Source organism: Myceligenerans crystallogenes (genome assembly GCF_039529775.1).
In the GTDB taxonomy this organism is placed as follows: Bacteria; Actinomycetota; Actinomycetes; order Actinomycetales; family Cellulomonadaceae; genus Myceligenerans; species Myceligenerans crystallogenes.
This window is the reverse complement of sequence record NZ_BAAANL010000007.1, coordinates 188,396-286,408: the sequence shown is the minus strand read 5'-3', so window position 1 is coordinate 286,408 and position 98,013 is coordinate 188,396. Positions and strand designations below refer to the sequence as shown.

77 protein-coding genes (1 of these 77 running past the window's edge) are annotated in these 98,013 nt (G+C 71.5%); 37 read left to right on the top strand and 40 right to left on the bottom strand.

Going from position 1 to position 98,013, the window contains the following annotated elements; genetic code table 11:
* A partial coding sequence (locus tag ABD208_RS20475; RefSeq protein ID WP_425561123.1) for a DUF1156 domain-containing protein occupies nt 1-143 on the bottom strand: 143 nt, incomplete at its 3' end.
* Nucleotides 144-397: 254 nt separating this feature from the next.
* Between ABD208_RS20475 and ABD208_RS17220 the strand changes: the two genes are divergently transcribed.
* Nucleotides 398-1,054 carry a response regulator transcription factor gene (locus ABD208_RS17220; protein WP_344105275.1) on the top strand — a complete coding sequence of 219 codons (657 nt, stop codon included), beginning with the start codon at nt 398-400 and terminating at the stop codon, nt 1,052-1,054.
* 21 nt (nt 1,055-1,075) lie between these two features.
* Nucleotides 1,076-3,952, top strand: a complete 2,877-nt coding sequence (locus ABD208_RS17215; protein ID WP_344105273.1) for a UvrD-helicase domain-containing protein — start codon at nt 1,076-1,078, stop codon at nt 3,950-3,952.
* A gap of 51 nt (nt 3,953-4,003) precedes the next feature.
* On the opposite strand, the gene ABD208_RS17210 is transcribed toward ABD208_RS17215, so the two are convergent.
* The 4 genes from ABD208_RS17210 to ABD208_RS17195 are packed head-to-tail and all read right to left on the bottom strand — an operon-like array spanning nt 4,004 to nt 13,069.
* Nucleotides 4,004-6,835 carry a pPIWI_RE module domain-containing protein gene (locus ABD208_RS17210; protein ID WP_344105271.1) on the bottom strand — a complete coding sequence of 944 codons (2,832 nt, stop codon included), beginning with the start codon at nt 6,833-6,835 and terminating at the stop codon, nt 4,004-4,006.
* Between the two features lies 1 nt (nt 6,836).
* Nucleotides 6,837-10,265: a pPIWI_RE_Z domain-containing protein gene (locus tag ABD208_RS17205; RefSeq protein WP_344105269.1), complete on the bottom strand. Its 3,429-nt coding sequence runs from the start codon at nt 10,263-10,265 to the stop codon at nt 6,837-6,839.
* On the bottom strand, nt 10,258-11,367 hold the full coding sequence (locus ABD208_RS17200) for a restriction endonuclease-related protein (RefSeq protein WP_344105266.1): 1,110 nt from the start codon (nt 11,365-11,367) through the stop codon (nt 10,258-10,260). The genes ABD208_RS17205 and ABD208_RS17200 overlap by 8 nt, the downstream gene beginning before the upstream one ends.
* Nucleotides 11,360-13,069, bottom strand: a complete 1,710-nt coding sequence (locus ABD208_RS17195) for a PD-(D/E)XK nuclease family protein (protein ID WP_344105263.1) — start codon at nt 13,067-13,069, stop codon at nt 11,360-11,362. The genes ABD208_RS17200 and ABD208_RS17195 overlap by 8 nt, the downstream gene beginning before the upstream one ends.
* Nucleotides 13,070-13,354: 285 nt before the next feature.
* On the opposite strand from ABD208_RS17195, the gene ABD208_RS17190 reads away from it, so the two are divergent.
* On the top strand, nt 13,355-19,903 hold the full coding sequence (locus tag ABD208_RS17190; protein ID WP_344105260.1) for an anti-phage protein ProA: 6,549 nt from the start codon (nt 13,355-13,357) through the stop codon (nt 19,901-19,903).
* A gap of 97 nt (nt 19,904-20,000) precedes the next feature.
* On the opposite strand, the gene ABD208_RS17185 is transcribed toward ABD208_RS17190, so the two are convergent.
* Nucleotides 20,001-21,782, bottom strand: a complete 1,782-nt coding sequence (locus ABD208_RS17185; protein WP_344105258.1) for a DNA/RNA helicase domain-containing protein — start codon at nt 21,780-21,782, stop codon at nt 20,001-20,003.
* Nucleotides 21,783-22,295: 513 nt separating this feature from the next.
* On the opposite strand from ABD208_RS17185, the gene ABD208_RS17180 reads away from it, so the two are divergent.
* The gene (locus tag ABD208_RS17180; RefSeq protein ID WP_344105255.1) at nt 22,296-22,673 is read left to right on the top strand and encodes a hypothetical protein; all 378 of its coding nucleotides are present in this window, start codon (nt 22,296-22,298) and stop codon (nt 22,671-22,673) included.
* An 87-nt stretch (nt 22,674-22,760) separates the two neighbouring features.
* On the opposite strand, the gene ABD208_RS17175 is transcribed toward ABD208_RS17180, so the two are convergent.
* From ABD208_RS17175 to ABD208_RS17155, 5 genes are all read right to left on the bottom strand, one after another.
* Nucleotides 22,761-23,156 (bottom strand): PIN domain-containing protein, encoded by a 396-nt coding sequence (locus ABD208_RS17175; RefSeq protein ID WP_344105253.1) that lies wholly within the window; start codon nt 23,154-23,156, stop codon nt 22,761-22,763.
* Nucleotides 23,141-23,398: a type II toxin-antitoxin system Phd/YefM family antitoxin gene (locus ABD208_RS17170; RefSeq protein WP_344105251.1), complete on the bottom strand. Its 258-nt coding sequence runs from the start codon at nt 23,396-23,398 to the stop codon at nt 23,141-23,143. The genes ABD208_RS17175 and ABD208_RS17170 overlap by 16 nt, the downstream gene beginning before the upstream one ends.
* Before the next feature lie 177 nt (nt 23,399-23,575).
* Nucleotides 23,576-24,073, bottom strand: coding sequence for an NAD-dependent epimerase/dehydratase family protein (locus ABD208_RS17165; protein ID WP_344105249.1), 498 nt, complete (start codon nt 24,071-24,073; stop codon nt 23,576-23,578).
* Nucleotides 24,070-24,564 carry a hypothetical protein gene (locus ABD208_RS17160; protein ID WP_344105247.1) on the bottom strand — a complete coding sequence of 165 codons (495 nt, stop codon included), beginning with the start codon at nt 24,562-24,564 and terminating at the stop codon, nt 24,070-24,072. The genes ABD208_RS17165 and ABD208_RS17160 overlap by 4 nt, the downstream gene beginning before the upstream one ends.
* Nucleotides 24,565-24,770: 206 nt before the next feature.
* Nucleotides 24,771-26,513, bottom strand: coding sequence for a cellulose binding domain-containing protein (locus ABD208_RS17155; protein ID WP_344105244.1), 1,743 nt, complete (start codon nt 26,511-26,513; stop codon nt 24,771-24,773).
* Nucleotides 26,514-27,059: 546 nt separating this feature from the next.
* On the opposite strand from ABD208_RS17155, the gene ABD208_RS17150 reads away from it, so the two are divergent.
* The 9 genes from ABD208_RS17150 (at nt 27,060) to ABD208_RS17110 (ending at nt 33,971) form a co-directional block, all read left to right on the top strand.
* Nucleotides 27,060-27,716 (top strand): slipin family protein, encoded by a 657-nt coding sequence (locus ABD208_RS17150; protein ID WP_344105241.1) that lies wholly within the window; start codon nt 27,060-27,062, stop codon nt 27,714-27,716.
* Nucleotides 27,717-27,782: 66 nt separating this feature from the next.
* Nucleotides 27,783-28,934 (top strand): hypothetical protein, encoded by a 1,152-nt coding sequence (locus tag ABD208_RS17145; protein WP_344105239.1) that lies wholly within the window; start codon nt 27,783-27,785, stop codon nt 28,932-28,934.
* A gap of 115 nt (nt 28,935-29,049) precedes the next feature.
* Nucleotides 29,050-29,685: a DUF2617 family protein gene (locus ABD208_RS17140; RefSeq protein WP_344105237.1), complete on the top strand. Its 636-nt coding sequence runs from the start codon at nt 29,050-29,052 to the stop codon at nt 29,683-29,685.
* Nucleotides 29,682-30,260 (top strand): DUF4247 domain-containing protein, encoded by a 579-nt coding sequence (locus tag ABD208_RS17135; protein WP_344105235.1) that lies wholly within the window; start codon nt 29,682-29,684, stop codon nt 30,258-30,260. The genes ABD208_RS17140 and ABD208_RS17135 overlap by 4 nt, the downstream gene beginning before the upstream one ends.
* Nucleotides 30,261-30,306: 46 nt before the next feature.
* Entirely contained in the window at nt 30,307-30,732 is a 426-nt protein-coding gene (locus ABD208_RS17130) for a DUF350 domain-containing protein (RefSeq protein ID WP_344105233.1), read from the top strand.
* Nucleotides 30,729-32,399, top strand: coding sequence for a polyamine aminopropyltransferase (locus ABD208_RS17125; protein WP_344105231.1), 1,671 nt, complete (start codon nt 30,729-30,731; stop codon nt 32,397-32,399). The genes ABD208_RS17130 and ABD208_RS17125 overlap by 4 nt, the downstream gene beginning before the upstream one ends.
* A 74-nt stretch (nt 32,400-32,473) precedes the next feature.
* Nucleotides 32,474-33,127, top strand: a complete 654-nt coding sequence (locus ABD208_RS17120) for an HAD family hydrolase (protein WP_344105229.1) — start codon at nt 32,474-32,476, stop codon at nt 33,125-33,127.
* A 35-nt stretch (nt 33,128-33,162) separates the two neighbouring features.
* Nucleotides 33,163-33,600, top strand: coding sequence for a helix-turn-helix domain-containing protein (locus tag ABD208_RS17115; RefSeq protein ID WP_344105226.1), 438 nt, complete (start codon nt 33,163-33,165; stop codon nt 33,598-33,600).
* The gene (locus ABD208_RS17110; RefSeq protein ID WP_344105224.1) at nt 33,597-33,971 is read left to right on the top strand and encodes a HepT-like ribonuclease domain-containing protein; all 375 of its coding nucleotides are present in this window, start codon (nt 33,597-33,599) and stop codon (nt 33,969-33,971) included. Before ABD208_RS17115 ends, ABD208_RS17110 begins: the two co-directional genes overlap by 4 nt.
* Before the next feature lie 269 nt (nt 33,972-34,240).
* On the opposite strand, the gene ABD208_RS17105 is transcribed toward ABD208_RS17110, so the two are convergent.
* On the bottom strand, nt 34,241-34,696 hold the full coding sequence (locus ABD208_RS17105; protein WP_344105222.1) for a hypothetical protein: 456 nt from the start codon (nt 34,694-34,696) through the stop codon (nt 34,241-34,243).
* A 314-nt stretch (nt 34,697-35,010) separates the two neighbouring features.
* Between ABD208_RS17105 and ABD208_RS17100 the strand changes: the two genes are divergently transcribed.
* Complete coding sequence (locus ABD208_RS17100) at nt 35,011-36,315, top strand: MFS transporter (RefSeq protein ID WP_344105220.1); 1,305 nt, start codon at nt 35,011-35,013, stop codon at nt 36,313-36,315.
* 3 nt (nt 36,316-36,318) lie between these two features.
* On the opposite strand, the gene ABD208_RS17095 is transcribed toward ABD208_RS17100, so the two are convergent.
* On the bottom strand, nt 36,319-36,948 hold the full coding sequence (locus ABD208_RS17095) for a hypothetical protein (RefSeq protein ID WP_344105218.1): 630 nt from the start codon (nt 36,946-36,948) through the stop codon (nt 36,319-36,321).
* Nucleotides 36,949-37,163: 215 nt separating this feature from the next.
* Here ABD208_RS17095 and ABD208_RS17090 point away from each other — a divergent pair, with 215 nt between their 5' ends.
* Nucleotides 37,164-40,046: a discoidin domain-containing protein gene (locus ABD208_RS17090; protein WP_344105216.1), complete on the top strand. Its 2,883-nt coding sequence runs from the start codon at nt 37,164-37,166 to the stop codon at nt 40,044-40,046.
* A 187-nt stretch (nt 40,047-40,233) separates the two neighbouring features.
* On the opposite strand, the gene ABD208_RS17085 is transcribed toward ABD208_RS17090, so the two are convergent.
* Both ABD208_RS17085 and ABD208_RS17080 read right to left on the bottom strand, forming a co-directional pair.
* Nucleotides 40,234-40,821 carry an RNA 2'-phosphotransferase gene (locus ABD208_RS17085; RefSeq protein ID WP_344105214.1) on the bottom strand — a complete coding sequence of 196 codons (588 nt, stop codon included), beginning with the start codon at nt 40,819-40,821 and terminating at the stop codon, nt 40,234-40,236.
* Nucleotides 40,822-40,862: 41 nt separating this feature from the next.
* Nucleotides 40,863-41,567, bottom strand: a complete 705-nt coding sequence (locus ABD208_RS17080) for a DUF998 domain-containing protein (protein WP_344105211.1) — start codon at nt 41,565-41,567, stop codon at nt 40,863-40,865.
* A 401-nt stretch (nt 41,568-41,968) separates the two neighbouring features.
* On the opposite strand from ABD208_RS17080, the gene metH reads away from it, so the two are divergent.
* Complete coding sequence (gene metH / locus ABD208_RS17075) at nt 41,969-45,535, top strand: methionine synthase (RefSeq protein ID WP_344105305.1); 3,567 nt, start codon at nt 41,969-41,971, stop codon at nt 45,533-45,535.
* A gap of 108 nt (nt 45,536-45,643) precedes the next feature.
* Nucleotides 45,644-46,330, top strand: coding sequence for an SMI1/KNR4 family protein (locus tag ABD208_RS17070; RefSeq protein WP_344105208.1), 687 nt, complete (start codon nt 45,644-45,646; stop codon nt 46,328-46,330).
* A 104-nt stretch (nt 46,331-46,434) separates the two neighbouring features.
* On the opposite strand, the gene ABD208_RS17065 is transcribed toward ABD208_RS17070, so the two are convergent.
* From ABD208_RS17065 to ABD208_RS17050, 4 genes are all read right to left on the bottom strand, one after another.
* Nucleotides 46,435-47,319: a lytic polysaccharide monooxygenase gene (locus ABD208_RS17065; protein ID WP_344105206.1), complete on the bottom strand. Its 885-nt coding sequence runs from the start codon at nt 47,317-47,319 to the stop codon at nt 46,435-46,437.
* A gap of 124 nt (nt 47,320-47,443) precedes the next feature.
* Entirely contained in the window at nt 47,444-48,412 is a 969-nt protein-coding gene (locus tag ABD208_RS17060; protein WP_344105204.1) for an ADP-ribosylglycohydrolase family protein, read from the bottom strand.
* A gap of 102 nt (nt 48,413-48,514) precedes the next feature.
* A complete protein-coding gene (locus ABD208_RS17055; RefSeq protein ID WP_344105202.1) occupies nt 48,515-48,979 on the bottom strand; it encodes a DUF4395 domain-containing protein in 465 nt (154 codons plus the stop codon).
* Nucleotides 48,976-49,392 carry a TlpA family protein disulfide reductase gene (locus ABD208_RS17050; RefSeq protein WP_344105200.1) on the bottom strand — a complete coding sequence of 139 codons (417 nt, stop codon included), beginning with the start codon at nt 49,390-49,392 and terminating at the stop codon, nt 48,976-48,978. The genes ABD208_RS17055 and ABD208_RS17050 overlap by 4 nt, the downstream gene beginning before the upstream one ends.
* A 194-nt stretch (nt 49,393-49,586) precedes the next feature.
* On the opposite strand from ABD208_RS17050, the gene ABD208_RS17045 reads away from it, so the two are divergent.
* Nucleotides 49,587-50,780, top strand: coding sequence for a GNAT family N-acetyltransferase (locus ABD208_RS17045; protein WP_344105198.1), 1,194 nt, complete (start codon nt 49,587-49,589; stop codon nt 50,778-50,780).
* A 39-nt stretch (nt 50,781-50,819) separates the two neighbouring features.
* Entirely contained in the window at nt 50,820-51,713 is an 894-nt protein-coding gene (locus tag ABD208_RS17040) for a lysoplasmalogenase family protein (RefSeq protein ID WP_344105195.1), read from the top strand.
* 167 nt (nt 51,714-51,880) lie between these two features.
* On the opposite strand, the gene fgd is transcribed toward ABD208_RS17040, so the two are convergent.
* Entirely contained in the window at nt 51,881-52,882 is a 1,002-nt protein-coding gene (fgd, locus tag ABD208_RS17035; protein ID WP_344105193.1) for a glucose-6-phosphate dehydrogenase (coenzyme-F420), read from the bottom strand.
* A gap of 190 nt (nt 52,883-53,072) precedes the next feature.
* Between fgd and ABD208_RS17030 the strand changes: the two genes are divergently transcribed.
* Complete coding sequence (locus tag ABD208_RS17030) at nt 53,073-53,759, top strand: HAD hydrolase-like protein (RefSeq protein ID WP_344105191.1); 687 nt, start codon at nt 53,073-53,075, stop codon at nt 53,757-53,759.
* On the top strand, nt 53,756-54,280 hold the full coding sequence (locus ABD208_RS17025; protein ID WP_344105189.1) for a GNAT family N-acetyltransferase: 525 nt from the start codon (nt 53,756-53,758) through the stop codon (nt 54,278-54,280). Before ABD208_RS17030 ends, ABD208_RS17025 begins: the two co-directional genes overlap by 4 nt.
* Before the next feature lie 56 nt (nt 54,281-54,336).
* On the opposite strand, the gene ABD208_RS17020 is transcribed toward ABD208_RS17025, so the two are convergent.
* Nucleotides 54,337-54,768 (bottom strand): GNAT family N-acetyltransferase, encoded by a 432-nt coding sequence (locus ABD208_RS17020; protein ID WP_344105187.1) that lies wholly within the window; start codon nt 54,766-54,768, stop codon nt 54,337-54,339.
* Nucleotides 54,769-54,871: 103 nt separating this feature from the next.
* Between ABD208_RS17020 and ABD208_RS17015 the strand changes: the two genes are divergently transcribed.
* Entirely contained in the window at nt 54,872-55,606 is a 735-nt protein-coding gene (locus ABD208_RS17015; protein ID WP_344105185.1) for an alpha/beta fold hydrolase, read from the top strand.
* Nucleotides 55,607-55,729: 123 nt separating this feature from the next.
* Here ABD208_RS17015 and ABD208_RS17010 read toward each other — a convergent pair whose 3' ends face one another.
* Both ABD208_RS17010 and ABD208_RS17005 read right to left on the bottom strand, forming a co-directional pair.
* Nucleotides 55,730-58,207, bottom strand: a complete 2,478-nt coding sequence (locus ABD208_RS17010; RefSeq protein ID WP_344105183.1) for a DNA gyrase/topoisomerase IV subunit A — start codon at nt 58,205-58,207, stop codon at nt 55,730-55,732.
* A 230-nt stretch (nt 58,208-58,437) separates the two neighbouring features.
* Complete coding sequence (locus ABD208_RS17005; protein WP_344105181.1) at nt 58,438-58,887, bottom strand: peptidase inhibitor family I36 protein; 450 nt, start codon at nt 58,885-58,887, stop codon at nt 58,438-58,440.
* Nucleotides 58,888-59,052: 165 nt separating this feature from the next.
* Between ABD208_RS17005 and ABD208_RS17000 the strand changes: the two genes are divergently transcribed.
* A complete protein-coding gene (locus ABD208_RS17000; RefSeq protein WP_344105179.1) occupies nt 59,053-61,914 on the top strand; it encodes a bifunctional acetate--CoA ligase family protein/GNAT family N-acetyltransferase in 2,862 nt (953 codons plus the stop codon).
* A gap of 19 nt (nt 61,915-61,933) precedes the next feature.
* On the opposite strand, the gene ABD208_RS16995 is transcribed toward ABD208_RS17000, so the two are convergent.
* The 5 genes from ABD208_RS16995 to ABD208_RS16975 all read right to left on the bottom strand — a co-directional run bounded on the left by ABD208_RS16995 (nt 61,934) and on the right by ABD208_RS16975 (nt 66,103).
* Nucleotides 61,934-62,581 (bottom strand): thymidine kinase, encoded by a 648-nt coding sequence (locus ABD208_RS16995; protein ID WP_344105177.1) that lies wholly within the window; start codon nt 62,579-62,581, stop codon nt 61,934-61,936.
* A 1-nt stretch (nt 62,582) separates the two neighbouring features.
* The gene (locus tag ABD208_RS16990; RefSeq protein ID WP_344105175.1) at nt 62,583-63,890 is read right to left on the bottom strand and encodes an alkaline phosphatase family protein; all 1,308 of its coding nucleotides are present in this window, start codon (nt 63,888-63,890) and stop codon (nt 62,583-62,585) included.
* Nucleotides 63,891-63,892: 2 nt separating this feature from the next.
* Entirely contained in the window at nt 63,893-64,477 is a 585-nt protein-coding gene (locus ABD208_RS16985) for a DUF5998 family protein (protein ID WP_344105173.1), read from the bottom strand.
* Between the two features lie 160 nt (nt 64,478-64,637).
* The gene (locus ABD208_RS16980) at nt 64,638-64,940 is read right to left on the bottom strand and encodes a DUF4193 domain-containing protein (RefSeq protein WP_344105172.1); all 303 of its coding nucleotides are present in this window, start codon (nt 64,938-64,940) and stop codon (nt 64,638-64,640) included.
* 323 nt (nt 64,941-65,263) lie between these two features.
* Nucleotides 65,264-66,103, bottom strand: a complete 840-nt coding sequence (locus tag ABD208_RS16975; RefSeq protein ID WP_344105302.1) for an inositol monophosphatase family protein — start codon at nt 66,101-66,103, stop codon at nt 65,264-65,266.
* Nucleotides 66,104-66,294: 191 nt separating this feature from the next.
* Between ABD208_RS16975 and sepH the strand changes: the two genes are divergently transcribed.
* Nucleotides 66,295-67,653 carry a septation protein SepH gene (gene sepH / locus ABD208_RS16970; protein ID WP_344105170.1) on the top strand — a complete coding sequence of 453 codons (1,359 nt, stop codon included), beginning with the start codon at nt 66,295-66,297 and terminating at the stop codon, nt 67,651-67,653.
* A 25-nt stretch (nt 67,654-67,678) separates the two neighbouring features.
* Here the strand turns inward: sepH and ABD208_RS16965 are convergent, their stop codons facing one another.
* Nucleotides 67,679-68,134, bottom strand: coding sequence for a DUF3093 domain-containing protein (locus tag ABD208_RS16965; protein ID WP_344105168.1), 456 nt, complete (start codon nt 68,132-68,134; stop codon nt 67,679-67,681).
* Between the two features lie 85 nt (nt 68,135-68,219).
* On the opposite strand from ABD208_RS16965, the gene dut reads away from it, so the two are divergent.
* From dut to ABD208_RS16945, 4 genes are all read left to right on the top strand, one after another.
* A complete protein-coding gene (dut, locus tag ABD208_RS16960) occupies nt 68,220-68,687 on the top strand; it encodes a dUTP diphosphatase (protein ID WP_344105300.1) in 468 nt (155 codons plus the stop codon).
* Nucleotides 68,688-68,804: 117 nt separating this feature from the next.
* On the top strand, nt 68,805-69,542 hold the full coding sequence (locus ABD208_RS16955; protein ID WP_344105166.1) for a DUF3710 domain-containing protein: 738 nt from the start codon (nt 68,805-68,807) through the stop codon (nt 69,540-69,542).
* 10 nt (nt 69,543-69,552) lie between these two features.
* A complete protein-coding gene (locus tag ABD208_RS16950) occupies nt 69,553-69,924 on the top strand; it encodes an OB-fold nucleic acid binding domain-containing protein (protein ID WP_344105164.1) in 372 nt (123 codons plus the stop codon).
* Nucleotides 69,925-69,970: 46 nt separating this feature from the next.
* The gene (locus ABD208_RS16945) at nt 69,971-70,774 is read left to right on the top strand and encodes a DUF3159 domain-containing protein (RefSeq protein ID WP_344105162.1); all 804 of its coding nucleotides are present in this window, start codon (nt 69,971-69,973) and stop codon (nt 70,772-70,774) included.
* On the opposite strand, the gene ABD208_RS16940 is transcribed toward ABD208_RS16945, so the two are convergent.
* Together ABD208_RS16940 and ABD208_RS16935 are read right to left on the bottom strand one after the other, a co-directional pair.
* Nucleotides 70,765-71,430 carry a potassium channel family protein gene (locus ABD208_RS16940; RefSeq protein ID WP_344105160.1) on the bottom strand — a complete coding sequence of 222 codons (666 nt, stop codon included), beginning with the start codon at nt 71,428-71,430 and terminating at the stop codon, nt 70,765-70,767. The genes ABD208_RS16945 and ABD208_RS16940 overlap by 10 nt on opposite strands.
* Nucleotides 71,430-72,083, bottom strand: coding sequence for a potassium channel family protein (locus ABD208_RS16935; protein ID WP_344105298.1), 654 nt, complete (start codon nt 72,081-72,083; stop codon nt 71,430-71,432). The genes ABD208_RS16940 and ABD208_RS16935 overlap by 1 nt, the downstream gene beginning before the upstream one ends.
* 56 nt (nt 72,084-72,139) lie before the next feature.
* Here ABD208_RS16935 and ABD208_RS16930 point away from each other — a divergent pair, with 56 nt between their 5' ends.
* From ABD208_RS16930 to ABD208_RS16915, 4 genes are all read left to right on the top strand, one after another.
* Nucleotides 72,140-74,149 carry an APC family permease gene (locus ABD208_RS16930; protein WP_344105158.1) on the top strand — a complete coding sequence of 670 codons (2,010 nt, stop codon included), beginning with the start codon at nt 72,140-72,142 and terminating at the stop codon, nt 74,147-74,149.
* Nucleotides 74,146-75,567, top strand: coding sequence for a class I SAM-dependent RNA methyltransferase (locus ABD208_RS16925; protein ID WP_344105156.1), 1,422 nt, complete (start codon nt 74,146-74,148; stop codon nt 75,565-75,567). The genes ABD208_RS16930 and ABD208_RS16925 overlap by 4 nt, the downstream gene beginning before the upstream one ends.
* A 169-nt stretch (nt 75,568-75,736) precedes the next feature.
* Nucleotides 75,737-78,508, top strand: coding sequence for an aconitate hydratase AcnA (gene acnA / locus ABD208_RS16920; RefSeq protein WP_344105154.1), 2,772 nt, complete (start codon nt 75,737-75,739; stop codon nt 78,506-78,508).
* A gap of 202 nt (nt 78,509-78,710) precedes the next feature.
* Nucleotides 78,711-79,313, top strand: coding sequence for a YdeI/OmpD-associated family protein (locus tag ABD208_RS16915; protein ID WP_344105152.1), 603 nt, complete (start codon nt 78,711-78,713; stop codon nt 79,311-79,313).
* A 130-nt stretch (nt 79,314-79,443) separates the two neighbouring features.
* On the opposite strand, the gene ABD208_RS16910 is transcribed toward ABD208_RS16915, so the two are convergent.
* Nucleotides 79,444-79,983, bottom strand: a complete 540-nt coding sequence (locus ABD208_RS16910; protein ID WP_344105150.1) for a hypothetical protein — start codon at nt 79,981-79,983, stop codon at nt 79,444-79,446.
* A gap of 91 nt (nt 79,984-80,074) precedes the next feature.
* Nucleotides 80,075-80,947: an alpha/beta hydrolase gene (locus tag ABD208_RS16905; protein ID WP_344105148.1), complete on the bottom strand. Its 873-nt coding sequence runs from the start codon at nt 80,945-80,947 to the stop codon at nt 80,075-80,077.
* Nucleotides 80,948-81,243: 296 nt separating this feature from the next.
* Here ABD208_RS16905 and ABD208_RS16900 point away from each other — a divergent pair, with 296 nt between their 5' ends.
* Nucleotides 81,244-81,792: a TetR/AcrR family transcriptional regulator gene (locus ABD208_RS16900; protein ID WP_344105145.1), complete on the top strand. Its 549-nt coding sequence runs from the start codon at nt 81,244-81,246 to the stop codon at nt 81,790-81,792.
* A gap of 184 nt (nt 81,793-81,976) precedes the next feature.
* Here the strand turns inward: ABD208_RS16900 and ABD208_RS16895 are convergent, their stop codons facing one another.
* Nucleotides 81,977-82,678 (bottom strand): NUDIX hydrolase, encoded by a 702-nt coding sequence (locus tag ABD208_RS16895; RefSeq protein WP_425561122.1) that lies wholly within the window; start codon nt 82,676-82,678, stop codon nt 81,977-81,979.
* Nucleotides 82,679-82,806: 128 nt separating this feature from the next.
* Nucleotides 82,807-84,258: a GuaB1 family IMP dehydrogenase-related protein gene (locus ABD208_RS16890; RefSeq protein ID WP_344105142.1), complete on the bottom strand. Its 1,452-nt coding sequence runs from the start codon at nt 84,256-84,258 to the stop codon at nt 82,807-82,809.
* Between the two features lie 314 nt (nt 84,259-84,572).
* Between ABD208_RS16890 and dxs the strand changes: the two genes are divergently transcribed.
* The 4 genes from dxs (at nt 84,573) to ABD208_RS16870 (ending at nt 90,591) form a co-directional block, all read left to right on the top strand.
* Entirely contained in the window at nt 84,573-86,540 is a 1,968-nt protein-coding gene (gene dxs, locus ABD208_RS16885; protein WP_344105140.1) for a 1-deoxy-D-xylulose-5-phosphate synthase, read from the top strand.
* A gap of 266 nt (nt 86,541-86,806) precedes the next feature.
* Entirely contained in the window at nt 86,807-87,604 is a 798-nt protein-coding gene (locus tag ABD208_RS16880; RefSeq protein ID WP_344105138.1) for an NRDE family protein, read from the top strand.
* A 295-nt stretch (nt 87,605-87,899) separates the two neighbouring features.
* On the top strand, nt 87,900-90,176 hold the full coding sequence (locus tag ABD208_RS16875) for a DEAD/DEAH box helicase (protein ID WP_344105136.1): 2,277 nt from the start codon (nt 87,900-87,902) through the stop codon (nt 90,174-90,176).
* A gap of 205 nt (nt 90,177-90,381) precedes the next feature.
* Complete coding sequence (locus ABD208_RS16870; RefSeq protein ID WP_344105134.1) at nt 90,382-90,591, top strand: excisionase family DNA-binding protein; 210 nt, start codon at nt 90,382-90,384, stop codon at nt 90,589-90,591.
* A 109-nt stretch (nt 90,592-90,700) separates the two neighbouring features.
* Here the strand turns inward: ABD208_RS16870 and ABD208_RS16865 are convergent, their stop codons facing one another.
* The 5 genes from ABD208_RS16865 to ABD208_RS16845 all read right to left on the bottom strand — a co-directional run.
* The gene (locus ABD208_RS16865; protein WP_344105132.1) at nt 90,701-92,806 is read right to left on the bottom strand and encodes an NAD-binding protein; all 2,106 of its coding nucleotides are present in this window, start codon (nt 92,804-92,806) and stop codon (nt 90,701-90,703) included.
* Nucleotides 92,807-92,896: 90 nt separating this feature from the next.
* Entirely contained in the window at nt 92,897-95,047 is a 2,151-nt protein-coding gene (locus ABD208_RS16860; RefSeq protein WP_344105129.1) for a 3-hydroxyacyl-CoA dehydrogenase NAD-binding domain-containing protein, read from the bottom strand.
* A 1-nt stretch (nt 95,048) separates the two neighbouring features.
* The gene (locus ABD208_RS16855; RefSeq protein WP_344105127.1) at nt 95,049-96,296 is read right to left on the bottom strand and encodes a thiolase family protein; all 1,248 of its coding nucleotides are present in this window, start codon (nt 96,294-96,296) and stop codon (nt 95,049-95,051) included.
* 163 nt (nt 96,297-96,459) lie between these two features.
* Nucleotides 96,460-97,554 carry a lipid II:glycine glycyltransferase FemX gene (locus ABD208_RS16850; protein ID WP_344105125.1) on the bottom strand — a complete coding sequence of 365 codons (1,095 nt, stop codon included), beginning with the start codon at nt 97,552-97,554 and terminating at the stop codon, nt 96,460-96,462.
* Nucleotides 97,555-97,607: 53 nt separating this feature from the next.
* A protein-coding gene (locus tag ABD208_RS16845) for an HRDC domain-containing protein (protein ID WP_344105122.1) crosses the window boundary here: on the bottom strand, nt 97,608-98,013 show its 3' end. It continues 866 nt past the right edge of the window; the window shows 406 of its 1,272 coding nt (coding positions 867-1,272); the start codon falls outside the window, past its right edge; its stop codon occupies nt 97,608-97,610.

The window sequence follows — 98,013 nt, the reverse complement described above, 5'->3', positions numbered from 1 at the left end:
GCGAGCGGGCGCCGGGCCCACCACAGGTGCAGCGTCGAGGGGTGGCCGTGCCGGATCGACTTCTCCCTTGCCGACTCGGCGTTGATCTCCTCCAGAGGGAGAGAGACCTCGATCAGCTTACGGCGGGCAGGGAGTGTCGTCACCTGCCCCAATATATGGCGCGCGTCAGGGGCGGACGGATCACCATCGGGTGACTTCCCGGGTGAATCTTCGGGCACTTGGGGTGGATTAGGCGTGGTCAAGATGTGCTCCGGGCGATCGGGAGGGGACTGGCTCTACTCTCGCCCGGCGCAGCCGTGTGGCGCATTGCCTGTTCGGGTACACCGATCTGCGGAAGGGTCGCTCGATCGGGTGATGTCGCGGGAGCCGCGGCGGTCGTCGGCCTACGCTGTGGCTCGTGACGACAGTGCTCATCGTGGATGACGACGCCCTGGTCCGGCAGTACCTTCGGGGGATCCTGACCGATCAGGGCTTCGAGGTGGTCGCCGAGGTGAACGACGGCGGCAAGGTTCTGGCGGCGGTCGTCAGGCATCGGCCTGAACTGATCCTCATGGACCTCGACATGAAGCCCGTGGACGGGGTGGAGGCGATCAAGCGGGTCCGGGCGCTCTCGGAGCCTCCGCGGTGCGTGGCGGTGACGACCCTTGAGGATGCTGTCAAAATCAAGGAGGCGCTCGCGGCAGGGGCGCTGGGCTACATCGTGAAGAGCGACCCTCCGGAAGCCTGGGGAAACCTGCTCCGTGATGTGCTCGACGGCGGGGGCGCCATGAGCAAGACCGCTTCGAGGCGTATCGCCGACGACTTTGCCGCTGCAGGGCCTGATGCCGCCGTCGAGGCTCGCGCCCGGATCGAGAAGCTCACCGGTGCGGAGCGGGACGTCGTCGCGTATGTCGAGGGCCGGACCAACGTCCAGATCGGGGCCTGCCTGTTTATCTCAGAGCACACGGTCAAGTCCCACCTCAAGGGAGCGATGACCAAGCTCGGGTACCAGCGGCGGAGCCAGCTCGCAGCGCTCGCCAGGGAAGCCGGGATCAGTGTCCCCCCAGAGCCCTGAAGTGCGGGATAACCTGGGATCGTGCCCGAACTCATCATGCCGTCCAACGTCCCGACGCTCGACGGGGACGTCGCCGGCAAGGCGTGGAAGTTCATTGAGAAGCTCCGGGAGGACGACACCACCCCGGGCCTGAGGATTAAGCCGCTCAAGGGTGCGGCGGACCGCCGGATCCGGACAGGCAGGGTCAACGACGACTACCGCGCGGTCCTGGTCAAGCTCACAGGTTCCGACGAGGAACCGCGGTACATCTTCCTGGGCATCTTCAAGCACGACGTCGCCAACGAGAAGGCGGCGAGCCTCGTGTTCCGGCGCAACCCGCAGACCGGCGCCGCCGAGGTGATCCGGGTCGACCTCGGCGAGTCCACGCCGCTCCACGGGGTGCGGGAGGCGATCGACGGGACCGCGGGTCTGGTCCCGCTGCTGGAAGCCAGGGGCGTGACGTTCGACGACCTCCTCGACCTGGGGATCGACCCCCGGATCGCGCACGAAGCGATGGGCGTCGTCGATGACGATGGTCTTCTGACGATCGCTGACCGGGCAGCGACGCCGTACGAAGGGGACGCCCTCCTGCTCCTTGCCGACGGGGCGACCGTGGACACGGTGCGGGCGACCTACGAGGTGAAGCCTGTGGAGGACGGTGACACCGGCGGGGACACCGACGACGAGCTCATCGAAGCCCTCGAGCATCCGCTCTCGCGCATGCAGTTCGCCTATCTCACGGACGACGCCGTACTCCGGGAGGCGATCGAGCAGGAGGACTTCGCGCGCTGGCGGGTCTTCCTCCACCCGGAGCAGCGGGCGTACGTCGAGGCGGCCATGACCGGCCCGGTCCGGCTTTCCGGAGGCGCCGGGACGGGCAAGACGGTCGTGCTGTTGCACCGGGCGCGCTTTCTCCACGAGCGGAACCCTGCGGCGCGGATCTTCCTGACGACCTTCACCACGACGCTCGCCAACGCCCTGCGGCAGCAGCTCCTGCAGCTGGCCCCAGGCATCGTCCTCGCGAAGGAGCCGGGCGATCCCGGCGTCTACGTGGGCACGCTCGATGCCGCGGCCCGCCGTCTGATCGTCCGCGCTGCTGACCACGGGCTCGATGTCCGCCGCGCCGCCACGGGACTTCTCGGCCGGGTGCGCGGGGATCTTGTGCCGTCCACCGACGACAGGATGTGGGACGCGGCCCTGCGAGGTCGTGGGGACGGACTGCCTGCCGAGCTGCGGACGGCGGACTTCCTCGGCGCGGAGTACTCGGCCGTCGTCGTCCCGCAGGAGATCACGACGCGGGAGGAGTATCTGAAGGTGCGGCGTCCCGGGCGTGGGGTGGCCCTCGGACGGGCGCAGCGGAACGCCGTCTGGGAGGTGATCGAGGCCTACCGGGAGACGACGGCGGCCGTTGGGACCACCGATTTCGACGAGAAGGCGATGATCGTCGCCACAGCTCTGGACACGGCCGCGGCGAACGGTGGGTCGCGGGTGGCCGACCATGTGCTGGTCGACGAGGCGCAGGACCTCGGCCCGGCCCATCTCCGCCTGGTCCGGGCCCTGGCGGCACGCGGGAACGACGACCTGCTGCTCGCCGAGGACGCCCAGCAGCGGATCTACGCGCCGCGGACAGTGCTGTCCCGGTACGGGATCCACGTCACCGGTCGGTCCCGGCGCCTGCAGCTCAACTACCGCACGACCTCGCAGAACCTCGGGTACGCCACGGCCGTCCTGGCGGGCCACCCGATGGTGGACCTGACAGACGCCGTCGTCGACGACTCCGGACTGCGTTCGGCCCGGTCCGGGCCGGCACCGACAGTCCACGGCTGCGACTCGCTGGTGGCGGCCTACGACACGACGGTCCGGGAGATCGAGGACTGGCTTTCCGACGGTGTCGCGCACGAGACGATCGCCGTGCTGGTCTGGAGCGGGAACGAGGCCGTCAAGGTCACCCGGGAGCTGGGGGATCGGGGGATCCCTGCCCAGCACGTCCGGAGCCAGGACACACCAGGGAAGGACCGGGTCGTGGTCATGACCCGGCACCGGTCCAAGGGGATGGAGTTCCGGCATGTCGTCGTCTTCGGGGCCACGGCCGACTCCACGCGGATGGCGGGCAGGGTCATTGTCGGGGACCCGGAAGAGGCGCTGCAGCGAGAGCGGTCGCTGTTGTACGTGGCGACGACCCGGGCGCGGGAGCGCGTCGTGGTCGTGTGGCACGGTACTCCCAGCGAGCTGCTGCCGGAGCCGCGGCCGGTCCGCACCGTCGTCGGGCACATCGGACCTTCCGCGCGGGAGAACCAGCACGAGGAGCTCGCGCGGGAAATGCACGACGGCGTCAACTACACCTTCACTGAGATCCTCATGATGATCCAGGAACTCGAACAGATCGTCGACGACAACCCCACGGTCCGCGAGCGACTCGCCAGGCTTCGGGCGGTCGCTCGTCGCGGCCACGCCGATGTCCAGACGGTGCTGGACGCGATGCGGACCGGGGCTGACGGGATGACAGAGGTCTCGTTCGACGACCTCGGCCAGCTGCTGGCGCAACTGCCGAACCAGGGAGCTCGGATCACGAGCAGCTTCGAGGTGGCCGAGGGCGGGACCGCCAGCCGGATCCTGACGCGGACCTGCTATCGCATCGTGCAGGAGTCGATCTCGAACGCGGTGTCGCATGCGGAGAGCCAGCCTGTCGACATCCTGCTCCGCGGCGCGCCGAGCACCGGGGTCGTGATCGTCGTCCGTAACCCGTTACCGGCAGGGACGACCGGGGAACCGTCCAGGAGCAGGCCGCACTCGGGGATCACCGGGATGCGTGCCCGGGCGGAGAGCCTGGGGGGAACGTTCTCCGCGGGACCGGTCGGCGGCCAGTTCGTGGTCGACGCCCGGATCCCGTGGGAGCGGCCCGAGGTGGTCGGGGACTGAGAGTGGTACGGCTGCCGGACCGGATCGTCTTCCGGGTCCGGCAGCCGTCCGTCAGGCGTCGAGGTCGAGGTCGAAGACGCCCTGCTCGAACTCGATGACCTCGGGAGCAGACTCGCCTTCCTCCTCCTGAGCGCTCTCGGGGAAGGCGTAGGCCCCGGCACGCTTGCAGAGGTCCAGGGCGTAGGGCAGTTCCCTGCCCTCGGGGTAGTCGGCCGTGAAGCGCTGCTGATGGACGAAGGTCGCCCAGGCCGTGGCCGCGCCGTCGTCGTCGGACGGGGCGAGACCGGCGACCGTGAGCTCGATCATCCGCGGGACGGGGGCTGCCTTGTCCGGGGACGGGGCCTTGGTGTCGTCGCGGGTGAGTTTCCGCATCGCCTTGTTGTGGGTGTTCAGCTTGCTGCTCTTCTCGGCCAGGCTGTAGAAGACGCGGTTCTCCGGTCCGGCGCCCTCCGCCTGGAGGACCGTCTTGGTGAAGCCTGCCGGCTCATCGTCACGGGGCGTGGCCCACCACATCGGGGTCTCCAGTCGGTTGGCGTCCGTACGAACGCGGACGATACGGAGCTGCTTGTTGTGGGTCGCCAGACGCATCGTGTCGGTCTCCCCGAGGGAGATGCGGTCCGCCTCCAGGCTGGAGTCCTTCAGCCAGGACCACCGCTCCCGGAGATTCGCGGCCTCGGCGAGGAGCAGGAGCGGGCGGCCCTTGAGCGAGGGGAGCGTGACCCGAAGGAAGCGAGCCATCGCCTCGGACTGCCGCTGGGCATCGGAGAACTCCCTGGTATGGGGCTCGGCGGTCGCCAGCTCGCAGAGGAGCTGGTTGTAGGGGATCCATCCCTTGCTCTCGGGAGTCTGGGCCAGGACCCGGGCCTGGTCAGGCCGCACCAGGACGGCGATCGGCATCCACACCGCTTTCGGCACAGTTCCTGTCACATTCCGCCGGACCTGCCAGAAGGCCACCTGATCGATCGTGTCCGGCAGGCTGGGGTTCGCGGAGTGAGGCGGCACGAGGCTGATCCCGAGGGACCGCAGACCGTCGGCCCAGGCGGCCTGGGCCCGGAAGGCGAGGTCGCCATCGCCGCTGGTGGTGATGAACTGGGTGACCCGGCCGGCGCGTGCGGCACCCTGGCGGACGGCGTCGTACGGGTCGCATCGGGGGATCCCCTGCTTGGTGAACTCCTTGGGGGCGAGGATCTCGGCGAGGACGAGCTCACTCGTGAACTCCTGCTCCTCCAGGTACTGCTGGACGAACGTGGCGCGGTCGTGGATCGCCTGCTGGTGGGCCTCGCCCCGGGCGGGATGGGTGCCGTTGCCGAGCGCGCTCGTCAGACGGCTCGCGGTGTGGCAGATGAGGCGCACCGCGAGGTCGCCCTCGCGGAAGACCACGTGGTGCTCCGGTGCGCCGGTCTCGACGGGTTCGAGACCGAGCCAGTTGCCGGCCGCTGAGAGCAGGGCGGTCCTGACGGCGTCGGTGTCGGTGACGACGTCGACCCGAAGCTCGGTGCCCTGCGTCCCGCGTAGGAGCAGTTCGCGGTTGCGGCCGGCGTTCGTGGCGTCGTCGTCGGCACGGCGCGCGACCGCGACGGGATGCTTGACCGTCCAGACGACGTGCTTTCGTTCGAACTCGGCGAGTTCATCCGCGTATTTCGCTATGGCCTCGGCGTTCTCGGGGTCGGGCTTCTTCGGTGGTGTCGGCTCCTCGGGGATCGAGGTGCGCTTGACGTACTGGCGCTCGATCCTCGGCCGCCCGACGACGGCCTGCAGGTTGAGGGCGGGCTCGAAGGCGTCCGGAAGAGCCTGGGCTGCCCAGGTGAGGATCCGGCGGCGTTCTTCCGGCATGATCCCGGTCTGAACGGCGTGCGGGGTCATGCGGGTGTGGTGGGTCACTGCGGCCTCAAGGCCCAGGGTAGGCGGCAGGTAGGCGCCCGGATCGGTGGAGATCCGTGCCGCGTCAGGGAACCGGCCAGTCTCCGTGAGGTGCGCCAGAACCCCCGTCGGCCCGTTGTTCTTCCAGGCGTTGGCCCGGGTCTTCTTGTCGTACCCGAGGTAGGGCACAGCGAACCGGGTCTGCCCGGGACCTGCCGCAGGGTCGGTGGGCGGTCGGAGATAGACCGAGGCGGAGGACCCGGAGGGGATGTAGAGCTTGCCGGAGGACACCCACCGACGGATCTTGACCCCCAGGTGCAGGCGCGGTCCCGGGTCGAACGGCGTGGTCATCAGGGCGATCGTGATGACAGCCGAGAAGCGGCTGACCGTGGTCTCGCGACCGCGTCCCTTCACGGGGTGCTCCAGCGGCGGCCATGACATGAGCTCGGCGCCCTGGTCCGTGGCGACCTGGACGAACGACAGCTGGTCGTCGAACTTCCCGAGTGCCAGGATGCGGGCGGCGACGGCTTCCGGGATCAGGCGGTACAGCACCGGGTCGACTGTGGCGGTCCCGGCCGTGTTCACCCCGACCCAGGCCGGGTCGACGTCGACGGAGTGCCAGTCCTCCGCGTGCGATTCGACGTCAAGGGCCGAGACTGCTTCCCGCAACTTCGGGTAGTCGCTCTTGGTGTCGAGCCAGCCTCGCAGGTACGACTGCATCGTCCGCTTGAGCAGGTTCGTGTCGACCGGCTGCCTGGCGTAGAGCCAGGTGTCAGCCGACGCCAGGCCCAGCTTTCCCGTGTACAGGACGTCGGGGACGAGGGCGCGCAGGGCGTGGTTCAGACGCTTGGCACCCGGCAGGTTCCAGGTCGGGTCGTGGGGCTTGCCGCCGTGGTCCCAGACCTGCCGGATGATGTCCGGCCAGTGTTCGGGCAGGGCGAAGGAGTGGAAGCTGCCGAGCACACTCGGCAGGTCCGCCGGCAGCCGCAGCCGGTAGGCCGCGGTCTCGACGTCGTGGGTCATCTCATTCCCTTTCGTTGATCTCGGTCAGGGCGTCCCAGAAGGGCTGGAGCAGGGCCGCGGCGACGGTCTTGTCCGCCGGGGTTGTCGTGGTGTCGTTGAGGTCGAAGTACGGGGCGAGGATCTGCCGGAAACGCACCAGGAGCGACGTCCGTGGCGTGTCCTGCAGGTGATCGGGACGGGCACCCACGGGGACGAATGCCGCGTCACAGAACCGCACGCGGGCCTCGACACCACCACGCACGAGCCGTCCGATGACCTGCCACATCACCACGAGCTGGTCCCAGGCGAAGGAGTCCTTCTCGGCGTTGCCGAGCCCGCTCCAGGCGACCTTCCGGGTCAGGTACCGGTACCACTTGCGCCGGGCCTCCTGGCGGAACTCGCCGGCCGCCGCGTCGATCGTCGGGAACTTCCCGGGGAGCCCGAAGAACTCGCCGCCCCCCGGCTGCGTGTAGCGCATGGCCCAGTCGTTGATGGCATGGATGGCGAGGTTGATGTCATCGGGCTTGTCGTGCGGGCGCACGAGGAAGTACACGGCGCCGATCGCGGCGGTCCCGTCGTCCAGGACGATGTTGTGCCCGCGTTCGACCGCGAGCAGCGGGGCGACGAGGATCTCGCTGTCCAGGGCGGCGAAGTTCGCGACGTCGCCGCGTCGCAGCGAGTACCAGGCGTCGTCCTGGTCGGCGTCGTCGGCGATGAGGAGCGTGACCCTGTCCTTCCAGCGCCTCTGCTCGTGCAGGAACTGGGCCACCGTCCGGGCCTCGTCGTACGAGCCGGTGAGCAGCAGGAGACGGCGGCGGTCCTGGGGGAGGTCCTCGAGCTCGATCTCCAGAGGGCTCAGCGAACCCGGCAGGCTGGGGTCGGGGACCGCGAGCCCGGTGAGAAGTGCCTTCATCGCGGCGGGCCGGTCCTGCTGACGGGTTCCGGAGATCCAGATCGCGTCGCCCTTCTGGTCGTACTGGAGGTTCAGCGAGAACGACGTCCTGCGTACGGCGTCGACGTTCTTCTGCGGCGGGCGCAGGATCGCGTTCACCGGGAGACCCAGGTGGTAACGGGTGGAGGTGCCAGCCCAGCTGGTCCCGGACATGAGCATCACGTGCGGGCCGGGGATGTCCTCGGACAGGCCCAGGTCCGGGAGGCGGTGCAGGAGATCGCGGCCGACGCCGTTGCAGTGGAAGAAGCGGAGGGATCCGCTGTGGGCGGGCGGGCCGGGACGTTCCTCGGTGAGCTGGAACCCCAGGATGTTGCCCATCGGGGACTCGGCCATGACGGCCTCGAAGTCTTTCGGCGGGCGGCGCGTCAGGGTGTTGGCGGCGGATTCGAGGTTGAGCTCCGCCTCGACGCTCGGCCACATGTTCGTCAGGACGGTGAGCTGGTCGGAGAGGGCGGCCAGGAGCATCGCCAGGGCGAAGCGCTTTCGGTCACGCTCCTTGTCGGACGACCGGTCGAAGGCCCCTCGGGTGAGGTCTTTGAGACAGGCCTCGAGCCTGCCCACGTCCTCGCCCGACGTGAGCAGCATGTTGGTCAGGTCGACGAGCTCGGCGACGAGCTTGCCCTTGTCGGTCGAACGCATGGGCGCGGGCACCGGCTGGATCGGGTTGTCGCGGAAGGCGTCCAGCACGCTCTCGAAGAACTTAGCGTTCTCCTCCTGCTCAGGGGTCCGGTCCTCCTCGGGCCCTGCCCAGCGGCCGTAGAGCCGCTGGTGCAGCGTCACGGCGGAGAAGTAGTTGGTGCCGACCCACCGGCGCAGGTCGTCGGACGTGTTGAGCATCATGTAGATCCGGTCGGCGGCGTGGTGCACGACGTCGAGGGAGGCGGTCCACCGGGAGATGAACGCATCGGTCAGTCCCTTGCGGCCCTGGGCCGTGAGCTGGCTGATCGTGTGGCGCTGCAGCCAGTCGATCCACGACGACTCCTCGCCGTTGCCGCAGAGGGTCTCGGCCGGCGCGAATGCGGTGTCGAGCTGGGTCTGGACCCTGTCGGCCTCGTCGATGATGATCAGGTCACTGCGGTCGGCAGCGGCCTCGAGGTAGCGCACGTTCTCGCCGGTCTGGTGGCGAGGGACACGGGCATGCAGGAGACCCGGCATCGTGGCGACCCAGACCGGGGCGTCGACCAGTTCGCGGGCCGCGACATGGCGTGGGCACACGGACCACAGCGGGCAGCCGTGCGGCTTCTTGTCGATGACCTTCTCGCGTGGCGCCTCCTGTTCGTCCGTGGCCAGCTCCGGGTTCAGCAGGTCGTCGTGGGACGGTGCGTGCACCGGCTGCAGCCGCTCGCAGGGCGCCTCGGCGATCCGGAGCGGCTCGATGCCCTCGTACCCGCGCAGCGCATCGATGGCACAGGCGCTGGACAGGTAGTTGAAGGCGGGATCGGAGTGCGCGAGCATCGAGGCTGCGCCGGCCGAGTGCTTGCGCCGGTGGAGCCGCTGGAGGTGACGCTCCCGGGTGGAACGGCCGACGATGGGAGCCGCCGTGAGCTGGTCGTGCAGCAGGTTGTTGAACGTCGTCGTCGTCTTCAGGCTCTCGGCGACGTCGCCCACGACGATCGTCACCTTGAGGCCGAGCTCGACGACGCAGTGGTAGGTCAGCAGGTGCATGATCGTGCTCTTGCCGGCTCCCACCATGCCGACCAGGTGGAACAGATGGTCGATGCTTAGTTCCCACTCGGCGGCGTGGCTGAAGCCGTCGTCGCCGAACGACGCGGGTCCGCCGACGGCGGCGACGGACATCTCGACCTCGCCGAGGCTCTTGAGCCAGTTGCGGCGCCTGGCGTTCGGGTTGGCCGCCTCGGCGGCGTCCATGGCGCGGGCAGCCTCACGCAGATCGCTCCGGCTGACGACGATGGGCTTGCCCTTGCCGGCCTTGCCCAGGCGAAACGGCATCTGTGCGGGCCTCGGGAGATCGGCCAGGGCAGCCGGGATGACGACGCCGTGGAGGTCACGGCCCGTGCTGAACCGATGCTCGCCCTTACCGGCGATCGGGAGCTCCTTGCCTGATGCCTGGTCGAGCCCTTGGAGGGCCCGCTCGTAGACATCGAACCGGTCGGGGGCGATGGACGGCTGCCGGGCTGCAGGTACGGCCTCCGGACCGTCGAGGTCGTAACCGCGCAGGTGCTGAGGAACGGCGAGGTACTGGTCGAGGCGGTGGGTCCAGATGTACCGGCGGCGCAGCCCGCTGAGGTAGTGACGGGCTGTCTCGATGCGGCGCCGGGTCTCCTCGGACAGGTCAGGGACGAACGCCTGGGCGTAAGGGAAGCCGCTGAGCAGGGGCCAGAGGTCAATTGCCCGGGCCGCAGGGTCCACCTCGGCAAGCAGGTAGAGCGCGAGCTCGACCTCGGCAAGTTCGGCGGGCCGGAGCAACTCCGGCCTGTCCTTCGGCCAGCCGTGCAGGGCCTGGGTGATCGGGCGGCTCCACCCGCTGGTGTTACGCATTCGAACCCTCCGGGGTGGTAGTCGAGGCCAGCATCTGGTCGACCTGCTGCAGGAAGTCCTTCTGGAAGGTCACCACGAGCGAATCGCCGCGTCCGGCGGATTGCCGGGAGTAGCGGAAGTTCTCGGCGTACTGCTTGTTGGCGGTGCGGCGGTAGTCGGGAACGACGAGGAAGGCCCTGTCGCGGGGCGGGGCGGAGGGGAACCCGGTGAAGGTGCGTCCCAGGACGCCGGGGTTGGCGTAGTCCTTGACGTCGACCGCCCAGCGGTTGTTGTCGGGGAACGTCACGAGCAGGTCGTAGGCGTCGTACTCGGGCCACATCTCGACCTTGAGACCTCGCTTGTTCATGGCGACTTCCAGGTCGATCTCGAACAGACCGGGTCCGGTGACAAAGGTGCGCAACGGCAGGCTGAGCTGGACGATTCCGCCCGGAGTCGTTGCGTCGAGATACTGGCGGACCTTGACTTTCGTCGTTCGGCAACGGTCCAGGTCGCAACGCCAGCCATCCTTGCCCACCGGCCGCAGGAGGCAGCGGCACCGTGCGCACTCGGCGTAGCTTCCGTCACGGCGTAGTCGCGGTGAAACCCCCAGGTAGCAGCGCTCCAGGAGGTCGGCGACCGGGAGCAGGTCGAGTTCCCCGCGCTGGAGCATCAGCTCGGCGTGCGTCATGGTGGGCCGCGTGATCAACAGGCGGCGGAAAGCGACGTAGGAATCCGGGGCTTCCGCCTCGTGACACGCAGTGAGCGCCCGCTTGAGGATCTCGTTCTCGTACTTCTCACCGAACGGATCCCGCCGGTTGTCGACGACCAACTCGGTGCATTCCTGGGTCGGGCTCCGGGTGTCACCGTGCAGCAGGATCGTGTCCGACGTCGAGCCTGGCAGCCACTCCTGAACGGGTCGGTCGGCGATGATCTCGATCATCTCCGGGACGCTTCGCGGTGTCTTGTAGTCGTCCTCCACCAAGGTGCGCAGGACGAAATGGTTGTAGGCGCGCTGCACGACGTCGTCGTATGCGGACTTCCCGGGGACCTCGCACATTGCCAGCCTGCTTACGGCGGCCGCGAGGCCGGCGAGGAAACTTGTTTCCTCCATCAGGTCAGGCATGGTCGGTCCTCTCGTTCGCGGCGGCATCGGGGCACCAGCGGGTGTAGGAACAGGAGCCGCAAGCGGCGCCAGGGTTGGCTTCGAAGGTCTCGTCCTGACGCCAGTTCCGGGCGACAGGTTCGACGACGGCGCGGGCCTGGGCGATGAGCTCGGGGTCGGTGACGTCGAGATAACGCAGGTCGGGGCCACGGTCCGTGAGGTACTCGACCTCAAGCCGGGCTACGGGCTCACCGAGGGTGCCCGCGTGGCACAGCAGCACGGCGAGAGCGAGCTGAAGACGTTTGCTCGTGTCGAAGAGATGCTTCTTGCCACCGGGAGGGGCGAAGCTCGTGGTCGTCTCGCGCCAGATCAGCTCGCCGTCCTCCCGGTACAGCAGGTCGGGCCGAGCGACGACGACGCTTGAGGCGTCGGGATCGAAGGCAGTGACCGTGGCCTGGACCTGGAGATCGGTGAGGTCGCAGCTGCCGGCCCGCGGGCAGATCGCAGTGTGATGACCGAGCAGCTCGATGACACGGTCGGCGATGTCGTCGGCCGGGGGCGTTGCCTTGAGCAGGTTCGTCAGCTGGTCTCCTGTGCACGAGGCAGGATCGTTGGTGCTGTGGGCCCTGTTGAGGACGTCGTCGACCACGCGACCGACTTCTATCGCTGCGGATTCCTTGGCGTTGCTCGACAGATGGATTGACGACAGGCGGGCTTGCCGTGGGCAGGCTGCGTGGTAACGCAACGTCGTCGCCGAGACCTGCCGAAGTGGGGCCTCGCGATCGGAAATGCCCAGGAGAGCGGTTGGCCGGGGCACTGATGCACAGCCGTCGAGCAGCCGGCACGAGACGCAGTCACGTCCGGGCGAGGCAGAGCCTCCAGCCGTGACCTTGGCTGCGACCGCTCGCCCGGCAGTCTCGTACAGAGCTTTGGCCTCGTCCGGGGTCCCGCCGAAAAGCTCGATCATGGAGCCGTCGAGGAGGCCGACCTGTCGCACTGAAACCATGCCAGGAGCGGTAGCGGTGCCCTCGGCCGGCTGGAACCGGCTGCTCCACTTCGACGGCCAGGACGACAGGGTTCCGGACGCCGTGGTGAACGCGGCGATCGCCACCTTCGACGACGCGGGCAGGCGTACGGAGGCGGCTGCCAGGACCGGGAGGACGAGGACCCGGAGACTTCCGTCGTCCGTGGTGTAGCCGCGGCCCCACGAATACAGCTCTCGGTACTCGGAGGGCGACGCGCCGCTCCTCACCCAGTACCCCGACACCGGGCGCAGACCCTCCGCAGCGAGATCGGGGAATGTCGTGACGGCATTGGCTATCCAGGCGATCTCCGCGGGGCCGAAGTTGCCCTGCTGTGCCGCCAGGGCCTCGAGGTCGTGGGACTGCTGAGGCTCCTCGCCCTCGATCAGGTCCAGTACCCCGAAGACGGCCTTGATGAGGAAGTCGCTCCGGCGTTCCTTCCGTCGTCGCGGTCGCTCGTTCCGCTCGGTCACGTGGGTCTTGGCCTGCAGGAAGTGGGCGCACGTACCCTCGTCGGAACCATGACCTGCGTTCACGCGAATGATCGGCAGCGAACGTCGCGGGTAGGTGGGACTGGAGCGGTCCGTGACGGCGATACCTGGTGACGTAACAGAACCGGGCAGCGAGTAGCGCGTCGTCCGGTGGCTCGTGTCCACTGCGCATGCAGCGGTTCCAGGGCCGGCCTCAAGTGCCTCGGACATCACATGCTCCTCCGGAGTCGCGGTGCGGGATCTGGTGGTCAGCGGGGTTCTGCGGCTTTGTGAGTGTCAGTCTCTGCAGCGGCCCCGCCAGGACGACTCTCCAGCAATCCGCCCATCGACGGCATCACGCGAAGGGGTAGATCGGATCACCCGATCGGGTATAGCAAGTAGGACGGATTCACCCGATCAGGTGCTGTATGACCCGGCCGACCTGAGAGAGACTTGGCGTCGGCCACGCGGGGCCCGTGCCCGCGGATCCCACGACGCGGCTGACGAGGACTGAGAGTGAAACTGACGAACAACGAGAAGGTGCTCCGCGGCTTCGATCTTCTCCAGGAAGGGATCCTGCCCTGGGTCGACCTGCGGATGTCGATGCACGCTCCGGCAGGGCGGGACTGGCTCGACGTCTGGGCCGCCGAGGAGAACCAGCGGTTCGGCACCGCCAGGCGGTACACGAGGGACGACGTCCGGTTCCTGCTTCGAGTCGTGACCGAGAGGTGGCAGGTCTTCAAGGATGACCTCGACCGCCCGCAGTCGGCACTGGCCACGGAACTGCGGGACATCGCCAACCGCCTTCATCACGGGGAGCGGCTCTCGGCGGACGACACCTACCGCGCGCTGGACACGATGGAGCGGCTGCTGATCGCGATCGGAGCAACGGACGAGTCGGACAAGGTCGGGGCGCTGCGCGCTGTGCACCTGCAGGAGATCCAGGAACCGCAGGCAACATTGCGCCGTGAGGTGGCTTCGGGGACTGCCCTTCTGGAGCCGACTGATGAGGCGCTTGTCGAGCCAGTGGCGGAGCCGGTCGCGGAGACGGCTGTGGTACGAGTGCCCGGAGGCCCTGGCGTACCTGATCCCGGTCTTCCCGCCGGCCAGTCGCAGATCGTCCTGCTCGTCGGTGATCTCGAGGTCCGGGTCACCTATCGCTCTCGGTTGAACTACGCGCTCATCGTGAACGACCTTCCTGCTGTGTTGTCGGCGACGGTGCACAACCGGGGCACGGATGTCGTTGATGCGGGTGAGTTCCAGATGTCACTGCACGGCGTGCCGGGGGCGGAGGATGTCGCACCGCTGACGCTGCGTCCCGGTCACCTTGGGCCACAGCAGGTCTTCCTGCTCCCCAACCACCAGCTCGGCTGGGCGCTGTCGCCGGCACTGTTCGCGCACCTGGACGAGGCGACGCCCGCCGAGCTTCGTCTCACAGATCCGCAGCACGGACTCAGCGCGAACGGGCCCATCTCCCTTCTGGCGGCGGATCAGTGGGATGCCCGCTCCGCGCCGGAAACTCTCGCGGCGTTCGTCCGTCCGAGGGATCCGTCAGTCGCCGGACTTCTGGCTGAGGCGGCTGACCTGCTCGCGGCCCGAACCAACAATCCGAGTGTCGATGGGTACCAGGGGGGTGCGGAGCGTGCCGGCGCGATCGTAGAGGCCATTTACGATGCGCTCGCGGCGCGCGGCGTCAGGTACATCGAGCCACCCGCGAGTTTCGAGGCGGCCGGGCAGAAGATCCGTCCACACAGGGAGGTCCTCGAGGGCCGCTGGGGTACCTGCCTCGATCTGGCGACGACATTTGCTGCTGTGCTTGAGTCGGCCGGCATCAATTCGGTGCTGGTGGTGACTCGCGGACACGCGTTCTGCGGTTGGCTCCAGGACGAGGATCTGACCCTCCCGGGCGTAGTCGTCCAGGAGCGAGACATGTTCGTCAATGTCGCGGACGCTGCCTCGTTCGATGCCGTCGAGCTGACGTCCGCCACCGTGAAGGGAGCGGGGGAGAGCACGCCCTTCGAGACCGCACGGGGCCAGGCCAGGGCGTGGTGGCGGCAGAGGCTCGATGAGGTCCGCTGGATGATCGATGTGAGAGCCGCGCATCGCACCGTACGTCCGCTTCCGATCGTGCGCTCGGCCGAGAACGGAGAGCTGGGTGTCGTTGAGGTTGAGGTGGAGACGCCGAAGGCCCCGGCGCGGTATGTGCCGCGGCGCCCGGAGACCTTGCCGGCTTCGGAGTACCCGGAGCGAATCGATCAGTGGCGTCGGTCCCTGCTGGACCTTGCGAACACCAATCCACTTCTGAACCGCACCCCGACCCGAACCAGCGGCGTCGACCTCCATGTGCCGACCAGCTACCTGGGAGTGATCGAGGACCAGCTCGTGGCAGGAGCGACATTCCGTCTCATTGCTCATGACGAGATCACGGCCTTGCACAAGGAACAGGGCGCTCGGAACGCCGGGGACATCGAGCCGGGCGTGCTCGGCCGCATTCTCGAGGCGGAGAAGAAGCTCTTCGCCACCATCTCGCAGCGGGACTACGGGAGCCGGCTGCAGAAGCTTCAGCGGCGAGCACGAACCGAGCAGGAGGAGACGGGCTCGAACGCACTGTTCCTTGCGCTTGGTTCCGTGGTGTTCACGGACGAGCGGCGGAGCTCTGGAGGCCGGAGTCTCTTCGGTAGAACGGACAGCGGTAGCGCATCCGCCAAGGAGTACCGGGCGCCGATCTTCCTCCTGCCGGTGCGGCTCGAAGGACGCAAGGCCGCAGGCTTCCAGCTCGTGACCGACAACGACGAGGCGGGGGCGCTGCCGAACGAATCCCTCCACGAGAAGCTCCGGACCCAGTTCGGTCTCGTGATCCCTGAACTCGCGCACCCGGACGCGGACGCCTCCGGCGTGGACGTCGCTCGGACTCTCGAGGCGGTCCGAGCAGCCATCCTCCGAGCCAACGTGCCGGGTGTGCGCGTGGAGGAGGACGCGCATCTGGGCGTCTTCGCCTTCGCGACCCTCGAGATGTGGCGCGACCTGACCGATCACTGGCGAACCTTCGTTCGGCGCCCCGTGGTTCAGCACCTCGTCGAGAGGCCGGGCGAGGCTTTCACGGACGCCCTCCCTGAGCCCGGATTCTCCGCCGATGCAGAGGCAACCGCCTACCTGCCCATCGCTGCCGACAGCTCGCAGATCGAGGCGATCCGCTGGGCGGCCGCAGGTAAGTCGTTCGTCCTGGAGGGCCCGCCCGGGACAGGGAAGTCCCAGACGATCACCAACCTGATCGCTCACTGTCTGGCTGAGGGTAAGCGTGTGCTCTTCGTCGCGGAGAAGCAGGCGGCGCTGGAGGTCGTGCGTCGTCGGCTCGACTCGGTCGGACTGGGGCCGTACTGCCTCGACCTGCACGGCAAGAAGCTCTCCGCTGTGTCAGTGCGCTCCCAGCTCACGGATGCATTGAACGCCCGTGCGGCATCGAGTGCCTCCTTCGACAGCCTTCGCGCGGACTACAGGTCCGTCACCGAATCGCTGGCGAAGTACCCGGGTCTCGTCCACGACAAGGGCCCGGGTGGCAGTTCCGCCTACGAGGCGCGCCAGGTGGTGCTCCAGATGGAGGACAACGGGTCGACGTCGGGCCGGAAGCTGGAGTACCTGCCCGAGGTGCCGCGCGACGTCATCCTGGCAGGCGACACGGACCGGCTGGTCGCAGCTTCGGTACGCCTCGGCGACGCTGTTTCCGGGTTCCCGGGCTTGCCGTCGTCGTCGGTGTGGCGCCTCTCGGGCGGCCTCGGAGGGCTGGACGGCATCCCCGCTGACTCCGCCGAGGCGGTGCGCGCCGCAGTCGAGCGGCTGTTCGCGGTCGATGCCGCTGTGCCCGCCGCGCCCGTGCGCCACCTCGTCGGCTTGGCGCGCACCTTGGACGAACTCGACGCGATCAACGCCTGGCTCGCGACCGTTGCCCACGGGCTACCTGTCGCCCCGGTGTCGGTCCGCGGAGTTGTCGACGGCCGATGGAGAGCCTGGGCCAAGGATGCGGCTGCTGCCCTCGAGACCTTCCGCACGAACATGACTCCTGCGCTGGGTGTCTTCACGCACGCTGCGATCCGGGTGGACCTGGATGCGCAGCTGGCCGCAAGCGAGGCCGCCGACAAGAAACTCATCAAGAAGAAGCACCGGCTTGCTGTGATTCAGGCGCTTGCACCGGTGATCCGTCCGGGCGCCGTCGTCGATCCGACGACGCTCACGACCCAGATCCGGGCACTTCTCACCGCGCGGGACGAGGCGGCCCGGATCGACCAGTACCTCGCGACGATTCCTGGGCTTGTTCTGCCCTACGGCTGGAACCCGCTGGCCGACGACGCCGCCGCGGTGTTGTCGGCTCGTCTTTGGGGCATGGACAGCGCCGCTGCGCTCGGGGATGGGCTGGGCTCCGACCGGCAGGACGATGTCGACCGGATCACGTCACAGGTCCTCGCGCTGGCCGGTCACTCGGAGGCAGTCGCGCCCGCCGTGATCCGGGATCTCGCCGAAGCCTGGCGGGCGCTGTTCGAGGTCCTCAACGTCACTGAGTCCGACCTGGTGGCCTGGCAGGCGGGACGTTCTCTGGCGGCCGCGCTCTCGGACTACCGCGGCGCGTGGCAGGCAGATCTGCGGGCGCACTTCCTCGAACTCGGGCGGTGGGACGCCGTGCGTACTGCGGCGACGGCGCTCACGCAGACAGGGCATGGTGCGCTGGCTTCGGCCTCGATCGAAGGCCAGATCATCGGTGAGGACATCGAGTACTCCGCGAGGCTTGCCGTTGCCCGCGCGCAACTCGACGAGCGTCTGGACACCACGGGCCTGCGGTTCTTCGACGCCTCACGCCGCAAGCGGGAGGTCGAGCGGTTCCTGACCACGGGGCAGGACGTGCGCGAGCGGCTCCGTGCCGAGCTGCCCGCGAGGATCGTGGCCGCACGCACCTTCGATCCGAGCCGGCCGACGGGGCGCGTCGGAGAGTTCGTGACCCAGCTCGGGCGCAAGCGCCAGGCGATGAGCGTCCGCAGCCTGTTCAAGAACTATGGAAGCATCATCACCCAGGTCACGCCGTGCGTGATGATGAGCCCGGGGTCCGTCGCGAAGTACCTGGAGCCGGAGGCTGTGGACTTCGATCTGGTCGTGTTCGACGAGGCTTCACAGATCCGTGTCCCCGACGCGATCGGCGCCATGGGGCGGGCTTCGGCCGTCGTCGTCGTCGGAGACTCTGAGCAGATGCCGCCGTCGTCGGCGTTCCAGATCGGCTCCACGAAGGACGATGACGACGAGGGAACCTCGGCCGCCCTCGCCGAGGACGTGCTCGTCCGGAAGGACGAGCAGTCCGTGCTTGATCAGGCTAACCAGTCTGGGCTGCCCAAACTTGCCCTCACCTGGCACTACCGCTCGACGGACGAGGCTCTTGTGGCCTTCTCCAACAAGACCTACTACAAGGACGGTCTGGCGACCTTTCCGGCTCCTCCGGACCGCGAGTCAGACACCGGTCTGCACTGGCGGTACATCGCCGACGGCCGCTGGGAAGGCGGTACGCGGGGTGCGCGGGTCAATCGAGCGGAGGCAGCTGCGGTCGTTGCGGAGGTACACCAGCTTCTTGCGGATGACCCGAGCCGCTCCATCGGCGTCGTGACCTTCAACATGCAGCAGGCGACCCTCATCCAGGATCAGCTCGAGGCCTCCCCAGATCGGTTGCTCCAGGAGGCGCTCCTTCGCGACGACGAGCGACTCTTCGTCAAGAACCTGGAGAACGTCCAGGGCGACGAGCGTGACGTCATTCTCTTCACACTGGCCTTCTCCAAGAACGAGGCCGGCAAGGTCCCGCTCAACTGGGGACCGTTGACACGGGACGGAGGCGAGAAGCGCCTTAATGTGGCGATCACGCGTGCCAAGCAGAAGGTCGTCGTGTTCTCGTCCTTCCAGCCCCGTGAGCTCGATATCTCCGGATCTTCGTCCAAGGGCTTGGCGCATCTGAAGGACTACTTGATCCAGGCTGCGGAGGGTGCCGAGCGCGCAGGCCTCGGTGTGGAGCGTGCGAAGGACCTGCACCTTGACGACGTCGCCCGGGCGCTGCGTGAGGCGGGTCTCGAGGTCTCGACGCACCTGGGGCTTTCCTCGTTCACCGTCGACCTCGCGGTTCGCGCGGCGGACCGGCCGTGGATCGCTGTCATGCTCGACGGGCCGGGGTGGTTCTCGCGGAAGACCGTTGGCGACCGCGACGGGCTGCCCAAGTCGGTACTGGTCGGAGCCCAGGGATGGGCAGTCGTCGAGTCCGTCTGGCTGCCGATGTGGCTGCAGGACCGGGCTGCGGCCGTTCAGCAGATCGTCACGGTTGCGGAAAAGGCAGAACAGCGCTCGCGCCCGGCCGCTACGCCACGACCCCCGGTCGAGGCGCCTGTCCCAGAAGAGTTGTTCGCTCTGCAGAGCGTGCCGTCCGCGGAGATCCGGTCGTTGGCAGTGACGGAGGCTGCCCCGGCGGACGCGCCGCTCCCCGGGCAGGAGCTCTTCGTGGCAGCTCGGGCGGAGGTCGTGGGCTCGACCCTGACGCTGGACAACCTCGAGTACCAGAGCAACCGCGACAACGTCTACCGCGCGATCCTTGAGGTTGCTGCCGCAGAAGGACCCGTCCTGGCGGACCGGCTCGGCAAAGTCGTCGCGCAGCAGTTCGGACTGAGCCGAGTCCGACAGAACCGGATCGACTCGATTGTTGCGCTGGTTCCGCCTCGTGCGATCTCGGTCTCTGCGAACGGCGACCGAGTGGTCTGGCCGGCGGGTGGGGGACCGGCGGACTACACGACCTTCCGTGTCCCGACGGCGACCGACACCCGGGCCGTCACCGACATCCCGTACGAGGAGCTCCGCAATGCCATGATCGCCCATGTCCGGGTCGCACACGGCATGCGTGAGCTCGAACTCCTCCGAGCCGTCGGCAGGACCTTCGGCACCACGCTTTCGGCCAAGGTCCGGGAACGCCTCGAAGACATCCTCGATGCGGCGGTCCGCGAGGGCAGGCTCCGACGCGACCACGACCACATCGAGGAAGGGCCTCGATCTTGAAGCGTCGACGAATGGTGATCGCATGATGTCGGCTGGTTGTGGGATGTTGTTCCCACAACCAGCCGGGTCGGGGTAGTACGGGAAGACTGTCGTTCGCTCAGACGTGAGTGGTGTCACGCGAGATCGCCGAGCGATACCCCGGACGGACAACGCTCCGGAGCATCTCCTGCGTCTCCGGGTCCGTCGAGTAGATCAGCGTCCCGACCATCCCGCGAGTGAGCAGCACCTTGTACGTGTTGCGGATGAGCCGGTCGACGTCCTCCGGCGGCGTCTTCTTGGTGAACACCGGGTCGCGGGAGTTCTCTCGCCGGGCGATCCAGCCGCCGCGGCCGGCGTCGGCTGCCTGTCGCCAGACCAGGTCGTCGGCGATGATGACGCCGTTCCAGTCGTACTCGAAGCCCTGGGCCGTGTAGACGCACCCGACCTGGCCGAAGCCGGCGGGATCTGTTGCCCAGAGCGCCGACGGCGGGGCCCCGCCCATGGCGCGGTCGCCGCGGAGGTTCCAGGGGCGGGCCCAGGTGCCGATCTTGACGTCCGGCACGAGCGAGCCGTCCTCGCGCGGGTCAGACCACGGCCAGGCATACCCGGCGGTGATGCGTGCTCCGTACCCCTTCTTCCGCTTGGCCTGCAGCCTCGCCTCCAGCTCTTCGGGTGACTCGGCGACGTCGACCTCGAAGTTCTCGTCGCCCTCCCACGGCGTCGGGCCATCAGCCCGGAGCCCGAGCAGTCGCTGCACCCATTGGATGTACGCCTCGCTCCCTCCGGAGCGGAACTGCGCGCTGAGATTGACCTCGCGCACCGTGAATCCGCGAGCGGCGGCGGCCGCGCGGATGTCGTTCGGGGTCCCGAGCTCGCCTGGCCGGACCACCTGGTGCTGATCCAGCAGGAAGACCGGCACCCTCGCGGCGTCGAGAAGCTCCTCGATCTGCGGGCGAGCCTTCTCGCGGATCTTCTTCGGGGTCCACCGCAGCGCGGAGGTCTCCCGGATGCGGTGAGCCTCGTCGAGGATGAGGACGTCGAGCCCGTTTCGGCGGGCGTCCATGAAGTTGTTGAAGTACTTGAACAGCTGCTGGGTGCGTGACGAGCCCTTGCCGGCGATCTTGCGCAGCGTGATCGTGAAGCTCCGCGACCCGGTGGCGTGCACGACGCTGTGTCCGGAGCGGGCGAGGTCGCCGAGCAGCGACAGGGCGATCACGGACTTGCCCGAACCGGGCCCGCCGGTGACGAGGACGACCTCCTTGTGGTCGGCCTGGTGGGCGTTGTTCACGGCGAGCATGACCAGGTCTCGTGCGACCTTCTGCTCGTCGAGCAGCACGAACTGCTCGCGGTCGCGGACCTCCTGGGCAGCCAGGTCCATCAGCTGCTTCGACGGCCGGACAGGCGATCCCAGCAGAAGGTCCGCGGATCTCGCTCCGCTTTCCACGGGGGAGAGCAAGGTCTGGAGCCATTCGACGAAGCCGGCGCGGCGCTCACCGGTGAAGAGCGGAGCCTCGGATAGTGCCGTCTCGCTCAGCAGGTCTTGAACGCCGTGGTCGGTCGCGTTGTGCAGGTAGGCGACGCCCTGGACCTGGTCGGGTGCTTCGGCGAGCGTGGCGATGAAGTCGCGCAGGTACCGGACGTAGCCGGCTACCTGATGGCTGGGGTGCAGCGACTGGTATCGCGCGCCGTCGACGTCGACGAGGGTGTCGCTCTTCTCGAACCAGCCCGCGCTGCTCCATTGCTTGAGCTCGACGATCACATAGGACGGGCGGCCAGTCACGGGGTGTACCCCGGCGAGGACGACGTCGGCGCGCTTGGAGGTCAGCGGGAGGCGGTGTTCGAGGATGACCTCGACGCCGTCGAGGCCGGCGTCCTGGAGATCCCGCGCCAGCGCGGGCAAGGAGTGCCGCCATGACCGGCGTTCGCCTTCGCCGACCGGGACGCCTTGCCTGCGCAACTGAGTCGCGAGCTCTGTTTCCACGACGGTCGGGTCTGCGGTGAGTGACGACGACAACGTCGCCGCGGAGTAGCGGACAGTCGACAAGGGGTCCCCTGGGCAGCACGAAGAATCGTGCGGCGGGGGACATGTTCACACCCGGGCGTGAAAGTCCGTCGATACCGCGATGGCATGGAGGAGTCTAGTGCAACAAACCCGGCTCTGGACGAGACGGGCGTGGCTGACCTGGAGAAACGCGGTGCGGGGATGGGACCGTGAGGTCGACATCGAAAGCTCATCGACCAGCTCCGGTTGGGACGTGTCGTTCCAGCAGGGGCCGCGGTGGTGATGTGCACAAGAAACCGGGTCCGGGATGATCGCTCGCAGACTGCATGACCTGCGACCACACCTCGGGCGGCTCCGCACCGACCACAGGATGCGGGACCTCGACGCCCGGATCGCAGCACTGACCGCAGCATGACGACGAAGGGAACCCCGTTGCACGACGAACTCGGCCGCATCTTCCGCGAGGCATGGATCGCCGGCGTGACCACCCATTACCCGGGCGAACCCAAGCCGGGCTACATCGCGCCCTGGGACGAGACCCCGGAGTGGGAACGATCGGCCGCTGCGGCAGTTGCCGAGCAGATCCGCGCTTTCGCCCGGACGACCGACCGAGCGGCCGCCAAGCTCACCCGCCAGCAGAAGGGCCGGTTCGTCGTACTGTGCTGGATCGGGCAGATCTACAAGCACTTCCCGGACCCGAAACCCTCCTACGTCGCCGACTGGGATGACATGCCGGCCTGGCAACAGGAAACCGACATCGAGATCTTCGAGACCATCGAACGTCTCTGATCCTCGGCGGTCCTTGGACAGCCCCGTCGTCATACTTTGCGGGTGGACCAGCGGCGTCGGTTTAGGACGTAGTGCAGCAGGGCGAAGCTACGCGAGCCGTACCCCTGGTAGGTCCCTGAAACGGGCCTTCGAGTCGCGGGAAAGGACGGCGCGACCGGTCTCGGCCGCGTGTGCCGCGATGATCAGGTCGTAGGCCCCGCGCGGCTGTCCTGCTTGGCGGGTGTGGGCGAGGAGCTTGGCGTGAAACCGTGCGGTGGCGGCCGTGTAGTCCAGGCTCTCCACGGACTCCAGGATCGCCGTGACCGCCTGTGCTCGGCGTCGGGCGACATCTGCGGTCTTCGCCAGGAGGGGGCCGCCCTCCAGCTCCGCACGCGTCACGCCCGCCACCGCGAGTTCGTCGTCGTCGTCGAGCCCGCCGGGTTCGAGGTCGCCTCGTTCGAGTGCGATGAGGATGTTGGTGTCGACTATCAGGCGTTGGCCCATAGGTCGCCGATCTCGTTGTTCACCAGGTCCATGTCTCCGGCGATGTCGCTCTCGGACTCGGCGTCGAGCGGCGGCAGATTCGCCAGCCGGCGACGCAGGTTACCCACGGTCCGTCGGCGAGCCGGGCGCACCTCAGCGATGACCCGGCCATCGCGTGTGATGGTCACGGTGTCACCGTGCTCCACGGCGTCGAGGAGATCCGAGAACCCCCGAGACGCCGTTGTCGCTGTCATGTAGCGCATGAATCGATGGTATTCAGATAATCAGATTCAATGCGAGTGGTCGTTCTTGGACCTCACTCTGACATCCGGGCAGGGGGTGACGGCACTGCCGGCGATCCGAGGGACTCGCCGGCAATGCAGCCGGTCGAGCAGGGCATCGTTCCGGGGGAGGCGAGCGCCGCCTCCTCTCGGCAACGCTCAAGGCGACACCACCGGCGGCTGATCCCGCATCTCCGCCAGCCCCTCCGCAACCGTCACCCGCGGCCGGTACCCGAGCTCCGCCCGCGCTCTCCCGATGTCGTAGCTCCGGTCACGTCCCAGGAACGCCACCAGCCACAGGTCCAGCGGCGGCGCCGTCGGACGCCGCAGCAACCGCCACATGCCCTCCAGCACCCCGGCCATCACCGTCGCCACCCCGCCCGGCACACTCCGAGCCCCGCTCACGTCGGCCCCTGCGATCTCCAGCACCGGCGTGAAGAACTCCCGGATCGGCAGCGGTGATCCGTCGGTCACGTAGTACACCCCGCGGTCCCGCCCGTGGCTCAGCCCGGCCACCACCGCCTTGACGAGGTTGCCGACGTGCACGAGGTCGATGACGCGCCGCCCGCCGTCGATCCACGCCAACCGCCCGGCGGCGGCCGCCTCCACGGCCTTCGCCGGCGTGGTCATCCCCTCACCCCACACGAGCGGCGTCACGGCAGGCGTTCGTAGGCTTCCGCTATTCGATCGGTGACATCAATCGAGCCAGGCGGCAGGGCACTGATCTTGCTGATGGTCACCCGCGACCCCTTGACGTGGTCGGAGAAGCTCGCGATGGCTTGGATGCTCGCGGCAGGTACCTCGGTCGCTTTGACCAGTTGATACTCGCGGGTGAACGTCACGAAGACGCAGGTGTCGAAGTCCCAGGAGCGGAAGAAGGAGTATTGGCCGGGGCGGCTCGAGTCGCCGACCACTCGGCACTTGACCTGCAGGAGCAAGCCCTCGGGTGTGCGTACGTCCCAGCTCTTCTCGGATGGCGGGGCGAGTTCGCCGTCGTAGGCGTCCTGGACGAGCCGTTCGGCGAGGTCGCCCGCGGGCGCGTTGCGCGAGCGGATGACCTCGCGTCGGACGAGTTCGTCGAGGATGCCGCCGTAGAGCGCGAGGAGCTCTTGGCTCTTGAGTTCGTCGAGCGGATGGGAGCCGGCCACATACGGAACGTACGAAGGTTCGCTTGCCTCTGCACGTCGGGCGGGGAACCGAGGTCGCGAAGGGCCGGAGCGCGGCGCTCGCATTCGAACGGATGCATCGGGGCTTGAGTGCCTCTTGTGGTGTCGCTGCGAACCAGCAGCAAAGCAATCAACGTCGCGCAACGGCAGCACCGCGCGTGACGTTGATCGAAGCTTCGGCTTGGCTCTCAGCTGCAGGCCGCCCCGTTCAGGGCAAACGCCGTCGGTGCCGCGCCGTTGCCCGTATGGGTCGCCTGATACCCGATCGTCGTCGACCCGCCCGGCGGCAGCGACGCGTTGTACGCGACGTTCGTCGCGGTCACCGTGCCGGTCGTTGGGGAGAAGGTCGCGCCCCATCCCGACGTGATGGTCTGGCCCGAGCCCAGGGCGAAGCGCAGGGACCAGCCGCTCAGAGCAGCCTTGCCGGTGTTGGTGATCGTGAGGCTGTTGACCAGGCCGTTGTTCCAGGCGTTGACGGAGCTGGTGACGCGGCAGGCGCCGGTGGTGGGGGACGACGACGCCGTCGGCGTGGGCGTCACGCTCGGGGACGGGGTCGCTGACGTCGTCGGCCCCGGCGTCGTCGGACTCGGCGTCGGACCCGAACCCTCCGTGAGCACGAGCGTCGAGATGCTCCGTGCCGGGACGTCGACGGTCGCCTGGCCGCCGCTCACGCTCACCGGCTGCGACGCGGCGGCCTGGTTCTGCGAGGTGACGACGTACTGCGCCGCCGAGACGCCCTGCGGTACCTGGACGACGGCGTCGTCGACCGCGTTGCCCGACCGGTTGAGGATCACCAGCGTGACCTTGCCCCGCCCCCGGTAGGCCGTGACATCCAGGCCGGACGCGCGCGAACCCTTCGACAGGCCGACGCGCTGATCCCCGGGCCGCACGTACCGCGAGTACTGCGCGAACGCATGCCCGCGCTTGAGCACCGCGCCCTTCACCGTCCCGTACTGGGACTCGCCGTCGCCGACGAACGAGTAGAACCGGCGGCCGTACCACCAGATGTACGCGCTCCAGCCGGCGTCCATCGACTTGTGGACGCTGAGCATGATCCTGTCGAGGGTCTCGTTCCAGACGGCGGCATTGGCGGGGTCGCCCCAGATGGCGGCCCCGTTGCCGTCGGCCTCGTGGAGGTTCCACTCGGTCATCCACTGGTTCTTGCCGTACTGGGTCGCCAGGGGGTACGGGGAGAGGTTGCCGCTGTTCTCGGCGTCGTACAGGTGGCCGCCGACATAGCCGATGTTGTTGCGGGCCGTCGCGTCCTGCAGGGTGGGGTCGGTGTAGGCGCGGTTGAAGCGCAGGGACTCGGCGGTCAGGAGCTTCGTGTCCTTGACCGCGGCGCCGTTGTTCCGGGCGAAGGTCGCCAGCTCCGTGCCCGACCAGTCCATGGAGTCGTAGTCGGGGTGCCAGTCCGGCTCGTTCTGGATGGACGTGACGTCGATGGTGACGCCCTGGGCCTTCATGTACTGGACGTAGCTGTTCAGGTGCGCGGCGTAGTCGTCGTAGTAGTCGGTCCTCAGCTTGCCGCCGCCGACACGGTTGTTGTTCGTCTTGAAGCTCGCCGGGGCGGTCCAGGGGGAGGCGAGGATCTTGACGTCGGAGCCGGCCGCCTCCGCGGCCTTGAGGCTCGCGACCGGCCAACTCCACTCGCTCTGCTCCGGCGACACCACGGTGCGCACGATCGACAGGCCGAGCTGGCCCGGGCCCGTCCCGGTGAGGGTCTGGGCCTCGGCGGTCGTCCATTGGGCCGACGAGCCGCTGAAGATGGGCGTCGCGGCGCCGAAGCCGTCGACGGTCTGGTGAGTGGTGGTGCCGACGGTGATGTCCGGCGTCGCGGCCGCCAGCGGCGGGGCGGTGAGGACCCCGGCGACGGTGGCCAGCACCGTCGCGGTAGCAGTGGCCGCGACGAGGATCTGCGGTCTGTTCACGTTCGCTCCGATCGGTGGTGCGGCCACGGGGTGGAGGAGTGCCGAGCGGATGGACGACGACGTCGGCGAGGCGTTGAAACGATAGAACGCGTGATCCTGCCCTGGTAAGGAGAAGCCAGTGAACTAACCGATTCGGAATTCGCTTGCCGTGAGCGAGGGCGATCTCATCGCGAGGCGGCGGGCCCGACCTCGAAGGGGCGGCGCCGGGTCGGGGAAAGCCGCCACGACAAATACCTTTGCGACGACGGCCGGGCGCCGCATAGCGTCGGCGTCGCACGAGATCAGCAGCCACCCCGGTGTGCCGGCAGGTGGTCCTGCGTGTCAAACCTCGTGACACCCTCCCTCACAAGGAATGGTAAACGCCTGCAAAGCGTCGGGGTTCAACTCCCTTCGCGGCGGGCGGGCGGTGACATCGGCGTCGGCACGCCAGCGGCCCGGACCGGTCAGGACGACGGCCGGTGCCCCGCGTTCCGGCGCGTCCCCGCCCGCCCGTCGTCCGCCATCCCTTGACGGGAACCTGTCCACGCCGGCCGACCGGAGCCACGCATGTCTCTCGTACCCAGGATCACCGTCCACGCCACCGAGCTCGCCGTCGAGTACGTCGACGGGCGCTTCACGCGCGTGCTCGGCCCCGGCCGCCACCGCCACCCGCGCCGCGCCCGCCACGAGCGGGTCCGCACGGCCGACCGGCTCACGTCGCTCGCCCCGCAGGAGGTGCTGACGTCGGACGGCCTGACCGTGCGGGTCAGTCTTGCCGTGCGGTGGCGGGTGTCCGACGCGCGGACGTTCCTCGAGCAGGCCGACGACGCGTTCGACGTCGTCTACCTCGCCGCGCAGGTCGCGCTCCGGGATGCCCTGATCACGCTCGACGCCGACGCCCTGGCGCGTCACGGGCGGCGCGAGCTCGGCGGGCTCGTCCTGGGCCCGGCCCGGGAGGCCGGTGCCGGGATCGGTGTCGAGGTGGTCGACGCCGTCGTCAAGGACGTGATCCTGCCGCTGGACATGCGGTCGGCGTACGCGGAGCTCGCCACGGCCAAGGTGCGCGGTGCGGCACAGCTGGAGGCGGCCCGCGCCGAGACCGCGGCCCTGCGGTCCCTGGCCAACGGCGCCAAGCTGCTCGAGGACCACCCGGCCCTGGCCCGGCTCCGCCTGATCCAGGCGCTCCCGGCGGGCTCGAAGGTGGAGATCATCGCGCCGCAGTAGGGACGACGCCGGGGGTGCCTTGGTGCCGGCCGCGATTGGTAGTGCGGTTGCGGAATAATGCCCCCTGTGGGAACCGTGGCGCCCGATCCGGGGAGGTCGGAAGAGAGCCTCTCGTTGTTCGAGCACGCTCGGCGTCTGCGTGAGCAGCATCCGGATGAACCGCTTCCTCGGGATGGGCACCCGTTCCCCGACGCCGTTGCACACGACCGACGGTCCCCGCGACCGCCTGACTCGGGTCTGAAGGGTGCGGCTGCGGCTGACATCCTGGCACGGTACTTCGACGAGCCGAGCGACGATCTCACTCTCCTTGAGGGCGCCCTGCACGCGGTTGACGTCCCCATCCATCACAATGACCACATCCGTGCGATCGCGTTCCGGAGCGACGGGGACCTGGTCCGGCACACCGGTCGGCGGCTTGTCCTGGAAGCACGTGACCGCTGCGCGGCCGTCATCGGCCTGGCGCTGCTGGCGGTGAATCCCACGGACGACGACATCGATCTGATCCGGACGATCGGGCTGCTCTCCGAGAGGTTCGCGTCCCTGGCGTCCGAGGCACTGCTGAGGCTTCGGCATGGGCACGAGTCCTTGCTGTGGCTGGCCGAACGGTCCAGCGGCTGGGGCCGCTTCTACTACCTCGAGGCACTGTGCAAAGGCGCGTTCCGCCATCGCGACTGGCTTCTGCGTCACTCGTGCGACGGCGATTTCCTCGACGGCTACTTCGCCGGCACCGTCGCGGTCGAGGCGAGCCTGCACGAGGCGATCGTCAGGCCGGACGCCGACGACGAACTCGTCGACCACACCGGAATGCTGCTGTCCACGATGGCTGGAGCCGGCGGCATGGGTATCGACCTCGCGAAGTACCCACCTGCGGCCATCGTTCTCGGCGCATATACGGGCCACCTGGCGAAGCAAGAACCGTCCGGCGCGCGTGCCCGCGTGGCCCTGGCGCTCGGGCATGCACTCCGCTCCCGCGAAGCGGTTGCCGTCGGATGCACCGAGCAGGAACGGCAGAACCTCCTCAACGGTCTCGACGAGACGCTCAACCTCTCGACCTGGGTCACGGCCGCCGCCGAACAGATCGACTGGGCCGGCGAGTGGGGGAAGTGGGCGAGGACCGCGTTCGAACTTCCGCCAGGCCTGCGAGTTGCGCTTGAAGGAAGCGACCATGACGGAGCCGCCGGACAGCCCGTCAGTGGGGTGCATCACATCATCGGGTGAGATCGGCCTACTTTTCAGATCAGAACGCCCGGGACGGATCTAAACTCGCGGCCATGTTCCAGAGACTGCCGGGCCTGTCCGGCACGGTCGCGCCGGAGGACGGAAACGCCCCACGGTGCTGACCAGCCTTGCGGTGCCCTACGCCGACACCGCCGCCACAGACCTCAGCTTTGCTCTCGACCACCCGGTGCTGCCGGCGCTCGCCGTTCTCGACGTTCCGTCGTCGGCCGGACTTCCCGGCCTCCAGCTCCGCCTGCTCGGCGCGAGCCACCAGGCCGTGCTCGTCGCACCCGAAGGAACCTTGGTCGAGACGCTCGCCTGTCTGCCCGGTGAGTCCGGACGGCCGCTGCCCACGAGGTACGACGCCGAGATCGCGGGCCTGAGCTACCGGTTCACCCTGGAGATCCAGCGATACGCCGACGGCGCCGAGTTCACCCGCGAGGTGGCGGCCGTCCGGGACCTCGTCGGCAGCGCCAGGCACGGGCTGACCGGCGTCTTCCCGGGGGCCGACGACGCCGTGACCGCCCTCGTCGCCGAGCCCGCCGTTGACTGGCCTGCCGGCCCGTCCGGCTTCGCCGAACGGGCCGCCGGGCCGGCCGAACGGGCCGCCGGGTCAGCCGGCCCGGCAGCCGGGCCGGCCGGCCGGCTGGCCTGGACCACGTGGCACGCGTACCCCGAGACCGGGGACATCGTGCGCACCCGCTCGAAGGTCCGTCCGTCGCCGCTCCGACCCGGGGGAGAACGCCCGTGAGCACCAGACCGACTCTGCTCAACGGCAAGCCGCTGGAGCCGGCGGGCGCCCCGGCGTCGTCGTCCCCCGGCAAACCGGCGAAGCTTTCTCGAGGCAAGCCGACGACGACGCCGTCCGCCCGCACCCTGTCCGGGCCGTCTCGCGGTACCGAGATCGCCCGATGGATCGCGTTCGGCGGCATCGGCCTCGTCCTCGTGGTTCTGACGGCTCTCGTGATGACCCGGCAGGATGCGGAGGAGTTCGTCGAGGACACCTATCCGCTGCACGTCATGTTCGAGGATCGCGGGCTCGACGGGCACGTCGCCGCGGGGCGCGTGAGCGACGTCGTCCGGGAGATCTCCGACGGCGTCGGCTCGCCCCTGGACCTGCAGTACGCGGACGACGGCGCCGCTTTCATGAAGTACGAGGACCACATCGTGGCGATCTTCCCGGAGCACCTTCGGACGCGCGTGCACGCCGACGACTACCGCACCGTGTGGAACGCGTACAGCGAATACACGGGCCAGTGGTGGAGCAGTTCGCCGCCGTCGTCGTCGAGCGGCTACCGCGGCGGCGGGTTCGGGTGGGGGAAATGACGTACGCGCCGCCGCTCGAAACCCCTGGATCGAAAAGGTGACACCCATGTTGATCGAACTGCTCGGCGAGACCGTCGCCGTCCTCGCGTACGGCATCCTCGGCATCCTGCTGCTGGCGCTCGGAGTGGCCGTGCTCGACTGGCTCACGCCCGGCCGGATCGCCCACCTCGTGTGGGAGAAGCGGAACCGGAACGCCGCGCTGCTTGTCGCGTCGAACGTCGTCGGCCTCGGGATCGTCGTGACGGCGGCGATCTGGGCCTCCGAGGGCAGCCTGCTCGACGGGCTGCTCCAGACCGTCGTGTACGGGCTGGTCGGCATCGTGCTGATGACCGGGGCATTCCTGCTGCTGGACCTGCTGACACCGGGGCGGCTCGGGTTGCTCCTGGTCGACGAGAAGCCGCATCCCGCGGCCTGGGTGTCGGCCGCACTGCATGTCGTGATCGGCGCGGTGGTCGCGCTGGCAGTGATGTGAGCGCGGATCAGGCGTTGACGTCGTCGGAGGCGACGGCGTCGGACATCACCCCGCCGGACCCGACCGCGCAGGAGACGGCGTCGGACACGACGGCGCAGCCACCGCTCGCGGCCGGCCGGCCGCGCCTCGCGCGGGCCGCCCTGCTTGCCGTCGTGTTCGTGTGCGCGGCCTGCGGGCTCGTGTACGAGCTGGCGCTCGTGGCGCTCGGGTCCTACCTGCTCGGGGACACGGCCGGGCAGGCGTCGGTCGTGCTGAGCGTCATGGTGTTCGCGATGGGGATCGGGGCGCTCGCGGCCAAGGGGCTGCAAGCGCGGGCGGCGGCGTCGTTCGTCGTCGTGGAACTGCTGCTGGCGTTGCTCGGCGGGTTGTCGGTGCTGGGGCTGTACGCCGCGTTCGCCTGGCTGCACCTGTACACGGTGGCGGTCGTGGTGGTGGCGTTCGTGCTCGGGGCGCTGATCGGGGCGGAGATCCCGCTGCTCATGGTGCTGCTGCAGCGGATCCGGGCGCAGGACGCGGGGAGTGCGGTCGCTGATCTCTTCGCCGCGGACTATGTGGGTGCGCTGCTGGGCGGGCTTGCGTTCCCGTTTCTGCTGCTGCCGATGTTCGGGCAGTTGCAGGGGGCGATCGTGGTGGGAGTGGTGAACGCTGCTGCCGGGATCGTGCTCGTGTTCACCCTGCTGCGGCGTGACCTGTCGCGGCGGGTTCGGGCGGCGTTGGTCGGCGGGGCGGTGGTGGTGGGCGGGATTCTGGGGCTGGCGTGGATCACTGCCGGTCAGTTCGAGACGACTGCCCGGCAGGCTCTGTTCCGCGACCCCGTTGTTCATGCCGAGCGCACGCGATACCAGGAACTGGTGCTCACCGAGAACCCGCGGTGGTCGGGGGATCGCGATCTGCGGTTGTTCCTTGACGGTGACCTGCAGTTCTCGTCCGCGGATGAGCACCGGTACCACGAGGCTCTCGTGCACCCCGCGATGGCCGGAGGGCCGCGGGAGCGGGTGCTCGTTCTCGGGGGTGGCGACGGTCTCGCGCTGCGGGAGGTGCTCAGGTACGACGACGTCGAGCGGGCGACACTCGTCGAGCTCGATCCGGCGATGATCGCGCTCGCGAGGGGCGACCTCCGGCTGTCCGGCCTGAACGGCGGGGCGTTCGACGATCCGCGGGTCACGGTCGTGGCCGACGACGCCTTCCGCTGGCTGCGCGAGGAGGCCGAGCCGGGGGCGTACGACGTCGTCGTCGTCGACATGCCTGATCCCGACCAGACCGCGACGGCCAAGCTGTACTCGATCGAGTTCTACTCGCTGGCCGAGCGAGTGCTGGCGCCGCAGGGACGGCTCGTGGTGCAGTCCGGGTCGCCGTACTTCGCGCCGCGGTCGTACTGGTGCGTCGCGACGACGCTGCAGGCGGCCGGGTTCGCGACGACGCCGTACCACGTGGACGTGCCGTCGTTCGGGGACTGGGGGTTCCATCTGGCGGTGGCCGGGCGTGGGGCAGGACCCGAGCTTGCAGTTGACGCGCCCGCGCCCCTTCGGTTCCTGGACCAGGCCGTGTTGTCCGCTGCGGCGGTGTTCCCGCCCGACAGGGCCGAACGCACCGACGTCGAGGTCACCACGATCCTGGATCCCGTGATCCTGGAGTACCAGCGGGCGGAGTGGCGGGAGTACTCCTGAGGATCGGGTGGAGTGAAGCGGGACCTCGGTGAGACGGCCGGCCCCGGGCCGTCGGGGATCGCTACAGTCGGCGCGTGATCTGGCTCTTCGACCTGGACAACACGCTCGTCGACCGTGAGGGTGCCTTCCTCGCTTGGGCTTCCGCGGAGGTGGCGGCGCGCGGTCTGTCGCCGGCCGATCTCGCGGCGATCGTCGAGGCCGACGAGGGCGGGTTCGCCCGGAAGGAGGACACGGCCGCCGTCGTCGTCGAGCGGCTCGGGTGGGACCTGTCGGTCGCCGACACGGTCGAGGCGTTCCGGGCGGGGATCCGCGAGCACGTCACCGCGTACCCCGGCGTCGTCGAGGCGCTGGAAGCGCTGCGTGCGCGCGGCGAGCGGATCGCCGTCGTGACCAACGGCGCGGGTCATCAGCAGCGAGGCAAGCTCGCGGTGACCGGGCTGGCGGAACGGTTCGAGGCCGTCGTGGTGTCCGGGGAGGCCGGCGTCAAGAAGCCCGACCCGCGCATCATCGACCTCGCGCTGGAGGCCCTCGGCGTGCCGGGCGCGGCACGCGACGACGTCTGGATGATCGGCGACGCACTTCACGCCGATGTGGCGGCAGGGCAGGCCGCGGGCGTCCGTACCGCGTGGATCGCCCACGGCAGGCCGTGGGCGGGCGAGGGGCAGCGTCCCGACGTCGTCGCCGACACGACGATCGAGGTGATCGAGGAGATCAGCGGCCGGGGGTGAGTGCGTTGGCGGGTTATCAATGATATGTTCGGTCCATGATCAACCTGCGGGCCGAGCGTGAGGCTGCCGGCCTGACGCAGCAGCAGCTTGCTGAGGCGACGGGCGTGGCGCAGTCGAATATCTCGGCGTACGAGTCCGGGCGGCGGACTGCGTCGGCCGCGATGGTCGAGCGTCTTCGGCATGCGATGCGTCGTCCTGCGGTCGTGCTGGAGGAGCACCGTTCGGAGATTCGCGAGGTGATCGCCCGGCACGGTGCGCGTAACGCCAGGGTCTTCGGTTCGGTCGCTCGCCGCGAGGACACGCCGTCGAGTGACCTCGACATTCTTGTGTCGGTTCCGCGCGGGGCTGCCTGGACCTTCGGGCGGATCGCTCCCGAGCTGGAGGAGCTTCTGGGTGTGCACGTCGATGTCGTGAGCGAGGGCGGGCTCGGCGAGCGGCATCGGCAGATCCTCGACGAGGCGGTCCCGCTGTGACGGGTGAGATCGAGCCGGTGGTGTCACGACTGCTCGGGGACCTGCTGCTGCACACCGACGCCGTGGCGCGGCTGGTCGCGCGCGGCAAGGACGCCTACGACGACGACGAGTTCCTGCGATACGCGGCCGAGGACCTGCTCGTCCGGCTCGGCGAGGTTGTCGCGCGTCTTGACCGCAACGAGCCGGACTTCATCCCGGAGCATCCTGAACTGGAGCTCCGGAACCTGAAGGACACCCGCAACGTCGTCGCGCACGGCTACGACGTCGTCGACTTCGGGATCATCTGGGAGATCCTCGCCGAGAACGTTCCTGTCGTTGCCGAACGGGTGCGGAAGCTGCTGGACACCGCGGTATCAGCTTCCGCTACCTGACGAGTGGTTCGTGCGGGTCGCCCGCATCGCATGTGGGTCCGGGCGCGCCCCTCGGTCAGACTTCGCCCAGGATGCGGCCTCGCTGGGCCTCGCGCTCGGTGTCGGTGATGGCGCCCTCGGCGTGAAGGCGGTCCACGTCTGCCAGGCGGTCGGCGACGCTGCGCGGAAATCGAGCGCGCGGGGTGCATCGGCCCGAGCCGGCGCGCGGCGGGAAGCGCCGCATCGTGTGATGTCCGCGCTTCCGGCCGCACGTCCTGGGCCCGGTCGGATCAGCAGCCCCAGCTGCGGATCCAGAAGGAGTCGATGGGGGTCCAGTTCACGGAGTCGTCGTAACCACTTTGCAGGCACTGCACCTGGGTGCTTCCGTCTTGGATGCTGGTGGACCAGTTGCCCGTCTGGTTGTCCACCCAGGTCCCTTCTCCGTACCAGTCGTACATCGCGTAGGTGCCGTACGAGTCCTCCTTGAAGACGTACCACCCGCCGCCGTAGGGGACCTCGAGGCACGTGCGGCCGGTCTCGCAGGTGTACCCGGCCTGGACGAAGTTCCGTTCGTCGGTGCTCGGGGTGGTGTACGGGGCTCCGGCGAGGGAACTCGACGCCGACGCGGTGAGGTCGGCTCGTTCGGGCAGGGTGATCCGAAGGTCACCGTTGGCAAGCCGGACGACCTGCCGGCCGGCCTGTGAATCGGTCTCCGGGCCGGGCTCGGCGGCCTGAGATGGTGCCACTGTTGCGACTGCCAGGGTGATGGCGGCCAGGAAAACGGACGAGGCTCGAGCGATGTGGCGCCTTGGGCTCATTGTTTCCTCCTTGCGACTGTGGGATTCGATGTGACGGTCCCGCGACGGACCGCCAAGACATCCGCTCGCCATGATGCGGGGTCAGGATGTGTACACGCACGTGATCGACCCCATGGTGGGTGAGTTCTGAGTGCCGGTCAAAATCGTTCGACCTCAGCCGAAAGGTGTCTCGCCCGGGCGAGCCTTCGGCCGAGCCGCGGCAGGTTCGTGAGGAGTCGTTGTGAAGTGATTGACTTGCGCCCGTGATTCGCGCTCGTAACCCGCTCTGGCGGACCTTCCTCGAACTCCGTGGCAACCCCCGCGCCTGCGTGTGGACCGAGCCGCTGTGGGGCCTGTCCATGGCGCTGGTGCTGCCGTACGCGTCGGTGTTCATGCTGGCCCTGGGCCTGCAGGACGCGCAGATCGGGCTGCTCGCGACGATCTCGATGCTCTCCCAGGTGGTATTTGGGCTCGCGGGCGGGATCATCACCGACCGGCTCGGCCGGCGCGTCACCACGGCGTGGTTCGACGTGATCGCCTGGGTGATCCCGTGCGTGGTCTGGGCGTTCGCGGAGAACTTCTGGTTCTTCCTCGTCGCCTCCCTGGTGAACGGCGCGCTGCAGGTCACGCAGAACTCGTGGGACTGCCTCATGGTCGAGGACGCCGAGCGGGACCAGATCACCCGGATCTACTCGCTGGTCAAGGTCGCCGCCGACTGCTCCGCGCTGTTCGCGCCCCTGGCCGCCTTCCTGGTCGCCCAGCTCGGGCTCGAGCCCGCGGTCCGCATCCTGTACGTCAACGCCGCCGTCGTCATGCTGGTCAAGATCATCTGGCTCTACCTGTGGTCGCGGGAGACGCGGCAGGGACAGGTCCGGATGGCCGCGACCCGCGGGCAGAGCGTCTGGCAGCTGCTGGCCGGGTACCGCGGGGCGCTCGGGCTGCTGTTCCGGTCGCGCGGGTCGTTCCTCGCGCTGGGCGTGGCGGCCCTGACCGCCGCGGTCGTGCTCGTGAACGGCACGTTCTGGCAGGTGGTCGCCAGCGAGCACCTGAACGTGCCGCACGAGTTCCTGCCGTACTTCCCGATGGTGCGCTCGGTGCTGTCGGTGACGTTCTTCTTCACGCTCATCCCGCTCCTGACCACCGCCGTCGACCTCAAGCGGGCCACGTTGCTGGGGTTCGGCGTCCACCTCGCCGGGCAGGTCGTGCTCGTGGCGATCCCCGCGGCCGACGGCGCCGCGACGCCGTCGACCTACGCGTTCCTCGGGGTGTGCCTGCTGCTGGACAGCTTCGGTGCCGGCCTGCTGTTCATGCTCTCGGAATCGCTCGTCGCGCTGCACGTCGACCCGGGGGAGCGCTCGCGCGTGATGGCGCTGCAGCGTACCTTCATCATGCTCGGCGCGGCGCCGTTCGGCTGGATCTCCGGATGGCTCTCGGGGATCGACCGCACGTACCCGTTCGTGCTGACGTCCGTGCTGCTCGTCGTCGGGCTCGTGCTGGTCGCGACGCGCTGGGTGCCGACGCACCATGCAGGTCCGGACGACGCCGCCCTGGTGGCCGACCCCGCGTAGCGGCTATTCCCCGGCTGCGGCTCGGCTCGCGCGCAGTGCCCCGGCCACGATCAGGACATGGGCCGTCAGACAGGCGATTCCCGCCAGGGCGGGCACCACCCACGGGCCGTCGCGGAACTCAGCGGCCTCGAGGGTGATCGCCGGACCGAACATGAGGAGCCAGCCCAGCACCAGGTCGGCCGGCACCAGCACCCCGACGCCCCACCCCACCTGGCCGTTCACCCGGATCGCGACGGCCAGGGCGGCGACCAGAAGGATCAGGTACCCGAGAGGCAGGCACGCGATCCAGACGTACCCGAACCACACGGGCTCGTCAGGCAACCCGAAGCGGCCGGTGACCCCCAGGAAGCCGACCGCGAGCACGCAGAACGCGCCGATCGCCACCGGCAGCGCCCACCGCGGCGCCGCCGGGAAGAAGGCCGCGATGTACCCGACCGGTACGACCGCACTTGTCGCCGTGGCCAGGAGAGGGGCCCACAGCAGGGCCTCCATCTCCATGTCGGCCAGGAGGACTTCCTGGCCTGCTCCCGTCCAGCGGAAGACGACGTCACGCACCACGGTCACGGCGATGATCACCGCGACCCACACCAGCAGGTGAGGCCGCACCGCGACCGCCCGATCAGAATTGGTCATGCCGTCAGTGTGAGCGAGGATCCCGGCCCGGCGCCAGGAAAGTAGCAGGTCAGATGCGGCCCGACGACGTCGTCGGCCCGACCCTCTCGACGCGATCCCCGGCGACGGCACCCTTGACGCCCGATATTTCCTCCTCGTAATATCTGCACTGCGTGACGCAAAAACCTGACAGTCCTACCGCACAAAGTCGTGCACAGGAAGGAACGAGGACGTTCATGAGAATCCCCTGGAAGCACGCGGTCGTCACGGGGGCCGTGCTGGCGCTCGCGGCGCCGCTCGGCCTGTCGGCCGTCGCGAACGCCGTCGTCGCGAACGGCGCCACGAACTCCGCCGCCACGAACTCCGCCGCCGCGTATGCCGCAGAGGCGAACGTCGCGCTCGGAAAGCCGATCACGGCGTCGTCCGTGACGCAGGACTACGTGGCGCGCAACGCGAACGACGGGAACACCGGCACCTACTGGGAGGGTGCGGGCGGCCAGTACCCGGCGCACCTCACGGTCGACCTCGGCGCGGAGGCCGACCTCGCGCGACTCGTCGTCACGCTGCCACCGGCCGACGTCTGGTCGTCACGCACGCAGACGTTCAGCGTGCTCGGGCGGTCCGACGGCGAGCCGGGGTTCCGCACGCTCAAGGCGTCGGCCGCCTACGCGTTCAGCCCGGCCTCGGGCAACACCGTGGAGATCCCGCTCGCCGGGCAGGCCGACGAGATCCGCCTCGCGTTCACCGCGAACACCGGCGCGGGCAGCGGGCAGGTCTCCGAGCTGCGGGTCTGGGGCACGCCCACCGGCGCCGAGCCGACGCCGGACCCGACCCCGACCCCGAGTCCGACGGCCGGCCCGAACCACGCCCTGAACCGTCCCGCCACGGCGTCGTCGGTGCAGTGGACCTACGGCGCAGGCAATGCCGTCGACGGCAATACCGCCACCTACTGGGAGGGCGCGGCCGGGCAGTACCCGTCGACGCTCGATGTCGGCCTCGCCACGCCCACGCAGCTCACGAGCGTGCGCGTGCGGCTCAACCCGGACGGCGTCTGGGCCGCGCGCACCCAGACCTTCTCGGTCCTGGGCCGCACCGGCACGGGGGAGTGGCAGGAGCTCAAGGCCTCGGCCGCGTACTCCTTCGCGCCGGGCAGCGGCAACGTCGTGAACGTGCCGGTCACCGGGACGGCGTCGGACATCCGGCTCCGCTTCACGGCGAACACCGGCGCGGGCAACGGACAGGTCGCGGAACTCGAGGCGTACGGCGTCCCGTCGCCGGAACCCACGCCGACACCCACCCCCACGCCGACCCCGACACCGACCCCGACGCCCAGCCCCACGCCCACCCCGACGGACCCGCCCGTCGACCCGACCCGCGGCGCGCCCGTCCCCTACACGACCTACGAGGCCGAGGACGGCACCTACACCGGGACGCTCCTGCAGACGGACCCGCAGCGCACGTTCGGCCACACCAACTTCGCCACGGAGTCCTCGGGCCGCGAGTCGGTCCGCCTGACCGGCACGGGCCAGCGCGTCGAGTTCACCTCGACGGTGCCCACCAACTCGATCGTCGTGCGCAACTCCATCCCGGACGCCGCCTCGGGCGGGGGTCAGGAGAAGACCCTCAGCCTCTACGCGGACGGGCAGTTCGTGCAGAAGCTGACCCTCTCCTCCCGGCACTCGTGGCTCTACGGCACCACGGACGACCCGGAGGGCCTGACCAACACCCCCGGGCCCGACGCCCGCCGCCTCTTCGACGAGTCGCACGCCCTGCTCGGACGCTCCTACCCGGCGGGCACGAGGTTCTCGCTCCAGCGCGACGCCGGCGACGACGCCGCCTGGTACGTCATCGACCTGATCGAGCTGGAGCAGGTCGCGCCGCCCGCCACGAAGCCCGCGGCCTGCACGTCCATCACCGAGTACGGCGCGATCCCCGATGACGGCATCCAGGACACCGCCGCCATCCAGGCCGCCGTGACCGCCGACCAGAACGGCGAGATCGACTGCGTGTGGATCCCCGCGGGCCAGTGGCGCCAGGAGAAGAAGATCCTCACCGACGACCCGCTCAACCGCGGCCAGCACAACCAGGTGGGCATCCGCGACGTCACGATCCGCGGCGCGGGCATGTGGCACTCGCAGCTGTACAGCCTGATCCAGCCGCAGGACGCCGGCGGCATCAACCACCCGCACGAGGGCAACTTCGGGTTCGACATCGACGACAACACCCAGATCTCCGGCATCGCGATCTTCGGGTCGGGCCGCATCCGCGGCGGCGACGGCAACGCGGAGGGCGGCGTCGCCCTCAACGGGCGGTTCGGCAAGGGCACCACGATCTCGGACGTGTGGATCGAGCACGCGAACGTCGGCGCGTGGGTGGGCCGCGACTACTCGAACATCCCCGAGCTGTGGAACCCGGGCGACGGACTGCGGTTCACCGGGATGCGCATCCGTAACACCTACGCCGACGGCATCAACTTCGCCAACGGCACGCGCAACTCCACGGTGTCCGGCTCGTCGTTCCGGAACACCGGCGACGACGCCCTCGCGGTCTGGGCGAGCCGGTACGTGAAGGACACGTCGGTCGACATCGGCCACGACAACCACTTCCGCAACAACACGGTGCAGCTCCCGTGGCGGGCCAACGGCATCGCGATCTACGGCGGCTACGGCAACACCATCGAGAACAACCTCGTCTCCGACACCATGAACTACCCCGGCATCATGCTCGCGACCGACCACGACCCCCTGCCGTTCTCCGGGACGACGCTGATCGCGAACAACGGCCTGTACCGCACCGGCGGGGCGTTCTGGAACGAGGACCAGGAGTTCGGCGCGATCACCCTGTTCGCCCAGGGGAGGGACATCCCCGGCGTCACCATCCGTGACACGGACGTCGTCGACTCCACCTACGACGGCATCCAGTTCAAGACGGGCGGCGGCAACCTGCCGGACGTCCGCCTCACCAACGTGACGATCGACAGATCCACCAACGGCTCGGGCATCCTCGCGATGGCCGGGGCGCGCGGCAACGCCATCCTGTCGGACGTGACGGTCACGAACTCCCGCGACGGCGACATCGTCAAGGAGCCCGGTTCGACGTTCACGTTCACGGGCCAGTAGGCAGGGCCCGGCGGTGCCCGCCGTCGTCGTCACGATGCCCGACGACGACGGCGGGTGCCGGCCGATGCCTGCGACGGCGGGCCGCCGGGCGATGTCCGACGACGGTGGGCGCAGAACGACGTCCACGACCGCCAGGCGCCGGACGCGGACATCGCCCGGCCGCCACCGGGCAGGGCCGGCGCCGAGGTTACGGGGCCTGCCGCCGGACGTGGCGCGGCGGGACGGCGTCGACCAGCCAGACCCCGTTGGCCGACCGGAAGAACGTCGTGCCGGCCGCGGCCATCGCGGCGGCCTCGACGACCAGCACGACGGGCTTGCCGTGGCGCGATCCGACCCTGCGCGCGGTGTCGACGTCCGCGGACAGGTGGACGTGCTGCCGGTTCCCGGAGTGGATGCCCGTGGCGAGGATCGACTCGACGGATCCCGCGCCGGTGCCGTGGTACAGGTTCGGCGGCGGGGTCTGCGGTTCGAGGCCGAGGTCGACGTCGATCGAGTGCCCCTGGTTGGCGCGGATCCGCCCGCCGTCGATGATGAACCGCCGCTTGTCGTTGTGCTCGACGACGTGCTCCAGCTCGGCCGGCGTGATCGTCGTGCCGTGGCGCTCGAACGCGGCCAGGAGCGTGTCGATGCCGACCCAGCCGCCGTCGTCCAGGGTCAGCCCGACGCGGCCCGGGTCGTGCCGGAGCGTCTTGGACAGCATCTTCGAGAGGCGCACCGTCTGCTGCGCGGTCGGCACGTCCGTGCCGTCCCGCTCGGCTCTGGCCTGGGGATTCATGGCCAGATCCTACGACGACGCCGAGGAGGCCCCGGGGCCTGTCACCGCATCGTCAGATCCGGATGCGGTACGACGCCGTACAGCCGCAGCGACGTGACCAGCAGCCACGCGAACGCGGTGAGCACCGCCAGCCAGATCAGCGCCACGCCGAGCCCCATGGCCACGCCCGACACCGCCGCCCCGCCGACGAACGCCACCAGGATCACGACCCCGGCGACCCGCGACCACGACGCGCCGCGTGTAGCCCAGACCCGGGCCGCCAGGAACGCGCCGACGGCGAACGCCACCATCTGCACGCCGCCCGCGGCCAGATGCAGGATGCCCGACGCCGTCGCCGTCGGCTCCGCATCCACGGGGAACCCGCTGACCGGGTCGGGCGGGAAGACCGCGGCGAGCACGGTGGCGACACCGGCCACGACGACCGCGACACCGGCGCCCCTGGCGCCGTCGGCCGCACGCCGGATCCCGAGCCCCGCGACCACGACCATGACTCCGGTCAGCGCCAGGTTGACCACCTGCAGCCACCCGCCGTCCCCCAGCATGAGCAGGCTCAGCGCGTGCCGCGAGAAGTCGAAACCCTCCCGCGTCAACCCGAGGATCAGCGCGAACACCAGATAGAACGGCCCGGCGAGCACGCCGTAGCCGAGCATCGACCGGGTGACCGCCGCCGCGAGCTCGACGGGGTGACCGTTACGGCCGGTGATGATCCTGCCGCTCGGCGCGCTGCCTGGGTTCTCGGTACTCATGACATCCTCCGTGGCCGCACCACGCAGTGAATTCCGCGTGGTTCCACGATGACAGACGATCCGGAACCGAGAAATCATCGGACAGGGCTGCTCTCGCGGCGTCGCAGTTCCCGGACGCCTTCGAGGATGATCACGGGAAGGTCCATCGGCCGACAGGCTGGGCCTGAAATTCCGAAGGCCCCCGCTCGGCGGGGGCCTTCTAACCGGTAGCCGAAGCATCCGGGGATGTGCTCGGCAGTCTTGAGGAACATCCGGAAGACGTCAAGTGCAGGGTTCGGACTGCCGCCGTGTGTGCGGCCGGCTGCCGCCGGATTCCACCACCTGATTCTCTCCACCTCGGTCAACCCCTGCGAGTTAGGCTTCTGAGCGTGACCGTCTCCCCGTCTCTCCTGGCCCTCCCCATGCCCGAGCGACCCGCCGCTCTGCTGGCCGCGATGCGCTCGCGCGTGGTCGTGGCCGACGGCGCGATGGGCACCATGATCCAGCAGGCGAACCCCACCCTGGTGGACTACCAGGACATGGAGGGCTGCAACGAGATCCTGACGGTCACCCGCCCGGACATGATCGGCAGCATCCACGACGCGTTCCTCGAGGTCGGCGTGGACGCCATCGAGTCGAACACGTTCGGCGCCAACTGGTCGAACCTCTCCGACTACGGCATCGACGACCGCATCCGCGAGCTCGCCCGCGCCGGCGCCGCCCTGGCCCGCGAGCGCGCCGACGCTCACGCCACCGAGGATCACCCCCGCTGGGTGCTCGGTTCGATGGGTCCCGGCACCAAACTCCCGAGCCTCGGCCACACCACGTACGCCCACCTCCGCGACACGTTCGCCGAGCAGGCCGCCGGTCTCATCGAGGGCGGCGCGGACGCGCTTCTCATCGAGACCAGCCAGGACCTCCTCCAGGCCAAGTCCGCCGTCTCCGGATCCCGCCAGGCCATGGAGGAAGCGGGTGTGCGCCTCCCGATCCTCGTCTCGGTCACGGTCGAGACCACCGGCACCATGCTCATGGGCTCCGAGATCGGCGCGGCCCTCACCACGCTCCAGGCGATCGGCGTCGACGCCGTCGGCCTGAACTGCGCCACCGGCCCCGACCAGATGAGCGAGCACCTGCGTCACCTGGCCCGCCACGCCGAGATGCCGGTCATGTGCCAGCCCAACGCGGGCCTCCCGGTCCTCGGCCCGAACGGCGCCACCTACCCGCTCACCCCGGAAGAGCTCACGGCCGCCCACGAGCAGTTCACCCGCGAGTTCGGGCTCGGCCTGGTCGGCGGCTGCTGCGGCACCACCCCGGAGCACCTGCGCCAGGTCGTCGACGTCGTCCGCGGCAACCAGCTCCCTGACCGCGACCCGCAGCGGGAGAACGGCGTCGCCTCCCTCTACTCGCACACGGACCTGCACCAGGACGCCTCCTACCTGGCGATCGGCGAGCGCACGAACGCCAACGGCTCCAAGGCGTTCCGCGAGGCGATGCTGGAGCAGCGCTGGGACGACGTCGTCGACATCGCCCGCGCGCAGACGCGCGACGGCGCGCACCTGCTCGACGTCTGCGTCGACTACGTGGGGCGCGACGGCGTGGACGACGTCCGTGAGGTCGTCTCCCGGCTGGCCAGCGCGTCGACGCTGCCGCTCGTCATCGACTCCACGGAGCCCGAGGTGATCCGGGCCGGGCTGGAGCTGCTGGGCGGCCGCGGCGTCGTCAACTCCGTGAACTTCGAGGACGGCGACGGGCCCAACTCCCGGTTCGCGCGGATCATGCCCGCGGTGGTGGAGCACGGCGCCGCCGTCGTCGCCCTGACGATCAACGAGGAGGGGCAGGCGCGCACCAGCGAGGGCAAGGTCGAGATCGCGACGCGCCTCATCGAGACGCTGACGAACGACTGGGGCATGCGCGTCGACGACATCATCGTCGACTGCCTCACCTTCCCCATCGCGACCGGCCAGGAGGAGACGCGCCGCGACGCGATCGAGACGATCGAGGCGATCCGCGAGATCACGCGCCGCTACCCGGGCGTGCACACGACGCTCGGCGTGTCGAACGTGTCGTTCGGCCTGAACCCCGCCGCGCGCACGGTGCTGAACTCGGTGTTCCTGCACGAGTGCACCGAGGCGGGCCTGGACAGCGCCATCGTGCACGCCGCGAAGATCCTGCCGCTGAACGCCATCCCGGACGAGCAGCGCGAGGTCGCGCTCGATCTCGTGTGGGACCGCCGCCGGTACGACGACGCCGGGGAGCTGACCTACGACCCGCTGGCCCGGCTCCTGGAGCTGTTCGAGGGCGTGGACACCGCCGCGATGCGCGACGCGCGCGCCGCGGAGCTGGCCGCGCTGCCCGTGGGCGAGCGGCTGGCGCGGCGGATCATCGACGGGAACCGCAAGGGCCTCGAACCGGACGTCGACGAGGCGCTCGGCGACGGGATGAAGGCGCTGGACATCGTCAACGACCACCTGCTGGAAGGCATGAAAGTGGTGGGCGAGCTGTTCGGCAAGGGCGAGATGCAGCTGCCGTTCGTGCTGCAGAGCGCCGAGGTGATGAAGACCGCGGTGGCGCTGCTGGAACCGCACATGGAGAAGATCGAGGGGCAGTCGGGCTCGAAGGGCACGATCGTGCTGGCCACTGTGCGCGGCGACGTGCACGACATCGGCAAGAACCTCGTGGACATCATCCTCACCAACAACGGCTACACCGTGGTGAACATCGGCATCAAGCAGCCGATCTCCGCGATGATCGACGCCGCCGAGGAGCACGGCGCCGACGTGATCGGCATGTCCGGGCTGCTCGTGAAGTCGACCGTCGTGATGAAGGAGAACCTGGCGGAACTGGGCTCGCGCGGCCTGGCGAAGCGCTGGCCGATCCTGCTGGGCGGCGCCGCGCTCACGCGGACGTACGTCGAGGACGACCTCGCCGGGGCGTTCGACGGGACGGTGCGCTACGCCAAGGACGCGTTCGAGGGGCTGCGGCTCATGGAGCCGCTGGTGCGCGTGGCGCGCGGCGAGTCGCCGGACGCCGTCGGCCTGCCCGCGCTGCGCACGCGCCGGCACACCGCGGTCAAGGTGACGGAGACGGAGCCGGAGAACATGCCGGCGCGGTCCGACGTCGCCGCCGACAACCCGGTGCCGACGCCGCCCTTCTGGGGCACGCGGATCGTCAAGGGGATCGCGCTCGCGGACTACGCCGCGTTCCTCGACGAACGCGCCACGTTCATGGGGCAGTGGGGGCTCAAGCCGGGGCGTGGTGAGGGCGGGGCCACCTACGAGGAGCTCGTCGAGACCGAGGGGCGCCCGCGGCTGGCGGAGTGGCTGGACCGGATCCGCACCGAGCAGATCATGGATCCGACGGTCGTGTACGGGTACTTCCCGGCGTGGTCGGAGGGGGACGACGTCGTCGTCGCGCACCATGCGGCCGGGCTGGCGGGGCTGACCGCGCCCGACGGCGGGTCCGGCGGGGAGCCCGGGACCGAGCGGCTGCGGTTCACGTTCCCGCGGCAGAAGCGGGACCGGCACCTGTGCCTGGCCGACTTCCTCAAGCCGCGGTCGTGGGTCGAGGAGACCGGCCGGTACGACGTGTTCCCGGTGCAGCTGGTGACGGTCGGCGACCTCGTGGCCGCGCACACCGCCAAGCTGTTCGAGGGCAACCACTACCGCGAGTACATGGAGCTGCACGGCCTGTCGGTGCAGCTCACGGAGTCCCTGGCGGAGTTCTGGCACTCGCGGGTGCGCGACGAGCTGGGCTTCGCCGACGAGGAACCGGACGAGGTCGACGGCCTGTTCAAGCTGGAGTACCGCGGCGCCCGCATGTCCCTGGGCTACCCGGCCTGCCCGAACATGGAGGACCGCCACAAGGTGATGGAACTGACCCAGGCGGAACGCGTGGGCGTCCGCCTGAGCGAGGAACTCCAGCTCCACCCGGAACAGAGCACGGACGCGCTGGTCTTCCACCACCCGGAGGCGAAGTACTTCTCGGTGTGAGTTGCTGCGGTGCTCGAGGCCGGCTCGACGACGACGGGTGCGGATCGAGAGTGCCCGTCGGCGCCGAATGGCTGGGCCGTCTTTCGATGTCGACCGCGAGTGGGTGAGATGGCGAACTGGCATGGTGTGCGCGAGCGGGTCTCGCGGCTGCGACGACGCGACCGGAGTCTGGCGACCTTCGGTGCCAGTGGTCATCGATTCGTTCTGGCGCCGCCCCTGACCATGGAGCAAGTTCGAGAAGCAGAGGCACAGTTCGGTGCCGCGCTCCCGGAGGAGTACCGCTCGTTCCTGGTCGAGGTGGGCGCAGGTGGCGCGGGTCCCGGCTACGGCATGGAGGTCCTACGCAAGGAACGCGGGATCTGGCACTGGGGCCACGTCGACACCCTCCTGGACGAGATCCACCGGTCCGCGCTGACCGCGGAAGAAGTCGACGACGCCTGGAGCGAGGTTCCCGAAGTCGGACCGCAACGAGCCGACTTCCCCGATGACGTGAGCCATGCCGCCGCGCAGGAGGCGTTCCGTGACCTGGATGAGGAGGCCTTCTCACGCCGGTTCCGGGGCTGTATCCCCCTTGGACAGCAGGGCTGTGGCTGGGAGACCTGGCTCGTCGTCTCCGGACCGCAGCGGGGACACGTTCGCACGATGGCTCATGAGATTCTTCCGGTCTCCGACAGCTTCTACGACCACTACCTGCAGTGGCTGCAGAGGGCGGAGAGCGGCGTGGGGATCGCCGACGGCGGGCGACTGGTTCACCGCTCCTTGCTTCGGCGGCTGCTGACCTCGCGTTCCGGATGAGGAGCCTGGCCGAGCGGGCCCCTTCGGCCGTCTCACGCGGCGCGGACGATGTCTGGTGAGCGACCCCGGCCCTCTCGCGGGGGCCGGGGCCTTTCGTCAAGCCATCAGCTGCTGCACGACACCGCGCTCGACGGCGGGCTGCCGTTCGCGATGAACCCGTACGTCGTCGACTGCCCGGCGCCGAGTTTCCCGTTCCAGCCGACGTCGCTGACGGTGTTCCCGTTCGCGCTGCCGTTCCAGACCTGGGTGATCGACACACCCGACGGAAGCGTCGTCGTCCAGCCGTCGACGCCGCTCGAGCCGGCCGTCACCGTGACGCTGGCCTGGTAGCCGCCGGACCACGAGTTGGCGACCGTCAGGGCCGCTGTGCAGCTGCCGCTGCCGCCCGTCGGGGGCGGGGTGGTCGTGGGCGGGGCCGTCGTCGGTGCCGGAGCGCCGCCGGGCGTGATGTACGCGTCGATGCAGGCGTAGAACGCGTTGACCGTGTCGGCGATGTTCCACCGGACGAAGATCTTGTGGTTGCCCGTCGGCAGGTTCGAGATCTGGTGCGTGACCGTGTCAGGCGGGAGCTTCCCGCCGTCGTTGATGGTCGTGTGCAACCGGCCGTCCACGAAGTACTCCCAGGTCGACGTCGCGTGGTTGGCCACGATGTCCCAGGTGAACGTCTGGTTGGTGCTGACCGCCTGGCGCGGCCAGGCGATGGACTCGTTGTCGAGCTCGCGGAAGCGGCCGCCTCCGGAGCACTGCGTCGAACCCTTGGGAGCCTCGACGCTCCAGGGCTCGTACTGGACCGGGCCGCAGTTGCTGACCGCGCCGGTGTAGCAGAGGTCCTGGCGGCTGGCCGGGCTGACGATCCACCCGTGAGCCTCGGCGGACGGCTGCGGCGCGGCGACGAGCACCGTGAACGCGAGGGCGAGGACCGCCAGAACGGTCAGCAGCAACCGCCCGGCGACGGACCGCGGGGTGCGGGGTAGCGCGATGGATCTCATGTTCGGGTCACCTCAATCGGGTAGTCCGATGGATCTGTCCTGTGCGCCGTGACCGTATGTCCACATACCTGGCAGAGCCTAGGGGTGAAAACGTTTCGCCCGAGGGAGCGGATGATCGCGTCGCTCACCGCTCGCTCGGGTCGACGGCGAGGTGCGCGAGCCGGACCAACCCGTCGGCGGTGTCGCCCGGCCAGCCGTGCACGATGCGGCGCCACTCGCCGGGCACTGCCGACGCGCCCCAGCGGGCGCCGAGGAGTGCTCCGGCGATGGCTGCCACGGTGTCGGTGTCGTCGCCGATCCGGATGGCGGTCTCCAGGGCGGCGACCAGGTGGCCGGCTGGTCCGGCGTCGGGCACAGGGGTGCGGACGATCGCGGACCAGGCTGCTTGCAACGCGGCCACGGCCCACCCGTTGGGGCGGAAGCGCCCGGGCTCGGACGCCTCGGCCTCGGTGATCCGCTCGTTCCAGAACGTGTGTGAGGACTCGGGCAGGTACGCCACGAGCGACCGCAGATCGGGCAGCCGGCCGCTCAGGACGCTCTCCCGGATCGCCAGGCACCACAGGGCACAGGCCTGCATCGCCTGCGGGTCGGCGTGCGTCAGCGCGGAAACCGCCGTCGCCGCCTCGACAAGCGCCCGCGGGTCGTCCAGGTGTGCCAGCGCGACCGGTGCGGTACGCATCAGCGACCCGTTTCCGCCCGCCCGGCCGGTGCGCGCGAAGTGGTCCGCCGCGTGCCGGGTCATGGCGGCGGCCGACGGCGTCGGCGCGGCCGCCGCAAGGATCTGGCTCGTCTGGATGCCGACGTCGGGCGGGTTGCCCGCGTACCAGCGGAGAAACCCGGCCGCGACATCGTCCAGCGCGCCGGACGTGCGCAGGTCGGCGCCGGTGGCCGCGACCAGTGCGATCGCGTACAGCTGCGACGTGTCGTCGGTCCATTCGCCGGGGGCGAAGTCGCCCAGGCCGCCACCGATCATCTCCGGGTGGTCGCCCAAGGGTGCGGACCCGAACTCGTAGCCCGCGCCGAGGGCGTCCCCGCAGGCCGCGGCGAGGAGGACGCCGCGGGCTCGGTCGGTCTGGTCAGGAGTGAGGTTCATCAGGCGATCTTTCCGCAGGTATGCGGCGCCAGGCGACCCTGCCGGCGCCGCAGCCGGCCCGGCAGTACTGAACGTGTATCCGGGTCCGGTCCGTCGCGCGCGTTATGCCGCGCGGATCACGCTCCAGCGGCGCAGGACGAGGTAGAGCTCGCAGCCGAGGCAGAGGCCGAAGACCGCGTTCAGGAGAGCGGCGATCAGGGCCACCGCGGCGGCGATCGGCACCGCGGTCAGCAGCCCGGCGACGCCGAGGACGACGCCGACGGCGGCCACGATCAGGCCGATCAGCTGGGCGAAGCGCGGGGGCCGGCGGTCCTCGAGTTCGGCGGGGGCGCCGAGCCGGGGACGCACGAGGGTGCGGTAGACCCAGCCCTGCCAGGTGCCCTCGGCGCCGCGGATCGTGCCGAGCAGGAAGCTCAGCGCGACGATCGTGAGCAGGATCAGCCCGGCGGGCGTGCCGCCGAGCGCGATCACGACCGCGAGCAGGACGGCCGTGATCCCCGCGCCGACGCGCGGGCCGCGCGGGTCGATGGATCCGGGGGTCTTCGGTGTCGGCTCCGCCGCGGTCATGTCGTTCCTCTCGTCAGGGCCTCGCGGGCCTGGGCCGGCGTCACGGCGCCGCTCATCCGCGCCACCTCGCGGCCGTCGCCGTCGAGCACGAGCGTGGTCGGCGTGCGCAGGATCCCGAGGGAGCCGGTCAGAGCGAGGTCGTCCTCGACGTCGATCTCGTGGTGCGCCACGCCGCTGCCCGGCGCCGACATCGTCCCCAGCACGCGCGCCGTCGAGCGGCAGGCCGCGCACACCTGAGCCGAGAACTGCACGAACGTCGTCCGTTCCCCGAGCAGCACGCCGCGGCCCGCCCAGTCCACCGGCGCCTGGGCGCCGTCGGCCCGGGGGCCGCGCACGACGCCCTGCCGCCGCGACCAGACGACGCCGATCACGACGCTCAGCACGACGACGCCGGCCAGCAGCCCGAGTTCCATGGTTCACCCCGGAATTTCCGCCCCGGCTCGTCCGGGGTGCGGCTAGCATACATCGACGATTTCTTCTGAACGTATCGTCCTGGACTATGAGACGCCAGGGCAACCCAGCAGGGTGAGAGCCTGTCCGCGCACGGGTTCGGCAATGCCCGGAAAATGGCGTGAGCTCACCGGTGCCGGGGAATTACCGTGGCTGGATGAGCCTCGCCGAGCCCGTCGAAACCGCCCTGCCGACCACGACCGTCGCCGAGCGCGCCGCCGCACCCGCCACCCTGCCGCCCGTCACCGCCGGTGCCCTCACCTGGCGCGGCGCGCGTCGTGACGACGCCGGCGCGCTCCACGCACTCCAGGACCAGGTCTCCGCCGCGGACGGCGAGCCGTTCCGGGTCTCGCTCGACGAGGTCGAGGAGACCCTCGCCGCCGGCTACCGCGATCTCGACGCCGATTTCCTGCTCGGGTTCGACGACGACGGCGTCCTGCGCGCCTTCGCCCAGGCCGACGTCCGGCCCGGTGACCGCACCGCGGCCCGCGCCTTCGTCTGGGGTGGCGTGCACCCGGGCCGGCGGGGCGAGGGGATCGGCCGTGAGCTGATGGCCTGGGGGATCGCGCGGGCCCGCCAGAAGCTCGCGACCTCCCACCTCGCGGGCGAGCGGGTCCCGGCCTGGATCGCGGTGCACTCCGAGGACGACGCGCCCGCGTCCCGGGTCCGTCTCTACGAGCACGCCGGGTTCGCCGTGCGGCGCTACTACTCGTGCCTCGGCCGCGACCTTGCGCAGCCGATCCCCGAACCCGTGATCCCCGGTCAGGAGGCCGGCGCGGCGTCGTCCGCACACGCCGGCGCGGCCGCGCCGTCGTCGTCGGGCAGCAGCCTGCGGCTCGTGGCCTGGACGCCCGAGCTCGACGAACCCGCGCGCCTCGCGCGGAACGACGCGTTCCGCGACCACTGGGGCAGCCAGCCCCAGAGCCAGGTGACCTGGGCCGAGGACCGCGACCAGTTCATGGCGCCGTGGACGTGGCTGGTGGTCGACGACGCGCCGGACGTGGACGCGCTGCTCGCCTCGCCCGACACCGACGAGGAGACCGCCGCGGCCCTCCGCGCCGGGCAGCCGCTCGTCGTCGCCTACAACTGGGCGGCACGGTACGAGCAGGACTTCGCAGTGCGCGGCTTCACGTTCGGGTACTCGGAGAACGTCGGGGCGCGGCGCGCCTACCGGGGCAGGGGCCTGGCGCGGGCGGCGCTCGCCGCGGGCCTGCGTGCGATGGCCGGCGACGGGATGCAATACGCCCTGCTCGACGTGGACACCGCGAACCCGACCGGCGCGCTCGGCCTGTACGCCGGCCTGGGCTACGAGAAGCTCGACGGCTCGCGCATGTGGTCGATCGAGGTGTGAATCCGGATCGCGCGGCGTGAAGGGCAGTAGTCTCCGGACGTGAGGTACGACGACGTGCACGAGCCCGGGGACGACCGGCCGGGGCGGATTCCTGACGACGCCGAGGACGGACCGGTCGGTACGCCCGTGCTGCCGGGCTGGGTGGGGGACCGGCGCGAGCGGGCCCGGCTCGCGGTGGACCGGCTGCTGCCCACCCGGGCCGCACGGCTGGCGGGCGCGGCGTACGTGCTGGTCACGCTGGCGCACCTGGTGCTGGTCATGCCGTATCTCGGGCTGCTGGATCCGGTCGTGGTGGCGGGCGTCGGCGTCGATCTGCCGCGGGTCACGCAGTCCGTGATGATGCCGCTGCTGGCACTGACGTTCTTCCTGGCCACGCCGCCGTACCGGCTCGCGGGCAAGCCGAGGGAGCGGCCGCGGCTCGTGCTGCTGGTGTTCCTGGCGCTCGGCCTGGGCTGGGCCGGGGACACGGCGCCCGGTCTCGTGCCGCCGGACCTCACGTTCCTGGCCATGATCGGGCCGTTCCTGCTGGCCCAGGTGGCGTACGTGCTCGCGTTCCGGCCGTTCGCGGCGTCCTCGCCCGTGCGGCGGGTGCCGGTCGTGGCGGCGTACGGCGTCGTGGGGCTCGCGGTCGTGGGGGCCTGCGCTCCCCAGCTGGTGGCGAGCGGCGCGTCCGGGGCGGCGTACCTCGCCGGGCTGATCGTGTACTGCGCGGTGATCTGCACCATGGCGATCCTCGCGTGGGGCGTGCACCGGCTCGCGGGCATCGGCGCGATCGTCTTCCTGGTGTCCGACGCCGTGATCGCCCTGACGAGCTTCACGGCCGCGGTGATGTGGGAGCCGTTCGCGATGTGGTCCGGCGTGCTGGTCATGACCACCTACGGGGTGGCGCAGGCGCTGATCGTCGTGGGCGTGCTGCGGCGCGTGCTGCGCTGACGGGACGCTCCGCGCCGGCCCGGGAGCGGCGTGCTCGCGGGCCGGGGCAGCGCCCGCCGCCGCCCGGCCCGCTGCCTTCCGGCCCGCCGTCGCCAGGCCCGCCGCCGATCGTGCGGCGGGCCGGCGGGGTTGCCCGGGGCGAGAGCGTCAGCCCTCCGGCCGCCGCCTCAGAGCGCTTTCAGCAGCGGCAGCACGTCCTCGCCGAACTGCGTCAGGAACCGCCGCTGGTCGTGTCCCGGCCCGTGCACCACCAGGTGGTTCAGCCCCGCGTCGACGTACGGCCGGATCATCTCGACGGCCTCCTCGGGCTCCGACGCCACGATCCAGCGCTTCGCGATCTGCTCGATCGGCAGCTCGTCCGCGAGCCGTTCCATCTCCGCGGCCGACGTCACGCTGTGCTTCTGCTCCGGCGTCAGCGACAGCGGCGCCCAGAACCGCGTGTTCTCCCGAGCGGCGGCCGGATCGCGGTCGTAGGAGATCTTCAGCTCCAGCACCTTGTCGATCCCCGCGACGTCGCGCTCCGCCTGGGCCGCGCCCTCCGCGACGCCCGGCAGCAGCTTCTCCGTGTACAGCTCCATGCCCTTGCCGGACGTGCAGATGAACCCGTCACCCGCGCGCCCCGCGTACCGCGCCACCATCGGCCCGCCCGCCGCGACGTACACCGGCACCGGCGTCTCGGGCCGGTCGTAGATCGTGGCCCCCACCAGCGTGTAGTACTCGCCGTCGAAGTCCACCGACTCCTCGGTCCACAGCCGCCGTATCAGCTGCACCGACTCGCGCAGCCGCGCGAACCGCTCCTTCATCTCCGGCCACTCCATACCGCTCACCGCGATCTCGTTCAGGGCCTCGCCCGTGCCGACACCGAGGATCACGCGCCCCTCGGTCAGCAGCGCGAGCGTCGCGAACGTCTGCGCGATCACCGCGGGGTTGTACCGGAACGTGGGCGTCAGCACGCTCGTGCCGAGCGTGATGCGCTCGGTCCGCTCGCCCGCCGCGCCCAGCCATGCCAGGGACGACGGCGCGTGCCCGCCCTTCTCCCGCCACGGCAGGAAGTGGTCCGAGATCCACGCGCTGTCCAGCCCGGTCTCCTCCGCGAGGACCGTGAAGTCCACGAGGTCCCGGGGCCCGAACTGCTCCGCTGATGCCTTGTAGCCGATCTTGAGAGTCACAACGCGACCCTACGCTCCGTGACCGACACGGGCCCCCGTGTCACGGATCACAGCCACGACCTGCGCCCCGGCACGGACCCGCTGCCGGGCGCGGAGCCGTTCCCGCGAACGGCCGCCGACGTCGTCCGCCATCCACAGGACGCACGGAATTTCCGGGCGGCGGGCGTCGTCGGACATCTACGCTGGCGTCGTGACGATCGCCTTGCCCTCCCGCCCCACGCACGTCCTTCTGGACCTCGACGGCACCCTCACCGACTCCGCGCCCGGCGTGCTCGCGTCGCTGCGCGTCGCGTTCGCCGAGATCGGCCTGCCGGTGCCCGACGACGAGCACCTGCGCGGGTTCGTCGGACCGCCGCTGGGCCTGTCGTTCCACCGGTCCGGGCTCACCCACGAGCAGGCCGAGGCCGCGATCGAGGTGTACCGGCGCGAGTACGAGGGCGGCGGCATGCTCGACAACTCCGTGTTCGACGGCGTCCCCGAGCTCCTGACCGCGCTCGCCGACGTGGGGGTCACCCGGGTCGTCGCGACCGCCAAGCCGCAGCCCTACGCGGAGCAGGTGGTGCGGCACTTCGGGCTCGACGCCTACCTCAGCGGCGGGATCGCCGGCGTGTTCGGCCCGGCCATGGAAGGGGCGGGCAACCACGAGGGCAAGGAGAAGGTGATCGCGCGGGCCCTCGCGGCGTCCGGCGGCGACCAGGCGGGCGCGGCCGCGGTGATGGTCGGCGACCGGGAGCACGACGTCCGCGCGGCCGCGGCCAACGGGATCCCGACGATCGGCGTCGCCTGGGGCTACGGCAGCCCGGGCGAGCTCGAGGAGGCGGGCGCGGCCGTCGTCGTCGGCTCCGCCGGGGAACTGCGGGGGCTGCTGACGGCATGAACCCCACCGACGACAGGGCCGGGGGCGCGCAGCCGGCCTGGAGCTTCACCGCCGAACCGCTCACCTCCGCCGTGGCCCGCGCCCTCTGGCGCGAGTACTACACCGAGGTCAGCGACCGCTGGCACCAGCGCGAGCACGGTACCGACACGGATCCCGCGGACCTGGAGCGTGAGATCGCGGCCGACACGGGCGACGGGCTCGTGCCGCCCGCGGGCGTGCTGCTCGTCGTGCGGTGCGACGGGGAACCGGCCGGCATGGCGGGCACACGGCTCAGGGACGCGACCACGGCGGAGCTCAAGCGCGTCTTCCTGCGGCCGGCCTACCGGGGGCGCGGGGGAGCGGCGTTTCTGGTGGCCGCCGTCGAGCAGGTCGCGCGCGAGCTGGGCGCCACGCGGATGGTGCTGGACACGCGCCGCGACCTCGTGGAGGCACGAGCCCTGTACCGCCGGCTCGGCTACGACGAGATCGCGCCGTTCGACGACGGGCCGTACGCGGAGCACTGGTACGGGAAGGATCTCTGACCTGCCGGGCACGTCGCGGGCCGGAGCCCGGGCCGCTGGGCGAGGGGCCCGGCGGCTCAGGCATCCGGGCCCAGGCCCAGCCAGTCGTCCGGGTCGTCCAGGCGCTTCCAGCCGAGTTCCTCGTACAGGCCGCGGCCCTCGGGGGAGGCCTTCAGCACGATGCGCCTGAGGTCGTAGGGCCGCAGGTCGGCCAGGACGAACCGGATCAGCTCGCGGGCCAGGCCGCGGCGGCGGTGGTGCGGGTCGACGATCACGTCCGCCAGCCAGGCGAAGTTGGCCAGGTCCGTGACGACGCGGGCGTAGCCGATCAGCTCACCGCTCGCCGCGAGGATCCCGTAGTTGCGCGAGTTCGCGATCGCCCGGTCCTGCAGTTCGCGGGGACGGCCCGCCGCCCAGTAGGCGTACTCCGCGAGCAGGCCGTGCACGCGGGCGGGGTCGATGCGGGCGGTGTCGGCGGTGAACTCGTACGACGACGTCTCGGTGACCATGCGGGGCAGTCAACCACGCCGCCGGGCCGGGATCACGGGCATTTCCGCCGGGCGGGCACCTGGGGCGGAGCGCGTGTCGGACACCCGGCGTAGCGTGCGTGGCATGCACATCATCCTCGTTCCCGGGGCCTGGCTGGACGCCTCCGCCTGGGCCGCCGTCGTACCGTCGCTCGTCGAGGCCGGGCACACCGTCCATCCGATGACGCTGCCCGGAAAGGAGTCGCCCGACGCCGACCAGGCGGGCATCGGGCTGCGAACCCATGTCGACGCGGTGGTCGCCAGGATCGACGAGCTCACGGCGGAGGGCGGCCGGGTCGTGCTGGTCGGCCACTCCGCGGGGGCGAACGTGATCACGGGTGCGGCGGACCTGCGGGCGGCGGCGGTCGCGCGGCTCGTCTACGTGGACGCCGTGCTGCCGTCGGACGGCTCGATCGTCAACGACCAGTTCCCCGTGGTCGGCGAGTCGGTGCCGCTGCCGGCGTGGGACCTGTTCCAGGCGCCCGACCTGGAGGGCCTCGACGACGCCGCGCTCGAGGACTTCCGCGCCCGCGCGCTCCCGGAACCGAAGGGCGTGTTCTTCGACCCGATCAGCCTCACCCACGACGACGCCCGGCGCGCCATCCCCGCGACGGTGATCGCCTGCGAGACCTGGGGCGACTTCCCGGGCCCGGCCGCGATGATCGACCACCTCCTGGCGGAGAACTCCCCGTACACCAAGGAACTGGCGACCCTGCGGGACGTCGAGATCATCGAGCTCCCCACGGGCCACTGGCCGATGTTCACCAGGCCCCGCGAACTCGGGGAAGTGCTGGCCGCGTCGATCGGCCGCGAGCGGTAGCGGCAGTTTCCCCGGGAGCCGACGCGGTCGCGCGACCGGTCACCCGAGCGGCCGCGATCCGTCCCGTCCGGAAGGACGCGACGGATCGCGCACGTACGCCGCGGCCGGCCTGGCTGCGCCGCGTCAGCCGATCGTGGTGACCGGGGTTTCCAGGGGGACGCCCGAGCCGTCGCGGCGGTCGTCCGGTTCCGGGAGGTCCACCGGCTGGCCGCCCGCGCCCAGGGCCCGGGGCGGGTTGGCGCCCACCCAGGCGAAGGTCAGGGCGTCGAAGCCCTTGAGGAAGCGCTGGGAGCGGACGCCGCCCGTGGCGCGGCCCTTGCCCGGGTAGAGGGCGAACGGGGTCACCTTGCCCATGGCGGCCTCGACGCCCGGGAGCGCGTCCGAGGCTCCGGCGATCGTGACCACGGACGCTTCCGTACCGGCCCGCACCGCGCCGAAGAACACGACCCGCTGGTCCGTGCCCAGCTTGATGCCCGCCATGCCGCCGCCCGCGCGGCCCTGCGGACGTACCACCGAGGCGGGGAAGTGCAGCAGGTTCGAGTCCGACGCGACGAACACCAGCTCGTCGTCGTCCGTGACCAGCGCGGCGCCGACCACCTCGTCGCCGTCCTTGAGGCCGATGACCGGCCAGTCGTCGCCGTTCTTCGGCACGTCACCGGCCACGACGCGTTTGACCACGCCGGAGCGGGTGCCGAGTGCGAGGGTCGGCGAGCCCTCGGCGAGCGGCATGATGCCGAGCACCTCCTCGCCCGGCTGCAGCGACACCAGCTCGGCGATCGGCAACCCGCCGGACACGGACGGCGCGCCCGCGACGGGCGGCAGGACCGGCAGGTCGATCACGGGGACACGCAGGGCGCGCCCGGCGCTCGTGACCAGGCCGATCTCCGCCCGGGTCGACGACGCCGCGTCCGCGAGCAGGGCGTCGTGCGCCGCGCGCCCGCCCTCGCGCACCACCGGCGCGTCGTCGGCCAGCCGCGCCAGCAGGCCGGTCGAGGACAGCAGGACCCGCGTCGGCAGGTCCTTGACCTGCAGGTCGAGGTCGGAGATGTCGCCCTTCTTGCGGGCGGGCGCCTGCGCGGCGGACCCGACGGCCCCGCCCTCGGCGTCGAGCAGCACGGTGCGGCGCGGCGTCCCGTAGAGCCTGGCGACCTCACCCATCTCCTTCGAGACGAGCCGTCGCAGCACCGTGTCCGAGCCGAGGATCTCCTCCAGCTTGGCGATCTCCTCCAGCAGCTCGTCCCGCTCCCGCTCCAGCTCGATCCGCGAGAACCGGGTCAGCCGGCGCAGCTGCAGGTCCAGGATGTACCCCGCCTGCGCCTCCGACAGGTCGAAGACGCCCATCAGCCGGTCCCGCGCGATCGTCGCGTCGTCGGACGTGCGGATCACCTGGATGACCTCGTCGATGTCGACGATCGCGATCAGCAGGCCCTGGACCAGGTGCAGCCGCTCGGTGCGCTTGCGCAGGCGGTACTGCGACCGCCGCCGGACGACGCCGATGCGGTGCTCCACCCAGACCCGCAGCAGCTCCAGCAGGCCGAGCGTGCGCGGCTGGCCGTCCACGAGCGTGACGTTGTTGATGCCGAACGAGTCCTCCAGCGGCGTCGTCCGGTACAGCTGCTCCAGGACGGCCTCCGGCTCGAAGCCCGCCTTGACCTCCACCACCATGCGCAGGCCGTGGTGCCGGTCGGTGAGGTCCTGGATGGAGGTGACGCCCTGGATCTTCTTCGTCTTGACGCCGTCGGCGACCTTCTCGATCACCTTCTCCGGGCCCACGGTGTACGGCAGCTCGGTCACGATGATGCCGCGCCGGCGGGGCGTGATGTTCTCGATCCGCGCCGTCGCGCGCGTGCGGAACGTGCCGCGGCCGGTGCGGTAGGCGTCCCGGATGCCCTCCAGGCCCACGATCTTGCCGCCGCCGGGCAGGTCCGGCCCGGGCACGAACTGCTGGATGTCCTCGAGTGTCGCGTCCGGCTTCTTCAGCAGGTGCTGGGCCGCGGCCACCACCTCGACCAGGTTGTGCGGCGGCATGTTCGTCGCCATCCCGACCGCGATCCCGGATGCGCCGTTGACCAGCAGGTTCGGGATCGCCGACGGCAGCACGGACGGCTGGGTCAGCTTGTTGTCGTAGTTGGGGACGAAGTCGACGACGTCCTCGTCCAGGTCCGCGGTCATCGCGATGGATGGTGCCGCGAGCCGGGCCTCGGTGTACCGGGAGGCCGCCGGGCCGTCGTCCAGCGAACCGAAGTTGCCGTGACCGTCCACGAGCGGCAGCCGCAGCGAGAAGTCCTGTGCGAGGCGCACCAGGGCGTCGTAGATCGGCGCGTCGCCGTGCGGGTGCAGCTTGCCCATCACCTCGCCGACCACGCGCGACGACTTCACGTGCGCGCGATCGGGCCGCAGGCCCATGTCCGCCATCGTGTAGAGGATGCGGCGCTGCACCGGCTTGAGGCCGTCGCGCGCGTCCGGCAGGGCGCGGCTGTAGATCACGGAGTACGCGTACTCGAGGTACGACGCCTCCATCTCCGCCGAGACGTCGATGTCGACGATCGTCTCGTGGATCTCGCTCTCGTCGAGCGGGGCGGGGGACGGCTTGCGCGCCATGGCTGAGGGAACTCCTGCGGGGTCGGCGGACGGGAGCGTCACGTGCCGGTCGCCGGCAGGGCCCGGGGTGACGGAGCCAAACTTACCCCGACCCACCGACACGCCCCGTGAACCGTGCCGTGGCGCGGACCGCGCGCCACGTGGCCCGGCGCTCCGGACGGCGGCGGCTCAGGGACGACGACGCCGGGCCCGCGCGAGGCGGGACCCGGCGCCGGTGACGCGATGAGCCGTCAGCGGTTGATGCAGCGGCCCGAGCCGATCTTCACCGAGGCGATGTTGTTGTCGTAGCCCGGGTAGTCCGTGTCGGCGAAGTTGCCGGCCGCACCGTGCGGGATCGCCAGGGCGTACTCGTTGTTCTCGTAGCAGCCGCGGTTCTTGAACATGAGCACCCGCTGGCCCGTGCGGTTGTACACCGACGACGAGTGGTTCTCGACCCGTACGCCGTAGCCGGCCGCGCTCGTCCCACCCCGGTTGAACCGCTCGTCGTACATGCTCTTGTCCGACGCCGAGTAGGAGCGGGCGGCACCCGCGAGGTTCTTGTAGTAGTAGAAGCACACGTTGCCGTAGCTGCAGGTCACGGCGGCCTGAGCGGACGTCGGCACGGCGACCATGGCGGCCCCCAGCATCGTCACCGCCGCGGCGGTCGCCGCGATCCGGCGGACGAGGGTGTTCTTGCGCATCGATTCTCCATCCTCTAGCGGTCCGCACGATCGCGCCCCGCAATCGGGGACATTACACGATTCCGGATCACGCCTTGAGAGGAATTCACCCGCCCGGACCTGGGGCCGGAGCCGTGCTGCGGCTGCTCGGATCCGGGTGTCAGAGACCCCGGTTAGCCTGGCATCGTGAGCGACGACGTCACGGGGGCGGAACGTGCCGCGGCCCCGTATCCGCACCAGTGGGAGGCCGATGTCGTGCTGCGCGACGGCACCACCACCCACCTGCGCCCGATCCGCCCCGGGGACGCCGACGCGCTCCAGCGCTTCCAGATGGCCCAGTCCGAGCGCTCCACCTACTACCGCTTCTTCGCCGCGCTGGACCGGATTCCGGCGCGGATGCTGCGGCAGTTCGTCCAGGTCGACCACGCCGAGCGCGTCGCGCTCGTCGCGGTCCGCCCCGCGGCCGTCCCGGCGGTCCCGGCCGCGCCGTCGGCACCGGATGCCGAGGCAGGGCCGCCCGCCGGGACGACGCCGGAGGCGAGCAGCCCGACGACGTCGTACGGCACGCTCGCGGGCACCGGCGAGGAGATCCTCGGCGTCGCCCGCTTCGACGTCCTGCCCGGATCCGCGCCGCGGACCGCCGAGGTGGCGTTCAACGTCGCCGACTCCATGCAGGGCCGCGGCCTCGGCTCCGTGCTCCTGGAACACGTCGCCGACGTCGCGCGCGAGCTCGGGGTCCGCCGCTTCACCGCCGAGGTGCTCCCGCAGAACCGCGCCATGCTCGGCGTCTTCCGCGAGGCTGGCTACGCCACGGAGCAGCACCTCGACGACGGCGTGGTCACCGTGGGCGTGGACCTCGACCCCACCGACCGCTCCCGCGCGGTCATGGCGGACCGCGAGCAGCGCGCGGAGTCGGTCTCCATGGTGGGCCTGCTGGGCGCCCGCCGCATCCTGCTGGTCGGGCCGGGAACACCGGACGCGGGCCTGGAGTCCCTCCAGGCGGCGCGGGTGATCGAGTCCCACGGCACGGACCCGGGCGACACCCACCTCACCGTCCTTGCGACCCCGGGCCCCGTGCCGGGGAGCCCCGCGGCGCGGACAGCGGGCGACGCCTCCGCGACGGGCATCGTCTGGGCCCGGACCTGGGACGACGTCGGCGACGTCGACCTCCTGCTCGTCGCCGCGCCGCCCGCCGCGGCCGTGGACGCCGTGTGGCGCGCGGCGGCGAAGGGCGCTCGCGGCGTCGTCGTCCTGTCCGCCGGGTACGCCGAGACCGGGGAGGCCGGGCTCGCCCGGCAGCGCGAGCTGGTCCGGGTCGCGCACGCCGCGGGGATGCGGGTCGTGGGCCCGGCGTCGTACGGGATCGTGACGAACGCGCCGGGCGCGCGCCTGCGCGCGTCGTTGGCCGCGCAGGCGCCGCCGGACGGCGTGGTGGGGCTGTTCTGCCAGTCCGCGGCCTCCGCGGTGACGCTGGCGGAGACGGTCCGGCGCCGCGGGCTGGGCGTCTCGGCGCTGGTCTCGGCGGGGCACCGGGCGGACGTGTCCGGCAACGACCTGATGCAGTACTGGCAGGACGACCCGGCGACCGGCGTCGTGTGCCTCTACCTGGAGTCGATCGGGAACCCGCGCAAGTTCTCGCGGATCGCGCGCCGGCTCGCGGCCAAGAAGCCCGTGGTGGTCATGGTCGCCGGGCGCTCGGGGCATGTGGTGCCGCCCGGGCACGCGGTCCGGGCCACGCGCGCGCCGCGGCGGATGCTGGACGAGGTGCTGCGGCAGTCCGGCGTGATCCGGGCCGAGAACACGCACCAGCTCATGGACGTCGCCCAGGTGGTGGCCCATCAGCCGCTGCCCGCGGGGCGCCGGGTGGGGATCCTCGCGGGGTCGCCGGGGCTGCTGACGCTCGTGTCGGAGGCGTGCGAGGCGGCCGGGCTGGAGGTGTCGCGGTCCGTCGCCCTGCCGCCCGGCGCGTCCGGGGACGATCTCGCCTCCGCGGTCGACGGCCTCTACGGCCCGGACGCCTGCGACGCGGTCGTGGTGGTGGACGTACCCGTCGTCGTCCCCCGGTCCGACGCGATCGCGCACGCCGTCGCCGCCGCGGCCGCCCGCTCGGGACGCACCACGGTGGCCAGCATGCTCGGCCTGCACGGCATGCCCGGGGTGCTGCGCTCCGGCGACGTCCGCGTGCCCGCGTTCGCCACGCCGGAGGACGCCGTGTGGGCGCTGGGTGCCGTCGTCCGGTACGCGCGCTGGCGCGAGCAGGACCACGGCGAGCCGGTGCGGATCGACGGACTGGAGCGGGCCAGGGCCCGCGAGCTCGTCGAGGGCTGGCTGGCCGGGCCGCCGGCCGGCGACGGCGCGCCGGTGAGCCTGGACGAGGCCCGCGCGGCCGAACTGCTCGCCTGCTACGGCATCCGGCTCTGGCAGACGCGGACGGTCCGCACGCCCGGCGAGGCGGTGGCGGCGGCCACCGAGCTCGGCTGGCCGGTCGCCCTCAAGGCGGCCACGCGCGCGCTGCGGCATCGCACCGACCTGGGCGGGGTCAAGCTCGACATCACCGAGGAGCACGAGCTGCTCGCGGACGCCGCCCGGATCCAGGAGGCGGCGTCGTCGCTGGTCCCGGCGGTCGACCCGCTGCTGGAGGTCCAGCCCATGGCCCCGCCCGGCGTGGCATGCGTCATCCGCAGCCGCGAGGACGAGCTGTTCGGCCCGGTCGTGTCGTTCGGCCTGGCCGGGGATGCCACCGATCTCCTGGACGACGTCTCCTACGGCGTCCCGCCGCTGACCGGCGTCGACATCGCCCGCATGGTCCGCGGCATCCGCACGGCCGCCCGCCTCTTCGGCTACCAGGGCGCGCCCCCGGCGGACGTCCGCGCGCTGGAGGACGTCCTGGCCCGCGTCTCCCTCATGGCCGACGACCTCGCCGACCTCGAGTCCCTGGAGCTCTACCCGGTCACCGTCGGCGAGGTGGGCGCGCACGTCCTGCACGCCGAGATCCGCCTCCGCGAGGCCGCCCGCCGCACGGACCCGCTCCGCCGCGCGCTGTCCTGACCCGCGTGGTCCGGCGGGTTCACTCCCACAGCGACGGATCCGCGGCGCTGCGCCGCCGCGCGGTCGCCGCGGTCATCTGCCGCATGTGGTGCCGGCGGCACAGCACCTCGTACGCCACCACCCCCGCGGCCCGGTCGTCGCCGACGTCGCCGATGACGACCTGGTCGCCCTCGGTGACCATCACGCCGTCGACCGTGCGGGCGTTGTGCGTGGCGCGCGCGCCGCACCAGCACAGGGACTGCACCTGCAGCACCTCGATGCGGTCGGCCAGCTCGAACAGCCGCGCCGCGCCGGGGAACAGCCGCGTGCGGAAGTCCGTGGTGATGCCGAACGCGAAGACGTCGATCTCGGTCTCGTCCACGAGCCGCGCGAGCTGTTCCACCTGCTGCTCGGAGTAGAACTGCGCCTCGTCGCACACCAGGTGGTCGACGGTGCGGCCGCCGGTGAACTCGGCGTGGACCTCGGCCCAGAAGTCGGTGTCGTCGAACACCTCGCGGGCGTTCACCTCCAGTCCCAGCCGGCTGGACAGCCGTGCCGCGCCCGCGCGGTCGCCGCGCGTGAAGATCAGCCCGCGCCGCCCGCGCGCGGTGTAGTTGTGGTCGGTCTGCAGCGCCAGGGTGGACTTGCCGGAGTCCATGGTGCCGGTGAAGAAGACGAGCTCTGCCACCTCACACCTCCGTGACCAGCAGCGGCACCCGCATCTCGTACGGGGTCAGGGAGCCGTGCACACCCGGCATGGCCCGCGCCTCGGGGGAGTGCAGCCGGGAGTCGACGACGGTCGCCGCGCCCGTGCCGCCGCCGTCCGTCGCGCTGCTCGTCATGGCGACGACGACGTCGCCCGTCGCGTCCCGCACGTGGGCGGGTACCTCCGCGCCCGGCCCGGCCACCGGGCCGAACCAGCCGGCGCGCAGCGCGTCGTCGCGCAACCGGACGACGGCGTCGCCGCCGAGCCGGTCCGTCCAGCGCGCCGCGACGGCGGCGGGATCGACGCCCGGCCGCGCGTACACGTGCAGGGCACGCGGCTCCCCGCCGAGCAGCGCGACGCCGTCGGCGAGAACATGGTCCGCCGCGACGTCGTACTGCCGGTCCGGCGTGGTGGCGACCTGCCCGTGATCCGCGGTGATCAGCACGAGCGTGCCGCGCGGCACGCCGCGCAGCAGGCGGCGCAGCTCGCGGTCGGTGTCCTCCAGGGCGTCGCCCCACTGGGCGGACGTCCAGCCGTACCGGTGCCCCGCCTTGTCGACCGCCGGCTGGTACAGGTACACGAGCCGCCGTTCGGCGCCGTCGCGCGCCCGCAGTGCCGCGACGGTCGCGTCCACCGCGTCCGAGAAGTGCCGTCCCGAGACCACGTACCGCGGCCCCCGCAGCGCCGCCACCGTCATGCCCGACTCGTGGAACTTCTCCGGTCCGGGCGTGCTCACCCCGACGCCCGCCGCGGCGAGCTGCTCGAACACGGTGGGCTCGCGCTGCAGGTCCTGGGGCTCGATGGTCAGCGGCTGCGACATCCTCGGCCCGCGCCGGTACGGGTCGGACTCCTCGCGCCACGACACGAGCGTGGCGAGCCCGCCCGTGGCCGGGTTGCGCTGCGTGTAGCCGAGCAGGCCCGTGCGCGACGGGCTCGTGCCGGTCCCGAGCGTCGCCAGCGCGGCCGACGTCGTGCTGGGGAAGCTCGACGTGAGCGTCCGGGCCCCGGGCAGCAGGCCGCGCAGGCCGGGCGCGTGCCCGCCGCGGTCGGCGAGGTTGTGCGTCCCGAGGCCGTCCACCACGACGACGACGCAGCGCGTGACCGCGCCGAACGCGCCCGCGCCGATCAGGGCCTCCGCCGCGGCGCGCGCGTCCAGCCCGGTCGCCGTCGTCAGCTCGTGGCCGAGCGCGCCCGCCGCGGCGGGCAGCACCGCGGCCAGCCCGTCCAGGCCGTACGACGGCGCGATGAACCCGGCGGGCAGCTCCGTTCCGGACCGTTCCGGCTCGTGCACCGTCACCTGGCGGTGGCCCGGGACAGGGCCTCGGCGAACTCCAGGGCGGCCCGGACGGCGTCGTCCCCCTCGGCGGCCGACGACACGCGCACGACGACGTCGTCCGGCAGCGACTGGCCCGTGAGGCCGTGGTCGGTCGTGCAGTTCGGGTCCCCGCAGACGGCCGGCTCGAGCTCGAGGCGGCGCACGCCGCCCCAGCCGATCGCGAGGTTCAGCTCCAGCCGGGCCGCGCCGCCCGGGTGCTTCTCCGGCTCGTTGATGATGTGGGTGAGCCCCACCGACCGGATCGACGAGAGCGGCACCGCCTCGGTCGTGGCCGCGGCCTGGCCGGGGCGCTCGTCGTCCTCGTCCGCGGGCTGGTCGTCGATGTGTGCCGTGATGAGCCGCGTCGGCGTGAGCACCAGGACCGTCAGGTGCCGCCGCACCTCGGAGTCGAACGTGGTCTCGGCCTGGACCAGGTGCGCTGCGACGTCCTCGCCCGCGAGTGCCACGTCGATCAGGTCGCAGACCAGCTGCGGGTAGTAGCCCGCGCGGAACAGGCGCGACTTGAGGGTCTTGCGGGTCTCGGGAGCACTCGCGGTAGGCACCGCCCGATTGTCCCACTGCCCGCGGTGTGCGGGCCACTTCGCCCTGACCGCCCGGCGGTAGCCCCGGAGAGCGCCCTCCGGGGAGAACGACAAAGGCTGCCACATGACGTGACAGCCTGGTGTCGAATACTCGCGAGGGTTGCTCGCGTCGCCCGCTGGGTCAGGCAGCGGCGCACTCCGTGCAGATCGGCTGACCGGCGTGCTCGCCGGCGAGCTGGCTGCGGTGGTGCACGAGGAAGCAGCTCGAGCAGGTGAACTCGTCGGCCTGGCGCGGCAGCACGCGGACGGCGAGCTCCTCGCCGGAGAGGTCCGCACCGGGGAGCTCGAAGCCCTCGGCCGCCTCCGTCTCGTCCTCGTCCACGACACCGGACGACTTGTCCTGGCGCCGGGCCTGCAGTTCCTGGATCGAATCCTGCTCGACGTCCTCGTCGGTCTTGCGCGGGGCGTCGTAGTCAGTTGCCATGTGTGTCTCCGTGGATCTTGGTCGTCGAGATGGTGCACGCTGATAATGCGTGGGGTCCAGGATTTGTTCCCGGACGGGCGAACGGATTCTGCACCAAATTTTCGCGCCGCGCGACATCAATTGGTGTTAATCGCGTCACGCACCGTCCGGCCTGGACGGATGTCGCCCTGACCAGCGGCTGCGCCGATTGGTTTCACGGTCAGCGGACGAGATCCGAACAACTTCGTTTCACCACCTGACACAGTTCCAGCAGCCGTGGCCGGTCGCAACAGGCCCGGCGACCGTGGGTCCAGGTCGCCGGGCCCGCTGCTGCGGAAGCGCTCTCAGCCCTGGTCGGCGTCCGCCGCCTCGAGGATCTCGGCGAGCGGCGCGACGAACTCGGCGGCCCCGGCCACGAGCATCTCGCTGGTCGCGGGCATCCCGCGCAGGCCGGTCAGCGCGGCGCCCGCCTCGGTCGCCACGAGCGCGCCGGCGGCCATGTCCCACGGGTTCAGCCCGCGCTCGTACACCAGGTCGAGGGAGCCCTGCGCGAGCAGGCACAGGTCGATGGCCGCCGAGCCGAGCCGCCGGATGTCGCGCACCTGCGGCAGCACCTGCGTGAGCACCACGGCCTGGGAGGCCCGCCGGTCGGCGTCGTACCCGAAACCGGTGCCGACGAGGCACTCCCCGAGCGACGCGGGCCGGGAGATCCGGATCGGCTCGCCGTCGCGCGTCGCGCCCTGGCCCCTGCCGGCCGACCACGTGCGGTCGTCCGGCACGGAGTGCACGGCGCCGGCCACGATCGTCCAGAGCGCGGGGTCCGGGGGACCGGCGACGACGGCGACCGACACCGACCATCCCGCGATGCCGTAGAGGTAGTTGACCGTGCCGTCGATCGGGTCGAGGACCCAGGTCAGGCCGCTCGTGCCGGGGGTGTCGTCGCCCTCCTCGCCGAGGATGGCGTCGTGCGGCCGCTCCTCGGCCAGGATCCGGCGCATCAGCTCCTCGGACGCGCGGTCCATCTCGGTGACGGGATCGGTTCCGGTGGACTTGGTGGCCGCGACCTCGACGTTCGCGGGGCGGCCCTCGCGCACGAGGGTTCCGGCGGTGACGGCGAGTCGCTCCGCGAGCGCGCGCAGGCCCGCGATCTCGGGGTCGCCGGGCAGTTCGATTCCGGGGGGCATCAGGGTTTCGCTCACGTCCGCCATCCTGCCGGACTTGCCGTGCGGACGGATTTCGGTTCTCGACCGGCGCGCTGCGCAAGGCCGTGGTACGGAAGGTAATCTCGCGCGGTTTCCCGGCGTGCCTGTTGGCCGAACGCGGCGGTTGATGGCAGGCTCACAGGTGCACGCGGACCAAGCGGAGGTAAAGGACGATGGACGAGCTAGAGCTCGTACGGCTGCACGAGGACGGTGACCACCTGGTGGTCGCCGGGCCTGACGGCGCCGAGCACCTGCTGCCCATCACGGACGCCCTGCGCGCCGCCGTGCGCGGCGACCGTCCCCGCCTGGAGTCGATCCGTGCCGAGGAGCAGCTGACCATGCGCCCACGCGACATCCAGGCGCGCCTGCGCGCCGGCGCCACCGCCGCCGAGCTCGCGGCCGAGTCGGGCATGCCGCCCGAGCAGATCCGCCGCTTCGAGTACCCCGTGGCCTCCGAGCGGGAGCACGCCGTGGGCAGGGTCCGCGCGAAGGCGGTGATGTCCGACGACGGCGGCACGGCCACCATCGGCGACCTGGCCGACAAGCGGCTGAAGGGGCGCGGCAGCCTGCCCGGCTCCGTCGACTGGACGGCCACGCGCGAGGGCATCGCCCCGTGGGTCGTCACCCTCCGCTTCGCCGTCGAGGCGGGCGAGCGCACGGCGCGCTGGAGCTTCGACCCGCGCGGCGGCGCCGTCGTCTCGCTGGACGACGAGGCGCGCTGGCTCTCGCTCCCGGAGGAGGACGACGGCGGGCCGGTCTCCCGCACGGTGACGGCGCTGCCGCCCAGCCGCGGCTTCGGCCGCCTCCCGGCGCCGCCGCCCGACGAGACCGACCTGCTGCTCGACGGGCTGTCCGAGCGCCGCGGCCAGCGCCCGCAGCGCGGCCCCGAGCCCGCCGGGTTCGACGCGGGCGACCTCGACCTCGACCAGCTGTCGCCGCGGCGGCGTCGTCCCGATCCGGTGCCGGTCGGCACGGTGCGGCCCGCCGTGACCCCGGCCGACGGCCGGGGCGACCAGGGCGCGGAGGCGCCCGCCGTTCCCGCGGACGGCGATCCCGAGCCGTCCGGCGCCGAGCCCGCGGCCGCCGTCGTCGACCTCGGGGCACGCCGGGAGAAGAACGGCCGGCCCGTGCCCGCGGAGCCCGCCGGGCAGCCCGGGGCGACCTCCCACGACTGGGAGGCCCCGAGCCAGTGGGACATCCCCGGTCAGGACGACGACGAGCGCCGGCCGCGCACCGCCGCCCTGAAGACCGGCGGCCCGCTCACCGGGGCCGTCCCCAAGCCGATCACGGGCCCGCACCGGTCGGTGCCCGCCGACCGTTCCGAGACCCGCAAGAACAACGGCGCCGCGGCCGCCGCGGAGCAGATCCGCTCGGGATCGGGCACCACGCACGGCGAACCCGCCGGAACTGGCCCCGGCCGCACGGCGGAGCCGCCGGAGGACAAGAAGTCCCGCCGCAAGCCGGCCCGGCGCGGCCGCGCCCAGGTCCCCAGCTGGGACGAGATCGTCTTCGGCTCGCGCCCCGAGGGCTGAGCGGGTCCGATCGGGCCGGGCCGCCTCAGCCCGCGTCCCGCGCGAGGGCGGCGACCAGGGCGTGGGGGTCCCTCGTGGACACGAGCCAGTACGGGACCGGGTCGCCGTCGTCGACCACCGCGATGCGCACGCCCGTGCGCGCCCACGCGCGCAGGCAGACGTACGCCCGGGCGTCGAGGCCCGGGCCGAGCTCCCAGCGCATCTCGTCGGCGTCCAGCGCCGCCGCCGTGCCGAGGGCGGACAGCGGGATGTTCGCGCGCCCCGCGCTCAGCACCCCGGCGCTGACCTGCACCACGGGCGACGTCGTCGCCAGCGCGAACACCGCGAGCGCGCACAGCAGGACCCCCGTCGCCGTGCCCAGCGGCGGGCTGAGCGGCCACAGCACCAGCCCGCCGATCACGCCGAGACCCACGGTGCCGAGCCAGCCACCGGGGCCGGGCAGCAGGCGCTCGCGGAACTCGGGGGCCGTGCGGGAGGTCATGGAGGACATCATCCCGTACCCTCGCAGCGTGCCTCACAACGACGCCGCTGGTGCCGCCATCTCTTCCGCTTCCTCGTCCGGTGCGGTGCCCGACGCCGCAGCAACCGTGGACGTGCTCATCCAGCTCCTGGACGACGACGTCCCCGTGCCCGGGTACGCGCATCCCGGCGACGCGGGCGCGGACCTGGTGACCACCCAGGACGTCGAGCTGGCGCCGGGTGCCCGCGCGGTCGTCCCGACGGGCGTCGCCGTCGCGCTGCCGGACGGGTACGCGGCGTTCGTGCACCCGCGCTCCGGCCTGGCGGCCAGGCACGGCGTCACCGTCGTCAACGCGCCCGGCACCGTCGACGCGGGCTACCGCGGCGAGATCAAGGTGACGCTGCTGAACACCGACCCGCACGAGCCCGTGAAGTTCGCGCGCGGGGACCGTATCGCGCAGCTCGTGATCCAGAAGGTGGAGCGGGCCCGCTTCCTGCGGGCCGAGCGCCTGCCGGGCTCCGCCCGCGGCGACGGCGGCTTCGGGTCGTCCGGCGGCTGGACGCCCGCGCCGTGACGGCCGGCGCCGCCCGTCACCGGCGGGGTAGTACAGAGTTTTCCGAAGTCCGGCGATGGGGATTAGGGTTGACTGCCGGGTGCGATCCCAGCGCGCCCGCCCGAGAGGAGATGTCAAGTGGGCCTGTTCCGACGTAGCGCGAAGGCGACGACGCCCGAGGTGGAACCCCAGTCGGTTCCGGCCGACACGCCACTGCCGTCGGGCCGTGCGCGCGGTCCGTTCGACCGCGCCGACGTCGACAAGCCCGGCCCGCGCGTCGACCTGGGCGCGATCTGGCTCCCCGTGCTGCCCGGCCTCGAGCTGCGCATGGAGATCGAGAAGAAGACCCAGAAGGTCACCGGCGTGACGGCGGCGCTCGGCGGGTCCAGCCTGCAGCTGCAGGCGTTCGCGGCGCCGAAGTCCGCGGGCATCTGGGACGAGATCCGCACCGAGATCGCCGAGTCGGTGGCCCGCCAGGGCGGGAAGGTCGACGACGTCCCGGGCGTGTTCGGCCGCGAGCTGCTGGTGCACATGCCGGCCACGGCGCCCGACGGCTCGCCGCGCACCCGGCCCGCCCGCTTCATCGGCGTGGACGGCCCGCGCTGGTTCGTGCGCGGGGTGCTGGCCGGCAAGGCGGCGCTCGACAAGGAGGCGGCCAAGCCGCTGGAGTCGGTGTTCGAGAACGTCGTCGTTGTCCGGGACGAGAGCCCGCGCCCGCCGCGCGACCTGCTCACGCTCACGCTGCCCCGGCAGAAGTCGGCCGGGTCCACGGACGCGGGCGACGTCGCGCCGGGCGGCGTGCCGCAGGCCGCACCGCCCACCGCCGCCGACCTCAACCCGCTGCAGCGCGGCCCCGAGATCACCCAGATCGGCTGACGAGGCGACCATGGGCTGGCGATCCGCGTTCCGCGGGGTTCTGACCTCCGACGACGACTACGAGGCGCTGCGCGAGCGGGTCGTCGCCGGGCGGAGCGCGGGCTGCGTGCCCGTGGCGTCGCTGCCGCTGCGCCGCCGGGCGAAGGTGGCGGGCATCCTGCGGTCCGTGGTGCTGCGGCCCCGCGAGGGGGTCCCGACGGTCGAGGCGGAGCTGTTCGACGGCTCGGGCGTCCTGGACCTGGTCTGGCTGGGCCGCCGCTCCATCAAGGGCATCGAGCCGGGCCGCCGGCTCGGCGTCGAGGGCATGATCTGCGAGGCGCACGGCCGCCGCACCATCTACAACCCGCGCTACGAGCTCCGGCCCCGCGCCGGGGACCTCTGAGAGAACCCTGGGCGCGGCCCGGATCGCCGCAAGGCAGAATGTCCTCATGAGCCATCGCGCCGACGCCCGGCAGCCCGAGCAGTCCGAGCAGGTCCCGTCCGGAGCGTCTCCGGCGCGCGGCGTGGCCGCCGTGACGGGGGAGGACTTCTCCGCGCTGGCGGCGATCGGCGGGGTGCGCGGGCTGGTGGAGTCGGTGCTGCCCGGGCTCGTGTTCGTGGTGGCGTTCTCCGTCACCCGTGATCTCGTGGTGCCGCTGGTCTCGGCCGTGGCCGTGGCCGTGATCCTGACGGTGGTGCGGCTGGTGCAGCGCACGCCGGTCACGCAGGCGCTCGGCGGCCTCGTGGGCGTGGCGATCGGCGTGGTGTGGGCGTGGATCACGGGCGACGCGGAGGACTACTTCGCGGGCGGCCTGCTCGTCAACGCGCTCTACCTGGTCCCGATGGCGGTCTCCGTGCTGGTGCGCTGGCCGGTCGTGGGCCTGGTCGTGGAGGCGCTGAAGTCGGGCCTCACGCCGGACAAGCTCAAGGAGGCGGCCGCGGCGGCGGACGGCGACCGCCCGGACGGCGACCGCCCGGGCGACCGTGACGCCGACGCCGAGGAGAACCCCTTCGCCCCCCTGATCGCCTGGCGGTCGGACCCGGAGCTGATGCGCCGCTACTCCATCGCCACCTGGCTGTGGGTCGGCATGTTCGCCCTGCGCCTCGCGGTGAAGGCGCCCCTGTACTTCGCGGGCGAGGTCACCTGGCTCGGGGCGTTCCACCTGCTCCTGGGCGTTCCGCTGTGGGCCCTGGTGCTGTTCCTCACCTGGGTCGTGGTGGCCCGGCGCCCGGCTCGCGCGGCTCAGGCCTGACCGGTCAGCAGGGCCTGCAGCTGGGTGCGGTCGACGCCGGAGCTGGTCACGATCAGCAGCTCGTCGTGGCCCTCGAGCGTGTCGTCGGGCGACGGCGCCACGGGCCGCCCGTCCCGCACGATCGTGGACAGCACGGTGTTCTCCGGCCAGTCGATCTGACCCACGCGGGTGCCGATCAGCGGCGAGTCGCCCGGCAGGGTGATCTCCAGGATGTCCGCGCCGGACTGCTGGAAGCTGAGGATCGGCACGAGCTCGCCGACGGCGACCGCCTCCTCGACCATCGCCGTCATGATGCGCGGCGTCGACACGGCCACGTCCACGCCCCACGACCCGTCGAACATCCACTCGTTCTTCGGGTGGTTCACGCGGGCCACGGTGCGCGGCACGCCGAACTCCGTCTTGCACAGCAGCGAGAACACCAGGTTCACCTTGTCGTCGCCCGTGGCGCCGACGACGACGTCGGCCGTCTCCACGTTCGCGTCCGTGAGGCTGGACAGCTCGCACGCGTCCGCCAGCACCCAGTCCGCCTCGGGCACCTGGGCGACGCGCATGGCCAGCGGGTTGCGGTCCACGAGCAGCACCTCGTGGTCGTGGCTGAGCAGCTCCCGGGCGATGGACCGGCCCACGGACCCGGCGCCGGCGATGACGACCCGCATCAGTTCTCCTCGTGCTTCGGTGCGGTGGTGAGCACGCGTTCGACGGCGTCGGCGTCGTCGGACCGCATCGTCACGTGCAGCACGTCGTTCTCCTGGAGCACCGTGTCGTCGTCGGGCAGCACGCCCTGCGCGAACCGGGAGACGAACGCGACGCGCGCGCCCGCGGCGCGCTCGATCCGCCGGATCGGGACGCCCACCCAGCCGGGGTGGTAGTCGATCTGCGCGATCCGGATCCTGCCCGACGGGTCGCGGAACTCGTCGGTGGCCCCCAGGGGGAGGATGCGGCGCAGCACCTGGTCGGCGGTCCAGCGGACCGTCGCGACCGTGGGGATGCCGAGGCGCTGGTAGATCTCGGCGCGCTGCGGGTCGTAGATGCGCGCGACGACGTTGTCCACGCCGTAGGTCTCGCGCACGACACGCGCGGACAGGATGTTGGAGTTGTCGCCGTCGGACACGGCCGCGAAACCGTACGCCTCCTCGATCCCCGCCTGCACCAGCGTGTCCCGGTCGAAGCCCACGCCGGTGACCTTCTTGCCCGCGAAGTCCGCAGGCAGGCGGCGGAACGCGTCGTTGTTCTGGTCGACGATGGCCACCGAGTGCCCGCGCTCGGAGATGTTCTGCGCGAGAGTGGCCCCGACGCGGCCGCAACCCATGATCACGAAGTGCACGAGGGGAACGCTACCCGCACTTGGGCATAGCATCATCCAACGTGGCGGAGATTCTGAATGTGGCCAAGCGCGTGCTGGTCGGGCGGCCGGTGCGCAGCGACAGCCTGGGGCACACCCTGCTGCCCAAGCGGCTGGCCCTGCCCGTGTTCGCCTCCGACGCGCTGTCCTCGGTGGCGTACGCGCCCGACGAGATCCTGCTGACCCTCTCGATCGCCGGGCTCACCGGGATGTTCGTCGCGCCGTGGGTCGGGCTGATGGTGGTCGCGGTGCTGCTCGTCGTGGTGACCTCGTACCGGCAGAACGTGCACGCGTACCCGTCCGGCGGCGGCGACTACGAGGTCGCCACCACGAACCTGGGCCCGACGGCGGGTCTCGGGGTGGCGTCCGCGCTGCTCGTGGACTACGTGCTCACCGTGGCGGTGTCGGTCAGCTCGGCGGCCCAGTACGCGTCGTCGGCCGTCCCCGCGCTGCGCGGGCACGAGGCGATCGCCGGCGTGCTGGTCGTGGCGGGCCTGGCGCTGATGAACATGCGCGGCGTGAAGGAGTTGGGGCGGGTCTTCGCCGTCATGACCTACTGCTACATGGGCGTGATCGGCGCGCTCGCCGTCACAGGCTTCGTGCGGTTCCTCATGGGGACGCTGCCCAAGGCGGCCAGCGCGGAGTTCGAGATCACCACGGAGGCCGCCTTCGACCAGGGGCTGGTAGGGCTCGGCGGCGCGTTCCTGGTGGCCCGCGCGTTCGCGTCCGGCTGCGCCGCCCTGACCGGGGTCGAGGCGATCAGCAACGGCGTGCCCGCGTTCCGGCGGCCCAAGTCCCGCAACGCGGCGACCACGCTGATGCTGCTCGGCGGGATCTCCTCCACGATGATCATGGCGATCCTGCTGCTCGCGCAGGCCACGGGCGTGAAGTTCGCGGAGGACCCGCACACCCAGCTCACCGTGGACGGCGCGGCGGTGCCCGAGAGCTACAACCAGCACCCCGTCGTCGGCCAGCTCGCCGAGGCGGTCTTCGCCGGGTTCCCCGTCGCCTTCCTCGCGGTCTCCGCCGTGACCGGCATCATCCTCGTGCTCGCCGCCAACACGGCGTTCAACGGGTTCCCCGTGCTCGGCTCGATCCTCGCCAAGGACGGCTACCTGCCCCGCCAGCTGCACACCCGCGGCGACCGGCTCGCCTACTCCAACGGCATCATCGCCCTGGCGGCGGCGGCGATGGTGCTCATCCTCGTGTTCGACGCCGAGGCGACCCGCCTCATCCAGCTCTACATCGTGGGCGTGTTCGTCTCGTTCACGCTGTCGCAGTCCGGCATGCTGCGGCACTGGACCCGCGAGCTGCGCACCGAGTACCGCCCGGCCGAGCGCGCGCGGATGATGCGCGCGCGGGCGGTCAACGCCGTCGGCCTGCTCTTCACGGGCGTCGTGCTGGTCATCGTGCTCGTCACGAAGTTCACGCACGGCGCCTGGATCACCCTGCTCGCCATGGCCGGGCTGTTCCTGATGATGCGCGCGATCCGCAAGCACTACGACGACGTCGGCGACCAGCTCGCGATCGTCGGTTCCGAGGACGAGGGGCAGCTGCGGGCCCTGCCCAGCCGCGTGCACGCCATCGTGCTCGTGTCCAAGGTGCACAAGCCGACCCTGCGGGCGCTCGCGTACGCCCGCGCGACCCGGCCCTCGACGCTGGAGGCCGTCACCGTCGGGGTGGACCCGGACGACGTCGAGGGTCTCGTCGCCGCCTGGGAACGGCAGGACCTGTCGGTCCCGCTGCGCGTGCTCGACTCGCCGTTCCGCGAGATCACCCGGCCGCTGCTGAAGTACGTGCGCTCCATCCGCCGCGAATCCCCGCGTGACCTGGTCGTGGTCTACATCCCGGAGTACGTCGTGGGACACTGGTGGGAGCAGCTGCTGCACAACCAGTCGGCGCTGATCCTCAAGAGCAGGTTGCTCTACACGCCGGGTGTCGTCGTCTCGTCGGTGCCCTGGCAACTCGAATCCACCGCCGGTCAGACCGGCCTCGAGGGCGCGTACGTGCCCGGTCAGCGGAGGCTGCCATGACCGTTCGTCCTTCCGTCCCGCCGTCCGGCAACTCGCCGGCGGGCAGCTCGCCGTCCGGGCGGTCCGGCGGACGCCGTCGGCCCCGCCCGGGCGCGCGGCCCTCGCGCCCCGCGTCCGTGACCGAGCCCGGTGCCGACACCGGCGAGCTCGGGGAGATCCTCGAGCTCGAGATCGGCTCGATCGCGCACGGCGGCCACTGCGTCGCCCGGCACGACGGACGGGTGATCTTCGTGCGGCACACCCTGCCCGGCGAGCGCGTCCGCGCCCGCGTGACCGCCACGGGCTCCCGGTTCTGGCGCGCCGACGCCGTCGAGATCCTCGAGCCCTCGCCCGACCGGGTCCCGGACGCCTGGCCCGCCGCCGGCCCCGGCGGTGTCGGCGGAGGCGAGCTCTCGCACGTCGCGCTCGCCGCGCAACGCCGCTGGAAGGCCGGCGTCGTCGCCGACCAGCTGCGCAGGATCGCCCGGTACGACGGCGACCTGCTCGACGGGCTCACCGTCGAGGCGGTACCCGGGGACGACGACGCCGGGGGGCTGGGGTACCGGACCCGCATCGACCTGGTGGCAGGCGACGACGGGCGGCTCGGCATGCACCGCTTCCGCTCCCACGAGGTCGTGGCGCTCAAGCCGCTGCCCGCGGGGATGCCGCTGGCGACCGCGGACGTCGCGGCGCTCGCGGCGGCCGAGGGCGTCCTCGACCGGCTCTGGGAGCCCGGCACGCGGGTCGAGCTGGTCGCGCCCGGGGACGGGGACCCGATCGTTCTCGCGGACGGCGAGCCCTGGCACCGCGGCCATGCCGACACCCGGCCGAACGCGCGCCGCAGCGTCAAGGAGTCCGTCCCGGTGCGGCTGCCGGGCGCGGCGGAGCCCGCCACGTTCACCTTCCGCGTCGCCGCGGGCGGCTTCTGGCAGGTCCACCGGGCGGCGCCGGCCCTGCTCGCGCAGGCGGTGCTGGACGCGGTCGGCGACATCTCGGGCAGGACGGTCCTCGACCTGTACTCGGGCGCGGGCCTGTTCACGCTGCCGCTCGCCGCGGCGGCAGGGGAGTCCGGCGTCGTCGTCGCCGTGGAAGGGGACGACGGCGCCGTCCGCGACGCCCGCCGCAACGCCCACGAGCTGGGTCAGGTGCGGCTGCACCCCGGGGACGTCGCGGCGGTGCTCACCGGCCAGGACGTGCCGGCCCGCGCCGACGTCGTCGTCCTCGATCCGCCGCGCGCCGGCGCGAAGCGCGACGTCGTCGCCGCCATCGCGGGCCGCGACCCGGAACGGGTCGTGTACGTGGCCTGCGACCCGGCCGCCCTGGCCCGCGACGTCGGCTACTTCCAGCAGGCGGGCTACGCCCTGACGTCCCTGCGTGCGTTCGACCTGTTCCCCCACACGCACCACGTGGAGTGCATCGCGGTGCTGCGGCGCTCCTGACCGGCTTCGTGACGCGGAAGTATCTTGACGTCAAGATACATGCGGTATGCTGGGCGGAGCAGCCCGGCCTAGGCTGGGTGGAGCCCCCTTGTTCCCGTCGTCGGGCCGGTGCGTGCGAACCGCGTGCCGGGTGCCCGGCGGCCCCGCACAGCCCCGCGAAGGAGCCACTGTGAGCACCGTGGACAGTTTTCGATCGAAGGGACAGCTGAAGGTCGGCGAGAATGCCTACGAGATCTTCCGGCTGTCGGCGGTGGAGGGTGTGGAGCGTCTTCCGTACGCCCTGAAGATCCTCGCCGAGAACCTTCTGCGCACCGAGGACGGTGCCAACATCACGGCTGACCACGTGCGCGCCCTCGCGCAGTGGGACCCGGACGCCCAGCCGGACACCGAGATCCAGTTCACGCCCGCGCGCGTGATCATGCAGGACTTCACCGGCGTGCCCTGCGTGGTGGACCTCGCCACGATGCGCGAGGCCGTCGCGGAGCTGGGCGGCGACCCGACGCGGATCAACCCGCTGTCGCCCGCCGAGATGGTCATCGACCACTCCGTGCAGATCGACGTCGCCGGGCGCGCGGACGCGTTCGAGCGCAACGTCGAGATCGAGTACGAGCGCAACCACGAGCGCTACCAGTTCCTGCGCTGGGGCCAGACGGCGTTCGACGACTTCAAGGTCGTGCCGCCGGGCACCGGCATCGTGCACCAGGTGAACATCGAGTACCTGGCGCGGACCGTGATGACGCGTGAGGTCTCCGTGAACGGGGAAGCGCCGGTGCTGCGGGCGTACCCCGACACCTGCGTCGGCACCGACTCGCACACCACCATGGTCAACGGCCTGGGCGTGCTCGGCTGGGGCGTCGGCGGCATCGAGGCCGAGGCCGCCATGCTGGGCCAGCCCGTGTCGATGCTCATCCCGCGCGTCGTCGGCTTCAAGCTGACCGGGTCCATCCCGGCGGGCGTGACCGCGACCGACGTCGTCCTGACGATCACGCAGATGCTGCGGCAGCACGGCGTCGTCGGCAAGTTCGTGGAGTTCTACGGTGCGGGCGTGGCCCAGGTGCCGCTCGCGAACCGCGCCACGATCGGCAACATGTCGCCGGAGTTCGGTTCGACGGCCGCGATCTTCCCGATCGACGAGGTGACGGTCGAGTACCTGCGGCTGACCGGGCGTTCCGAGGAGCAGCTCGCGCTGGTGGAGGCGTACGCCAAAGAACAAGGTCTGTGGCTCGACACTGAAACCGACGGAGGGGCACCCGAGGCGCAGTACTCCGAGTACCTGCAGCTCGACCTGTCGACGGTGGTCCCGTCGATCGCCGGGCCGAAGCGCCCGCAGGACCGCATCGAGCTGACCAACGCGAAGCACCAGTTCCTGCGCGACCTGCCGAACTACGCGCCCGAGGTCGGCGCGGCGGCGGACGAGGCCGAGCACGAGTCCTTCCCGGCGTCCGACTCCCCGGCCCCGGCCGCGAACGGCCGCAAGAAGGTCGCCGTGACGGACTCGGACGGCAAGGAGTTCGAGCTGTTCCACGGCGCCGTCGGCATCGCGTCGATCACCTCGTGCACCAACACGTCCAACCCGTCCGTGATGCTCGCCGCGGCGCTCCTGGCCAAGAAGGCCGTCGAGAAGGGCCTCGGGGCCAAGCCGTGGGTCAAGACGTCGATGGCGCCGGGCTCGCAGGTCGTCACGAACTACTACGAGAAGGCGGGCCTCTGGCCGTACCTGGAGAAGCTCGGCTTCCACCTGGTCGGTTACGGCTGCGCCACCTGCATCGGCAACTCCGGCCCGCTGGACGAGAACATCTCGGCCGCCGTGCAGGAGCACGACCTGACGATCGTCTCGGTGCTGTCCGGCAACCGGAACTTCGAGGGCCGCATCAACCCGGACGTCAAGATGAACTACCTGGCGTCCCCGCCGCTGGTCATCGCGTACGCCCTGGCCGGGACCATGGAGTTCGACTTCGAGACCGAGCCGCTCGGCCGCGACGAGGCCGGCGCCCCGGTGTTCCTCAAGGACATCTGGCCCTCCCCGGAGGAGGTCCAGGCGACGATCGACTCGTCGATCGACCGGAAGATGTTCGAGGCCGACTACGCCGACGTCTTCTCCGGCGACGACCGCTGGCGCGCCCTGGACACCCCCGAGGGCGACACGTTCGCCTGGGACCCGGACTCCACCTACGTGCGCAAGCCGTCCTACTTCGACGGCATGGGCATGGAGCCGGCGCCGGTCGAGGACATCGCGGGCGCGCGGGTGCTGGCCAAGCTGGGCGACTCGGTCACCACGGACCACATCTCCCCGGCCGGCTCCATCAAGCCGGACTCCCCGGCGGGCGTCTACCTCGCCGAGCACGGCGTGGCGCGCCGCGACTTCAACTCCTACGGCTCGCGCCGCGGGAACCACGAGGTCATGGTGCGCGGCACGTTCGCGAACATCCGCCTGAGGAACCAGCTCCTCGACGGCGTCGAGGGCGGCTTCACGTACAACTTCGTCAAGGGCGCGCAGGACACGATCTACGACGCCGCCCAGGACTACGCCGCGCAGGGCACCCCGCTGGTGGTGCTGGGCGGCAAGGAGTACGGCTCCGGCTCGTCGCGCGACTGGGCGGCCAAGGGCACGAAGCTGCTGGGCGTGAAGGCGGTCATCACCGAGAGCTTCGAGCGCATCCACCGCTCCAACCTCATCGGCATGGGCGTGCTCCCGCTGCAGTTCCCGGCGGGGGAGTCGGCGGGCTCGCTGGGCCTGGACGGCACGGAGACCTTCGACATCTCCGGGATCACGGCCCTGAACGACGGTGCGACGCCGTCGACGGTGGCGGTCAAGGCGACGAAGGAGGACGGCTCGGTCGTCGAGTTCGACGCGGTGGTCCGTATCGACACCCCGGGCGAGGCCGACTACTACCGCAACGGCGGCATCCTGCAGTACGTGCTGCGCAGCCTGGTGGCCTGATCCGGTACGACGGCGGTGCGGGGCCTCAGATCGTCGAGGCCCTGCACCGCCGTCGTCGTCCCACCACGAGCTTTGCCGCGCGACCACGAGCTTTTCGGCGGACCAACCTGGGCGATGCACGGCAAGCTCGTGGTGGCCCGGCGAAGCTCGTGGTCACCCCGAGCGGGCGGGGGATGTCAGACAGGGGTCGTAGGTTGGGGGCGTGAGCGAGAATCCGGAGTTGATCGTGGCCGACGTCGCCGCGTGGCGGGCATGGCTGGACGAAAGCGAGTCGTCGTCCGACGGCGTCTGGCTGGTGCTCGCCAAGAAGGGGAAGGACGCGCCGACGACGCTCAGCCATGCGACCGCCCTGGAGGAAGCCCTGTGCAGCGGCTGGATCGACGCGCAGGCTCGAAGCCGGGACGACGCGACGAGCAAGCAGCGGTTCTGCCCGCGCCGTGCCCGGAGCAAATGGTCGGCGCGCAACGTCGGCATCGCCGAACGCCTCGTGACCGAGGGCCGCATGCGCCCGCGCGGCCTGGAGGAGATGGAGAAGGCCAAGGCCGACGGCCGCTGGGCGGCTGCCTACGAGAGCCCGAGGAACATCCAGGTCCCCGACGACCTCGCCGCGGCGCTCGCGGCCAGCCCGCGCGCGGCGGCGATGTTCGAGATCCTCTCGGGCCAGAACCGCTACGCGATCCTCTTCCGCCTGGCCAACCTGAGGACGGCGGAGGCGAAGGCCCGCAACGTCACCAAGTTCGTCGGGATGCTGGAACGCGGCGAGACGGTGTACCCCCAGAAGAAGACGCTGGAGCCGGAGAGCTGAGGACCCGCCCGGCCCACGGAGATCCGCGGGCCGGGCGGGCCGCCGGCGGTCAGGCCGTTCTCGAGCTCACGGCCGAAGATCAGCATGCCGCCGGCCGGTTCTGGTCCGGATCGTCCGGGCAGGGATCGCGTCAGACGAGCGACTGCGCCGCCCCCGCGAGCAGGATGGCGCCCATCAGAACGCCCGTTGTCGGGTGGGTCATGGGCGTCCCGTTCGGCGTCATGAGGCGGCCGACGGCGGCGACGGGCCACGCCAGGATCACGGCGGCCAGGCAGAACAGGGCCACGAAGTACAGGTAACTCACCGTCAGCAGCTCGGCCAGCACCACGACGTGGATGACGAGCGAGACCGCCACGGTGCTCGGCACGAGCCGGGTCTGGTTGTGCGAGGCGAGGAACCCGGTGAGCCAGCGCGTCACGGCACCCTGCAGGAGCAGCGCGACGAGGTAGATCCCGATGGTGGGCCCCTCGACGGAGGTCCCGTCCGCCACGGCGCCGACGGCGTCGATCGTCCCGCTCGCCGCGACCACCACGGAGCTGACCGCCCCGGCGATCGGCAGCAGCGCCCACAGCCCGCGGATGTGCCGCATCGACCAGAGGAACCAGAGGCCCGCGAAGACCGCGAGGATCACGGTCGCGACGGCCACGTCGAAGGCGTGTTCGGTCGGCATGGTTCCCCCACTCGTCGGGCGTGCTGCTCGGCGACCGGCGTGGACGACCACCGGACGAACGCGACCCACAGCTTAGGGGAAAACCTGCAGGTCAGGGAAGATGACTGGGCTTCACCGCGGTGATGTGTTCCACCACCCGGCGCCGCACGCCGGCGTCGCGCACGATCCGGTTGTGCCCGAGGCCCGTGGTGGTGACCAGCTCCGCGGAATCGGCGTGGGCGGCGAGCATGAGCTCGGACTGGGAGTGCAGCACCCGCTTGTCCTCGGCGTCGTGCACGAACAGCACCGGGACGCCTGCGGGAACGGGCCGCCGGGTGAGGTCGTAGTGCTCGGCGAAGTCCGGCTCGCCGGGAAACCAGCGGCGCCGGACGGCGTCGTCGTACCTGGTGCGCAGCGTCCGCGGCGTGCCGCTGAGCGCGAAGAAACCGTCGTTGATCGCCGTCGCCGACGAGATGCCGGCCAGCGCCGCGAAGCGGTGCGCCGGGACGCCGCCGGCCAGCGCGACGCCGGCGGCGAGCACGCCGGCCGAGTGCGCGACGACGCCTTCCCAGGCGTCCGGTTCGGCCTCGGAGAGGCGGCGCACGATCGCGACGTCGTCGGCGAGGGTGCGGTGCGTGCCGCCGGAGTCGCCGTGCCCGGGGGCGTCGTAGCCGACGACGCGGCGTCCCGCCGCGACCAGGTCGCCGACGAGCGGCGCGAAGAAGGCCGCGCGCGACTGCCAGCCGTGCACGAGCAGGACGGCGGGGGCGTCCGGCTCGCCCCAGGTGTGCACGACGACGTCGACCGGGCGGTGGTTCGTGGCGCGCCGGAGATGGCGGGTCGTGGAGCGGTGCGACGACTCGTGCACCTCGCGCTCGTGCGGGCGGACGGCGGCCCGCCGGCCGAGGCGGAAGGCGGCCCGGGCGGCGATCTCGGCGGCGAGGGGCGCGGGGAGGTGCGCGAGATGGCGCAGGGGTCCGGTCACTGGGCTCTCCAAAGTATGTGAACGATCGATCGGATTGTTTGGGAGCCTACAACATGTGCGTACGGTCGTACACTCACTTCATGGCGAACGGAGAGCATGCAGCAGTGCGGGCCCCGGCTGATCCGAGTGCCGGTGCCGGGGCCGCGAGCGGGGCTGTGGCGGACGGGGCCGCCGGCGTGGGGGCGAGCGGGAGTGCCGGTGCCGGAGAGGGAGATGTGGCGGCCGGTGGTGCCGCCCGGGCCGACCGGCGCCGGGAGCGGGGTGACCGGACCCGGCTGGCCGTTCTGGAGCAGGCTGTGCAGGACGCCTCCGTGCGCGGGCTCGAGGCGTTGTCGCTGGGCGGCCTGGCGGCGTCGGCGCCGGTGAACAAGAGCGCGATCGCGGGGCTGTTCGGGTCGAAGGAGGGGTTGCAGCTCGCCGTCGTCGCGCGGGCGCGGGAGATCTACACCGGTGCGGTGATCGAGCCGGCGCGGGCGGCGGCGCCGGGCCTGCCACGGGTCCGGGCGCTGGTGGAGTGCTGGATCGACTACTCGCGCCGCCGGGTGTTCCGCGGCGGCTGCTTCTTCCGGACGGTCGAGGTCGAGTTCGACATGCGGCCCGGGCCGGTGCGGGACGCCGTCGTGGAGGCGCAGAGCACCTGGGACTCCTACCTGGCGCACCATGTCCAGCTCGCGGTCCGCGCGGGAGACCTGACCCCGGAGACCGACCCCGAGCAGGTCGCCTTCGAGATCAACGCCCTGCTCAACGCGGCCAACGACCGCTCGCTGCTCCGCGACGACGACGCGGCCTACGCCCGCACCCGGTCGGCGGTAGACGCCCTCCTGAAGACCCGCACCTCGACCTAACTCCTGCCCCCGGGCTGATTCCCATGTTTTCGGTCGGGTCAGTAGAACGTCAGGCCCCTTCTCAGGGGTTTCGAATGGATTCGAAGTGCTGCTGACGCCACCTCAGCGCGGCCTGTCAGCAGTTGGAGGCGGGGGAGGGTGACCGGGGGTGGGTCGTGGTGGTCTCGATGTTGACGGCGGTCGTTCAGAGGTTCAGTTCGCGGGTGTGGTCCCAGGGTTCGGTCCAGCCGAGGGCGTCGAACAGGGTGTCCAGGAGGCCGCCCGTGAAGCCCCAGACCAGGTGGGTCGTGGCGCCGTCGGCGACCTGGAAGCCCGGGCCGCGGTACGTGCGGCCCTCGTGCCGGAGCACCACCGTCACCCGGGACCGCGGGTCCAGCAGGTCGGCGACCGGTGCGCGGAACACGTGGGAGGACTCCGCCTCGTCGACGACGTGGACCGGCGTCGGCTTCGCCCACCAGCCCAGCACCGGCGTGACCACGTGGTTCGACACCGGCATCGGCAGCGCGCCGAACTCGCCGAGCACCTCGACGCCGGACGGGTCCAGCCCGGTCTCCTCCTCGGCCTCGCGCAGGGCGGCGGCGACCATGGACTCGCCGTCGTCGGCCCGGCCGCCGGGGAACGCCACCTGACCGGCGTGCGAGCGCAGGGTCGCGGCCCGGGCCAGCAGCAGGACGTCGAGGTCCTGGTGCACGGCCTCGGCCTGGGCGTCGTGATCGGCGGGCAGCCCGTCGAGCACCCCGAACAGCATCAGGACCGCGGCGGGCCGCGCCTCGCCCGTGAACGGGCCGCGAGCGTGCGCCCACGGGTCCGGGAAACCGTCACCCACCAGCCGTTCCAGCTGCTGCCGGGCGGACACGCCGGCGAGGTCGCCAGGGGAATCACTCACCCCGCGAGACTAACAAGCCCCGGGGCCGCGGCCCCAGCACCGCGGCCCCAGCCCGGCGGACCCCGGCCCGCACCGGTCCCGGCCGGACCGCGGCCCGCCGCCGCACGGCGGCCCCGCGGGTCCCGGCCTCACCAGCTCGTCTCGACCGGCCGCCCCTCCTCGTAGCCGGCGGCGGACTGGATGCCCACGACCGCCCGCTCCGCGAACTCCGCCAGGCTCCGGGCGCCCGCGTACGTGCACGAGGACCGCAGCCCCGAGGTGACCTCGTCCAGCAGGTCCTCGACGCCGGGCCGCTGCGGGTCCAGGTACATCCGCCCGGTCGAGATCCCCTCCTCGTACAGCGCCTTCCGGGCCCGCTCGAACGGCGTGCCCTCGCCCGCCGTCCGGGCCGCCACGGCCCGCGCCGACGCCATCCCGAACGAGTCCTTGTACAGCCGCCCGTGCCCGTCCTCGCGCAGGTCGCCCGGCGACTCGTGGGTCCCGGCGAACCAGGATCCGATCATCACCTGCGCCGCCCCGGCGGCCAGCGCGAGGGCGACGTCGCGCGGGTGCCGCACGCCGCCGTCGGCCCACACGTGCCGGCCGAGCTCGCCCGCGGCGCGCGCGCACTCGAGGACCGCGGAGAACTGCGGCCGCCCGACGGCGGTCTGCATGCGCGTGGTGCACATCGCGCCGGGGCCGACGCCGACCTTGACGATGTCGGCCCCGGCGGCCACGAGATCCCGCACGCCGTCCGCGGTGACGACGTTCCCGGCCACCACCGGCACGTCCGGGTCCACCGACCGCACCGCGTCGAGCGCCGCCAGCATCCGCTCCTGGTGGCCGTGCGCGGTGTCCACGACGAGCACGTCGACCCCGGCCTCGAGCAGTTCCCTCGTCTTCGCCGCGACGTCCCCGTTGATCCCGACGGCGGCCCCCACGAGCAGCCGCCCGGCGTCGTCCGTCGCGGGCGCGTACACCGACGAGCGCACCGCGCCCTTGCGGGTCAGCACGCCCACGAGCCGCCCGTCCCGCACGACGGGCGCCACCTGCACCCGCGCGGAGTGCAGCGTCCCGAAGGCGGCCTCCAGACCGCCCGCACCCGCCAGGATCCCCGCGTCGATCACCAGCGGGTCGGGCGCCATCACGCTCCGGATCTGCGCGAACCGGTCGACGTCGAGGCAGTCCGCCGCCGTGACGACGCCGACGGGCCGGCCGTCCTCGACCACGACCGCCGCCCCGTGCGCCCGCTTGCCGAGCAGCGTGAGCGCGGTGTGTACGGTGTCGTCGGGCGCGACGACGACGGGCGTCTCCACCACCGTGTCCCGGGACTTCACCCCGGTGACGACGTCGGCCACCACCGCGGCCGGCACGTCCTGCGGCAGGATCGTGAGCCCGCCGCGCCGCGCGACGGTCTCGGCCATCCGGCGTCCCGCCACCGCCGTCATGTTCGCGACCACGACGGGGATCGTGGTCCCGGTCCCGTCGGCGGTCGCGAGGTCGACGTCGAACCGCGACGCGACGTCGGAGCGGGACGGCACGAGGAAGACGTCGCCGTAGGTCAGGTCGTGGGGCGGCTCCTGGCCGCTGAGGAAGCGCACGACGCCACACTATGACCTCTCGACGTGGAGCCGGCAGGTTCGATCAGGGCGAAGTCCCGATCATCTCGGCACGCGGGCGCGGGTGTCCCGCAGGAGTACGGCCGGCAGGTTCGATCACGGCGCAGCCCTGGTCCGGGCAGCCGGGCGGGCGCGGGTGTCGCGTACGAGGCCGGCCGTGGTGAGAACGCGGTGTGGAAGTTCCCGGGAGTTCATCCGGGTACGGGCCGCTCCGTAGGATGTCTCCTTGCGTGCGTGGCACAGTGGAGGGCACGCACCCCAGGGGACGGCCCGGGGACGGCGAGGGAAGGAACACGATGGGACTGCTGAGCGGTATCGGCTCACCGCAGGACGTGCGGGCACTCACCCCCGGCCAGCTCGGCGAGCTGGCGAGCGAGATCCGCGGCTTCCTCGTCGAGAACGTGTCCCGGACCGGCGGGCACCTCGGCCCGAACCTCGGCGTCGTCGAGCTCACCATCGCCCTGCACCGCGTCTTCGACTCGCCGCGCGACACGCTGGTCTTCGACACCGGCCACCAGTCCTACGTGCACAAGCTGCTCACCGGCCGCCAGGACTTCTCCCGCCTGCGGCAGAAGGGCGGCCTGTCCGGCTACCCGTCCCGCGCCGAGTCCGAGCACGACGTCGTCGAGAACTCCCACGCGTCCACCGCCCTGTCCTGGGCCGACGGCATCGCGAAGGCCAACGTCGTCGCCGGCCGTGCCGACAGCCACACGGTCGCCGTCATCGGCGACGGCGCCCTGACCGGCGGGATGGCCTGGGAGGCCCTGAACAACATCGCCGAAGGCCACGACCGGCGCCTCGTCGTCGTCGTCAACGACAACGGCCGGTCCTACTCGCCCACCATCGGCGGCCTCGCGAACCACCTCGACACCCTGCGCACCACGCGCGGCTACGAGGTCTTCCTCGACTGGACCTCCCGCATGCTCAACCGCTCCGGCCCGCCCGGGCGGTTCGCGTGGCGCTGGATGCACGGGTTCAAGAAGGGGATGAAGGACATCATCGCCCCGCAGGGCCTCTTCGAGGACCTCGGCATCAAGTACATCGGGCCCGTCGACGGGCACGACGCCGCAGCCATGGAGCACGCCCTGCGCCGCGCCAAGGCGTACGGCAAGCCGGTCATCGTGCACGCCATCACCGAGAAGGGCCGCGGCTACAAGCCCGCCGAGGAGGACATCGCCGACCGCTTCCACGCCGTCGGCGTCATCCACCCCGAGACCGGCCTGCCCGTGGCGCAGTCGCGCTTCGGCTGGACCAAGGTGTTCGCGGACGAGATCGTGCGCATCGGGCGGCGCCGGCCCGACGTCGTCGCCATCACCGCCGCCATGCTGCACCCCGTGGGCCTCGCGCCGTTCGCCAAGGAGTTCCCGGACCGCACGTTCGACGTCGGCATCGCCGAGCAGCACGCCGTCACCTCCGCGGCCGGCATGGCGTTCGCCGGGCTGCACCCCGTGGTCGCCGTCTACGCGACGTTCCTCAACCGGGCGTTCGACCAGGTCCTCATGGACGTCGCCCTGCACAAGGCCGGCGTCACGTTCGTGCTGGACCGCGCCGGCATCACCGGGTCCGACGGCGCCTCGCACAACGGCATGTGGGACATGGCCATGCTCCGCATCGTCCCCGGCCTGCGGCTCGCCGCCCCGCGCGACGAGCCCACCCTCCGCGCCGCGCTGCGCGCGAGCGTCGACGTCGACGACGCGCCCACCGTGGTCCGGTACCCCAAGGGCGCGGTCGGCGCGGAACTGCCGGCCCTCGAGACGCTCGACGACGTCGACGTGATCGGGCGCTTCGAGGCCCGCAAGGCGCCCGTGCCCGACGACGCCGGGCGGGGCGGCGCCCCGGGGACCGTCTCCGGCCGGGCCGGTTCCGGGCAGGAGCCCGTGGCGCGAGCCGCGCGCCGCGTGCTCGTCGTCGGCGTCGGCGCGATGGCGGCCGCCGGGATCGACGCCGGGCAGGCGCTCGCGGAGCACGGCCTGGAGGCGACCGTCGTCGCGCCGACGTGGGTGCTGCCGCTCCCGGCCGCCCTGGTGAAGCTCGCGGGCGAGCACGACGTCGTCGTCACGATCGAGGACGGCGTGTCCGACGGCGGCGTCGGCGCGCTCCTCGCCCAGCGCGCCGGCGAGCAGGGCGTCCGCACGCCCCACGTGCACGTCGGCCTCGACGCGGCGTTCCTGGACCACGCGAGCCGCGAGCAGATCGCGGTGGCCCAGCGACTGACGGCCGCCGACGCGGTCCGCGACACGCTGGCGGCCCTGGCTCAGCCCTGATCTGTGCCCGCCGCGGGTCGGCGGACCGCCGCAGGTCGCGGGGCGCGGGTCGCCGGCCGCCGCACGTCGCCGGACTGTCGCGCCTTGCCGGACTGTCGCGCCTTGCCGGACTGTCGCGCGCCGTCGGACCGGCGCGCGCCGTCGGACCGCCGCGCGCCGTCGGACCGCCGCGCGGCCGTGATCCCTCGCGGGCCGGCGGCGTGATGTGGGGCAGATCATGGGCGACCGGCCGCCCGGGGGAGCGGGGTGCGGCGTAGGGTGCTCGCGTGTGCACCGTGATGCTGCGTCGGGAACCGGGTGGGCGGTGGCCGCTGCTGCTGGCCGCCGTGCGGGACGAGTTCGCGGACCGGGCCTGGGATCCTCCTGCCCCGCACTGGCCCGACGACGCGCCGGGGCTGGTCGGCGGGCGTGACCGGCTGGCGGGCGGGACGTGGCTCGCGGTGCGCGGGGGCGGGACGCCCGCGGTCGCCGCCGTGCTCAACGGGAGCTTCATGAACCGGCTGGACCGGTCCGAGCCCGGCGCGCCGTCGGCCGTCCGGCCGAGCCGCGGGCGGCTGCCGCTGCGGGCGCTGCTGTCGGGGGTGCCGGGCGACGACGAGCTGCGCGAGTACGAGGTGGTGCACCTGGTGGTCGCCGACGCCGACGGCGCGCAGCTGATCTCCTGGGACGGGCGCGAGGTGACCCGGCTGGAGATCCCCGACGGCGACCACATCGTGACCAACGAGGGCCTCGACGTCGCCGACGACCCGCTGGTGCCGCACTTCGGGCCGCTGCTGGCGACGGCGGCCGGCCCTGCGGAGGCGGGCCTGGCGGTGGCCGGCGGAGGCTCCGGCGCGGGGACGACGACGGCGTCCTGGTGGGGCGACTGGACGGACCTGATGCGCGGCGACGGTCTCGCGGGCGACGACCCGCGGGCCCTGCTGGTGCGCCACGAGATCCCGGACGGCCGGGTGTTCGCCTCGACGTCGGCGACCTTGCTGGCCCTCGGCCGCGAACCAGGGCAGCTCCGCATGGACTTCACGGCGACGCCGTCGTCCCCGGACTGGCGGGCCGTCACCCTCTGACGCCCGGACGGCCGGCGCCATGCCGGGCCTGGCGTCATCGCGCCGGGCCGAGCGACACCGTGCCGGGTCGAGTGACATCGCGCCAGGTCGAGTGACACCGTGCCGGGCCGAGCGACATCGCGCCGGGCCGAGCGACATCGCGCCAGGCAACCGGCGCCGCGACCGGCGACCGGCGCGCCCCGCGACGATCGCGCCCGGCGACGATCACGCGCGGAAATAAAAGTGTGCCAAGCGGCGCAGCCGCCACCGGGCGCGGTGAGGGGAATGTCGGGCACGGAAGGTACGCTGCGGCCCGATGGGTTCTTCGGTGAGTGCGCGTGAGGCCAGGCAGGTCGTCGAGGAGGCCGCGGCGCGGCTCGGGGACGCCCGGCTGCTGATGGAGTCCGACGCGCCCTACCGGGAGGCCGTGCGCGACGCCTACGCCGCTGTGCGGCGGGTCCGGCTGCACGCCGAGCTCGTGTCCGTGCGCGTCGAGGAGCTCGAGACCCGGCGCAAGAAGCTCCGGGTCGCCGTCCTGCGCAAGAAGGGCTTCCGCGACGTCGCGCAGGTGCTCGACGCCGGGATCGACGGCCTCGTCGCCGCCGGGATCGGGGAGACGACGGCGCGCCCCGCCGTGGCCGCGGCCCGGGAGCTCGCCGACGAGGTCGAGGGGGACCAGCGGTTCCGCATCGACGTCGACCCCGCCGACCCGCACGTCACCGCGCTCGTGCGAGCCCTGCGCACCTTCGGCGCCGTCACCGACGCCCGCCACCGTCACTACGACGACGCCCGCCGCCTCGCCGCGGTGCTGCCGCCCTACCTCGGCCCGGCGGGCGCGCTGACCCGCTGGTGGCGCCGGCTGTTCGCGGACCACCGGAGCAAGGCCGCCGCGCTCGCGGCGATCGGGTCGCTGCGAGGCGCGCTGGCGGCGTCGTCCCCGGAGCTGGCGACGGCGGCGCGGACCGTCCGGGACGCCGTCGGGCAGCGCGCGGGCGATCCCTGGGCCGACTTCGAGCGGCGCTCGGCCGAGTACTACGGCCTGCTCAGCCAGGTGGTCGATCTCGGCGACGACCACGAGGCCGCCGAGGGCTTCCTCCCGGCCGACGTCGTCCGCCGTGTCGAGGCCCAGCCCCTGGACCGCTCGCTGCTGCACGCGAACCTGCGCGCCTACCAGTCGTTCGGCGCGAAGTACGCGCTCGTGCAGCGCCGCACGATCCTCGGCGACGAGATGGGCCTCGGCAAGACGATGCAGTCCCTCGCCGTGATGACGCACCTCGCGGCCGCGCACGCCGCCGCCGGCGACGGCCCCGCCCACTTCCTCGTCGTCTGCCCCGCGAGCGTCGTGACGAACTGGGCCCGCGAGGTCACCACGCACTCGGCGCTGCCCGCCGTCGTCATGCACGGCAACGACCGGGACGACGCCGCGGCCGCGTGGGCGGCGTCCGGCGGCGTCGGCGTGACGACCTTCGAGATGCTGGGCCGGCTCGACCTGCCCGCGGACCTGCGCCCCGCGCTCATGGTGGTCGACGAGGCGCACTACGTGAAGAACCCCGAGACCCTGCGCGGCCAGAGCGTCCGCTCGTGGACGGACCGCGCCGACCGCGTCCTGTTCCTGTCCGGCACGCCCATGGAGAACAAGGTCGCGGAGTTCAAGGCGATGGTCGGCTACCTCCAGCCGGTGATCGCGAAGCAGCTCGACCCGAACGCGGACCTGTCCGGCGCGCAGGCGTTCCGGCGTATCGTCGCGCCCGTCTACCTGCGGCGCAACACCGAGGACGTGCTCACCGAGCTCCCGGACCTGGTCCAGGTCGAGGAGTGGGAGGAGTTCGGCCGGGCCGACGGCGCCGCGTACGCCCGGTCCGTCGCGGCCGGGAACTTCATGGCGATGCGCCGCGCGGCGTTCGACGTCGAGCGCCCCGAGGACTCCGCCAAGCTCGTGCGCCTCAAGGCCCTCGTGGACGAGGCCGTCGCCAACGGCCGCCGCGTCATCGTGTTCTCCTACTTCATCGACGTCCTGGACCAGGTCATGGCGGTGCTCGGCGACGTCGCCGTCGGCCCGCTCACGGGCCGCGTGAAGATCGCCGAGCGCCAGGAGATGGTGGACAGCCTCTCGCAGGAGACCGGCCCGCGTGTGCTGGTCAGCCAGATCACGGCCGGGGGAGTGGGGCTGAACGTGCAGGCCGCCTCCGTGGTGATCTTCTGCGAGCCGCAGGTCAAGCCCACGATCGAGGCGCAGGCGGTCGCCCGCGCGCATCGCATGGGCCAGACCCGCACGGTGCAGGTGCACCGGCTGCTCGTGGCGGACTCCGTGGACCAGCGCATGATGGAGATCCTCGACACGAAGGCCGCGCTGTTCGAGCAGTTCGCGCGGCAGTCGGAGATCACCGAGACGTCGGAGCTGGCGATCGCCGTCGGCGATCGGCCGGAGGGGGCGTCCGGTTCGGGCGGCTCCGTCGCAGGGCCGACGACGGCGCCCGGCGCGCCCTCGGAGGCCGAGCTGGGCAGGGCGATCGTCGCCGCCGAACGGGAGCGGCTCGCGGGCGGGCCGGGTGCCGTCGGCAGGAACGCGCCCGAGCCCGTTCCGGCGCGCTGAGCCTGGTCGCGGGTGCTTCCGGTCAAAACGGCGTCAAATCCCCTTGTGGATCGGTGTCATCCGGGGATGGCATCCCTAGCCATCATGGAAGCGCTCCCTGCAGGTTGAAAACCTCTTCGACAGGACTCGGTTTTCGCAGCGTTTCGATTGGACTTGCCGTACTCGCTTGCGCAAGACTTTTCCTGTGAGCGACTTCACAGACGAAATGGCATCCGATGCAGTCCGCCCGGCTGGTCCGGGTCAGGGCCACGACCTGACGGCGGCCGAGGCCGCACGCCGGCTGGGCGTGTCCTCCCTGCACGTCGCCGACCTCCTCGAGGCCGGCGAACTCGATTTCTACATGGTCGGTACGGACGTCTGCTTCACCGCGGCCGAGATCGAGCGCTACGAGGAGCGCCGCCACGTGGGCGTCTGACCACCCCGAACGTCCAGGCCGGAGCCGGGTGCCGCGATGCACCCCGCCCCGGCCTGAACCATGTCCCGGGCGCCCGCGAGCGGCGTCGTGCCCGGCGTGCGCCGTCGCGTCACACCGCGCGCCTGGCGGCCCGCTCCAGCTCCGCGACGGCGTCGTCCGTCCCGGCGACCCACAGCGCCTGGCCTGCCGCGAGGACCGCGCTGGGCGGCAGGTAACCGCGGCGGTCCAGCGGGACGATCCGCGGGGTGCCGTCCGGCATCGCGGCCGCGAACCCGCCGACGTCGCCGCTCTCGGGGCGCCGGACCAGCAGCACTTGCAGCCTGCCGTCCTGGTCGAGGTCCGAGGCGACCGCCGGGCGGCGTCGTCCGAGCCGCCGTGCGGGGGACAGCAGCGGGCTGTCCTCCTCGACGTCGATCCGCCGCACCACGTGCGGCACGGCCCGGAGCGCCGCGGGGAGCTGTACCTGCTCCTGCAGGGTGCGCAGGCCGTGGGCGGTGGCCAGGACGGTCACCGCGTCGATCCCCTCGAGCGTCCCGCCCGCGGGGGCCAGCCAGACGGGCTTCGCCCCGCCGGTGGCGCGCGCGGTGCGTACCTGGACCACCCGCACCGCGCCGGGCACGTCCAGATCGGTGCGCAGCGGCATGGGGGTGATCTGGCGCAGGTGACCGGCGCCGGCCAGCGGCACCTGCGCGGCGATCAGCACGCGGTCGCGGAACGCGACAGTGTCGAGCAGGTCGTCCTGCCCGATCATCGCGGCGGCGAAGTGCGGCGCCGACAGGTGGGAGGCGCTGACCATGCGGAACGAGCCGTGCTTCGCGGGGTCACCGCCGTTCAGGCGATCGCTCAGCCGGCGGCTGGTGTCCTTGTCGAAGACCCGCATGACGACGCGCAGCCGGGACGCGCCCGGCTCGCGGTCCAGGGAGTCGGCGGCGAACGCGATGCCGAGCGTGTTCGTGTGCCCGCCGGTCACGACGACGACGGCCTGCGCGGCGTGCACGTAGGCCCGCCGCAGCGTCGCGCTCCGGCTCGCGTCGCCGATCACCACGGGCACGTGCAGCTCGCGTGCGACCGCGACGCCGCGGGCCTGCTCGTCCAGGTCCACGGCGACGACGTCGACGCCGCGGCCGTGCAGCTCCTCCACGACCCGGGTGCCCAGGTCGCTCAGCCCGACGACGACGACGTGCCCCGCGACCGCCTCGGTCAGCTCGCCCCGGTCGAGCTGCAGGCGCGCCTTGATGACGACGTCGACCAGCGCGGCGGTGAGCAGCGGCACCACGACGACGCTCAGGAGGGTCAGCAGGATGTGCATGAGCCGCGCGCCGATGTCGCCGCCGTGCGGGTCGGTGCCGCCCACCAGGGTCAGCAGGGCGTCGTACAGGGCCTCGCCCCAGGCGGCCCACGGGCCGGCGGCCGAGCGCGTGCTCGGCAGGTAGACGAGGGAGGCCACGAGGATGAGGACGGCGAGCACGATCGCCGCGACCTGCAGGATCCGGTCTGTGCGCAGGTGCCGCATCACCTGGCGGAACACGGGGCTGAGGCGGTCCTCGCTCACGGGCTTGGGCTCGCCGGGCGGGGCGGTCTGCTCGAGGTAGAGCACGCCGGGCGTGCCGGGTTGCGGCAGGGCCTCGACCTTGCTCTCCGGGTGCGTGCGATCCCAGGCGAACAGCGGCACGGCGTTCGCCGATCCCGTGCCGCCGGCCGGCTGCCGGGTGACGACATGCCGGCGCCCGGGCAGGTCGAGTCGGGTCGGCTCCCGCAGCGCCCGGGCGACGACCTCCGGGGCGGCGAAGCGGGAGGACGACATCGGGCGGCAGTTCGGCAGGTACTCGGTGAGGGAGTCGCCGAGGTCCTCGTCGAAGATCCGGACGATCTGCCGCGTGCCCGGCCGCAGCTCGTCGACCAGGAGCGCGAGGTTCACGTTGCCGCCGTCGTCCTGGTCCAGGAGGGCGACGGACGTGGCCCGGTCGAGCCCCGCGGCCTGGAGGGAGGCGCGGTCGGGCTGGACGGCCTCGACGAGCGTCACCCGGGGGCGCTGCGGGTGGTGCTGCCGGTCCTCCTCGACGAGCGTGCGCGCGTACCGGTCGCCCGCGTCGGGCAGCACGACGCCGACCGTGCCCCCGTAGCGGGTCACCAGCGCGAGCGCCATGCGGTACATGAGGGGGTTGGCGCCGCACACGACGTAGTGCGGGCGCTCGGAGGCGGCAGGCGTGGCCATGCCGGGGAGAATATACCCACCACACGCCAACTCAATCCAAAACACCCCGCCCGGCCGCGGGAGGGATCTCGCGGCCGGGCGGGGGAGGGACTACGTCGCGGGGACGTTGGCGACGCCGTCCTCCAGGAGGCGGCGGCCCAGCACCTTCTCCGAGTAGCCGGTGCGGTCCAGGTACGGCGTGATGCCGCCCGTGTGGAAGCCCCAGCCGGCGCCCAGGATCATGCACAGGTCGATCTGCTGCGGGCCGGCGACGACCTGCTCCTCGAGCATGAGGCCGATCTCCTGCGCCGTGGCGGTCAGGACCTCGTCCAGCACGCCCGGGCCGTCGAGCACCGGGGTGCCGTTGCGGCCGGTGGCGCCCGGCGCGAGCGCCTCGCCGAACTGCGCCTGCACCGCGGGGTCCACGGGCTTGGGCAGGCCCTTGGCGGGCCGGTCCAGCACGATCGGCGTGCCCTCGGCGACGATCTTCTTCAGGCCGGGCGACGCCGGGATGCGGTCGCCCAGGTCCTCGCGGAGCGAGGTGAGCACGTGGTCCGCGACGGCGGGGCCGACGAGGTCCGTGAGCTCGAACGTCGGCATCGGGAAGCCGAGGGGCGCCAGGGCCCGGTCCGCGACCTCGACCGGTGTGCCGTTCTCGATCGCCTCCAGCACCTTGCCCATCACGAGGATGAGCAGGCGGTTCACCACGAAGCCGGGGCGGTCGCCGGCGAGCACCGCCGTCTTGCGCAGCTTCTTCGTGACGCCGAACGCTGTGGCCAGGGCCTCGGGCGACGTCCTGGCGGCGTGGATCACCTCGACCAGCGGCATCTGCGCGACCGGGTTGAAGAAGTGGATGCCGACCACCCGCTCGGGGTGCCGCAGGTCCGCCGACATCTCGGTGATCGACAGCGCCGAGGTGTTGGTCGCCAGCACGGCCTCCGGGGAGATGATCCCCTCCAGCTCCGCGAACACCTTCTTCTTGAGCCCCATCACCTCGGTGACGGCCTCGATGACGAAGTCGCACGAGGCGAACTCCTGGATGTCCGTGGTACCGGACACCGCCCCGACGATCCGCGCCGCCGCGCCCGGGGACAGCTTGCCCCGCGAGACCAGCTTCTCGGCGGTGCCGCGCACGAACTCCAGGCCCTTGTCCACGCGCTCCTGGTCCAGGTCGCGCATGACGACGGGCACCTGCAGCCGCTGCGCGAACAGGAACGCGATCTGCGCGGCCATCAGGCCGGCGCCGACGATGCCGACCCGGGTCACGGGGCGGGCGAGCTCCGGGTCCGGCGCGCCGTGCGGCCTCTTGCCGCCCTGCACGAGGTTGAACGCGTAGACGCTGGCGCGCATCTCGTCGGACATGATGAGGTCCGCGAGCGCGACGTCCTCGGCCGCGAAGGCCTCGGCGCGCGACGCCGTCCGGGCCGCCGCGACCAGGTCCAGCGCGCGACCGGGCGCGGGGCGGGACTCCCCGACGGTCGCGTCCAGCTGCTTGCGTACCCCGGCGACGACGGCGTCCCACACGGGCTGCGGGTCGAGCTCGCGGCGCGGCACCTCGACCTCGCCGGTCACGACCTGCGCGGCCCAGCGGATCGACTGCTCCAGGAAGTCCGCGGCCTCGAACTGCGCGTCCACGAGGCCGATCTCCAGCGCCTCGGCGGGCTTGTACGGCTTCTGCGTCATCGGCCGCGTGAAGATGACCTCGATCGCCTTCTCGATGCCGATCAGGCGCGGCACGAGGTACGCGCCGCCCCAGCCGGGCACCAGGCCGATGGAGACCTCGGGCAGGCCGAGCGCGGCGGCGTCGGACGCGACGGTCCGGTAGTCGCAGTTGAGCGCGACCTCGAGGCCGCCGCCCAGCGCGAGCCCGTTCACGAACGCGAACGTCGGCACGCCGGTCTGCTCGCGCAGTTCGCCGAGGACGGAGTACGCCTGGTGGCCCATGCGGCCGAGCTGCAAGGCGTCGTCGTACGTCTCGATGGCGGTGGCGCCCTTGAGGTCGGCGCCGGCGGCCAGGAAGTACGGCTTGCCGGTGACGGCGACGGCGGCCAGCTCGCCCGCGGCCGCGCGCTCGCGCAGGCCCTCCAGGGCGGCGGACAGCTCGGCCATGCCCTGCGGGCCGAGCGTGTTCGGCTTGGTGTGGTCGAACCCGTTGTCCAGGGTGACCAGGGCGAGGGTGCCCGCTCCGCCCGGGAGGACGACGTCACGGACCAGTGCGTGGGTGACGCGCTCGGCGGGTGCGTTCTGGTGGGTGGCGGTCAACTCAGTTCTCCTCGCTGGTGTGGCCGGAGTAGTCGGCGTGGTGGGGGTTCTCCCAGACGACGGTGCCGCCCTGGCCGAGGCCCACGCACATGGTGGTGATGCCGTAGCGCACCTCGGGGTGCTGCTCGAACTGGCGCGCGAGCTGGGTCATGAGGCGCACGCCCGACGACGCGAGCGGGTGGCCCATCGCGATGGCGCCGCCGTACTCGTTGACCCGCGGGTCGTCGTCGGCGATGCCGTAGTGGTCGAGGAACGAGAGCACCTGGACGGCGAACGCCTCGTTGATCTCGAACAGGCCGATGTCGTCGACGGACAGGCCCGCGATCGCCAGCGCCTTGTCCGTGGCGGGGACGGGGCCGTAGCCCATGATCTCGGGGGCGACGCCCGCGAACGCGTAGGACACCAGCCGCATCCGCACCGGCAGGCCGAGCTCGGCGGCGGTGTCGCCGCCGGCGAGGATCGACGCGGTCGCGCCGTCGGTCAGCGGGGACGACGTCGCGGGGGTGACCCTGCCGCCTGCGCGGAAGGGCGTCTTGAGGTCCGCGATGCCTTCCATGGTGGTCTCGGGGCGGGGGAGCTCGTCGGCGGTGGCCAGGCCCCAGCCGAGCTCGGCGGAGCGCACGGCGATCGGTACCAGGTCCGGGTCGATGTTCCCGTTGGCTAGCGCCTTGGCGTACTTGGCCTGCGAGTTCACCGCGAAGGCGTCGGCGCGTTCCTTGGTGAGCTGCGGGAACGTGTCGTGCAGGTTCTCGGCCGTGACGCCCATGTTGAGGGCCTGCGGGTCGACGAGCTTCTCGGCGACGAAGCGCGGGTTCACGTCGGCGTTGAAGCCCATCGGGTGGTGGCCCATGTGCTCGACGCCGCCCGCGATCGTGATGTCGGCGGCGCCCATCACGATGGAGCCGGCCGTCGCGGTCACGGCGGTCATCGCGCCCGCGCACATGCGGTCGATGGCGTAGCCGGGCACGGCCTGCGGCAGGCCCGCCAGGACGCCGACGGTGCGGCCGAGGGTCAGGCCCTGGTCGCCCTCCTGCGTGGTCGCGGCGACCGCGACCTCGCCGATGCGCTCGGCGGGCAGCTCGGGGTGGCGGCGCAGCAGCTCGCGGACCAGCTTGACGACGAGGTCGTCGGCACGGGTCTGCGCGAACTGGCCGTCGGGCTTCGCCTTGCCGAACGGGGTGCGGACGCCGTCGACGAAGACGACGTCGCGGGCGGTCCGCCGCGGGGTGGGCGCGGATGTGGCCGTCATGGGCAGCTCCTTGGTCGGACGGCGGCGTCCCTCAGCGACGCCGCTCGGTGCACGAGTTACACGCTACCCCGGGTACCAGTAAAAAGCCCAGCCCGTACGAGACCGGGTATCTGTGATCCCGGCGATTGCTGAGACCGGGTCCCGAGCGCCGGGGACCCCGCTCTCAGCTGCCGCCGCGCAGCTTGCGGACCACCTTCTTCGCCGTCGGCAGCGCCTCGTTCCACATCGTGTACCAGCGGGAGAACGGCACGTCGATGCTGCCCACGAGCTCGTCCTCGTGCTTGGCGAACCCCCGCTTGAAGTTCGAGATGCCGTCGTTCAGCAGGCCGTTGACGTCGTAGCGGACCACGCCGCGCTCCTTCATCGCGCAGATCGCGTGCCACTTGAGGCCGTAGTTGGCACGCAGTTCCATGCCGTCGTCGTTCATCCCGCCGTACAGCTCGAACGAGGTCGTGTTCGACGCCGCGAACCACACGAAGGACACCGGGCGGTCGTGGGGCCCGCCCTCGGCGGACCGCGCGAAGGCCGCGAAGATCGGCGAGGAGCCGCCGAGCTCCGACTTCACGAGGCGGTAGTAGTCGTCGGAGTGCAGCCCGAACCCGGCCCGCTCCGCGGTCTCGTGGTAGATCGCGAGGCAGGCCTCGATCTCGTCCGCCGTGGTCACCTCGCGGAACTCCAGGTCCTCGCGCTGCGACTTGCGCACGTACTGGCGGGTCTTCTTCGACATGGCGCCCATCAGCTCGTCCTCGCTCTTGCGCAGGTCGAGGATGAGGGTGGACGGGTACAGCACCGGGTTCGGCGCATACCGCCGGTTCGGCACGTCCATCGAGGTGCCCACGGGCCAGTCCGGCTCGATCGTGATGCCCACGCCGCCGATGTGCTCGCGTGCCCAGTCCGTCACGGCGTTCGTGACGAGGTCACGCGTGACCCCGTCGCCCACCCCGAAGACCGCGCGGATCGTGTTGGCGCCGTCGAGGTGCGCGACGACGGGGCCGCGCGGGACGTACGTCAGCGCCTTGAACTGCGCGGGCAGCGACCGCTTCAGGACCTGCGCCAGGCCCGCCGTGCGGCCCCCGATGGTGACGCGCAGCCGGTACGGCGTCCAGGCGCCGGCGCCCTTGACCTCACCCCAGCCCCACAGCTGCAGCGGATGCCCCCCGAGCGCGTTCACCTCACGATCCCAGGCGGACCGATCGGTCACGACCTGGACGAGAGCGGTGGGTGAGGTGACGTGCGACGGCGTGGCGGATGCAGGCATGGTGGCACTCTATCGAGCGTGCGTGACATCGACGAAGGGTGCCGCGGAAGTGGCTACCGCACCTCGGCGAGCACGTCCGCCAGCGGCCCCGCCAGCAGCTCGATCTGCCATTCCCGGGCGCGGCGCTCCCGCAGGAACCCGGCCACGGCCACGGCGTCGGCCGGCTCCGGCGGCGCCCAGCACAGCCGGCGCAGCGCGTCCGGCTGCAGCAGGTTCTCCACCGGCACCGTCAGGCGGTCGGCGACGTCGGCCACGAGGTCGCGGGCCGCCTTGAGGCGGCGTGCCGCGAGCGGGTCGCGGTCGCCCCACAGGCGCGGCGCGGGCGGCGCGTCCGTGCGCGGACCGCGCACCGACGGCAGCTCGGCGTCGGGCAGCGCGCGGGCCTCGTCGATGGCCCGCTGCCAGTACGCGGCGCGGCGGCGCGTGCCCTTCCCGGCGAACTCCGGCAGCGCGACGAGC

Coding starts and splice junctions, on each gene's coding strand:
- ABD208_RS17070 (WP_344105208.1), top strand. CDS start 45,644: ATGGCGAACTGGCATGGTGTGCGCGAGCGGGTCTCGCGGCTGCGACGA.
- ABD208_RS16875 (WP_344105136.1), top strand. CDS start 87,900: ATGGGTTCTTCGGTGAGTGCGCGTGAGGCCAGGCAGGTCGTCGAGGAG.
- ABD208_RS17210 (WP_344105271.1), bottom strand. CDS start 6,835: ATGACCCACGACGTCGAGACCGCGGCCTACCGGCTGCGGCTGCCGGCG.
- ABD208_RS17090 (WP_344105216.1), top strand. CDS start 37,164: ATGAGAATCCCCTGGAAGCACGCGGTCGTCACGGGGGCCGTGCTGGCG.
- ABD208_RS17205 (WP_344105269.1), bottom strand. CDS start 10,265: ATGCGTAACACCAGCGGGTGGAGCCGCCCGATCACCCAGGCCCTGCAC.
- ABD208_RS16950 (WP_344105164.1), top strand. CDS start 69,553: ATGGGCTGGCGATCCGCGTTCCGCGGGGTTCTGACCTCCGACGACGAC.
- ABD208_RS16925 (WP_344105156.1), top strand. CDS start 74,146: ATGACCGTTCGTCCTTCCGTCCCGCCGTCCGGCAACTCGCCGGCGGGC.
- ABD208_RS17180 (WP_344105255.1), top strand. CDS start 22,296: ATGACGACGAAGGGAACCCCGTTGCACGACGAACTCGGCCGCATCTTC.
- ABD208_RS16865 (WP_344105132.1), bottom strand. CDS start 92,806: ATGGCCACGCCTGCCGCCTCCGAGCGCCCGCACTACGTCGTGTGCGGC.
- ABD208_RS17150 (WP_344105241.1), top strand. CDS start 27,060: ATGTCTCTCGTACCCAGGATCACCGTCCACGCCACCGAGCTCGCCGTC.
- ABD208_RS17175 (WP_344105253.1), bottom strand. CDS start 23,156: ATGGGCCAACGCCTGATAGTCGACACCAACATCCTCATCGCACTCGAA.
- ABD208_RS17115 (WP_344105226.1), top strand. CDS start 33,163: ATGATCAACCTGCGGGCCGAGCGTGAGGCTGCCGGCCTGACGCAGCAG.
- ABD208_RS17020 (WP_344105187.1), bottom strand. CDS start 54,768: ATGGTCACCGAGACGTCGTCGTACGAGTTCACCGCCGACACCGCCCGC.
- sepH (WP_344105170.1), top strand. CDS start 66,295: ATGGACGAGCTAGAGCTCGTACGGCTGCACGAGGACGGTGACCACCTG.
- ABD208_RS16940 (WP_344105160.1), bottom strand. CDS start 71,430: ATGCGGGTCGTCATCGCCGGCGCCGGGTCCGTGGGCCGGTCCATCGCC.
- ABD208_RS16870 (WP_344105134.1), top strand. CDS start 90,382: ATGGCATCCGATGCAGTCCGCCCGGCTGGTCCGGGTCAGGGCCACGAC.
- ABD208_RS17005 (WP_344105181.1), bottom strand. CDS start 58,887: ATGCGCAAGAACACCCTCGTCCGCCGGATCGCGGCGACCGCCGCGGCG.
- ABD208_RS17060 (WP_344105204.1), bottom strand. CDS start 48,412: ATGAACCTCACTCCTGACCAGACCGACCGAGCCCGCGGCGTCCTCCTC.
- ABD208_RS17050 (WP_344105200.1), bottom strand. CDS start 49,392: ATGGAACTCGGGCTGCTGGCCGGCGTCGTCGTGCTGAGCGTCGTGATC.
- ABD208_RS17130 (WP_344105233.1), top strand. CDS start 30,307: ATGTTGATCGAACTGCTCGGCGAGACCGTCGCCGTCCTCGCGTACGGC.
- ABD208_RS16910 (WP_344105150.1), bottom strand. CDS start 79,983: ATGCCGACCGAACACGCCTTCGACGTGGCCGTCGCGACCGTGATCCTC.
- ABD208_RS17010 (WP_344105183.1), bottom strand. CDS start 58,207: ATGGCGCGCAAGCCGTCCCCCGCCCCGCTCGACGAGAGCGAGATCCAC.
- ABD208_RS17085 (WP_344105214.1), bottom strand. CDS start 40,821: ATGAATCCCCAGGCCAGAGCCGAGCGGGACGGCACGGACGTGCCGACC.
- ABD208_RS16850 (WP_344105125.1), bottom strand. CDS start 97,554: ATGCCTGCATCCGCCACGCCGTCGCACGTCACCTCACCCACCGCTCTC.
- ABD208_RS16945 (WP_344105162.1), top strand. CDS start 69,971: ATGAGCCATCGCGCCGACGCCCGGCAGCCCGAGCAGTCCGAGCAGGTC.
- ABD208_RS17195 (WP_344105263.1), bottom strand. CDS start 13,069: ATGTCCGAGGCACTTGAGGCCGGCCCTGGAACCGCTGCATGCGCAGTG.
- ABD208_RS17065 (WP_344105206.1), bottom strand. CDS start 47,319: ATGAGATCCATCGCGCTACCCCGCACCCCGCGGTCCGTCGCCGGGCGG.
- metH (WP_344105305.1), top strand. CDS start 41,969: ATGCCCGAGCGACCCGCCGCTCTGCTGGCCGCGATGCGCTCGCGCGTG.
- ABD208_RS16935 (WP_344105298.1), bottom strand. CDS start 72,083: ATGGGTTGCGGCCGCGTCGGGGCCACTCTCGCGCAGAACATCTCCGAG.
- ABD208_RS17025 (WP_344105189.1), top strand. CDS start 53,756: ATGAACCCCACCGACGACAGGGCCGGGGGCGCGCAGCCGGCCTGGAGC.
- ABD208_RS17045 (WP_344105198.1), top strand. CDS start 49,587: ATGAGCCTCGCCGAGCCCGTCGAAACCGCCCTGCCGACCACGACCGTC.
- ABD208_RS16855 (WP_344105127.1), bottom strand. CDS start 96,296: ATGACGGCCACATCCGCGCCCACCCCGCGGCGGACCGCCCGCGACGTC.
- ABD208_RS17170 (WP_344105251.1), bottom strand. CDS start 23,398: ATGCGCTACATGACAGCGACAACGGCGTCTCGGGGGTTCTCGGATCTC.
- ABD208_RS16980 (WP_344105172.1), bottom strand. CDS start 64,940: ATGGCAACTGACTACGACGCCCCGCGCAAGACCGACGAGGACGTCGAG.
- ABD208_RS17200 (WP_344105266.1), bottom strand. CDS start 11,367: ATGCCTGACCTGATGGAGGAAACAAGTTTCCTCGCCGGCCTCGCGGCC.
- ABD208_RS16975 (WP_344105302.1), bottom strand. CDS start 66,103: ATGCCCCCCGGAATCGAACTGCCCGGCGACCCCGAGATCGCGGGCCTG.
- ABD208_RS17015 (WP_344105185.1), top strand. CDS start 54,872: ATGCACATCATCCTCGTTCCCGGGGCCTGGCTGGACGCCTCCGCCTGG.
- ABD208_RS17080 (WP_344105211.1), bottom strand. CDS start 41,567: ATGAGTACCGAGAACCCAGGCAGCGCGCCGAGCGGCAGGATCATCACC.
- ABD208_RS17095 (WP_344105218.1), bottom strand. CDS start 36,948: ATGACCAATTCTGATCGGGCGGTCGCGGTGCGGCCTCACCTGCTGGTG.
- ABD208_RS16965 (WP_344105168.1), bottom strand. CDS start 68,134: ATGACCTCCCGCACGGCCCCCGAGTTCCGCGAGCGCCTGCTGCCCGGC.
- dxs (WP_344105140.1), top strand. CDS start 84,573: ATGGGACTGCTGAGCGGTATCGGCTCACCGCAGGACGTGCGGGCACTC.
- ABD208_RS17055 (WP_344105202.1), bottom strand. CDS start 48,979: ATGACCGCGGCGGAGCCGACACCGAAGACCCCCGGATCCATCGACCCG.